Below are 115,343 nucleotides of genomic sequence, written 5' to 3' on the forward strand. Positions count from 1 at the left end.
GAAGATCCTGCGCCAGCATGAGTTCCAGGTGTCCCTCTCATGCATGTAAACATGCACTGCCGGGCAGTGGATGAGCGGGCAGGGCAATTGCTACGGTAACTCCGCTGTCGAAGCGTTCTTCAAAACAATCAAAGCCGAGCTGATCTGGCCCAGGTCATGGAAAACACGGCGGCAAGCGGAGATGGCGATCTTCGAATACATCAATGGCTTCTGCAATTCACGCCGCCGCCACTCAGCACTGCGCTGGAAAAGCCCGGTCGCGTTCGACCAGAAAGTGGCCTAAACGAGCACTTGAGGCGGCACAAAACGGGACACGTCCAGTTAGCCGCTTGCCTGAACCTGTCGCCCGTTTTCCCGCCAAGCTATGCACCCGTAAGGCACCCCCTGCAGAACTGAGGTCTGTCACAACTGGCGCTTACGCAATGTTCACTGCTCAAAAGGGCTTTTTGTTCGAGAACAGGTTGACGAAATCTGAAACCCAATCTCGGGTCGAGGTCATGTACGATATCGCCTGGGGGTGGAGTGGCACTGGTCCCCCTCCGTACCCCAAAGGCACACGCTGGTTCAGACCCAGCCGGTTTTTCATCTGAACCTTCATCTCAGTTCGGCGCGGGAGCAGGTAGGATCGAGACCGTAGAACAATTTGTGCATGTTGACCCCATCTCTACGAGGCTGATAACGCTGGTGCTTACCCTGCTGACGATGCCTGTAACGGGTCTCGAACCGGATTAAACACGGTCGAAGCCCAGCCCCTGGGCACCACTTAACCTCTCTAAAACATTGTTTTGCATCAGCTTTTGCACTTGACAAGGCGAGGTGTAGAACAAGTTGGACAGCCCGCCCATTAAATCTAGCTACCGTCGGGCCGACTAACCAGCTTGTAGGTCGGGATTCTTGATGCATTCCAGCGGTCAAGTGTTTCCCCGCAGACACTGCACTCATAACTATCCTTGTCTCTAACCGGGAGTTTAATTTCCCCCCGTTCGTACACTGCACCACACTTACATTTGACTTCACTTCTAGAAACCATAGCTCGCCTCTTTCTGAACCCAACTGTATTGCTCGCCTAGAGGCAGAAGGCAGAGCTACTCTTTGCAACCACCCCAGCAGAATTTGGAGGGGATAGCCTTGTTCGTACTTTTGCCCCACTCCATCAGATTGCCAACCCCCGATTTGATCCGCGATATCAGAGGGGCACTCCACAGCCCGTAGCCTATCTCGCATCGAGTGCCGAAAACTATGCATGGTAGCCCCCTCCGGAACGTAGGCCTTCAACCACTTGTTCAGGGCAGCACTGGCCGAATTGGCGTTGGTTTTCCCTGTGGTGTTGTACCTAGGAAATGCGAACTTGCTGCCAGCCGATTGCGCATGGGCCCTCTCCGCTGCCCACTGAGCGGAACCAACAAGCGGAACCAACCGCTTGCTACTCTCCGTCTTTAGGCTCCTCCACGGGTGGGGAACAATTCTGGCTACCCATTGCCCGTCTTCATCCTGAAAGATGTCCTCCCTCAGCAGACCTGCAGCCTCAGCCAGACGCATCCCGGTATCAGCCACAATGGCCACCAGCCAACGCATCTCGTCGTCGATCTTACGTCATTTCTGCTGAACGGTGCGGATGTTTTCTACGGGGGTGGAACTACGACCAGAAACCCCTTTGTTACGGTCATAGTACACGTTGGCGAAGGGAGAGGTGATCGATAGCCCTTCCTCCGCCACGGCGAAGTTGAATACTGCACAGACAGTGCCGAAGATCCGGGTGATACTGCTATCGGCGAGGCCACGCTCTATCAGCGCATCCCGGAACTTGTTGGCATCTGCCTTGCTATAGTCCAGAGGGGGCTCGTCCCCGCAGACGTCGATTACATAGCCGCAGGTCCGATGTGCCGCACGGTGAAAGGTTTCAGGTCTTCCCTGACCCTTGAGTCGGAGGTATGTCAAACACAGCCTCCGATAAGGTCAAAGCGTCAGATGTGACAGTAGGATTCTTTTCCTGTCCGGGAGACGGTCTGTTCAATCCATGTCGAAGAAGATGCTTGCCCGGTAGTTCGGCTTCCTGGGTCCGAAGATGATACCAGTAGTCGTCCAGCTTACAGGCCGCCCTGTTCGCCCTCGAGATAGCGACGGCACGGGATCTGGTCCTCAGCGAATAGGAAATCTTGCCTGAAGAATAGTATTGCCGAAGATCCGCCGGCATCCGGCGTACTCTGCATGAATGCCCGGATCGAGTCCAAAGCGCCGAATGCTGCGGCGCAGCCCGCCGTTCCAGCCGTTCGCTGCGGCTGCGAGGTTTTGGAACCGGTGAACTCACACAGTGCGGACGAAGCTGCCGTTCATCGCAGATAGATCAAGGTCGGCTTTCGACGCGAAGCAGATAGTCTTCTACGGTTTCTTCCCAAAGCAATGGCCACCACAGAACCCAGTGGCCTCTGTTGAACTCGGGCACCGTTACGACGTGAAACTCGCTTGTCGCCCCCACCTCTTCAATTTGTCCGAGGTTCTCTCTGGAATGCTCGATGCTGTAAAACGTGTCGTCTTCGCCGTAGATTGATACGACAGTGCCCTCATATCCCTCGATACGGCGAAAGAGCGTTGGGTTAATCTCTGCGTTTCCCTGACCTTCATCCATCCAACCGCCGACGAAATTGATCACACCTGCCGTATCCTCGGGCTGGTCCCCGGCTTGCATAAGCGCAACCACCCCACCGCGCGACACCCCGGTGAAGAGCACTGGATCATCACTGACATCAGGGCGCTCGCGAAGAACTGCAAGGGCAGCATTGGCATCGATCAGAGCCCGCTCGGCCCCGGGCAACGAAAGGCGCGCCTCAGACGAATACCCTTGCGATCGATCTTCGGAAAACCCTTCATCGTAAAGCCCATCAGAGCCGCCTCGACCCCGACGCTGAGGAAAAGCGACAATCCAACCGTGGGCATTGAGGACGTCGGCGAACCAGTCGTTTGTGAAAAACCACTCAAAGTCGCGTTCATTTGTCCCGGAACCCGTTGAGCCGTGGTGGAAAAGCGCCAGAGGAAATGGGCCATCTCCATCTGGAACGTAGATGGCAACAGCAAGTTCGATGGCTTCGCCATTTTCCGTGATGTCGGTCAGCAGAAACTCGCGTTGGCCAATTTGAAACCAGTCGTCGGTCGGAGATGCGAGGACCGCGGAGAGGTCTTGGCGTTCCAAAACTGCGAAGCGATCCTCTGTCGGGAATATGCCACGCAACCGCCTAGTGTCCGAAAGCATGTAGCGTGCGGCAAAGCTTGCATCGGTAAAAACCAAAGTGCCGTTCTCTTCACGCGCGGTGTCGCGAAGCCAATTGCCACCGCCGAATTGGCTACGGCCCACAGAATAGATGACGTCAAACAGCCCGTCTTCATCGACGCCTTCCACAACCAAGATATGGCTGCGCCAAGAATCCCATGTGCCCGTCCAGACGCCGATGAAAGGCGAGTTCTCCGCTTCTCTAATCTCGATACCAACGGGTAGAGGTGCGTCGCCGATCAGTATTGTTTCGTCCGCGCGAGCCTGACCTGTGAGGCAAACAGCAAGGGCAAAAGCGAAGAGAAGGCGCATGAACAATTTCCATCTCTGGGAGGTTGGTCTAAATTGACTGCAATACAGCACAAATTGCGTCAGTTAGCGACAGAGGCCTTTCAAGGCTCTGCCAAACCGGTCATTCGCTGCCTCGCAGAAAACCTGAGGTTTGGGTTCACTACCGACTTGCGGCGATGCGGCGGCAGGGTTGCAGTAGATCTCGTATCTGGCGCCTATCATGGGATCACCGCAGCCAGCCCGAAGCGGACATTCATGCAGGTCGCGGACAAGGCACTGTTTCGAGCGCGAAAGTCTCCCGAAAGCGGACCTTCAAGCCTGTCCAATTGATCCAGGCGATGCTGCGATCAGTGTAGACGTCAGCGACGCGCAGGAAGCGCCCTTTGCAAACTCAGCCGTTTGACGCAACTGGCCGAGGGTTTCTGCTGCGGCGCAGCCCGCCGTTCCGGCCGTTCGCTGCGACAGCGAGCTTCTGAACCCGGAGAATTCACACAGTGCGGGACGAAGCCGCCGTTGAGCCGTTAGGCGTGAGTGTCCGGTTTCGTCACTACGCTATGCCAACCGCGCCACCAGAAAATCCATCAAGGTGCGCACTCTGCGTGGCTGAACGGCTCCAGCCGGATATACCACCTGAAGCGCGTTCGGTTCTGGTGAAAACGACTCCAAAACCTCCACAAGATCACCCTTTGCCAGATCGGCACGAATATCCCATTCAGACTTACGTGCAATTCCGTGACCACCCAGACACCATTTCCGAATGAGGCCTCCATCATTGGCAATGCGGTTCCCAAAAACCCGCTGCGTTTTCATCTGTCCGTCAATCACAAAGGCCCAGCCCTGATCGGTGTTGGCTCCGAAGCGCATGATCAGGCAGTTGTGGTGGCCCAGATCATCGGGATGCATTGGTGTTCCGTTGCGCTTCAGATAGTCGGGTGCTGCGCAGAAAATCCGACGGTTTGTTCCGAGCTTGCGCGACTTCATCGTGCTGTCGGACAATTCGCCAAAGCGCAACGCAAGATCGATGCCTTGCCCGACCAAATCAATAATTCCGTCGCTGAGCGTAAGGTCGATTGCGATTTCCGGATGCTCCGCCATGAACTGATCCAGCAGCGGAGCAAGCTGCGTGCGGCCCAGGTCACTGGGCGCACTCATGTGGATCGTGCCGGAAATTTTCTCTACTCCCAGCTTGATCCTTGCTTCTGTTTCCTCTGTCTCTGCCAATATGCGCCGCGCGCCCGTGACCAGCTCGCGGCCCTCGTCTGTCAGGCTGATTGAGCGGGTCGTTCGTGTCAGCAGGCGCGCTCCGTAATGGGCTTCAAGTGCAGCCAGCCGCTCTGTCACGGTTGCGGGAGACAATCCAACCTCGCGCCCCGCAGCCGCAAGTCCGCGCTTTTCCACGATCAGCAGGAAGAGCTTGAGATTTTCGATCAGCATTGATGTCTCATTATTCGCCCTTTCCGAATTATATTTTGGAAATTTAGCCAATTATTTGGCCCAAGGATAGGCGGTAGATGGTGATTAACGAAAGGAGATCACCATGCATCTCGACCACATCACCATCCGAACACGCGATCTTCCCGGGACACGGGCATTCTTGCTCAAGGTCTTTGATGAGTTGGAAGAGCGTGCCCGGCCCAGGGCGATCCACCGCATTCCGGGCCACTGGCTCTACGCCGGTGACAAACCGATCATCCATCTGATCGGAGCGCGTGGCTACGGCACGGATACTACCGCTGAAGCCTATGACCATGTGGGCATCCACCTTGATGGCTACAAAGACTTCCGCGCCAAGCTCGACGCTCTCGATATCCGCTACTCGACGATGGACCTCGAAGAACTGGACGAGCGGCGGCTGTTTTTTCGCACACCGTCCGGTGCCCTCATCGAAGCCGTTTTCCATGAACCCATGCCTCAGAGAGAGGAGATACTCCAATGACTTTTGCCAATGAAACCAAATCCATCGTCATCGGTGGCACATCCGGGATCGGGAAAGCCGTCGCAACAGCGCTCGCAAACCGCGACGGGACCGTTGACGTGGCAAGCCGATCCACAGGCCTCGATGTCAAAGACGAGGCCGCGATTGCAGCTTACTTCGATGCGCAAGGTCCGGTCGATCATGTCGTTTTCACCGCAGGGTCATCAGCGCCCGGTGGAGCGGTGGCAGACGTGCCGTTTGATGCCGCAAAGCAAGCCTTTGACACAAAGTTCTGGGGCGCCGTCGCGGTTGCCAAAGCCGCCGCACGCTATATCAAACCCGGCGGCACGATCACGCTGACTTCCGGGTTCCTTGCCCGGCGCACGGTGCCCGGCACCTACGTCAAAACCGCAATGAATGCGGCACTGGTGGCCGTGGCCAAAATTCTGGCCAAGGAGCTGGCCCCGGTCCGCGTCAATATCGTCAGCCCCGGTCTAACCGATACCGAAGCCTATGCCGGTATGGCGGTCGATGCGCGGGCAACGATGCTCAACAAAACCGCGAAATCACTGCCTGCGGGCAAGGTCGGCTGTGCCGATGATCTGGCCGCTGGCTACCTCTTCGCAATCGACAATCCCTTCGTCACCGGTGCCGTCATCGACATCGACATCGACGGTGGCGCATTGATCAACTGAAGGAGGACCAAATCATGTCCCTCAAATCGAAAATGCCGCTGCAAGTCTGGATATTGGCGCTCGCAGCATTCGCCATCGGCACGGCAGAGTTTGTCATTGCCGGTATTCTGACGCAGGTGGCCGAGAGCCTGAATATCTCTGAAGGTCAGGCGGGCCACCTCATCACCGCTTACGCAATGGCCATCGTCATTGGTGGGCCGATCCTGACACTCTGGCTCGCACGCTACCGCAAGCGTGTTGTGCTGATCGGCCTGATGGCCCTCTTCGTCGTCTCGAACCTGATCACGGCTTTTGCGATCGATTACACGACACTGATGATCAGCCGGGTCATGGCTGGTCTGACACAAGGGCCATTCTACGGCATCGGGGCCGTTGTTGCGACGCGGCTGGTCGCAAAGGACATGGAAGGTCAGGCGGTCGGCCAGATGTTTGCGGGCCTGACGCTGGCCAACGTACTGGGTGTTCCCGGCGGCGCGTGGATCGGCAATATGTTTGGCTGGAACACAACCTTCATCGTCGTCGCCGTGCTTGGTGCAATGGCTGCCGCCGCTATTGCGATTGCCATCCCACCACAAGGTGCTGAAGAGCCGAAATCCATCCGCTCGCAAATCGGCGCGTTCCGCAATCCGCAGCTGCTGGCCAGTTTGCTCATCACAACGCTTGGCTGGGTCGGCTTCATGACCTTCTACGGCTACATCGCGCCAATCGCAGAACAGGTCGCAGGCTTTGAACGGGCGTCCCTGACATGGATTCTGGTCATCATCGGGCTGGGTCTGGTGCTGGGGAACACGCTGGGTGGCAAGACTGCCGACAAGAACCTCAGCGCGTCCCTGATCGGCTGGCCTGCCGCAATGATCGCCTCGCTGATCGTCGTCGGTCTGGTGGCCTCGCAACCTTACCTGTTCGTTGCTGCGGCCTTCGTCTTTGGCGTCGTTTCTTTCGCCAACGTCCCACCGATGCAGATGCGCGTCATGAAGCATGGCGGTGAAGCGCCTGAGCTTGCCGCGACGGCCAATATCTCGGCCTTCAATATCGCCAACGCCCTGGGCGGCATCATCGGTGGCGCGGTTGTCGATAGCGCACTGGGGGCAGCCTACATCCCTTTCGCCGCGATCATCGTGCCTGCAATCGGTCTTGCCTTCATCATCTGGCAGGAACGGAAACCCGCTCCCACCACCACCCACGCCTGAGAGTGAAAGGACCCTAACATGACACTCTTCACCCCCGTATCCATCGGCGCGATCAATCTGCCCAACAGGGTGGTTATGGCCCCGATGACCCGCTCACGGTCGACCCAACCGGGTGATGTGCCAAACGCCATGATAGCAGAGTACTACGCGCAACGCGCCAGCGCTGGCATGATTATCACCGAAGCCACGCAAATCACACCCGAAGGTAAAGGGTATTCCTTCACGCCGGGCATCCATTCCGAGGCACAGATCGCCAGATGGAAACAGGTGACCGACGCCGTTCACGCCAAAGGCGGTCGCATCGTCTTACAGCTCTGGCATGTGGGCAGAATGAGCCACCCGATGTTCCACGCAGATGGCAAGCCTGTTGCACCATCTGCCATCGCCCCGGATGCGACCGTCTGGATCGTGGATCCCGAGACCGGCGAAGGTGGCATGGTGGAATGCCCCGTTCCGCGTACGCTTGAGTCGGATGAAATCGCCCGCGTTCTCGAGGACTACCGCCTTGCGGCCCGCAACGCCAAAGCCGCCGGATTCGATGGCGTCGAGATTCACGCAGCCAATAGATACCTCATCGACGAGTTCCTGCGCAGCACATCCAACCATCGTGCCGACGCCTATGGCGGTTCTGTGGAAAACCGTATCCGTTTTGCGATAGAAGTTGCCGAAGCGGTTGCATCCGAGATGGGTGCAGACCGGACGGGCATTCGTTTCTCGCCTTTTATCACGCAGCGCGGGATGAATGATCCAGATGCGCCACAGACCATCCTGAAACTGGCAAAGGAACTGGACCGGATCGGATTGACCTACATCCATCTGGCCGAAGCCGATTGGGACGATGCGCCGGAAACGCCGGAATGGTTCCGCAAGGAATTGCGCAAGGCCTATTCGGGGTCGGTCATCGTCGCAGGTGGCTACACGCCGGACAAGGCCGACGCCATTATCGACAAAGGCTACGTCGATGCCGTGGCTTTTGGACGCCCGTTTATCGCCAATCCTGATTTGCCACGTCGCTTTGCGGAAGACTTGCCACTGTCCGACTTCGATGGTGACGCGCTCTTTGGTGGCGATGCAGCCGGCTACACGACCTATGGGGTTGCAGCATGACCGCACCGCTGACAGATCGCGAGATCGCCAAAGGTCGGGCAAATGACCGGATTGGCGCCGCGCTTGTCGCTGAGACAGACGGAATGCGTATCTGGCATCTCCGCGTGCCACCCGGCGAAACCCATCCACCCCATCGTCATGACCGCCCGTACTTCTGGACAGTTCTGACTGATGGCACGGCCCGATCCCGATTCGATGACGGTCGTGTGGGCGATGTGACCTACACGAACGGCCAGACGCAGCATTTCCCCGATCTGTCGCAGGATGATGCCTTTGTCCACGACCTGACCAACACCGGCGAGACGGAGCTTGTCTTCGTCACCGTCGAATTTACCAAACAAGGAGAAGACACATGAAAGCTGTCGGATTCACACACTACTTGCCCATTGAAATCGAGAGTGCTTTTCTCGATCTCGACATTGAAAAACCACAACCGGAAGGCCGAGATGTTCTGGTGAGCATCAAGGCAGTTGCCGTGAACCCGGTCGATGTGAAAGTGCGCGCACCTAAAGACAAGGTGGAAGAGACGCCGCGTATCATCGGTTATGACGCATCCGGTGTGGTCGAAGCTGTCGGTCCGGACGTGACCCTCTTCATGCCCGGCGATGAGGTGTACTATGCGGGCGACATCACCCGCTCGGGCACCAATGCCGAGTTTCATCTTGTCGATGAGCGGATCGTCGGTCGTAAGCCTGCGTCCCTCTCGCACGCCGAAGCCGCCGCCCTCCCTCTGACGACAATCACAGCTTACGAGGCGTTCTTTGATCGTCTGGGCATAGACCGCGACGGAGCAGATGCCGGACAATCAATCCTTATTATCGGTGCTGGCGGTGGTGTCGGCTCAATTGGTATCCAGCTTGCCAAGCAGGCCGGGTTGATGGTGATCGCCACCGCATCCCGTTCCGAGACTTCGGATTGGGTGAAGTCGCTTGGCGCGGATCATGTCATTAACCACCGCGAAGATATCGTTGCGCAGGTGCACGCCAGTGGCATCAAGCACGTCGATCATATCGCGATCTTCAACGACATGCGCCACTGGAATACGGCGGTTGAACTGATCCGCCCGCAAGGCGGCATTGTCAGTATCGACGACACCGATCTACCTATGCCAATGAGCGGTATGAAGACCAAGGCCGCGAGCTTTCATTGGGAGTTCATATTTGCCCGCTCAATGCACCAGACGCCGGACATGATCGAGCAGCATCACCTTCTGTGCTACGTGACCGATCAAATTGATGCGGGAAACATCCAGACGACCGTCTCCAAGGTCTTATCTCCGATCAATGCCGCCAACATGCGTGAAGCACATAGGCTGGTCGAGACTGGTCAAGCCAAGGGTAAGATCCTCGTTGAAGAATTCTAACCAATGTCACGGAGCGGCGTCAGACCGCTCCGTGCAACCAATTTTTGGTAAGCAGCCCTTCATAAATCTTGCAGCATCGGTAGGTTCGGGCTCATTGCTGCCTTGCGGCGATGCACCAGCAGAGTTGCAGCGTGCGCGCACATGTTCCCGGTCCTCAGAGGACGCCAGCAGCCCAAACACGACATTCATGCAGGTCGCGGCGAAGGCACTGCTGCGAGCGCAAAGGGCTTCCCGTTAGCGGACTTTTAAGATTGCCCAGCTGGACCTGGGGATGCCGCTCTTTGCTTAGAAGTCAGCGAAGCGCAGATAGAGACCTTTGCAAAGTCGACGGATCTGGTGCCATGACGAGCGATCAATGCCGCAGCCGCACGAGGAAAAGCTGACCTTCGCCGCGAGTGCAGCCGCCAACCATCATCGAATGGAAGGGGGGCGGACTTAGCTGCTGTCTGAAGTCAATTTGAAACTGAAATCCCGCTTTGCTTCCGACAGCGCCGTTCCATCTTCGAACGCTTGAAGTTCTTTTTTTGCGATCTCCAAAATCTCTTGCACACATGCGGCATCCAAAAACTCCGTGAACATTTGGAAACGCAGCTTTCTATCTGAATCTAGCCGCTCAACTATCACCAGGCATTCACCGTCTTCGCTGAGGACTTCGAGGATCAGAGAGTCGTTTTCTACATCTGAAGCAACCTGAGTCGTAAGTGTGTTCATGGATCCAGACTACCAAGTCGACGACCAGTAGCAACGGGCTTCGAGCTGACCTGCGGCGGTGCGGCAGGCGGTCTGCAGCAAGATCACCAAGCCCTCTAGGTATCCGAAGACAACAGGCAGCCCGAAGCTGCCGGTCGTGCCAGGCCCGGCGCTGGTATCGCCGCAGTTGCAAAGGTTTGGGGCCAAATTCCCGGAAGCGGACGCTCGGCAGGGCCGAGCTGCTTCACGGGATGCTGCGGGTTGCACCGGGGCAGCGGAGCGCAGGGAAGCGACCTTTGCAAAGTCTCGGGGGCTGGCAGTCGGGCGGCGATCCCATGCTGCATGAGCGATGGCAAGAACAGACCTTCGCCGCACGTGCAGCCGCTAACCATCATCGAACGAACGGGATGCGGACAAACCAGACTTTGGATTTTCGGCTTTCGCTAACGCAGCATGGTCTCGCATCTGCTGCGGGCTTTCTGTTGCGATGCAGCGCGTGTCGCCGAAGCAGTCGTTCACCGTCGCCGACCAATCCAGAACCCAAACCGCACTTTTGCTGTTGGCGGCGTGGACCTTCAAGACGCAGACAAAACGGACTTGTTCAAATGTGGATATTGCTCACGCGGCATTCATTCGTTCTCGCAGCACAGGTCACGCAATACTGTCTTTTGGAGCGTTGTCCGACACCCTTCAAATTTTCCGAGCAGACTATCTATTTGATGTGGAAGAAAGATAGAGGAACTGGCCCTGGCCATGCTTGTTTGAGGGTGCAGATCGTTGGTGCCTATCGCGAAAATGAAGGCGTTGGGGGCTGACGTGGACAATCTCACGCATCGCACGCCAACAATGAAAAACCGCCCAGATCTCCACGACCTAAATGGTAGTCAAAGAGAACCTCAAGCCGTTCTGGCCATGGTCCGCAAACAAGGTCTCGCTGGCCAGTCCAATCACCGTTTGACCAATACCCACGCCGATGAGGTTAAAACCAAACAGGAATATCGCCGCCCCAAAGGGCGCAGCTCTTCCTGTAAACGATCGTGTAGATAGGCGAATGTAAGCCCCCAGGATAAAACGCCAAAGGTTACAATACCGGTCAATGCAATAGTGCAGAAGGCGTTAAACAGACCGCGGTCATTCCATATCAGAAACCAGGTTCCGCGAAAAAAGCAGGATCTTCGGCTGTTTTCGGCTTCGATTGAGATCTGCTGATGTCCGCCGTTGTGTACCTCAGGAGCAAAGCCAAGACAAAACCGGGAATGGCAGCCAGAACAAAGGCCCACCGCCAACCAAATATTTGCCCGACGATACCTCCGACAAGGAAGGCCAGCAAAATTCTAACATTTGCCCCGGTCGCAAAAAAGCCAGAGCCGATGTGCGGGTCTCACGCGAGAACCGGTTTGAAATCATCGCATTGGCTGGTGCCACCGCGTCTGCTTCACCTGGTTCAACACCCAACCGTGCAAGAACGAGATGCATAAAGTTCTGCGAGACCGACATCATCAGAGTTAGGAAACTCAAGACAGCAGCGGAAGTAGCAACTGTGTTTCGTTTGTTTCCGTGGGCAGCCAATCGCGCGATCGGGAAGCCAGCCAAAAGAAACATGGCCGCGAAAACCAATCCTGAAAGGAGGCCAAGCTGCGTATCAGACAGCACAAAATCCTGACCAATGGCATCCAGCGATATGCTCAGAATATACCGGTCCATGTTGGCCACGGCAAAAATGGCTGTCAACAATAACAACAGACGTCCATGTGGTTCCGGCGTCAAGACGTTCCCCTAATATTCATGAGGTCTTTTGGTGCTGGTACAAGCTCAAGATAGGAGCGATCGATCAAGGATTTCGCACCGCTTTCTGACGTCCCTAAACCAAATAGCGGCATTGCCCTGCATCTTGCTTTTTGGCTGACAACATCTCGTTGCGTTGCGCATCTACGAGATGGGAGATTGCCTGCAGTCCAAAGACATTTTGGCGCTTAGTCTCTATGTGCGCATCCGGCGCCTCTGAGTATGGACTGCCAGATGCTGCGCAAGAAAAGAATGGCAATAATTCGTACAAGCTGTTGGCTTCTGCCAATTCAGTTTTGCGTGCCGCCGCTGTCGAACCACTGTTCGCTTGATTTAGATGAGCCCGTTTCGCGCGGCGCTGCGATCAGGTGTTCACGTGATGTCTTTTCGCAAAACCTTGACGTGCCATCGCAATAAATCCGAGCCGCGGACTGCCAGATTGGTTCCACACACTGCGTAACAAAAACGCTCAACCGAAAGGAACCAAGACATGAAAAAGACACTGATCACATCCGCCACCGCGCTCGCCATTGTTCTGAATGCTGGAATGTCCATGGCCGGCCCCCTGGGTGACCACAGCTTCGGAGGGAAAGCACATGATGTTCGCTCTTCCGTTTCGCAAGCATTCGACCACGAAACGACCTTGCGTAGCTTCGATCCGAGCCAAAAGAACCTGTCCTGGACTCAGTCGCAAAGCCAATATGGCACGAGCTGGAGCTCGGAGTTGCCCGATGAAGTTGTCGTCGAAATTCAAGATGGTCCCAACATGTCAATCATTATTGGCAAGGCGCCTGATGACCTTTCAAACTGCGTGTATGTGCGGGGAGGGATGACATTCTGTTGATCCAGATGCGTTGGCTCAGACAAAACATGACGCGCCGCCATCTTACGCCAGGCCCCGGATACAAACGCCGGGGTCCGGCAGCACCTTTTTCTGGACGCAAACAAGACAACATATTCGCCCCGCGCTCTGAGTGCGTCGAGGTCAACGCTGGTCCGGGCCAGATGATCAGCGCAGTTGTCGCGAAACCAATATTGACATGGCATGGACCGCGCCGCTGCAAATGCATGAGTGGCGGGCACTCAATTGATGTCTTTTCGCAAAACCATGAGGTGCCATCGCAATCAATTTGAACGGCCGATTGCCAGACTGAGTGCACACACCGCCTAACAAAGGCGCTCAACGGGAAGGCACTCAAAGATGAAAAAGGCACTCACTCCATCCGCTACAATACTCGCTCTTGTCGTAAGTGTCGGAATGTCCATGGCCGGACCGTTGCAGGCTCACGGTGACTATGGATTTGCACATGATGTTCACTCATCTGTTGCGGTAGACCGCAACAATGACAATTTCGGTGATCGCCGTGTAACGACGAGCAGCGATGAGCAGAGATATGACACCAATTTCTACTTGGGTGAAATCTCAGACGGTGAGATGTTTGGCCGGGTTGAATTCGGCACCACCCATTCAACATCGGATGTCAGCACCCGCCTGGCCAGCGCTGGTATCTCAGCGGACAGCTACGATGCAACCATAGGCGCGCTTTGGGTTGCGGACAGTCAACTGTATATCGACGGGCAGTTTCGCTACGGACATTTCGATGGCGACCTTAGCCTGAATGGCCAGAAAATGGTGGGCTTTGACGGCAATGGGTATGAGGTATCTGTTGAAGTTGGTAAGTCTTTCGCGCTGCTCAACGATGTGACGCTCACCCCACAAGCGCAACTCATGTACAGCGATATCGAAGGTCAGATCGAGACCGGCCGCATTGGGGCCAAGGTGGATCGTGATACGCTGATGGCCCGGTTCGGACTGCGTGCTGAACACACTCTTGCAGATAACGCGATGCTGTACGGCCAAATCGACGTCTACCATGCCTTCGAAAACGAAAGCTCGGTGATGTACGGGCAGGACACAGCGGCGTTGAGCATAGGTGGCATCGTCGCCAAATCGGATCGCGCGCAGCTCTATGCTGAGATCACCAGCGAAACCGGATTGGGAAGCAGCTCGGGCGACCACAGCTTCAGCTGGAACATCGGTTTCGCGGTCCAGTTTTAATGCCCTTCGCTGCGGCGAAACGAAGGACAGGCACGCACTTGGTGACTTTTCGCAAAACCTTGACCTGTCAGCACAATAAAACCGCGCCACCAACTGCCAAATTGAATGCACAGACAGCGTAATTAACACGTTCAAGCCCAAAAGGAGAAGACAAATGCAAAAGACACTGATCACAGCCGCCACCGTATTCGCACTGGTCATGAGCGCCGGAGCATCCATGGCCGGACCTTTGAATGGCCATGGCTTCGGTGGGAACGCACATGATGTTCGAACATCTGTTTCACAAGCGCTCAATAACGCCGCCCGGGGAGCCCATACCCACCAAACCGACCCTGGTATCGAACCTGGTCAAGAAGACCAGTCCTCGACGGAACCGCTGGGCACCGATAAATTTACCATTAACTTCGAAAACCACTCTGGCGGCCAGAATGGTACTCCTGTGATCTTCTGGTCTCCAAAATGATCATCCTGTGAGGCTTCGCCACACTTGGTTGTCCCGCTACTCGCGTTGTGTTGTTCCAGACAGTTCGCCTCTGACAAACGCGACTTATCTCCATGTAAAGCCGGGCCCCGGATGCCAACTCCGGGGGCCGGTTTATGCTGTCGGCTGCCCCCCTTGCTGATAGCCGGGGCAAGCCATGTCCTCCTGACACAAGGCGCCGCATTTAAATCCACGCGGTGCATGGCCACCAACTTGATGTCTTTTCGCAAAACCTTGACCTGTCAGCACAATAAAACCGCGCCACCAACTGCCAAATTGAATGCACAGACAGCGTAATTAACACGCTCAAGCCCAAAAGGAGAAGACAAATGCAAAAGACACTGATCACCGCCGCCACCGTATTCGCACTGGTCGTGAGCGCCGGAGCATCCATGGCCGGACCTTTGAATGGCCATGGCTTCGGTGGGAAAGCCCATGACGTGCGCGCCTCCGCATCGCAAGCGTTCAACAACGCGGACCAGATGGCCCATACCAGTTCGCGTAATGCTGGCATGGTTGGGCTGGCGGCGAACAGTCAGGGCATCCTGCAGATTTATTCGGTTGATACGATTGCCGATGCGGTTGCCCTTGCCCAGATCATCGCCCCGAATGCAAAGGCTACCTACCACGCTGACCATGGCTTCGGTCAGGATCAAGACAACCTGTCCTCGACTCAGCCCCTGGGCGAAGAAGAAAGCAAAATTATTCCTGTAGAATAGTAGGCAGCAAAATGATCATCCTGTGGTGTTTCGCGACACTTGGTTGTCCCGCCATTCGCCTTGTGTTGATCCAGACAGCACGATGCTGAGAAATCGCAACGTACCGCCACTTAGTACCGGACCCCGGATCTCAACTCCGGGGGTCCGGCAGCATCGTGTTAAAAGATCTGCAAACTCCGAGATTAGCTACGCAGGTCGAACACTTCCCGGAGAGTGACCCGTCCAGCTCTTGTAGGCATTGGTAAACGCGGCCTGATCAGAATATCCAAGCCCAAAAGCAATCTCCGCAAGGCTTAGCTTGGGGTCGTCAAGATATTGCTCTGCCAACCTTTGCCGAGTGTCTTTCAGGAGTTGTTTGTAGGTTGTACCTTCTTTGGCAAGCTTTCGTCCAAGAGTGCTGATGCTCATCCCGAATGTCTTTGCAATATCATCCTGTGTCGGGGCGCTAAATGACAGTCTTGACGTGATTTCGCTCTGCACCAGAGAGCTCGTCTCGCCAATCAAAGGCGTCAATTCCTTCATCAGATTTTGCACATGTGTTTCAAGGTGCAAAAGCAAGGCAGGATCCGTGTCTTTGATCGGAATATCCATCACTGCCTTGTCAAACAGGATACCTGGAACGCGTTGCCTTTGTTTGGCTTGGATCGCCAATGCATCAGAGATTTGTGACTGCATGTCTTCGGACAAATCGTGTGCAAAACGCACCTCAAGAACCGGCAATGGTGCCTCAGCTGCAATTTGAAGACTGGTCAAAAAAGCAGAAATTCGAAATTCACTATGAGCCCCATCAGCGCGCACCAGCTGAGAGTTGGAATCGATCTCTAGAAACATGCCATCCGCGTCCTCATAGAATGACAGTTTGGCAAACCCGCGCGCCAGTCGGGCGTAGTTCACGGCCTTGTCAATTGCTTCACCAACGGTCGGAGAATTCAAAACGACATAGCTAAGAAGTGTCGTCTTTCTGGGATTGAATGTTATCCCGGCCGAGATCGCAAACAAAGGATCACCGGTTTCCTGGATGGCAAGCTCCAACAGCCTCAGCTCATTGCGGACATCAACAAAATTTGGTGGAGTTTCGTGAAGGTCGACAGGTAGGTTTGCCGATCTAAGAAGCGCAACGATATCTACACCACGGTTGTCCAGAAGCTTGGCAATGTGGTGAACTCCAAAACCCGGGACGTTCCAAATGTCGTCATCCGAATTTTCTGGGTTCTTGTTCATGTAGATCTGTCGCCTTGGGTAGAAGCGTTCTGCGTGGTTGGGTCTCTTTCTGACGAGGACAGCTTATAGCCGGGCCCAGAACCATGCCAAGCGGTATCAGGGCGACCTGATAAAAAATCACAAAATACTGAGCTTTAAAAACAATACTCAAAGCGATCACGCCCCTAGGTTGGAGAGGTAACAGCAAGTTAAGGGGACCAGAAAATGCAATGCTTCAACACATCAAAAAACTCATTGTCGCACCGGCACTGGTAATCGCACTGACCACAGGATCGGTCATGGCGGGACCAGGCCAGCACTTTGACGTCAAGGCTCACCACAGCGCTAAAATCGGCCAATCCTCGATGTCTAAGAACAGGGCGCGCCAAGCAGCGCACTGGAACCAGATATTTGAGCAAAAGGAGTGCTGGTTTAATGGAATAATTCAGCACTCCTTGAAGCTTTACTGGTTGTTTCCCCCCCGAACGCTGTTATCCGACAAAGCTAGCTGACTTTGGATGTCGCGATGGTCGACAGCGACAATATGGAATGCCGTCGGCATCTCCACACTCATCGGACTGTTCTCGATGTAGATGTATGAAAGTCGACATTGAAAAAATTTCTGTAAATGGCGAGCCTAGCCTCGCTCCGTGAACTTTTAAGCGATTGTTCCGCGCTGCACCGTGCATGAATGGTCGCGATCTTTGCCGCCGCGCAGCGTTCTCGATCACGCACATGCGGCGAGCCTCGTGCTGCGAGCGCGCGCAGCGAGAAAATTTAAGTTACAGGTTGGGCTCTCTGCCGCCGAATGCTTGAGCAGCAAGACCCTTGTTGTGCGTGGACATGAACAGCCATCGACAGCTCTGGCCAAGAGATTGATCCTGCGGCGTTTCCGATGATGTGCTGCCATCCGTGTCCCAAAAGCCGAGGTTCGGCCTGGTGGCGGCGAAATCTTGGTGAGAGCCCATCGCGACTGATGCTGCAGAAAAGACGAACGGCAGCATCAAAGGTTTGCAGAGCTTTGGATACCTGCAAGGCCTGAGACAGAGATCGGCGACCTGCAGACCTCTAGAAACCGGTCAATCAGCGCTGTCTGCACTGCTTGGCGCGAGCGGGCTATCACCACCCTGTAATGACCAATGCTTTCCTTGAGCGGCCGCGCCACGATGGGGTCGCCTTCAGTTGTGCAGTCCTGTTTGGGCGGGAAGCCTGCAAGCGTAAAACCGAACCCCTTGCCCACGTAAGCCTGCACCAGCTCGCGCGATTGGGACTGGAACGGCACTTCGGGGTGAACGCCCGCGGCCTGCAGCAGTTGCAGGTAGCTGGGGCCGGGGCCAGCGGGCGAGACGGAGATATAGGGCAGACCGGTCAGGTCGGACAGGCTGATCCGGGCTTTCGCTGCCAGAGGGTGTGAGCCTGACAACAGAACCAAGGGCGGCAGCTCCAAAAGTACTTCAACCTCATGTCGACCGGGATCGAACCCCTGGTCAAAGACCACCAGCGCATCCACCTCGCCAGCGTCCAGCGCGGCCACCAATGCCGGATAGTCCGCTTCCTTCACCTCGATACGAACGCCCGGATGGTTTTCGCGGAAAGCAAGCACCGCAGGCAGCACGATCTGCTGCGCCAGTGCGTGATGGGTGCCGATGTGGATCCTGCCAGCGCGGCCTGACGCAAGATCCGCGGCCCGTCGGTCCAGCGCCGAGGCCTGTACCAGCAGCGCCTCGGCCTGGGTGGCGAACGTCTCGCCAGCGCGGGTCAGCCGCATGCCTTGTGCCGGAAACCGGTCAAACAGGGTCAGGCCGGTGGCGGCCTCCAGCTTATCCAGAGCCGAGGCGACGGCTGCGGCAGAGACATTCAGCTGCCGCGCCGCCTGGGCAATACCGCCCTGCCGTGCGGTTTCCGTCAGGTAGGTGAGTTGGCGAAGGGTGAAGCGAACCATTGGGAAAATCTCTCTTTGAAACAGATTAAATCAGTTTTTCCAGCTTTTGGGCAGGCCCTATGCTGCCTGCAGGTAACAGCGGAGGATATCATGGACATTTTGCCAATGACCGGCGGGCTAGGTGCGGAAATCCTGGGGGCGGATATCCGCCGCAGCGAGGATTTCAGCGCCATCCGGGACGCATTTGCGGAGTATTCGGTGATCGTGCTGAGGGGGCAGACCGCCGGACCGGGGGATCACCTGGCCTTTGCCCGCCGTTTTGGACCTGTGAATGTCAACCGGTTCTTCAAGCCGGTTGAGGGCCACCCGGAAATCGCCACGGTCCTGAAAGAGAAGGACCAGACAGAGGCCGTTGGTGAGGGGTGGCATACCGATCATTCCTATGATCAGGAACCGGCGATGGGCTCTATTCTTCACGCCATCGAGATGCCGCCCTATGGCGGCGACACACTATTTGTCTCCATGGGCGCCGCCTATGAGGCGCTTTCAGAACCGATGCGCCGGTTTCTTGATGGTCTGACGGCCGTACACTCCTCGCGGCATGTGTTCGGCGCCGCCGCGATGGACAGCGAGGCGGTGAAATCGGGCCGTCTGGGCAATGCAGAGGCCGCCACCCAGGATGTCCGTCATCCGGTGGTCATCCCCCATCCGCTGAGCGGACGGCGCGGCCTCTTTGTGAACCCGGTCTTCACCACCCGCATTGAAGGACTGAACCCGGAAGAATCCTCGGCGCTTCTGGCCATGCTTTATGCCCATTGCCAGCAGCCAGAGTTTCAATGCCGCGTGCGCTGGCGGGCCGGTGACATTACCATGTGGGATAACCGCGCCACCTGGCACAAGGCGATCAATGACTATCACGGCTTCCGCCGCCTGATGCATCGGGTCACCGTTGAGGGCGGCCCGCTTGCGACCGCTCCCGCAGCCTGAGTCTTAGTGAATGTACCGGTATGACTAGCAACAACCCTCAGGCAGAAATCAGTCGCCCCAATGTCATCCTAATCCTCGCGGATGACATGGGCTTTGCCGATCTCGGCTGCACCGGGTCTGAAATCCAGACCCCCAACATCGACGCACTTGCGCGGGACGGCGTGATGCTGTCTGCGATGTACAACTGTGCCCGCTGCTGCCCGACGCGGGCGTCGCTTCTGACCGGGCTCTACCCGCATAACGCCGGCGTCGGGCATATGGGCGCGAATTTGGGCACGCCTGCCTATCAGGGGTTTCTGCGCAACGACGGCGCCACCATAGCCGAGCATCTGCGCGCCAGCGGCTATGCCACGCTGATGTCCGGCAAATGGCATGTGGCTGGCGACTTCGAACCCCGCAGCGTAGACCACTGGCGGATCGGCGATGTTGAGCATCCGACACCGCGCCAGCGCGGATTTGACCGCTTTTACGGAATCATGGACGGGGCCACGCATTTCTTTTCGCCGCATTACATGCTGGAGGATGACAGCCGGGTCGAAACCTTCCCGGATGATTTCTACTTCACCGACGCCATCACCCATAAGGCCATCGGCATGATCGAAGGCGCGGTGGCGGACGAAAAGCCATTCTTCCTCTACCTCGCCCATACCGCGCCGCACTGGCCGCTGCATGCCCACCCTGAGGACATCGCAAAATACGATGGTGTCTATGACAAAGGCTGGGACCATATCCGCACCGCGCGCCATGAAACGATGAACGGTCAAGGCGTGTTCCAGCGCAGCTGGGACATCTCCCCGCGTGACAGCACCGTGCATGGCTGGGAACAGGAAAAGAACCGGGATTGGGAAGCCAGCAAGATGGCCACCTATGCGGCGATGGTGGACCGCATGGATCAGTCGATTGGCACGTTGATCGCGGCCCTGAAACGGCTCGGGCAGTTCGACAACACGCTGATCCTCTTCCTCAGCGACAACGGCGGCTGCGCCGAGTTCATGGCCGAGGACGGCTGGGCGAAATTCTACCCGGACAAAACGCACGACGGCAGGCAGATAACCATGGGCAATGTGACCGGCCTGCGTCCGGGCGATGCCCAGACCTTCCAGAGCTATGACAAGCCCTGGGCCAATGTCTCCAATGCGCCCTTCCGCCTGTACAAGCATTATGTGCATGAGGGCGGCATCTCGACCCCTCTGGTGGCCCATTGGCCATTGGGGTTCAAACCGCGCGGCAATGCCTATGCGGCCTGTCACGTGGTCGATATCCTGCCGACCATCCTGGAAGCCGCCGGCGCCGCCTATCAGACCGAGGTCGGTGGCCATGAAATCCAGCCGCTGCAGGGAGAGTCACTGCTGGGCCTCTTTCAGGGCAAGGACTGGCAGCGCGAACAGCCGATCTTCTTTGAGCACGAGGGCAACGCCGCGATCCGGCTGGCGCAGTTCAAGCTTGTGCGGCTGCATGATTGCCCTTGGGAGCTCTATGACATCGAGGCCGACCGCACCGAACTAACCGACCTTGCGGGCTGCAATCCTGCCCTTGAGAAAGACCTGATCCGCCAGTATCAGGCCTGGGCGCAAGCCGCCGGGGTACTGGATTGGAACGAAGCGCTGCCGAAACTTCTGGTGGCGTGGAAGATGGAAACTGCAAATGGCTGAAACTGATGGTTAAGCGGCTACTGAGGGTCTCCTGGTAAAGGACGGGTTTGTCCCGCATCCCGTTCGTTCGATGATGGTTAGCGGCTGCACGTGCGGCGAAGGTCTATTCCTGCCATCGCTCATCCAGCATGGGATCGCCGCCCGACTGCCAGCCCCCGAGACTTTGCAAAGGTAACTAACTGCGCATCGCGTCACCTAGTGTGGAGCGCAGCATCAGCCGGGGCCGCCACCACCTGCTGGATGGCCGCTTTCGGGAAAATGGCCCAAATGCTTCGCACCCGCAGCGGAGCTAGCACTGCTTCTGTTACGAAGGTCGCGTTTGCGCAGGAAATGGGCTTTGCATTCCCGGTGTTTAGACCAGACACAGTGGTGATTTTGGCCGCGCCGCGACGTCAGTAGCGGACCCTCATTGTTTTCGCGGCATCCGAACCCGTCGTAAGCAAAGTGGTTCGATTTTCGAACTTTGCACAATTTCTGCACGAAAGCCCCCCGAAAGTTGCGGGCACGGCGCGCCAAAGCTGCAAACGCTGCAGGCATCCTGCCAGGCAAAGAAACTTGCAAGCTGGAGACAGAACATGAGGCAGGAACTGACAATTCGCGGTGTGCCCGACAGCATCGTGCAGGACGCATGGTGGCTGGAAACAACGGGTGAGCCGCCCCAAGCGCAATCCAGCCGCCGATGGGGAGATAGATCGCTGTTGGCCTCCTTGAGGATGCGCCACGCAATTCCGCTTCTTGCATCGCTGGTTGCGCTTGCTGATTGGCTGTTCTGGGAACAACCGGCCGGCATATCGGTCGCGGTCTTCGTACTGGTGATCTCAGCAGCCATCACAGCGATGAAGCCCCGGCGGCCAACTGCCAGGGAATGGGCCGGAGCCATAGGATTTGCAGTGCTCAGCAATCTGCCAGCCGTCATTGAACTGCAATTTCTGTCTGTACTGTTCAGCTTCGGCGGCTTGGTCTGCCTTATGGTCTGGGCTTTCTATGGGCGAGCTGCTGGCGAATGGCTGCTGCTGCGCACCTTGCTGCGTCTACCAACTGTTGGCGCGACGCTGCTTCTGCGTAATGCCCTTTCCGCTGCACCCGCCGCTGATCTCGGATCAGGTGCCCGCCGCCAGGCTGCATCGCTGGTGTTACCCGTCCTTATGGGCACAGTTTTCCTTGCATTGCTGGCATCGGCCAACCCGGTGCTGGAAGGTTTTCTGGAAGAGCTGGACCCAAGTCGCCTATTTGATCTGAAATTCTGGCAGCGGGTCTTGTTCTGGAGCGTGATCGCCTCGCTGCTGTGGCCTTGCCTCAACCTCAGCGAAATATGGTTGGGCAAAGCCGCGCGCCCCGCTGCCATGCCAAAGGCAGGCCCCAGCCGGGCCACCTTTCTGATCAACCCGGTATCGGTGCGCAATTCGCTCTTGCTGTTCAACCTGTTGTTTCTTGTTCAAACGGTGATGGACCTTGGCGTCCTGACTGGCGGCGTTTCCCTGCCTGAAGGGATGAGCTACGCCTCCTACGCCCATCGCGGGGCCTATCCGCTGGTGGTAACGGCCTTGCTGGCGGGGGTGTTCACACTGGTCACCCGCCACATGACCGGAGCGGACCGAACGTTGCGGGCCATGGTCTACCTGTGGCTTGCGCAGAACATCTTCCTGGTGGTCACAGCCGCAGTGAGGCTGCAGTATTATGTCGAAGCCTATGCACTGACCTACCTTAGGATTGCCGCCTTTATCTGGATGGCGCTGGTGCTGGCGGGACTGCTGCTGACCGTGGTGCAGATCCGGCGCAGCCACGATACCGCTTGGCTGCTGCGCCGCAGTCTTGCCGCGCTTATTGGCACACTCTACCTCTGCGGCTTCGTGAACTTTGCCCAGATCATCGCCGGTTACAACCTGAACCACGGCAGCGCCCTGGCGGCCCGGGACACTGCCTATATCTGCAACCTTGGCGCTGACGCATATCCCGCCATACTTACCCATGAGGCCGAAACCGGCCAGCAAGTCTGCGGCAGGGAGATGCGATATCACCTAAAAAGGAGCGCGATCACCAACTGGCGCGAATGGGGCTTTCGGAGGTGGCGGATCCAAGCCTATTATCCGCAGCAGAATTGAAGGACGCCATTTCATGCCTGCGCGCATTCTTATTGTGGATGATGACCCCGATATCCTGGACGTGACAGGGTTCGCCGTCGAAAAGGCAGGCTATGAGACACTGTTTGCCAGTGATGGCCTCAATGCGCTCAAGGCCAGCCGGCAGCAACTCCCCGACCTCATCGTGCTAGACATCGGACTGCCCGAAATGGACGGTTTGGAAGTCTGCCGTGAGATCCGCAAATCCTCCGACGTGCCGATTCTCTTTCTCACGGCCCGGGATGATGAAATCGACCGGATCGTCGGCCTGGAAATCGGCGCGGACGACTATCTGACCAAACCCTTCTCCCCGCGCGAGCTGGTGGCCCGGATCAAGGCCATTCTCAAGCGCAGCACTCCGACCCCGGCACCGCCCGAAGCGGTGCTGGAGCAAGGCAGTCTCCAGCTAAATGCAGAACGGCATCTGTGCCAATTCGGCGGCACGCCTGTCTCTTTGACCGGGTCCGAGTTCCGGCTGCTGGCAACCCTGTTGGCCCGCCCCGATCACGTAATTTCCAGAACCCAGCTTGTTGACACGCTCTATGGCTACAACATCCACGTCTCCGACCGCACAATAGACAGTCATATCCGCAATATCCGAGCCAAACTGGCGCAGGCAGGCTGCGCCGAGGGGATCGTTACAGTCCACGGCGTCGGCCTAAGGATGGGCCCATGCAAGCCAGCCTGAAACGCAAATGGCGGCCCAGGCTTTGGACCGTCGTTCTGCTGGTTCTGGGGATCGTGCTGTGCCTGCCGTTCGCCGGGCTGATCCTGTTCCGCTTTTACGACAGCCAGCTGGTGCAACAGACCGAAGAGAGCCTGCTGACACAGGCCGCTGTGATGTCGGCCGCCTACGCAGAGCTTTACGCGGCCGCCTCGGGCACCGAACCGCCAAGTTGGGGGCCCGTCTCCGCCAAGCACGCAGTTTTCCCGTCGCTGTCAGTCAACAGCGAAACGGTCCTGCCTCCGCGCCCCGACGCGAAACCGATGACTGCCCGTCCCGCGGCAGCTTATCAGGCAATTGCTCCTCAGCTAGGTCGCATCGCAAAGGCCGCACAGGCGCAGACCCTTGCGGGCTACCGTTTGACCGACGCCATAGGCAATGTCTTTGCCGGCACCGCCGAGACCGGCAAATCCCTGGGACATGTCGCTGAGGTGCAGAAAGCTCTTGCTGGTAAATCCGTCTCGGTCGCGCGCACCCGATTGCGCGAGGACAGTCCGCCAGCGCTTTACACCCTTAGCCGCGGCGCGCGGGTGCGCGTGTTTGTGGCGATGCCTGTTTTTGTGGACCAGACTCTGATCGGAACGGTTTACCTCAGCCGCACCCCAAACCATATCTTCCGCTTTCTTTACGGCGAGCGCTTCAACCTTGCCAAGACCGCAGCCTTTGTCGGGCTCTCCACGGCCCTTATCGGCTATGTGTTCTGGCGTTTCATCACCCGGCCGATCCGCCTGCTAATCCAGCGCAGCCAATCTGCCGGCCACGGCGACAAGGCCTGGAAACCGCCGGACCAGCTTGGCACGCGAGAGATCGAGGACTTGAGCCTGAGCTTCCAATCGCTGACCGAACGCCTTCAAAGCAAGCAGGATGCGTTGAAAACCTACACTGCCCATGTAACCCACGAACTGAAATCGCCCCTGACCGCCCTGAAAGGCGCGACAGAGCTGCTGCGGGACGACGCTTTGGCCCCTTCGCAAAGGCACCGTCTGCTGGACACGGTGGACAAGGGCGGCAAGCGCATGGAAGACCTGCTAGCAAACATGCGTGCTTTCAGCCTCGCGGATCAGAGCGCCATGACAGGAACTTGTTTCCTGAACGAAATACGCGCGCAAATTTCCCAGGCTTTCCCCGCCCTCGCGATCCAGTTGGAAAACGTCAGCCTGCCGTTGCCGGTGGAGGCCCGAACTTTGCAAATCATGTTGACCCATATGCTGGAGAACTCTCAGCAGCACGGCGCACAAGAGGCCGTGCTGACTGTCTATCAGGACGGCGCCGCCACCTGCCTGCGGATCGCAGACGACGGTCCCGGGATCAGCACAGGAAACACGGGCAAAATTCTACAGCCGTTTTTTACGACAAAACGGGACGTCGGCGGCACTGGAATGGGCCTCAATATAGTTAAGGCAACCATGGAAGCCATTGGCGGCGGTCTCAGCGTCGTGCCAGCCAATGCGGGAGCTTGTTTTCTGCTAACCTTCCGTTAGCTCGGCATGCTTGCCGCCAAAATTGGGCGCAGCATCAGCCGAGGCCGAGAACTTTTGCTGAATAGCAGCTTTCGGGAAATTGACCCAGAAGTTTCGCACCAGCAGCATCGTCGGTGCGGCACCACTTGTCTGTGACCGCTTTGGGCTGGCTGCGGTGATCCCATGATAGGGGTAGGTACGGGATCTACTGCAACTTTGGTGCTGCAACGCCGCAAGTCGGTAGTGAGCCCAAACTCTCTTCTGCTTGAAAGCCTTGCACGCCTGATTTCTTCGTGTGACATGGAAAGGTATGGGCCCAAAACCGCTTCATCCGGACGTACTTGAATTTATTTCCAGCCTGCGAAAGCTGGAAGCCATTCTTGCAAAGCACGATCAGGAGTTTTGGGCAGAGAAACTGTCACGAGTGCGCCAAGTCGCAGAAAAATCTGATGGTTACAACGTACAATTATTTGAAGGATTATTTGGTGGCATGGGAAGCTTAAGCGACTTGATCCTTGATGCTCCGGCTTCCGCCAACATCGAGCTTGCGGAAGAACGAACACGTGCATACGAGCTGGCGCAAGCATTGAAATAAACATCCCGGAGCGACTGCTTCGTCCGCCCCCTTCCATTCGATGATGGTTGGCGGCTGCACTCGCGGCGAAGGTCCGCTCTTCCTCGTGTGGCTGCGGCATTGATCGCTCGTCATGGCACCAGATCCGCCGACTTTGCAAAGGTCGCTATCTGCGCTCCGCCGCCTCCGGTGCAACCCGCAGCATCCCGTGATGCAGCTCGGCCCTGCCGAGCGTCCGCTTCCGGGAATTTGGCCCCAGACCTTTGCACCTGCGGCGATACCAGCGCCGGGCCTGGCACGACCGTCTGCTCTGGGCTGCCAGCCGTCATCCCGTGGCCCGTGCGAGAGGCTGCCAGGCCAAGATCTGCGTGCCGCGCTGCCGCAAGCCGACTCTGAGCCCACTTTACTTGACGCTGTACTTCGCGCGAACGTCAGGGTTCCGAGAAGTGGCCAATATTCCAACCAGGATGGGAGTAAATTGATCGCGAGCGATGCGGCGTTGGCAATTGTGAAATTGTGTATACTCACTACACAACTTCAGATGAATTTGCCGCTCGCTGTCGGGACGAGGTGTAGAGAAAGGTGATGAGGAGATCGAGTGACATGAAGTGTTTGTGCGGGCCTCGACAACGAACGACATTTCCGCCAGCATTCAGGGGCCTCGCGACGCGTTGCTGATCCGGCGGCGGAGATATAGCTCGATCAGTAAGGCGAGGCCCAGTACAGGGATCCCCAGGACAAGGACGGATGCAGACAAGGCAAACAGAATGTCGAGAGGTCCAAGCCCCTCTGAGGTCGAAAAATACCCACTTCTCGCACAACACATCAGATACAATATTGCCGCGATGAACAGTGTATTGAAGACCGGACCGGTGAGGCGGTCAATGTCTTGCTTGGCTCTCTCAAGCACGGCCATTTCATGTCGATGCATGTGTGAAATGTTCGAAAAAGCACAACTTACTCCTTCAGCAGCTCGATCCACGTGTAGACATCTTCCATTTGGATTTCTTTTCCATCGGTTAGAGAGCGGTACCAGCGTGCGACTATTGCGCCGCGCTTTTCACTTTTGATCGTGATGCCCTGGTCCGCAAGATACCGATCCAAAGAGGTCTCAAACTCTTGCAAAGCTTCTATGTCATGCTCAACCCTTGCAGACTTAACGCCTAAAAGGATCCAATTGACGTCTGACTTGAACTTCTCGTGGAGAGCAACCAGAGCTTCGATTGGCAAGCCTCGATCACCTTTTTCATAGCTGTGATAGGCGCGAAGCGAGACCCCAATCACCTTCGCCATATCCGCTTGCGACAGGCCGATCTCGTTACGAGTAATTGCTAGCCTTACCCCGATCCCCACGAGAAGGTCTTCAGATTTGCGTCCCATGCAACATTTCCAATTGCTCTATGTGCAAAAATGTACACACATGCTCGAAGTGACACTTTTTTCTTGTTTTCGCACCTGATCATGCAAAGCGGTCGAAAACAAGTGTTTCGTCAGCATTTAGGCTTAGGAGGATACTTTGATGCAAGAGCGTCTTCTTTCGCCCAAGCAACTTGGCAACATGGTCGGGTTGAGCGCTGCGCAAGTTCGCGCACTTATGAACGATGGCAGGTTGGAGTTTGTAGAAATTTCTTCAAAGACAAAACTGCTTACGATGTCTGGCTGGGAGCGGTTCCAGAGAAATGCCACCAAGATCAATACGCCCGAGGATGCGGGGCAGGAACTGCGTGCAAACGAAAACTAGTGGGGAGAGGTAACCGATGGCTACGACCAATCTCAACATCAGCGTGATCGACAAGTGCATGATGAGACCATCAGAGGCGGCGAGTTACTCAGGCTTGCCCGTAGAGCACTTCAAAGCGACTTGCCCAGTTCGTCCGGTGGAGCTCAAGCAGGACACGCTCCTTTGGGATCGAAAGGATATCGACGATTGGATCGAGAATGTGAAGTCAGGAGCGGTTTCGGATACCCGGGAAGACATCCTGGATCGACTTTGATGACAATTGTTCGTGTCAAAGGTTTCAAAATATTCCGAGATCGGCACGGCAAGATGCGCTGATATCACCGCCTGACCGGCCTCAAAATAGACTTAGAAAGAAGCCACTTGGTTCTGCTGACTTCCTGGCTGAATGCGCAAAAATATCAACGGCGTCTGATGCTATGAGGCAGAGAATGCCGAAGCCGGGGACGCTGGGTGGATTGATTTCTACATACTTCGCAGAGGAACACTTCTTGGAAAGATCGAAGGCGACAAAGCGTGAATACCGAATGTGTGCCAGAACTTTGCATCCGATACGAGACACGCCCGTTTCAACTATCGACACGCCCCTGCTTGCTGCCATTCATGACAAACTAGCAAAAAATATAGCTGGGATAAGGCAAACCGAGTGCGTAACTTTCTCATCCAGGTGTTCAAATTTTGTATCCCAAAAGGGCTAATTTCCAAGAATTTCGCAGAAGCTGTGATCAAAAAAACCGCGCCCGAAAGACACGCCCGAGACGTATAGGACTTGGACGTTTGAGGAGGTTCAGACGGTTCTAGAGGCTGCTTCTCCGCAGTTGCGAGCTGCGCTTGCCACGATTTTTTTTGTACTGGCCAAGATCCTACTGACGCATTGGAATTCCGGAAAGATCAAGTGGATCAGGGGGTGATCTGGAAAGGTCGGAACAAAACAAGTGTCGGAGCGGCTATTCCGATCAGCATTGCCCTAGGCCTAACACCAAAGGGGCTTCGCCATACGATGGCGACTTGGCTTAGAGAGGCGGGGCAGGACGAACGCGAAATCTCCGATCTACTGGCTCAAGATTCGAAAGTCATGGGCCTGCATTACTCCAAGAACGCAGCACTTGCTCGCAAGAACCGAAAAACTATGCTGGTTTGGGAGGGCGAGTATGAGCGACGTGCTCAGCAGGCAAAAGTGTCAAACCCGCAAAATAAGCTGTCAAACCCTGGCGAGGAGAACCAGTCAGATGACTAAAAACCACTTATTCTTCAGAACTTTAAGTGGTGCCCGGGGGCGGAATCGAACCACCGACACGAGGATTTTCAATCCACTGCTCTACCCCTGAGCTACCCGGGCACGGGAAGGCTGTTCGCCTTGGGTGTGGGCCTTCTATGACGTGTGCATGACCGTGTCCAGAGGCTTTTTCAAAGAAATTCGCTAATGTTTCGTTTCGCTGGAATTTGCGACTTCTTCCAGAGCGTTTTCAATGTCTTCCGGGTCCGTGCTTGGGGTCGCGTAAGCGCCGTTCAGCCATTTTGCGAGATCAATGTCCGCGCAGCGGCGCGAACAGAACGGGCGGTAATCTTTTTGAGTTTCCTCAGCGCAAATCGGGCAGCTCACGCCAGGACCTCCTTCAACGGGATGCGACCGCGTTTGCGCTGCAATTCAAAGTGGCCAAGCGTGGTCCACCCCACCAGCACCGTGTCTTCGCTATCACTGCGGAAGCTGGCCCGCAGGGCCGTTTCAAAGGCGCGGCGATCCTTCTTGGGCATGGGAGCAGGGTCGATCACAATCTGCCCCCCCAGCCCGCGCAGGCGCAAGGCCCGGGCGAGGGATTTGGCGCAGGCCATGTTCGCCTTCACCCCAGCTGCCAGCGAGGTGTCCGCGCCGGTGTTCACATCCACCGCAACCAGGGCGCGGGTCTCCTCGATGAACAAAAACACGCCACCGCTGAGAGGTTCCCGAATGCCCTGCACTGTTTCCAAGGCGTCTAGCACGCCCAGACGCTCAAACCCGCCAGCGTCACGCTCTATATCTGCCGGATCTGTCCAGTCACGCCAGGCCAGAAGATGCGGAGTATCGCCCTCCGCCAGGACTTCTGGCCCGCTACCAGCATCCTCAAGCACCTGAGACGCCAGCGACACCATCGCGAGAATGTCTTCTTCGATATCGGCGCTGTCAGCACCATCGCAGGCGGATCGAAGAATCAGGCCATAGGCAATGCCACCCATCGCGTCATGAGCAATTTCCAACAGCCGATCACGCTCATCCTCGTCGCGGATGGAGCGAGAGATATTGAGCCCGGGAGCCTCGGGTGTGATGATGGCGTAGCGGCTTTTAAACAGCAACTTCTGCGAGACCGGCAGTGCTTTGCCCGCTTCAGCATAGCCGGTTAGCTGGACCAGCAGCTCCTGTCCCGGTGCCAGACCTTTTACTTGGCGTAGAAAGGCAGGGCCATCCGGCGTTGTCAGGAACATCCCCCCCTGTCCCTTAACGAGCCGATCAGCCCGGGCACGGTAAACCGTACCAGGGGTCGGCGCATCGCTGTCGATCAGCAAATCCTCAAGCTGGCCATCCACCATGAGTGCCGCGGCTTCGCGTCCGTCGATGTGGTCAAGAATGATTGTACGGCCCTTCATGCGACGGCCTCCTTGTTTGGTGTCCAGCCCGCCCCGCGCAACAGGGCAGCAGTTTCGGCCAGTGGCAGGCCGACAATTCCCGTGAAAGATCCATTGATCCAAGGGATAAGCGCTCCCGCAGGTCCCTGAATGGCATAGGCACCTGCCTTGCCCTGCCAGTCCCCGGTCGCGAGGTAGCCGTTCAGCTCTTCATCGGAGAGCCGCTTCATCTTCACGGCGCTCACTACATCGCGGGACCAAATCCGATCCCCCCGACGCACGGCAACAGATGTGATCACCTGGTGCCGGCGCCCGGAGAGAGCCAACAGAAATTGAGCGGCCTCTGCGACGTCGTCAGGTTTTCCCAGAATCCGACGACCAAGGGCGACGGTGGTGTCAGCGCAGAGGATGAGATCCTCCGCGGCGGCGGAAATTGCCTCGGCTTTCTGACGGGCAATGCGGGCGCAATAGAACCGCGGCAATTCCCTCGGCTTTGGCGTTTCGTCGATATCCGGCGGACAAACCGCATCAGGGGTGATTCCCAATTGGGCCAGTAACTCCAGCCTGCGCGGGCTGCCCGATCCAAGAATGAATGCCATGTCTGGCCCTTTTGTCCTATGGCGCAGCAGGGCTGCACTTAATGTTGGCTTCGGCCCAGTCATAGCCGGTTCATCAAGGCTGAAAAACCCCAACTGGTTATCGCGGTGAGGGCGTTCATACTACGCTTGGCCGATCGCAGGTGAACCAAAACAAAAGCCCGGCGAAGAGGCCGGGCTTTTGTTACTTGGTGGACACCAGCGCTTATTTGAAGCGATAGTTGATCCGTCCTTTGGTCAGATCATATGGGGTCATCTCGACCTGTACCTTGTCGCCAGCCAGAACGCGGATGCGGTTTTTGCGCATCTTGCCTGCCGTATGTGCGATGATCTCATGGCCGTTTTCCAGCTCGACCCGAAACGTCGCATTGGGCAGGAGTTCCTTCACGACACCGGGAAATTCGAGCGTATCTTCCTTGGCCATGTTATCTCCATAATTATGGTTTCCCGCGAGTCTGCGGGACGTGCGCTTAAATGAGCGCTTTTTCCCTGATTTTCAAGGGCGCAATCACCGCAGCGGACATATTGTGACTGTTTTCCCCGGTTCTGGCCTTTCATCCCAATGGGTTCGGTTGCGTACGACACCGTCACGGCGCACATGGGCGATTGCCTCAAGGTCGACATCAGCATAGGTCCAGCCCGGTTTGTTCAATACCCCTTCGGCCAACACGCCGGTTGCCGGTAAGCCTGTGTCAGGGGGGCCGAATATTCCGCCCATGCCAGTGTTCTGGTCCACGGCTTCGGACCATTCTGCGGGACCGACAATAGATGACATTACTGAAACACACTGGTTCTCAAGCGCGCGAGCCATGGCCCCGATACGCACCCGCCAGTAACCTGCCAGTGCTTCCGTGCAGGACGGCACCAGTAACACATCCACCTCTGCAAGCGCGCGGCCCAGCAGAGGGAACTCACTGTCGTAGCAGATCAGGACGCCGATCTTTCCCAGTGTGGTGTCGAATACTGTGAGCGCCTCTCCATTGGTCACGTTCCATGGATCCCGCTCAAACATGGTCATGATCTGCTTGTCTTGAACGCCTTTCTGTCCGTTCGGCGCATAAAGGGTCGCGCGGTTCACAGGACGTGCGCCACCATCAAAGACTGGCGCGGATGCACCAAGGATGTGCACGCCGAATTCCGCCGCGAGACGCAGGTGCAGCGCATCAACATCCGGCATGCGCCGGGAGACCCCATGCAAGGACCGCTCCAGATCGCCTGCCACCGCTGCGCCATCCAGCGTTGACAGCTCCATCGCAGCATACTCGGGAAACACCAGCAGATCTGCTCCCTCCCCTGCGGCCTCCTGCACCCAGCGGGTGATCTTTGCCACGTAGGCGCTCCAATCATCAAACCAATCAAGGGGGTAGGCAGCAGCAGCTACTTTCATAAGAGGGTCCTGTTTGTTGGGTCCTGTCAGTTGATGACAAAATGGGCCGCAAGTCTCAGCTCAGGTCAAGAGCCGGGACCAGAATTGCAATGGCTTGCGGGTTTCCTCAGCGTCTCCGACATCGCGCCAGGAGAAGCGCGCAACAGCGCCCGGTATCGGAGCATACCCACGCTTGCGCCAGAAGTCATTCAGATCGCGATAGTACGGCGGTCTGGACGGGTGATTATCCGGTCGCTGGACGCTGCAAAATGCCGACACGACATAGCCAAGTTTCCTGGCATGGGCCTCCCGCAGATCAAAGAACCGGTGCCCCAAGCCCATTCCGCGATATTCCGGCAATAGAACAGATTCGGCGCAATAATAGACATCCTTCAGCGCCAGACCGGTCCCCTCGAAAGCCGCCGCAAAATCTTCGGCGTGATCAATGAGAGGTGCGCCAGTCGACGCACCAACCAACCTCTCTCCGTCCCATGCGCCGACCACCACAGACCTGTCACTGTCCAGATAGCTTTGCAGATAACTGCGCTCATAAGCCAGGTCACCATCGTAAAGATAAGGCCAATCCCGGAACACAGTGATCCGCAGGCGAGCGACGTCGTCCAGCACCTGCGCCAGCGCTGCGCCGCGCAGGCTCTCCAGACGCATCCCCATCAGGCTGAGACCTGTGCCATCCAATCCGCAAGGTTATAGTAGGTCGTCACGCGGGTAATCTTGCCATCTTCCAAATCAAAGAACGACCCCGCGGGCAGGCGATAGGTTTGCTGATGTGCCTCCGGCAGCCCTGCATCTGTTTCGAGATAGGTGCCGTTCACGATGTATTCAGCGGCGGCGCGTTTGCCATCTGCATTGACGAACACCACCATATCAGTGAGTGCTTCATCATAGCAGCGGCTCATGTGGGTGCAAAACTCCGCAAACAGCGCCTTGCCGATGCGAATCTTGCCCTCATTCACATGGTGGGCCACGTCGTCCGACAGGCACTCAAGCATGGCGTCAGTGTCTTTTGCGTTGAATGCCTCGAAATAGCAGGTGACGGTGCTGTTCATTTTATCTCCAACGGGTTGCCCCAGCGCTCTGTCAGGCGCTGGATGATCTGGGATCGGGTTTGCCTGTAACTGTCTAGCTTGGCATCCCGGGTTTCCCCCAGTCCAGTTGGGTCCATAATTGGCCAATATTCGACATCAAGGTGGAAAAACCGCGTCAGTTCCAGCGCCCGGCGCTGACTGGCCGGAGAGAGGGCCACCACCAGATCGAAGGAGGATAGGTCATCCCCCCACTGTTCCATCTCGTCGAATGAACGTGAACGATGGCGCGACAGTTCCACGCCAATCTCCTGACAGACCGCGATGCAGAAGCCATCGATTTCCATGTCGTTCTTGACGCCGACAGATTGCACATAGGTACCGGAGCCATAGAATTGTTTCATGATCCCCTCTGCCATCGGGGATCTGACCGCGTTGTGGTCACAGCAGAACAGGATCGACTGCGGCAACTCGCTCACGCTTCAGCCTCCAAAATGCAATACGCAAATCAGGGTGAAGAGACGGCGCGCCGTGTCGGTATCAATTTCCGCCTTGCCCTCCAGCCGCTCCTTCAACACGCGGCTGCCTTCGTTGTGAATACCCCGGCGGGCCATGTCGATGGTTTCGATCTGACTGGGCGGCAGTGTTTTGACGGCGGTAAAATAGCTTTCACAGATTTGGTAATAGTCTTTGACCACCTGACGGAACGGCGAAAGCGACAGGTGAAATTCCGCCGCCTTTTCGCCAGCCTCGGATGCAACATCAAAGACCAGCCGCTTGTCGCGGATGGCAAGCCCCAGATGGTAGGGCCCCTCAGGCGCCGCTCGCTCACCACGCGCAGGCAGCGCAAAACTATTGTCCTCAATCAGGTCAAAAATCGCGACCCGACGCTCCTGCTCAATTTCGGGCGTCGGCGGCGGCAGATTGCGGTCATCAAGGTCGATTTGGCTGATGCGGCTCATGGGTCAGGTCTCTGTGCGCAGGTTAGGTAGATAACTGACTAGCCGATGGTCGGTGCCACGGCAATCCGCAGGGCACAGTTGTGCCGTAACGATGTGCCAGCGCCACCATCCATACACGCGGGCAAGCAACAGCCTGCTTCCCCGCACTCCCGTCCTCTGCGTTCAGCGGTTCAGCCGATCCAGGCGCGCCCGGATTGACAGGCCATGCGCTTCCAGGCTTTCGCTCTTGGCCAGCGTTTCGGCCGCTGGACCGATTGCACGTAACGCCTCCGGGGTCATTTCGCTCAACGTGGTGCGCTTCAGGAAATCCATCACCGACAGCCCAGACGAGAACCGTGCAGATCGGGCGGTTGGCAGCACGTGGTTCGGGCCGCCGATATAATCCCCGATCGCTTCGGGTGTATATTGGCCAAGGAAAATCGCGCCCGCGTGAATGGTTTTCTCACTGAGCGCACGAGCGTCCGCAACGCAGAGCTCAAGGTGCTCCGGGGCGATACGATTGGACAGCTGAGCTGCCACATCCAGATCAGGCACCACGATCACCGCACCGTAGTCCCACCAGCTGGGCCCTGCGATGGCGGAGCGTTCCAGTGTCTGCAAGCGCGCCTCCACCGCATCCGCTACAGAGCGGCCAAATGCCTCGTCATCTGTAATCAGGATCGATTGCGCGCTTTCATCATGCTCGGCCTGGCTGAGAAGGTCGAGCGCGATCCAGTCGGGATCGTTGTCCTTATCGGCGATGACCAGAATTTCCGACGGGCCAGCTATCATATCGATGCCGACCTTGCCAAACACCCGCCGTTTTGCCGCCGCGACAAACGCATTTCCGGGGCCGGTAATCTTGTCAACCGGGGCAATACTCTCTGTTCCATAGGCGAGGGCCGCAACCGCCTGCGCGCCGCCGACACGGTAGATTTCATCGACACCGGACAAGCGTGCTGCAAGCAACACCAGCGGGTTTATCTGACCATCAGGAGTGGGGACCACTACTGCCAGCCGTTCGACACCCGCCACTTTCGCCGGAACCGCGTTCATCAAAACAGAGGACGGATAACTCGCCAGACCGCCTGGCACATAGAGACCGGCCGCCGATACTGCCGACCAGCGCCACCCTAGTGAAGCCCCGGCATCATCCTGCCATTCGGCGCCCTGAGGCATCTGCCGCAGGTGATAGGCGCGGATACGCTCCACCGCCAACTCCAGCGCGACGCGCTCCTCAGTCGATACATCCTGAATGGCGGCGTCGATCTCAGCGTCCGAAATGCGCAGTTGATCTGCGGTCAACTGCAAACGGTCAAATTTCGCGGTCAGCTCGATTAGTGCCGCATCACCACGGGTGCGCACATCCGCGATTATGTCGGCGACCACTGCATCTACATCGGGGCTATCTTCGCGTTTTGCCCCCAGAAGGGTTGCAAACGCCTGATCAAAACCAGCATCGGACGCGTTCAGAAAAACGGGCATCATGGCTCTCCTTTGAGCCTGCAATATAGGCCCCTGCCCGCAGTCTCAAGATGGTTGCGTGTATTGGAGGTCAGTCAAGCACCTGCCGCGCAAGCGACGGGATTTCATCCGCAGCCAGAGCATTATCCAGCGGGCACAGCATCAGCACATCGTTTCGCGGCTGGCTCTCCACGACAACAGAGCGCGGGCGCAGGCCAAACGGACGAAACCCTGCGTTTTCATAAAGCCTCCGCGCGGCGTGGTTTTCCTGATCCACGCACAACTCCACCTGCTTTAGCCCTCGCTCACGAGCCTGATCCAAGACCCGTGCCAAAAGGGCTTTGGCCAGCCCCTGACGCTGATAGTCCGCCGAGATGTAGAAGGGACCAAGATCAGCTGTATGCGAGAGACGCGACAGCCCGCCCTGACGCAAAACCGCAAAGCCGACCAATTGATCACTAATAAACACGCCCCAATAGGAGCCGCTCTCGAACCCGCTGAGCAGGTTCGCATCCGGGATGCCATCCGCCTCTTCTGCGGTCATCAAGAAAGAGGCCGGAAAGGCGGTCAGCCCTTCGCGCCACAGGACACGAAGATCGGCAAGATCAGCGCCCACCAACTCACGTAGCATCATGTCTCGTGCAGAGGGGCCTGCCCGGACGGCGCCTGATAGGGACGCGTCACATCGCGCAGGGTGACCTCAACCGCCTCAACGGCAAGCCGGATTGCACCGTCACCGGCAAGGGTCAGAACGATATGCCCGTCACCATCCGATCCCGGCTCAAAACTCAGCGACAGCAACGACAGAATCAGATCGCGCTCCTTCCGATCAACGCCTTGAGAGGCCACCGACAAAACTTGATCGACGACCAACACACTTTGCACCCGTTCATAAGGGCGACCACGCTGTTCGGCAGCATCTTTGTCTTCCCAGCGAAACCGGTTCAACAGCAGCGCAAATCGCCGCTCCGCAGGTCGCCAGCTGACCTCCGTCACCGGAAACACCGCATCCTGCGCAAGCGAGGCAATAATTTCCAGATCCTCAGCGCCAAGGGCGCCAAGATTCAGCGGCGCTTCGCGCCCGTCGTCGAATGTTGCATCTGCCATTACTGCTCCTGGATCCGTTCAATCTTGGCACCAACTGAGGACAACTTGCGCACCACATGTTCGTACCCGCGATCCAGATGATAGACACGGCTAACGGTGGTCTCGCCTTCAGCCGCGAGACCTGCAAGAATCAAGGAGACCGACGCCCGCAGATCAGTTGCCATCACCGGTGCGCCCTTCAGCCCCTCAACGCCGGTTACCGTGGCATGACCACCCTGAATGTCAATCTGCGCCCCCATACGTATGAGTTCCGGCGCATGCATGAACCGGTTTTCAAAGATCTTTTCTTCCAGAACACTGATCCCTTCAGCGGTACACATCAGTGCCATCATCTGTGCCTGCAAGTCGGTCGGGAACCCGGGGAAGGGTTCGGTCACGACATCTACCGCTTTTACCCGGTTATCACCGCGGCGTACCGTCAGGCTGTTCTCGTTCTCAGTAATCTCAACCCCGGCAGCCTCCAACTTGTTACAGAAGGCTTCGATCAGGGATCGCTTCCCACCCAGCAGCTCGACCTCGCCACCGCAAATGGCAGGCGCCAGCATATAGGTCCCCAACTCGATCCGGTCGGTGACAACCGGATGAGTAGCGCCGTGCAGACGATCCACGCCTTGAATCGTGATGGTAGATGTCCCCTCACCTTCAATCTGCGCACCCATTTTACGCAGGCACTGCGCCAGATCAACGATCTCCGGCTCGCGCGCCGCGTTATTGATGAGGGTCGTACCCTTGGCCAATGTCGCGGCCATCAGCGCATTCTCTGTTGCGCCGACGGAGACAAGCGGGAAGTCAATGACCCCGCCTTTCAGCCCGCCCAGAGGCGCCTTCGCATGAACATAACCGTCTTTCAGATCCAGCTGCGCCCCCAGCGCTTCAAGCGCCTTCAAATGCAGATCCACCGGGCGCGCGCCGATGGCGCAGCCGCCGGGCAACGAGACAACGGCATGACCATCACGCGCCAGCATCGGCCCCAGTACAAGGATCGACGCCCGCATCTTCCGCACGATATCGTAGTCAGCGGTGTGATTGTTGATGTCATGGCTCGACATGGCCAACACCTGACCATCCTGCAGCGTTGAAACCTCAGCACCCAGCGACTGCAACAGCGTTGTCATGGTGCGAATGTCAGACAGTCGCGGTGCGTTTGTCAGCGTCAACGGCTCCTCGCTCAGCATCGTTGCCGGCATAAGCGTCAGACAGGCGTTTTTTGCACCCGCGATAGGGATCTGCCCTTTCAGTGGGCCATTCCCCGTCACCAAAATCGAATCCATCTGCCCTTACTCCTTAGAACTGCCTGTTGTGGGGTCGTCTGCCGGACCGCCGGTCTCGTCATCTTTGACCGCACGCGCCTTCGCCTGGGCCTTCCGACGGCCCATATTCGCCTTCAATGCGGCCTTCAACCGATCTTCGCGCGTGGGCGCCGACCCGCCATTTTTTGCTGTTTTCTTCTCTGCCATAGATCTTCTGTACCGGAGTGTGAAAAAACCGTCCAGAATGCTCTTGCGCCCCAGTTCGTTTATGCCTAAAAGCCCCCTCACCGGCGCTGCTGTAGCTCAGAGGTAGAGCACTCCCTTGGTAAGGGAGAGGTCGAGAGTTCAATTCTCTCCAGCAGCACCAGTCTCCAAAACATTGATATTTCACATCTTTATAAGATAACGCATCTGTTCTGAGCGTTTCTCGCTGTGCTTGATTGCGTTCCATCTCACTCCCTCGCCAACCATTGATAGTTCGGCGCGGGCAAATCCCCCCAGACCATTCGGCGCCCCCCTCATGCCCGGATCCGAATCGATCTGGAACCGAGGCAATCCTCGATTCGCACAGATTGTCGCACACACAGCGACAACACCTCAGCTCACTCAAGACTGTCAGCGATTAACCGCCGTTGAATCAATTTGTTTGCAATTTCCTGCGCTCGAATCGCATCGGTTAAGGCTGATTTTAATTTTCACCCGCCAGTCTGAACCTCGAAGGCTCACCCCTCTGCAAGCTTGGAGCGGGTGCGGGACCGCAACAGCATCGGGTGCAGGAGGGTTGAATGATAGATGCAAAACCAAAGCAACCGCCTGTTCCAAAACTGCGGATATCGACCACTCCGCTTGGTACTAAGCGACAGGTGAACGACCCAGGCCATTTGAGTCACGCAAAAAAATGGGCGCCGGTGCTACAGTTTTCCAGGCATTGCGTCACACGGCAGATCATACAGGCACATACTCAGTGGCTCTGGCCCCTCCCCAGCTTTGACACGAACAAAGGCGTCTGGCTGTCGTTAACATGTGGCCCTGACAACGGCTCGGATCTGGTCAGATCGCCAACATTCTCCCACCTCAGATCCTATTGGAAACGACGACGGTATTTCGGCGCGCTTGCCAATCGGCAAAAAAATCAAGTGGCCTCCTGAAACTGCTCTGCCAGAAATCCGCCTATCCGTTGGAGGGATCCCGCCCATTCCAGCGGACTCTCTTTGAGCGCGATGCCGCATCTGGTGTATCCGCTTTGCTTCAGTCGTAAGGCGCTGAAGATCCGCCCCACCACAAGGGGCGCATCAACGCCTCACCTCCGAGCTTCTGCAGGATCGGTGCGCAAGCCACCAAAAGACGCAAATTACCGCCGACAGGGCACTACAGAAAACGACCGCCACCATGGCGAGCCGACAGCCGGTCGGCCCGTCTGGCGATCAGAAGAGACACCAGCGCGCAGCCTTATCCAGGCAGCCGCGAGAACCCGAGGCCGCCCTCGATAAGGAACATGTCATGTCGACGATATGGAACTCCATTTTCAGAAAAACCGCCGTGGCCGCTGCCGCACTGACCGTGATGAGCGTCTGTGCCGGTATGCTTCCTGCGCAGAGCATCAACAATGATATCAAGAGCCAGCTGGATCAATTTGTCCGACGTGGCACCGAAGTCAGATTTGAAGGTTATCTGACGGGGTATAGTTATTGGGATAACACACCCCCTGGCAGCGCCGCCATCGCACGTCCCGTCCTGCGACGCCAGGCTGGGGGAACCGGGACATATAATGACCCGGTCACCATCGCTGTGGGACACGCCATCCGGCGGGGGCGCCAGACGCTGGATTTCCCGGCGGGCACGCGGTTCTACATTGAACGCCTGCGCAAATATGCCATCGTGGAAGACGTCTGCGGTGACGGTCATCAACCACAAAATGGCCCCTGCCATACGGGCAAGAATGGCCGCCCGTGGCTTGATATCTACATCGGGGGCAAGCGGAATTCCGTTCGCGATACAGAAAGATGTATGAACCGACTGACCGGGATGCAGCCGATCCGCCTCAACCCCCGGCGCGGTTACCCAGTGGCACGCGGTGAGATTTCAGCCAGCGGATGTCAGGTTTTTGGCCCTGTGAGCTGACGCTACTCTAGCGAGTGCGACGCTTCAGATGCGCCAGCGCCTGCAAGACGATCCCGTTTGTGTTGAGGTCGGCATGGTTTTTCATTTGGGCATACCCATCAAGGAACAATCCACTGCTCATTCCAAAACCGTCAATCCGGGCGTGCTCTTGTGCCATGTCCAGCATTTTACGAGTGTGCCTGCAGGGTCTGACCGCGTACCAAAGATACGCTGCCTTGGTTGAGAAAATGCCATAAGGGCTGCTGGCAACCGGTTCGAACACTACCTCGCGCCCTTTCCTGTAGCTGACGTTCCAACGTGTTTCGTGGCCCAGATCGAAGCCTTGGTAGACAAACCAAGGCGCCGTATCGATTGGCGTCTCAGATGGCGCGAGCAATTGACCGGTTTGATCAAAGTGGTGCTTCATCGCGCCCAGAAAGACATCCGTTAGTACGGCGCATTCCGCAGATGGTCCCAGTTCCACATATTCGAGCAACAGCGGCTCAGTCGGCAGGATGCCAATTTTATCAACCGTATAGAGCAAGTTGACCGTTCTATCTGCAACCGTTTCTCCGGCAAACGCCTCCCGGTAGGGTGAGCGGGTTTCCGACTGGCCCAGAGCTGGTAGAACCCGGGTCTGGTAGTGCGCACAATGCGACAGATAAGATGATTGGATACGTGTCTTGAGGATATTGTTAAGGACACCACCCTGCATCAAACCCGCAATCTGCCATTTACCCATCAGCTGCGAACTGGCGTCCGCAAGCGCGGTATGTTGCGCAGCCCGGGTAACTGCGCTGGTAAGCCGTGCGAAATCACAGGCATCGAACCCTCGCCTTTCAATTGATGCATCCCGAACATTGATCAGCGTCGGCGGATATGCCGCGTCACCATCCTGAATAACCGGAAGCGATGCCATGATCTTCTTGATGCGGCGATAGATTCTGTCAGCCGGTGCCAGCTCCAGCTCAACCGCTGCCAACAAGCCAAGGATCAGACTCCCGACATCCCACATCGTGATCTCGGAGTTGTTGAATGACTTGCCGTTGATCTGCTTTCTAACCGTCAATGCCAATCCGGTAGCGTTCATTTCTGCCTGTTCGAGGTAGCTATAGGCCAACTCGGCATCAGCCATCATAGCGGCATCGAAAACAGGTGCCTCTGGCGACAGACTGCTGTCACGTAGCGTATCTCGTGCTTCAAGCAGAAGCTCATGAGCTGGATCAACTATTCCTGTAGGATAGTTGAGGCAGATACCGTTTGCGGCCGGTACTTTCGCAGAAAGCCGACTGACCGTTTGAGCCTTGTGGACAAACACTGCATCTGGATGACGCACATCGCCACGTTGTGGGGCCACATCGTCTGCAAGAAAAATCGGACCTTCGATTGGCTCCCCGTCAGGCCCCAGCCCTGGTGCCCCAAGCCGATGCTGCTCGCCATCACGAGTTTCGACCAAGAATGCGCCGTCGGCTCGACGTTCTCCACCGCGCACCAAGGTCACACAGTCTGTGCCCAATCGGGTCCGCGCCTGATCCAGCAGCCCATTGTACCCCTCAGCACTGCCCGGAAACTCCGGCAAAATGACATAGTGTCTGGAGTGATTCGGCAAGAACGCGCAGCACCGTTTGTAGATTTCACGCGGCAAAACAGACAAAAGATACCCTGATAGCCGCGCGCGATTGACGCTCGCGGCAATACGCTGACCAACCTCATAAGCGCGGGCCGGGTCAATCGGCAGCTCTGCAACATCCACCGCAAGAACAGTCCCATCCCCCAATTTGGAAAACAGCCCTGATGTCATCTTCTCTTGCGCGGACCTCAGATCTAAGCGCGCCTTCAGTGGCAACATCAATACTGCGGCAGGACCAAGCAACGCCTCGCGCTCAGCCGCCTCAACCGCATCATAGATCACGGTCGTGCACCCCCCGGTCCGCAAACCGTCCTGCCGCAACTCGCCCTCAAGCTCATTGGTCGACACCGTCGAAAAATGCGCTGGCTGAGCAGCAGCAGCCATAGCGCCGGGCAGCTGTTGATCAATTTGCGAGCGCAGCCCCCAAAGGCTACGCGCCTTAAAATATCCTGTCTGCCGCATCAGATTGCGCGACGCAGGAACTATCTCGACAAATGTGCGGTTTTGGGAGGCGGTATCGCTTAGCATCGCCAGCAGCGGATGGGTCCTATCCGGTGTGTGTTTGGCGAAGTCTTCGAATGCGACTTCAACGGAGAGTGCAACCCCCTGCGATAGAAATGCAAAAATCAAAGAGCCAAGCGCATTTACTGGCAGCGACGGATGTACGCCGGTCAGCAATATGGAAAACGCACGTATCCCCTCGGCCTGCTGAGGCTGCGCCAGGGCCGGCCAGGTCGTGCTTAGCAGGCCACCTGAGGCCAAACCCAGAAACTCACGGCGTTTCCACGACATTAGCTTGTCCAACTTTCTGGTTCCGGCGGTGTTTACCATAACTTGAACGATCCGCGATGCCCATCTTGAATTATCATTAGGACTTTGTTAAAAACTTAATTAGCGGACGCGGAAACGAAATGGTTCGCGCGAAAGTCAATCTGGCGAAAATCGCCTGCCCCCCAAACGAGTGAATGAAAAAGTAACACGTTATTTGAACGGGTTGGCAAGTGATGCATACGACGACTAAAAATCGGACGGCGCCAGAGGCAAGGAAACGCAGATCAAAACCATCTGCGCCCCAGGCCCGTGTGCACAAGACATTTCCGACCGAAATCTTACCGGCAGAGATGACCAGTTCCACCGACGCCCAAAGGCAGATTTTCAAGGCAGGTACGGCAACTCGCCCGTTTCTTGCCGCCTTGTTTTTTGTGTTGGGATTGGCTCTGGCTGCGGCCATGATCATCGCAGTCACACAGAGTGTCATCACTGAGTTTAAACTGGCCCGCTCATTGTTTCAGAACAATGCGCCGACAGATACAGTCAATTCGGACTGGCGCCGGTTCCTGCCGCAAAGCGACAGTCTTGAGGGTGATGGTGGCTATGACAAGCTGGACAGCGATGGCCCGAGCGTCGCAACGGCGGCGAAAAATGCCTGCCAAACACATACATCCGCAGCCCGCAGCGCCAGCAACAATCCTTCAACGCTATATGCCTTCGTGACAGCCGATCTGGAAGACGTGTCCAACTCCGTTCAACGGACCTGCGACACGATTAATGTGTTTGTTCCAGAGTGGTTGATCATCAGTGACGAGGGGATCGACTGGCTGCAATCCGGCAATCAGGATTTTGGCACGCCTTACATTGTGCGAACCAATCCATTTGGCGATCACCCCATTCAACCGCTGATGCATGTTCAGGCCACCGCGCTTGAGGAAGACGGCAGCCGCCACTGGTCCAAGGCCGCAGATCTCGCAACACGGCACGGGTGGTCCGGCCTGTGTTTTGATATGCGCCGGTTGGAGGCACAGAACCTGCAGAAGGCGCTGACCCATCTGGATGGCGTGCGAGATGATTTCGCAGCCAAGAGCCTCGAGTCCTGCGCTGTCATTGCCCCCGATCAGATTGAGACCCTTTCCTACGGGGCCGCTTTACCTGACCGGGTCATTCTACCTGCGGTTCAAAACAGCTATCGTCTTGGAATATATGAAGAGTCACCGGCCCCTCTGGATTGGTTCCAGACCGTTCTGGAACGCGCGCGCAGCACCATTCCCAAGGAAAAACTGGTGATTGGAATGGCGGCTGGCGGAGTGCACTGGACAACTGGTGCGCCTGCGCCCGAATTCATCAGCTACGCAGATGCGATGTCTCAGGCGGATCAATACGGGGCCTTTGCAGGCTATGCGCCTGAGAAAGGCCACGGGCTGATTTCCTACATGGATGCGCGCGGCGAGCGAAACATGATCTGGTATTTGGATGCCGTGAGCCATTACAGCCAGCTTCTGAGCATTGCGGAGGCCGGCATCGACGGCGTTGCAATTTGGGGTTTGGGGCAGGAAGATCCCTCCATCTGGCCATTGCTCGCCAAAGAAGACATTCTTTCGGACAGTGCTTTTGACACGCTACGCGACATTGATCTGAACAGCTTCGTCTCATATCGCGGCACTGGGCCCTTCCTGCGGTTCGCCCAAAAAGAGGTCCTTGGCCGCCGTCATGTCACGCGGGATGCCGAGACTCTGATGGTGACCGATGCGGTCACCGATCCTTTGCCGCTGCCAGTCATTGCGGACCGCTACGGTACCCTTCCGGAAAAATCTATCCTTCTTACATTCGATGATGGACCCGCCCAGGATCACACGCAGGATATCCTTGATATCCTGAACGACGCCAAGGTGCCCGCAACCTTCTTCATGGTCGGCAATCAGATGTTCGAGCAAAAGAATGTCGTTGACGCGCTGGCCCGGTCCGAGTTCGATTTTGGCCTCCACACCTTTTCTCACCCTCGGCTTGATCGAGCTTCTCCGGCACGGGTTCAGGTTGAACTGGCGTTGCAGTCCCGGATCTTCTCCTGGCTGACAGGCCAAACACCTGTGGTGTTTCGCGCGCCCTACATGCGCGGACCCGGCCCGCTTGAGGGGGATCTGGCGCGTCGGTTGAAGACCATCATTGACCAGCGCTACCACCTTCTGGGTGCCGATATCGTGCCACCTGACTGGCGCAGCCTCACTCCCAAGCAACTGGTCGACTACACGCTGGACGCACTGGATGGCAGCGGTCAGGTCCTGCTGCTGCATGACGGCGGTGGCGCCCGCAGTAACACGATCAGCGCCCTACGTCTGCTGATCCCTGAGCTGAAGGCGCGCGGCTATCAGTTTCTGACACTGAAAGAGGCCATGGCGGGGGTCGGCAGCCCCTATGAAACCCGACAGGCGGCCAGTCTCGAACCGTTTGAGGCGCTTGCCTTCACCGGTTTCGGGAATAGCGCAACATGGGTGGCCTTCCTGGTGCCCTTCGCAGTGCTGCTCGGTGTCATTCGCGCTCTTGTTTTGTTTGTTATGGCGATCCGGTCCCGCCGGGCCGACCGTGCAGACCTGCGCCATCGCACGGGTGATTTCTCCGCCCCGGTCACGGTTGTGATCCCCGCCTACAACGAAGAGAAGAGCATTCTGAAGACAATCTATAGCGTGCTGGAATCAGACTACCCAAATCTTTCGGTGCTGGTGGTTGATGACGGATCAACTGACGACACGCATGGGCTGGTGACCAAGACCTACAAAGACAATCCAAACGTCCAGATCCTGCGCCAACCCAATGGAGGCAAGTGGAAGGCCGCTAATCTTGCCTTCTCGCATGTGACAACTGACTATGTCGTCGCGATCGACGCCGATACCATCGTCGCACCGGATGCGATCCGCCGTCTGATGCAGCCCCTGCGCAACCCCAAGGTCGGCGCCGTCGCCGGCAAGATCATGGTCGGCAATTCAAACAACCTGCTAACCAAGCTGGAAAAACTGGAATACACCGTTGCTCAGAACATTGATCGTCGCGCCTATGAGACGATCAATGCGATCATGGTGGTCCCTGGCGCCTTTGGTGCCTGGCGGACTGAGGCGGTGCGCAAATGCGGCTATTACTCCAGCCAGACTTTAGCCGAGGACACAGATCTGACGATCTCCCTTCTGGAACAGGGCTATGAGGTTCGCGCGGCCGAGCGTGCCTATGCCTACACCGAAGCGCCAGCCTCTGTTGGCACCCTGATGAAGCAGAGGATGCGCTGGTCCATCGGTATTCTGCAATCCGCATGGAAGCACCGCAGCACTATCCGGAAGGGGCACGCAGTCGGGTTGGTCGGGCTCACCGATCTCGTTATCTTTGGGGTGATCATGCCTCTGCTTGGCCCGATCATCGACCTATTGCTGGTGCTCATGCTGGTGCGGTTTGTCTCCGGTTTTGATGGCACCACCTTTGATGCCTTCACGGTTCGCGATTATGCCGTGCTGTCTATCTTCTTGGCGTTGCCGCTGCTGGAAATGATCATGGCAGACTATGCTGTGCGGTCAGAGCCAACCATGCCTCGGTCCATGGTGTTGTTGCTGCTGCTGAACAGGCTCATCTACCGCCAGCTTCTGATCATAAATGTCTACCGTTCGCTGTGGCGGATCCTGACCGGGCGGCTGACAGGTTGGCACAAGCTCCGCCGATTTGGGTCTGTTCAGGCTCCTGTCCGACCCACGGTGGCCGCTCGGGCGCGCCTCAGCTGATCTCTGGTTAACCGATCGGCGAGCCGCCAAAATTCGCCAACGCCAAACCTGAGTGACTGACCACTAGCCGACCAAGGTATCGCACATAAAAAACCTGCCCAAGCACGAGGCCTGGGCAGGTTTTTTGTTTGCACCGGCGGCGTATCAGTTGCCGTCTGACGTACTACCACCGGAGAGCGCATTCGGGTCGAAGGCCCCTCCGAAAGCGGAATTGCCGCCTGTCGCGGGCGCTGGAGCGCTGCTTTCGTCTTCGCCCTCGCTTGTAGCGGCATCACCACCCAATGCGTTGGGATCAAAGACCCCGCCAAAGCCGGAGTTGTTCCCGCCGCTGGTTGTGGGCTCGGATGTTGCACCACCGGCCTCAGACCCACCGCTTTCGGCCTCTTCCGCTGCCCTACGGGCCGCTTCATCGGCGCGACGCTGACGCAGTTCCTGAATACGCACCTCGGTTTCCAGGCGCTTCTGCTCTTTGACATCCGCGATACATTGGGCCGGGCTATAAACAGTCGCAGTGCCAACAATCACGATAGTGAAACAGGCCACCCCAACCAACCCTAGGGCCGCCCAGTTCGAGCTGAGGAAGCCGGGCAAACGCAGGCGCCCGCTTTCCAACTCCTCAACCGTGGCATCCTTGCGGGCAGCTGCGAAAATTTCGCGCCGACGGATGGTCGCCTCGTTGAACAGCGCGGCAAAAACCGTCAGCACAACAATAATAAATGCCAATGCAGAGATTGCCGGCGTAATGCCGTAGCGCACCTTCTGCGCCAGTTCGATGGTGAGGGTTGGATACTCTCCGAAGGTGAAGGTGGTGGTGTTATAGTTCTCGAAGCTGGCAAGGAAAGCCAGAACTGCCGCTGATGCAATTGCAGGCTTCATGAACGGCAGCAGCACCTTGCGGAACGCCTGCGCATGAGTGGCCCCCAAATCAAGCGCCGCCTCGTTCAACGCCATGTCATAGCGCTGCAGACGGGCCACCAGCACCAGCATGCAGTAGCTGGCAATGAAGGTGGACTGACCAATGATGGTCAGGAACAAACCGTTCGACAGAAAACTATCCGCCCCCAGCCCAACCATGCGATTGATGCGATCCCAGAACACCAGTGTTGAGATACCAATCACCACACCCGGTATCAGGATCGGCGCGATGATCACCGTGTAATAGGTGGCACGCAACTTTGGCCAGATCTGGGTCAGCATCAGCGCGCCCGCTAGCCCCATCGCAACCGACAGTACAACCGTACCCGCCCCGACGAGGATCGAATTCTTGATCCCGTTCAGAATACGTTCGTCTTGGAACAGAGCCGAAAACCACTCGAACGTCAGACATTCCCATGGCGTCGCCTGGGGAAACCCAGGTGAGTTGAAAGCCGTGACCGACATGATCACCAGCGGCCCCAGCAGATAGGCGAAGAAGATCGCCAGATAGAACCAGACGCTCAGGCGCAGAAAGGAGAGGTTTTTCATTTGCCGATATCTCCCATGTTCACCTTGAACAGGCGCATGACGGCCAGAACCAACAGGATACAGGTCACAAGCAATACCACCGCATAGGCAGCACCCTGCGGCCAGTCGGAGTTGTCATTGAACTGCTGGTAGATCAGCTGTGTGAACCACAGGGAAGACGGTCCGCCCAGGATCTGCGGCGCCGCCAGAGCACCCGCCGACAACATGAAGACCATAGTGCAACCCGAGCTGATACCAGGCTTGGCATAGGGGATGACAACGCGCTGATGGATCTTGGCCCAACTGGCCCCCATGTCACGGGCCGCCTCAATCTGATTGCGGTCCAGACTCTCGATCACGTTGTAGATCGGGAAAATCATCAGCAGGATGTAGGCATACCCAAGCCCTGCATAAAGCGCGATATCGTTCCGGATGAAATCAAACGGTGTGTCAAACACTCCCATCCCGACCAGTGCGGTGTTCAAAACCCCGCTTTCGCCGAAGATGATGCGCAGCGCAAAGGCGCGCAGAATTTCGTTGATCCAATAGGGAATGATCAGCATCAACGCGAAGATGCGAATATGGTTGCCCTTCGTCTGCGCCAGATAATAGGCAATCGGATAGCACAGGATCAGGTTGAACAGTGTCACACAGACTGCCGCGACCAGCGTGCGGAAGAACACACGCAGATCAACCGCATTGTAGTCCTGACCGCCGCCCTCGGGACCGAAAACCAGATATTTGTAGTTCTCCAGCGTATAGATGTCTTTCGGTCCGCCGATTTCTGGCGGCGGCAGGTTCGGCCGGAATGAAAAATCGAGCATCGACAGCTGTGGCAGGATGATAAGACCAATCGTCCAGAACAGGACGAGCCCCAACATCAGAGAGCCCAGCCCATAGCCGTTGCGATTGAAGAATTCCCTCAGGAATCTTGGCATGGTCCAGGCCTCCCTATTCTGCGGCCAGTTCACCGGCGGGTACGATGACAGCGTTCTGCGTCTCGTATTCCAGGGTGATTGTCTGGCCTGTGTGATCTTCAAAGGACTGGCCAAGGTTGGGGATTGAAACCTTCAACTCTTTGCCACCGTCGCCCTCCATGAAAATATTGAAGGCATTGCCCTCAAATTCCTCATGATTGACCTTGGCGCTGACCACATGGTCGCCAGTAGCGCCCTGTGGTGCCAGGGCAAATGCCTCCGGGCGAATGAACATCATCGCGTCATCCCCCTCTTTCATCTTGCCCTGATTGGCGGAGGAAATCCGTGCAACCAGATCACCGGACCGGTTGGTCGCGATGAGTGCTTCATTGCCCATTACCCGCTTTACCTTACCCCGGAATACGTTGTTTTCGCCGACAAAAGACGCAGCAAAGGCTGTTGCAGGGTCGTTGTACACCGCCTTACCGTTACCGATCTGGTCGATCACCCCGGCGCGCATCACGGCGATATTGTCTGACATGGTCAGCGCCTCGCCTTGGTCGTGGGTAATGTAAATGAATGTGATGCCGACACGCTGCTGGATCTCGCGCAGCTCCGTCCGCATGTGCTGACGCAATTTCAGATCCAGCGCAGAAAGCGGCTCGTCCAGCAACAGAACATCCGGTTCGGCACATAGCGCACGCGCGATAGCCACCCGTTGACGCTGACCGCCGGAAAGCTCTGAGGGCAGTTTGTCGCCCTGCCCCGGCAGGGCAATCATATCCAGCAACTCATCTGCACGCTTGCGTCTGTCCTTGGCCGATGCCCCCTTGATCTCCATCGAAAACGTAATGTTTTCCCAGACCTTCATCAGCGGAAACAATGCGAGATTCTGGAAAATCAGGGCCGTTGGCCGCTTGTTCGGGCCAATCCCGCGCATATTGTTGCCGCCGATCAGAACATTGCCTTCGCTTGGCTCCAGAAAACCGGACACCGCACGTAAGATGGTCGTCTTGCCACAGCCAGACGGGCCTAGGAACGAAAAGAAATCGCCTCCGTTGATTTTGACATTCGCGTCGCGCACAGCAACGAAATCTCCAAAGCGGATCCAGAGATTCTCAAGATCTACGCCTACCCCAGCACTCATGTGGCCTCTCCCTCGGTGCAACCGTCCGTTCGGAGGCGAGCCCCCGGCCGATGCAGATAGCATCCGGTTGATAATATGTTGAATTTACGCTCTCAGGCGTGTGGCTGGCCCCCGCATGAAACGGGAGCCAGATATGATCGCGCGATCAGGTAATCAGGCGCTTTTGAACTTGTTGACGAATTCGGTGCGCACATCCGCATACCAAGGAGCTTCGGCAGGCCATGGGTTCAGATTGGCCAGACTGTTGCCCGGATAGGCTTCCGCGAAGTTTTTCTTATAGATATCACCGGAATAATCGTCGGCCTTCAGCACCGGTGAGTTGTAGCCGTGGCTGTCGATGGCTTTGCCCGCAGGTTCCTGTTCGTAAGCATAATCGATGAAGGCATAGACCTGCTCTTCGTTCTTGGCACCGACCGGCATCGACATCCCGTCGACCCAAGCCATAGCCCCCTCAACCGGTGCCTGATAATGGACCGGTTCACCTGCAGATTTCAGCGCCAGCGGCGGTCCATCCCAGGTCTGGCCAACAACAACACCTTCGTTCAGCAGGCCGTTTTTCTGAGAATCCGCATCATTCCAGATCAGCTTGATGCGGTTTTTACGCGCCACGCACCAATCAGTGACCTGCCCCCAAACCTTACGCATGGTCTCTTCGTCATCATAGGCCGCCCAGATTGAGCCCGGCTCCATTTCACCGGAAGCTTCCATATAGAGACCTGCGCCCAGCATCATCGAATGTGCGCGGCCCATGGTTTTGCCTGCGTTTTCTTCACTCCAAACATCCCCGTAGGATGGCGCGTCCCCGGAAGGCAACCATTTGTCCGTGCGATAGGCGATGCCCTCGGTGCCCCAGATATGCGGCAACCAATGCGCACCACCATCGTCGAAGTTCCAGGCATCCGTACCGATCTTGGCCATTGCCGGGTTCACCGCATCCATATTGACTTTGTTGAGGTCGAACGGCTTCAGCAGCTCCAGCGGCCCCCACTGCAGGGATCGGTTATTGGTCGGTGAAACGATATCGAAACCCTGACCCTTCGTTGCCTTCATCTTGTTGATGATTTCTTCGTTCGACCCGATACCCGTATAATTCACCTTGATCCCGGTTTTGGCCTCAAACCCGGCGATGAACTCGGGCGGCAGATAATCCGACCACATTAGAATGTTGATCTCACCGGAGGATGCCAGTGCGCTCTTGGAGTAGAGCGGTGCTGCCAGCGCTGCCGCGCCTGCTCCCTTCAGAATGGAACGGCGGGTTACTTTGGACTTTGCAGTCATCTTGTCTTTCTCCCTATGGAACTGTTGGTTCTTTGTTTTTGCTTTTGGTGGTGAAACTCTGCGGAACACACTCCTGTTGCTACAGTGACAGATTCAGAATTCGATAAGGCCAGACGATGTCGGGCAGGCACATTTATGGGGCCAGTTTCAGCTCTCCACCGTCAACGATCAGAACAAGGCGCTTATGCGCTTTTCGACAGGGATGCCGACTCTCACATTGTCTCACACGGATCAGTCTGCGCCCCGGAGGCCCCTCACGTCAACGCTGCAACACTGTGGCAGCGTTCACAAAATCGCCGAGGCGCTCAAACCGCCATACCGATAAGCGCAACCCCGACTGCCATCAGGACAGCCGCCCCGAGGCGGCGCTGCCAATTGCCCTCCTTCAGGATCAGGAAGCCAATCAGCGCTGCGAAGATGACCGATGTTTCACGCAGGGCAGAAACCGCGCCAAGCGGTGCGAAGTTTTTCGCAAACAACACCAGCCCATACGCGCACATCGACACCAGACCACCCGCGATTCCCAACGCCCAAACTCTGAGCGGCAATCCGGGCAATGTCTCTCGCTTTCGCAAGATGACAAACACCGCGACAAAGATGTGCAGAAAGGCACCCCAGGCCCAGTAGCTGACGGTATTCCCCGACAGCCGTACACCGATACCATCAACCAGCGAGTATACCGAAATGCAAAACCCGGTACCCAGCGCGTACCATAACGCCCCCCGCCCGACACCGGATCGCAGCGCTTTCCAACTGCTCAGCTGGATCCCCAAAGCAATAAGCGCAATCCCGAACCAAGCCTGTAGGGGCAGCATTTCCCCAACGAAAATCATCGCCCAGAGTGAAACAAGAGCAGGCACGATTCCGCGCGCAATCGGGTAGACCACGCTCAGATCACCATGCTGATAGGCACGCCCCAGCATGTAAAAATATCCGAAATGCACGACGGTCGAGAGGCCAATATAGGGCAGGCTCGCCACCGCAGGCAAAGGCAGCGACGCCACCATGACCGCGCCGGGAAGAACATGCCCCAGCGCCACCAACCCCAACGTCGTGGTTCGATCTGTTGCGGTCTTGACGATGGCGTTCCAGATCGCATGCAGCAATGCAGCCGACAGGATGATGGCAATCACAAATGGAGTCATGTCAGGCTTTCAGATCTGGCAGGGCGCCACTGGAAGGCATCAGTCCATTTCCTCGGCAGGCATATCCTGGATCAGGCGCGTCTCCAGCAACTGCCCGTTCCGATAGAGGATCGGATAGGCGATGGCTGCAATATGACTGTTAAATTCCCGCAGCGCGCGCAGGGTCTCAAGATGGATATCGGAACTCTCGAAGCTCTCCGCAGCCCCTCTCTGGAGCCTACGCAGATGGCGCTTGCGGCTGTCACGTTCCATGCGCTTCACCTCCGTCTTCTCAAGGCTCAGCAGACGTGCGCTTTCCAGATCGTCCGAGATCAGCACATTAGAGGCCAGCTGCATATTGGCGACAATGACCTCGTGCATACGGGTGATCTCGGCCCAACCTTCCTTCGAAAACCGCACGCCCTTCTTGTGCATTGAGGTCGCAAGGGTGGCGAGACGTTCGTCCACCACATCTCCCGCCGTCTCCAGCCGGATGGCATATTCCACCAAGTCGCGGGCCACTTTTGCGTTTTCCTTGCCAAACGCCTCGCTCGGCATGCCCGCCACATAACTCCGGATACCTGACAGGCAATTGTTCACCTCCCGGTCCAGCGCCTGCACCGCCCTGATCTGCGTACGGTCACCATGTTGGTACAGATCCGGAACAGGTCGAAACATGGCGCTAACCAGATCCGACATTCGCAACAGTTCCCGTTTGAGACTGCTGATCGCCTGATTGGGCTGCCGATAATCGTCCGTATTCAGCACACTGACGGGCATCCCGTGCGCTGCATCCTGCGGCGTCGCCGGATTCGGTACCAGACCTGTCAGCACGCCGTGCAGCATACCGCAAAACGGCAGCGCCAATATCAGCAGCGATGTGTTGAACAACAAATGCGCATAGACCAGCGTCTGCCCGCCCTCAGGCGCGCCCAGAACACCGGCTCGCAACGCCATATTGACACCAAACAGGCACAGCACGGCCCAGGTGCCGCGCAGCCCCAGATTGGCCAGCGGTATTCGCCGCCCTGGCGCTGGCATCCCTCTGCTCAGCCAGACCGGAATAAACGCAGAGCCGAAATTCGCGCCCAGCACCAAAGACAAGCCAGCCGCAAAAGGGATCGCATCGATCTGCACCAACGTGACACACATCAAAATAGCCGCCACTGATGAGTGCATAACAAAGGCCAGTGCGGCACCGACAAGGAACGCGGTGATGTAATCACGCGCCAGGTATTCTGCGATCGCGGGCAGGAATGCACTTTCGCGGATCGGATCCATCGCCTCACGCAGAAAACGCAACGAAATCAGGATGAACGCGATCCCCATCAGGATGCGCCCCATCTGGCGGGCTTTTTTCGCCTCGACCTTGACGAAGAGATAGCCACCAACCGCCAGCAGTACCGGCACCAACCAGTCCAGACGGAACGACAGGAGCTGAATGATCAGCGCGGACCCCAGATCCCCGCCCAGCACAATCGCCAATCCGGAGGCAAAGGACAGCATTCCCCCAGCCGCGAATCCTGACGTCAGCAAGGCAACCGCCGCAGAACTTTGCAGCACGATGGCCATGCCAACGCCGACGAAACTAGCCTGCACGAGGCTGCGCTGTTCGGTCAAGAGACGCTGAAACGTAGCCCCATAGCTGCGTTCAATGCCGGTGCGCACCATACGCACCGCAAAAAGAAGCAGCATGACAGCACCGGCGAGGCTGGTAAGAAAGCTCAATATGGCCATAGGCTCGTGTCTTTTCCTTCTGTCGGGCAGTTTCTAACGGCTGCCGATCTTTATTTTGGCGCCTAACGGAGATCCGTCTACGCAACTGCACCCACGGCTCACTCCAGCAAAGAGGCCCGTTTCTTTGCCTTCACCTCGCTCGCCGCTTCAGCACCCTGTGTCGGCGCCAACTCAAGGCCAATCCCCCAGCTCTCCAACGCACGGCGATACTTCCGGCCGGGCAAAACATCGGTCATCAGCAGGTCCAGCATCTCCGGTTGTGGCCCCCGGTGCGGCGCCATGTCATCGAACTTCGGGTGGGCCAATATCAACAGCGTCCGTTCGGCGGCCTGCGCAACCACCGCCGCGAGTTGGGCCTCCGTCGCACTGTGGTAGAGGGCGCCGTGTTTGGCAGAAAATGCATCAGCCGACAACACCGCCAGATCCAATGCAAATGCGCGTACCTGCTGTTCGGCAACATGACCAAACGTGCCACGTTCGTTGCTCTGGATTTCTCCGCCAAGGAAATGCACCCTGTTGCCGTTGTGATTGGCCAGCGTCTGCGCAACGCCAATGGAATTGGTCACCACTGTCAGATTGGCTCGGCAACGCAGTTCCTTTGCGACGAACGCAGTGGTGGATCCCACATCAAGAAAAATCGCCATCCCGTCTGTGATCTGCGGTAGAACTCCGGCGGCGATGCTCTGCTTTTCTTCGGTATATTTGGAGATCCGCCGATAGAAACTATCCGCGGTATCCGGTCCACTCAGATAGGCGCCACCATGGACCCGTTGTACCAACCCCTGCTTGGCCAACGCCTTGATCGTGCGCCGCACAGTTTCTTCCGAAACACCCAGTACCTTGGCCAGTTCTCCACTGCGCGCTGAACCGCCCAGACGGCGCAGAGCCTCTAGCAGTTCGAGTTCGCGATGGGACATTTTCTGGTCTGCTGGCACCCGGTGACCTCAGTGCAGGAGTGTTGAATAGGCGGCCAGTGAACCACAACTCAATCAAAAAAATCAAACGAGAAAACACAAAAACCCACATTATCGGTCAATTCTGACCGTATTGAGCCGGGAAACTCTTTGCCATGAAGGCGATTTCGGGCTTATCTGGCGTCAATTACCGTGAGGAAGATCTCTATGAGCCCATGTTCAGATCAGCGCAGGAATGTCCTGTTCATCCTGATTGACCAGATGCGGGCCGACTGCCTGTTTGGTGCCTTAGCGGAGCATGTGGCGTTGCCCAATCTTCGCGCCCTGATGGGGGATGCCGTCACCTTTCAGAAGAACTACACCGTCGTGAACCCCTGCGGGCCGTCGCGCGCATCTATCCTGACCGGCCAGTATGCGATGAACCACCGCTCCGTTCGCAATGGCACCCCCTTGCGGCATGATACACCGAACCTCGCCACGGAGATGCGCAAGGCAGGCTATCTGCCAATGCTGTTTGGGTACACTGACACGTCGCATGATCCCCGCGTATATCACCCCAATGACCCGGCGATGCAAACATACGAATACCCGATGAGCGGGTTTCATGAGATGCTGGAGATGCGGATGGAAATGTCGCACCCATGGCGCGCACATCTTCTGAACAAAGGTTACACATTCGACCGCTACTGGGACATCTACAAACCGGTATCTCCAACCGGGGATGCCCCGCGTCTCAACGATCCGGCCCTGTATCGAGCTGAGGACAGTGACACCGCATTCCTGACCGACCGATTTCTGGCAACCCTGCCCGGATACAGTAACCAGAATTGGTTCGCGCATCTGACCTATATACGCCCGCATCCGCCTCTCGTGGCGCCAGCACCCTACAACCGGATGTATGATCCTACGTCCCTGCCCCTGCCGCAACGTCTTGCCACTGTTGAGGACGAGCGTGCAGTCCATCCGTTTTTTGATCCAGCCACCCGTGCCTCCTCGCCTGCATCCTTTGTCGAGGGGTTCCCCGATCTAGAACCTAGTGACGAGGTGATCCAAACGCTTCGGTCGATCTATCTGGGCCTTGCCAGCGAGGTCGACGCCCATATCGGTCGGGTTATGGCGTATCTCCGCGATAGCGGTCAGCTGGAGGATACGCTTGTGGTGCTCAGCGCAGATCATGGGGAAATGCTTGGCGACCGGCACAGCTGGGGGAAATTCTCGGTCTATGAGGCGGCCTATCACACGCCGCTGATCATTCGCCAACCTGACAACGCAGCACGCGCCGGGGCTGTGGTGCACGACATCACCGAATCCGTCGACCTTGCACCGACCATCTTGGACTGGGTGGGCCAGCCTATTCCGAACGCAATGGACGGGCGCTCCCTGCTACCGCTGCTTGCCGGAAACACTCCAGACAACTGGCGCAGCTACAGCTATTCGGAACTGGATTTCGCCGAACCGGAGCGCCCCAACATCTGGCAGCAGCACCTGGGCACGGATGCGAGCTGTTCCTGTCTTGCGATTCTGCGCGATGCGCGATTCACACTGGTGGAGTTCGCCGCCGATTTGCCGCCACTTCTGTTTGATCACGACGATTTGGGCGAGGCCGTCAATGTCGCGGAGCACCCGGACTATCAAGGTGATTTGGCCCGGCTGACGCGACAGATGTTGCGCCATCGCATGCGCAACATGGATCATACGCTGTCGCTGGACACCATCACCCCACAGGGGCCGCGCAGGCAGCTGCGCCATAGGCCGACGCTCATTCCAGGCCGCCAGGATGACTGATCTGCGCAGTACTGCCCGCAGGTTCTTCGCAGCGGCGGTTGCCCGCGCCAATCCTGCCGCGGCACTGGCCGAAAGCCTGCGACAACACCCGCCCCCCCTGCCGCAACCGGGTGGGCGCCTGATCCTTGTCGCGCTTGGGAAAGCCGCCGTTCCTATGATCCGGCAAGCTATGGCGATTCTGCCGCCCCCGGACCGCGCAATTGCTGTGACCAATCCAGAGAATGTTGCTGATCTGTCAGATGTTGAAGTTCTGGCAGGCAACCACCCCGTCCCGCACCACATGAGTCTGGCCGCGGGGGACGCCCTGCGCTCAGCACTCAGCAATCTGAACGCTAAGGACAGGGTAGTCGCGCTGATATCAGGCGGTGGCTCCGCTCTGGCGGTAGCGCCTGCGGGAGGTCTCACGCTTGCTGACAAAACCGCTGTGACGGATCTGCTGCTCGGAGCCGGTGTCGACATCACCCAGATGAACCTGATCCGCCAGCAGCTGTCGGAGCTGAAGGGCGGCGGCCTGTTGCGTGCGGCGCAGCCCGCGCAGGTGTTCAGCTATATCCTCTCGGATGTCATCGGCGATGATCTAAGAGCCATCGCCTCAGGCCCCACAGTGGCACCATTGGGCTCGCGGGCAATGGCGCGCGACTGTCTTCTGTCTCATAATCTGTGGGAGGGGTTGCCTCACGCGGTTCAAACCCATCTGACAACACCGGAGGACCCGCAGCAATCGCCCGCGGCTTCCAACGTGATGTCAGCCCATCTGATCGGGTCGAACCGCCATAGCCTGGGTGCTGTGCGCGATCAGGCAACACGCGACGGCTGGTCGGCACATATCGTCAACGATGCACTTATCGGTGATGTCGAGGTGGCAGCAACAGAAATTCTCGCCGCAACCAAAGAACAGGAGACCGGTCGCCCTACTGCTCTGATTTTTGGCGGAGAAACCACTGTACAGCTGACCGGCAGTGGCCGTGGCGGACGGAACCAAGAGCTTGCATTACATATCGCCCGCCTGGGGCGTCGCGCCCTCAAAGAGCATTGGACCTTCCTATCCGCAGGCACCGATGGGCGTGACGGTCCGACAGATGCAGCAGGCGGTGTTGTCGATAGCGGAACCTGGCAGCGTATCAGTGACAACGGTGGCAACCCCGATGCCCTCCTCAGAAACAACGACAGCAACGCTGCGCTGAAGCTGGCGGGAGATCTCCTTATAACGGGTGGAACCGGCACCAATGTAGCCGATGTCCAAATCATGCTGCTGTCCCCGCAGTAGACCTGCGCCCCTATTCGTCCAGTTGATGCAGCTCGTTCAACAAATCCAGCAACGCCTCGTAGCGATCCTCCCCCATTTGGGTACGAGTGCGCGCAATCACGGCAAGGCTGGCCTCAAGATTATCGTCAATGACCTGCGCCCCCGCCGAGGTAATGCTCACGATCTGGCGGCGGCGGTCTATCTGATCCTTCGTACGCTGGATCAGCCCCTTGTCCTCAAGCTTCTGCAAGATGCGTGTCAAACTTGGCAGCAGAAGGCAGGCCCGTTCAGAAATCTGCGTAGGGTCGATACCTCCGGTTTCCTGAACAACACGCAGCACACGCCACTGCTGCTCCGTCAAACCGGCGTCGCTCAGCAGCGCGCGGATAGGTCCCATCACACGCTCCCGAGCGCGCAGCAGCGCGATGGGCAAGGATCGGTCTGTGCTTGGTAACTTCTTGGTCATGACCAATTATCGCCGCCCCGGCGCACAAAGGCAAATCTTCAGTGCAGGCGTCACCAAGAGGGTGTTTCTAAAAACGGCACGTACAGGGCAGCCGCCTGCCCAGATGGGCAAAATGGCGCTCAACCAATCGTATCTATTGATATAATTCCGCTGTGTAGACAGATTTTAATACACATGTTAATCACATGGAGTCTCGTGGGTTTCTCCCTCTCAGCGCAAAGGACAGCAAATGAACTGGACTGACTTTTCCTATTGGGGGCGCAAGATTGCCGACTGGACGCAAGACTATCATCAGACGGTTGGTGACAGGCCGGTACGCGCCAGAACCGAACCCGGTGATGTTCTGAATGCGCTCCCCGCCACGCCACCCGAAACCGGTGAAGACATGGAAGCTATCTTCGCCGATTTTGAAGCAGTCGTGATGCCCGGTATCACCCATTGGCAGCATCCACGGTTCTTTGCCTACTTCACCTCCAATGCCGCTGCACCATCGGTTTTGGCTGAATTCCTCACCTCTGCCATCGCACCGCAATGCATGCTCTGGCAAACCTCACCTGCGGCGACCGAGATGGAAACCCGCATGATGGACTGGCTGCGCCAGGCGCTTGACCTGCCGGAAGAGTTTCAGGGTGTCATTCAGGATAGTGCCTCCTCCGCCACCCTCGCAGCCGTCCTCACAATGCGGGAAAAGGCGCTGAACTGGCAGGGCAATGAGCAAGGGCTGTTTGCCCAAAAGACCTTGCGGATCTACTGCTCTTCGGAGGTACACACCTCCGTCGACCGCGCCATCTGGGTTGCAGGTATCGGCCAGCAAAATCTAGTCCGTGTTCCGATCAAGGGAGACTGGCGTGGCATGGACCCGGAAGCGCTGGACGCAGCAATTGAGGCCGACATCGCGGTCGGCCACCAGCCCGCCGGCGTCATTCTCTGTGTCGGGGGGACGGGAGTTGGGGCCACCGACCCGGTCGATCAGGTGCTTGATGTGGCCGAAAAATACGGTCTCTATACCCATGTGGATGCCGCTTGGGCCGGCTCCGCCATGATCTGCCCCGAATACCGCGATTACTGGCCTGGCATTGAGCGCGCCGACAGTATCGTTTTCAATCCGCACAAATGGCTAGGGGTGCAGTTTGATTGCTCTGCCCATTTCCTGAAAGATCCGGACGATCTGGTCCGGACGCTGGCCATAAGCCCCGAATATCTCAAAACCCATGGCAAAGACGGCATCATCAACTACTCTGAATGGTCAGTGCCCTTGGGGCGCCGTTTCCGCGCGCTCAAAATCTGGTTTCTGATCCGGACCTACGGTCTGGAAGGGCTGCGACAACGGTTACGCAACCATGTGACATGGTCACAGCAACTGCACGATCGGCTCAAGTCAGAGCCTGATTTCGAGATCGTAACACCGCCAATGTGGTCTCTTTGGTCCTTTCGCTATCAACCCGATGGAGCCGCAGATCTGGACGATCTGAACCTGCGATTGCTGAACGCAATCAACGACGATGGTCGCATTTACCTGACCCAAACCCGCGTTGATGGGGCTTTGGTGATCCGCTTTCAGGCAGGGCAATTCGAAACAACCGAAGCCGATGTCATGATGGCCCATGATGTCATCACCGAAATCGCCCGAACGCTCGAGTGATGACCAACCCACTCTGCCGAGGCTGATGCCTGACCGCTGGACAAGCCACTGCGCGGGGCGATACCTTTTTCCTCAGTCGCGCCCGACCCGAACAGACACAACCGATTGCGCCCGATCCAAACCGGAGAGTTTCCATGCCCGCACCCAAAAATATCTTCAAACAGGCGCTGGCCAACGGAGATCGTCAAATCGGCTGCTGGATGAGTTTTGGCGAAGCGGCCGTCGCCGAAGTCATGGGGACCTGTGGCTTTGACTGGCTGGTGATCGACGGGGAGCATGCCCCCAATGACATCCGATCCATTCGTGATCAACTGATGGCACTGGCGGCATCGGACAGCCATCCGGTGGTGCGCGTGCCAGTGGGTGAGACATGGATCATCAAACAGGTGCTGGACGCCGGTGCGCAAACCGTTCTGGTCCCTATCGTGGAGGATGCCGATCAGGCCCGCGAACTTGTGCGCGCCTGCCAGTACCCGCCGCATGGCACCCGTGGTGTCGGCGCGACAGCAGCGCGGGCGACCCTGTTTGGTACCACCAGCGACTACATTCAAACCGCCGATCAGCAGATCTGCCTACTGCTACAAGTAGAAAATCGTAAAGGCATCGAAAATCTCGACAAAATTCTGGCGGTGCCGGGTGTTGATGGCATTTTCATCGGGCCCGCCGATCTATCCACGGATATGGGTTTTGAGGGCAATTCGGCCCACCCGGAGGTGCGGGCCGTGATTGCCGACGCGCTGGCGCGAATCAAGGCCGCAGGCAAGGCGCCGGGCATCCTGGGCACCTCGCCTGAGGCCACACAGGCTTATTTCGATATGGGGGCGCAATTCCTCGCCGTCGGGATTGATGTCATGCTACTGGCCAAGAGCGCGCGCGCCCTCGCCACGGACTGGACATCGAAGTAGCTCCAGACACTCCACGAGACAAAACCGCATAAGAAAATACGTATTTTCGCGCAATTGACCCGTTTGACACCTCGCCGCTAGCCTGCCACGACAGGAGCGAGACCGCGCCAGACGGCTTGGCGCGCCACGAGGGAGTTACAGGATGAAACGCACATTTGCTGCGGGGATGGTCTCCGCACTGACGCTGACGTCAGCTATGGCCACCGCCGCCTTTGCTGATATCAAAATCGCCCATGTCTATGGCAAAACCGGCCCGTTCGAGGCTTACGCCAAACAGTCACACGACGGGCTGATGCTGGGGCTGGAATACGCCACCGGTGGCACCATGGAGGTGAACGGCGAGAAGATTGTGGTGATCGAAAAAGACACCCAGCTCAAGCCCGAGAATGGCAAGGCGCTGCTTGAGGAGGCCTATGGAGATGATGAGGTCGATCTGGCCATCGGGCCGGTCAGCTCCGGAGTTGCGCTGGCGATGCTACCGGTTGCCGAAGAATACGAAAAACTGCTGATCGTTGAGCCGGCCGTCGCTGACTCCATTACCGGATCGAACTGGAACCGCTATATCTTCCGGACCTCGCGCAACTCCTCCCAGGATGCCGTGGCCAGCGCCATCGCCCTGGCCGGGGACAATGTGCATATCGCAACGCTGGCGCAGGACTACGCCTTTGGTCGCGACGGCATCGCCGCCTTCCGCGAAGCCCTTGCCGCGCAGGGTCACGAGATCGTCCACGAAGAATTCGCACCTACCGATACCACTGACTTCACGGCGGCCGGAGAACGGATCTTCAACGCAATGAAAGATCTCGAAGGCGAAAAGAAGCTTTTCATCATCTGGGCCGGTGGCGGCAACCCTTGGGCCAAAATCAACGCCATGGATCCCGGCCGTTTCGGGATCGAATTTGCCGGTGTTGGCAATATCCTGGCCGCTCTGAAGGGGTTCAAGGACTTCGCAGGCATGGAAGGTGGCACCTATTATTACTATGAGCTGCCCGACAATCCTGTGAACGATTGGCTTGTCAAAACCCATTTCGAACGGTTCGACGGCCCCCCTGATTTCTTCACCGCAGGCGGCATGGCCGCTGGTATCGCTGCCGTCGAAGCAATCAGAAAAGCAGGTTCTACCGATACCGAAGCGCTGATCACCGCGATGGAAGGCATGGAGTGGGAAACCCCGAAAGGCACCATGCAATTCCGGGCTGAAGATCATCAGGCGCTGCAGCCGATGTATCACTTCAAATTGCGTGTCGAAGACGATGTGGAATGGGCGATCCCTGAGTTGGTTCGCGAGCTGAGCATCGACGATCTGCCGATCCCAGTGCGTAACTGATCTTACTCTTCTCACGGGTCCGGCGCATGCGGTGCCGGGCCCTGTCACGCACCAAAAGATCGCACCTGCCGGTGCCAGGCGGACAACCCCGATTTAATCCCTGTTCAAACGGATCCGTTCATGACTGCCCCCCTTCTGACCACCGATGATCTGACTGTACGCTTCGGTGGGCATGTGGCTGTCGATGCGGTTACATGTGCCTTTCACGCCGGAGAACTGACCGCCATCGTCGGTCCCAACGGCGCCGGGAAGACCACATATTTCAACCTGATTTCCGGGCAGATCCCAGCCAGCGCCGGACGCGTCACACTTAACGGTCAGGATATCAGCGCCGCCTCCGTTTCAGCCCGCACAAAGGCCGGTATCGGACGCGCCTTTCAGATGACCAACTTGTTCCCCGATCTGACCGTATTGGAGAATGTCCGTCTGGTGGTTCAGGCCAAAGCCGGGCGCGGATTCAATCTCTGGTCAGTGGTGACAGGCCACACCGATCTTATGGATCAGGCCGAAGAAATCCTGGCCCGTGTGCGCCTTCTGGATGAGCGCAACCAGATCGTCTCAGAGCTGTCCCACGGCAATCAGCGCAAGCTGGAAGTCGCTCTTTTGATAGCCCTCGATCCGCTGATCTACATGTTTGACGAACCAACCGCCGGTATGAGTGTCGACGAGGCCCCAGTCGTGCTGGACCTCATCGCGGACCTGAAGGCGCAGACCGACCGCACCGTCCTATTGGTTGAGCATAAGATGGATGTGATCCGAACGCTGGCCGACCGTATTATCGTGCTGCACAATGGCGCACTGGCTGCGGATGGTGCCCCGGCCGAGGTGATGGCCTCGGATATCGTACAAGAGGCCTATATGGGGCGCGGACTTGAGGGAGTACTGGATCATGTCTGATCTCCCTCACACTGAGACCATCGGCGATCCCATCCTTCGGATTGAAGGGATCTACACGAATATTGCGCAGTATCATATTCTTCAGGGCGTCGATCTCAACGTCCCGCGCGGCGGCGTTACCATGCTGCTGGGGCGCAACGGCGTCGGTAAAACCACCACCCTGCGCAGCGTGATCGGGCATTGGCGGGCTCATCGTGGGCGTATCCTCTTTGACGGCGATGACATCACTCGGATCCCCACCGCCAACATAGCGCGCTCAGGCCTGGGATTCGTCCCCGAAGACATGGGCATCTTTGCCGATCTGACCGTGGAGGAGAACATGGTGCTGGCCGCTGTGTCCGGCCCAATTGATCCCGCACGTCTGGACTGGATCTTTCAGGCGTTTCCGCCGCTGAAGACATTCTGGACATCCGAAGCCGGCAACCTCTCCGGCGGGCAGAAACAGATGCTGTCGATTGCCCGCGCTATGATCGAAGAACGCAAACTCTACCTGATTGACGAACCAACCAAGGGGTTGGCCCCTGCAATCATCTCCACGATGGCCCGCGCGCTAAAGGATCTAAAAGATCAGGGAGCCTCCATCCTGATGGTCGAACAGAATTTCGCCGTCGCCAAAGCGCTTGGCGATACCGCCAACGTGATGGACGATGGCCGCGTGATCTGGTCCGGAGAGATGGCCGAGCTCGCCGGTGATCCCACTCTACAGGAACAGCTGATGGGTCTCAGCATGGAAGCGAAGTGAACGATGTCTGACGAGAGCAACATACTCCGCAATTGCTGCATCGGACAGGAGATGAGCCGATGACCACAGCCCCTGAACATAGCCCAACAATGGCTCGGTCGTCTGTTGCCGACCGGCTGGCGCCTTATGCGCCGCTTATTCTGGTTCCGGTCTTGGCGATTGCCGGTCTGATCGCGGTGCAGAACCCGGCCAGCTGGCTAACCCTGACGGTATCCGGCCTGGCCATGGGGATGATGATCTTCCTGATGGCGTCGGGGCTCACTTTGGTGTTCGGGCTGATGGACGTCATAAACTTCGGTCACGGAGCCTTTGTCTCGGTCGGGGCCTTCATCGGGATTTCCGTCCTGCTGACACTGGGTCACCTGACCAATGCCCCGTCACTGGGGCTGAACCTGCTGGCAATCCTGGCCGCGGTTCTTGCCGCTATGGCTGCAACCGCCGTCATGGGCTGGGCCTTCGAACGGGTGATTGTCAAACCCGTCTATGGCAACCACCTCAGCCAGATCCTTGTCACCATGGGTGGCCTGATCATCGCAGAACAGCTGATCATTGTGCTATGGGGGCCAGAGGAAATCTATTTCACCCGCCCCGAAGCGCTAAAAGGCGCGCTCACCTTCGGCGATGCCGCGATTGAGAAATACCGGCTGGTCACAGTCGGCGTTGGGTTGGCAGTCTTTACCGCCATGCGGTTCGTCCTGCGCCGCACCAAGATCGGCCTGATCGTCCGGGCAGGTGTTCAGAACGGGGAAATGGTTGCGGCACTGGGATACCGGCTGAGGTTGGTTTTCATCGGTGTTTTCATCGCCGGATCGGCATTGGCCGGCCTTGGGGGCGTTATGTGGGGCCTCTACCAAGAGGTGATCACCGCCCATATGGGCAATCAGGCGATGATCCTGATCTTCATTGTGGTGATCATCGGCGGCCTGGGGTCGGTTGAGGGCTGCTTCATCGGCGCGCTGCTGGTCGGGCTGCTGCAGAACTATGTCGCCTTCGTTGAGCCGAAACTGGCCCTTGTTTCCAATATCGCCCTGATGGTGGCCATCCTGATGTGGCGTCCGATGGGCATGATTCCGGTGGTAAAGGCAAAATGATCCGTCCCCTTCTCTCTGGCGATCTGCCGCGCTCCCGCGTGCTGGCACTGCTGCTTGTGGTTATCCTGATCTGTCTGGCCTTCGCGCCATTTCTGTTCCCCGGCGTTCGCACTGTCGATACGGCCGCGCGCATCTGCATATTTATCGTGTTGGTTGCCAGTTACGATCTCTTGCTGGGGTACGGTGGTATCGTCAGCTTTGCGCATACGATGTTCTTCGGCATGGGCGCCTATGGGGTTGCCCTAACCTCAACCCATATGGGGCGTGGCTTTGACGCGCTGGCAATCGGGTCTATTTCGGGGGCGGCGCTCGCAGCGGTTCTGGCGCTGCTGATCGGGTTGTTTTCCCTTCGTGTCCGAGCAATTTTCTTCGCCATGATCACGCTCGCTGTTGCCTCAGCCGTGGCGGTTCTGGTCAGCCAGCTTTCAGGACTCACAGGAGGCGAAGATGGGCTGACCTTCAAGACCCCACGCGAACTGGGGCCTGCGTTCAAATTTGGCAAAGAGACGTTTGACGGCACATTGTTCGGGATCAAATTGAACGGAAAATTGCTGACCTACTACCTGATTTTCGGCGGCAGCGCGTTGCTGTTTCTGGCTTTACTGCGGGTCGTAAACTCGCCGTTTGGCCGCGTGCTGCAAGCGATCCGGGAAAATGACTTCAGGGCGGAGGCGATTGGCTACCGTGTCGTCTACTATCGCGTCACCGCCACCTGCCTCTCGGCTGCGATAGCAGCGTTGTCAGGATCTCTCTATGCGATCTGGCTGCGCTATGTGGGGCCGGACACCACCCTGTCGATGACAATTATGATCGACATTCTTCTGATGGTCGTCATTGGCGGCATGGGCACCATCTACGGTGCAGTCATCGGCGCAACCCTGTTCGTGCTGGCACAGAACTATCTGCAAAACCTGATGGGTGTTCTCTCTGGCATGACCGAAGGACTACCTCTGCTGCCCGAACTGCTCAGCCCGGACAGGTGGCTGTTGTGGCTGGGGGTCCTGTTCATTCTCAGCGTCTATTTCTTCCCCAGCGGTGTGGTCGGCCGCCTGCGCGGCCAACGCTAGCGCGCAGATCAGCGCAGGATCTGGCCTTCGGGCCAGCTCAGCTCCGTCTCGATTTCGATCACCTCGGTCGCGCCGGCGGCAATCTCCATGTCCCATGCCAGGATACCACGCTGCTTCTCGACGTTTTCTTCCGTCGGTGCAGGTCGGGCGTCCCAGGCAATCTCCAGCGCATCCTGCTGAGAATAGGGCACCCGATCCAGCACGCGCAGCGGCCAGGCCCGGTCTGTCAGATTCTCCACCTCAATCTCGACCCGGCGGACCTGCTCTGAGCTGCGCGAAATCAGCCCTTGCTCCCCCTCACTCTGGTCCAGAATATCGCGGCTCAGGGTCAGACCTTTGATCGCTCCAAACCCCAAATCCGCCTCTGCTCCCGGTGCCAGCCCCGCAAAATCCGCAACTGCAATCAGTTTGCCATCGACGAAATGGGCAGCCTGCGTCGCAGCCAGCAGCTGTTCACCAAATTCATTGGTGAAGCGCACCATACGGTAGGCGGTCTCATTGCGCAGCGGCACCGCCTGGGCCGTGAGCGTCGCGGTGGTCTTCAGACTGTCCATTTCCAACCGCAGCGCCTCCGCCCCTGATGCAACGGAGACCGGCGTATCAAACCCATAGACCGCGGCGACGCCACTGCGGTCGACAGACCATTGCCGCAGAATCTCATCAACCACCACAGCCGCTTCGATTATCGGTTCGTTCGCAAGATCCAATTCCATATCAGATGACAACCGCTGCTTCGATGTTGGAACGGGCATCGGTTTCTCAATCCGCCGCAGCTGTGGGAAAAGGCGCGATGGCCCTGATTGCCCCAAAGGTTCCGCCGTCGACAGCGTCAGCGCAACATCCTGCCAGTTTTCGCCGGTGTCCTGTGACAGGATCACACTACGGTTCAACGTCAGTTCCGGATCACCGCCAGTTGTGAGATGCAGTTCATAGCTCGGAGACCAGCCGATATTGCCTGCCCCCTCAGTCAGATAGTCCAAACGAATTGAGGTCGCACCCGCAGCGGTCGCCTCAACTGCGACCTCAATATAAAGACGGTCATCATCCTCTGTCGTAAGAGCCGCAAGCGCGGCGCGCGCCTCGGTCAGGTTCTCCTGCAAGGTGGCGAGTACTTGCTCTTTGCGGCGGGCATCAGCCTCGGCATCAACAACCTGGCGGTGATTTTCGGCGGCACGACGGCTGATCATCAGGGATATATCAGCAAGCGCGGAGGCATCCGTGCCCACGAGCCCGTCATTGTTGCCAAGCTGCTCCAAAAAATGAATAGAACTGCGCGCCGCATGGGCCGCGGCCCGGGCGCGCGCGGCCTCATCTTCCACCGCAGCGATCTGTGTTTCGATCTCATCTATCCGCGCTTCGGCGGCCTCAATCTCCGGTGTCGAAGCATCACGCGGCGGAACAAACTCATCTCGCACCCGGGTACTGATGCGGCGGGCACCGTCTATTTGAACCTGCAGGCTCGCCGTCTCCGCACTTCGCGGCACCCCTTGCAGGATCAGCTCATGCCGTCCCTCGGGCAGCATCACATCGGCGGTTCGGGTAATCTGTGCCAATCCTGGATACAGCGTGACCGCTGCGACCTGGCTGTCCACATGTATCACGTCCGAAACCGCAGCTGAGGCAATATGTGTGGTCACGGCAAGCGTCGCGCTAAAGGTGAAAATTGAAAAAGCAGATCGCATAATCTCTCTCGACTGATGAACATTGCGGGACAATACCCCACCTGTCATCGAACCTAGAGACGCACGCGTGATGTTACCAGTTTCATTGGCGAAAGCCTGCGCATTACCCTCTCGACTCTGAGACTTCTCAGATATGTTCTGGCAAAGGTTCGCCGAAACGCGTTTCCAGTTCCACCCCCGGATAGCCCAGAAACCGACAGGTGCAGATTTCAACATGGCTATGGGCATCCCGCAGGCGAATGCGCCCGTCCTTCCGCTCCAGGTAGAATCCCTTGCTGCGCAGTGCGCGGATCAGATCCAGCCAATTCTTTGCGGTGCGGAAACTCTCGCTCAGGACCATTCTCAGCTGTGCTGCCATCTCTGCGTCCAACCGCGAGCTATTACGCGCGGTGGCCCAAGCACTTTCGCCCGCGCTTATGTACTCACCCGCTGTGATATCTTGCGTTGATCGTTTTTCCATCATGATCTTGTCCCCCATTTACCGTTGTCTAACCCCCATCAGACTAGTGGTATCAAGGCTGGCAAGAACAGCTGTACAAACGGTAAAGGGGCCGCCTCTTTCGAAGCAGCCCCCTACCTGAATGGATAGGTTTTTAGCCTTTTTTTAGAACTTCACGCCCCAGAAGCTCCGCGATCTGAACCGCATTCAGAGCGGCCCCTTTGCGCAGGTTATCGCTGACACACCACAGGTTCAGACCATTATCCAAGGTCGAATCCTGACGGATGCGGCTGATGAAGGTTGCGAAATCACCGACACATTCGACAGGCGTCACGTAGCCGCCATCTTCGCGCTTGTCGATCACCATGATGCCAGGTGCCTCATGCAGGATATCGCGCGCCTCGTCTTCATCAAGGAAGTCTTCGAATTCGATGTTGATCGCTTCGGAGTGACCAACAAAGACCGGCACGCGTACACAGGTCGCTGTCACCTTGATCGAGGGGTCAATAATCTTCTTGGTCTCGGCGACCATCTTCCACTCTTCTTTGGTCGAGCCGTCGTCCAGGAAAACGTCGATGTGCGGGATCACGTTGAAGGCGATCTGCTTGGTGTAGACGCTCGGCGGCACGTCCTGTGTCGGGTTATAAACCGCTTTGGTCTGATCCCACAGTTCGTCGATCGCATCTTTGCCGGAGCCGGACACCGACTGATAGGTGGAGACCACAACGCGCTTGATCTTGGCACGATCATGCAGCGGCTTCAGTGCAACGACCATCTGCGCGGTGGAGCAGTTGGGGTTGGCGATGATGTTCTTCTTGGCATAGCCATGCACCGCCTGCGGGTTTACCTCGGGCACGATCAGCGGCACGTCGTGATCATAGCGATAAAGCGACGAGTTATCGATGACGACACAGCCGACCGCAGCCGCTTTCGGCGCGTATTTCTTGGTGGCGTCGGAGCCAACAGCAAACAGCGCCATATCCCAACCCGCAAAGTCGAACGTGTCCAGATCCTGGGTCGTCAATGTCTTGTCGCCGAATGTGACTTCGGTGCCGAGGGATTTGCGGCTCGCCAGAACTGCAATCTCATCCACAGGAAACTGGCGCTCCGCCAGAATGTTCAGCATTTCGCGACCCACGTTGCCCGTGGCGCCCGCGATAACGACGCGATAACCCATTTTGTTTCTCCAATTGTATCCGGCCTCGTGACCGGCTGCGGTGTCTTATCGGGAAAGCCCGCGCGAGGGAAGGCTAGATCAATCCAAGCTATCGCGGCTGAGCAGATATATTGCGCACCCGGCCGCCAGAAACGCGAGGAGGAAACCAAAAATGACAAAATACGGTAAGGAAAGCTCCGCTCCGGTTGTTTCCGCATGCAGACGCCCACTGGCGAACTGCATGATTCCCACACCGCCAATGCCAAAGAAGTTGAGCATGGTCACTCCCCGCCCCACCAGATGCGGCGGCACAAAGGCACGTCCCTGCGCCAGAATGACCGGGAACGCCGCACCGAAGAAACCGACGGCCGCCATCAGAGCCACCACCAGCGGCACCGGTCCGTCGATGTACAACATCAAGCCACCCAGCGCTGCGCAGGCCAGAAGATTGCCGCCAAGCACCACACCTTTGCGTGTCCCCAAAAGCCGATCCATCGGCCCATAGGCAAAGGTGCCGAGAACCATTGCCCCCCCCATCACCAGACTGGCCACCCCAATCGCCTCGGAACCAAGACCAAAGACATCGCTCATATAAGGGCCGATCCACAGGCCTCGCAGCGCTGCCGATGGCGCATAGGCCACAAACATCATGATGAATATCGGCCAGAGCACCGGCATGCGCAGAATATCCAGCACTGAACCCTTGGGGCCGTCGCTCGCCTCAACCCGCGCCGGATCTTTCACTGTTACTGCGATACCAAGTGCAACCGCAGTCGAGATCCCCGCAAGCCCAAACAATGTACCGCGCCATCCCAGTACCTCAACCGCAAGCGCCGTTGGATAAGACGCCACCAGATTCCCAAGGGAGCCAACACCAAGCATCAGGGCCGCCAATGTCGCAAAGCGGCGCGGCGGATACTCGCGCGCGAATATGTAATAGGACGCCATGAGGACGGGCGAACATCCCACACCGATCAGGACCATCGCAAAGCTGATGTGAACCGGCTGGCTGGCCAGCGCAAACACCAATGCCCCGCCGCCCCCGCCGAACAGCAACAACGCCGCAGCGGTACGGCTTGGCCCGATACGGTCCAACGCCCACCCCACCGGCAACTGCATGACGGCGAAGGTCAGGAACCAAAGTCCGGAGGCAAAGGCAAGATCCTCAGGCGAGGCGCCCAGGTCGGTTTGCAGAGCAGAACTGAGCACCGCCAGAAATGCGCGAAAGAACTGGCTGAGCACATAGCCCAGACATAAGATGATCAGCCCCGCCTGCATGAAATCCCCCGAATGAGATGCGCGGCCCCGGCAGATGACCTGGGCCAGAAATTCTGATCGGTCCACAGTGGCGATTTCGCACCAATTCACAAGAGCGCGAAACCACTTAGCCGTGATTGGTCGTGCGTCACAGCCGCACTAGGCTATGGTACCTACAGGATGAACGGATCGCATATGACACAGGATGGTTTCTACAAGAGCCTCTCGCCCAGCCGCGATTTTGCCGGTTTGACACGGGCTGGCGCGTTTACCCCACTGCCCAGAGACTGGATGGTGGGCTGTTGTGATATCGTCAATTCCACGGATCTGATTGCATCCGGGCGCTACAAGACGGTGAATACCATCGGAGCCTCGGTTATCGCAGCCATGATAAACGCATTGCAGGGTGTGCCTTTTCCCTATGTGTTTGGCGGTGACGGGGCCTCCTTTGCGGTTGGTCCTGAACATGCCGATATTGCCCGTGACACCTTGGCTCGGTTGCGCAGTTGGGCCAGTGCTGAGTTTGACATTGACCTGCGCGCGGCACTGCTACCGGTGTCCTGGATCAGGGCCGAAGGGCTGGATGTTGCTGTGGCCCGCTATGCCGTATCCGAAGCCGCTGACTACGCGATGTTCGCAGGCGGTGGTTTGAACTGGGCCGAACGACAGATGAAGCTCGGCGGCTTTGAAGTGCCGCCCGCCCCGCTGCCCGATCCACCGGATCTGACCGGCCTGTCCTGCCGCTGGAATACAATCCCAGCCCGCAATGGCCTGATCCTTTCGGTGGTAGTGCAACCAGAACCAACGACCTCCGCCAAGGATTTTGCAAAGATTGCCGGCGATATTCTCGCCGTGGCGGATAAGCTGCAACGCAATGGTCATCCGGTACCAGAAGGGGGGCCAAGCTTCAGTTTCCCGCCGCCAGGTCTGACACTTGAGGCCAAAATCTCACGCGGGAAAACCGCTCTGATCCTGCGCAAGGCCCAGTTGTTTATTCAGACAACATTGGCGGCGTATGCCCTTAGCCGAAAGCGCCCGCTTGGCAGTTTTGATGCGCAGCATTATCGCAGGATGCTGGTGGCCAATGCCGATTTCCGAAAATTCGACGATGGCCTCAAGCTGACGCTCGACTGCCCGCCACAAGTGCGCGACGACATTACGCGGATCCTGGAAAAAGCTGCGACCGCCGGTCATGCACGGTACGGGCTCCACGAACAGGATGAGGCGCTGGTAACCTGCATTGTTCCATCGGTAATGCGCGACGATCATGTCCACTTCATCGATGGTGCATCTGGCGGCTATACTCAGGCCGCGCTGCGGATGGCGGCCTCAGACCGAGCGACGGCCTGAGACCCACCCTGGGCCGCCGCTCAACTGCAGATCTCAGACCGGTTGGAAGTTGCCGCTTCGCGGTTCATAGCATTCCAACCCACCTTCGCCGATATCAGTCCAGAGGCCGTGCAGGCTCAATGTGCCATCACGTACGGCATTGTCGATGAACGGGAATGTCATCAGATTTTCAAGCGATGCCACAACTGCCTGACGCTCGAACTGACGCGCCTGTGTATCGGTATCCTCGATGTCCTCAACCAGCGAAAATTTCGGCTTCAGGATATCCATCCAGCGCCCGACAAAGCTCTCTTTGGCATCCAGTGCAGGTGCGTGACCTTTGCACATATCAATACAGCCCTGTACGCCGCCACATTGTGAATGACCCAATACGATCAGATGCGCCACTTTCAGAACAGTGACAGCGTATTCGACGGTCGCACTGGTCCCGTGGTGGTCACCATCCGGCTGATAGGGCGGCACCAGATTCGCGATGTTGCGGTGGATGAAGAACTCACCCTGGTCGGCGCCGAAAATCGAGGTGACATGCACACGACTGTCACAGCAGGAGATAACCATTGCACGCGGACGCTGGCCCTCACTGGCAAGCCGCCGGTACCAACCCTGATTTTCGCTATAGGTCGTGGCTTTCCACCCGTGATAGCGCGTCACCAGATAGCTGGGCAGGGGTTTTGCAAATTGCATCTGTTGTTCCTCGATTGACCTCTGGCAGGTCTGTTACCAAGGATTGTTAGCAAATTCGAGAGATTTGACCACCCGCTTGGAAACCTTTTGACAACTTCTGAGGCGCAAGTTTGGCCCGTGCCGTGGGGGCATGAATATATGGGGTTTAATGTGGTGGCTCAAATACTCACTGTAATACACAAAGAAAACGTGCGTCTGGATTCCGACAAATTGTCGGACCTCTATGCGCAACTTGGCGAGGCAGGGGCCGAAGATGTGGTCTGTCGCGCGATTGAAGAACTGGCCGTGCGCCTGTCTCACTGCGAGCGGTTGTGGCGGCAAAACGATATGGCCAACCTGCGTAAAAGCGCGCGATCGCTGATCGCCATCGCTGATCAGATCGGAATGACGGCTATGGCGCGGGTCGCCCGTGACGTGACCGGGGCAATTGATATCAACGATTTTGCGGCGGTGTCGGCGACCCTGTTCCGACTGATGCGGATTGGAGAACGGTCCCTGACTGCCGTCTGGGAGCAGCAAGACCTTTCTGTCTGACACGTGATCCTGGGGGGACACTTGCTCAGATCAGTCTGACAGCGGATCTGCCGCCGACGGAGCCAGTCTCCACCTGTCAGAACCAAGGTAGACTGCGTACCGCCTACTGGTTTTGTTGTGACGTGTGTGATGCGTCCGGGCTCTTTTCGGGGCCCTCATTGGCGTTGCAGCCACAACAATACGCGAATGGCACCCGCTGGAAACGGCGGGTCGCCCGGCAATTGCAGGGCTTGCAGACAGCGCTGTGACGGATACTGTGACGATCAAATCGCCCCCGAGCCGGAGTATCCTGTTATGCCCTCTGCCAAGCATCCTGCCTTTGCCAAACCGGACACTGCAAGCATCGCTTTGCACGTGCTGGATCAGGACAGCTGCGAGGGCTGGCTGGCCAAGGCACCGGCTGAGACTGCGACCTGGGCGCGCGCCAACGGGTTTAACGGAGCCGTCGGGCAGATCCTCACCCTCCCCGACAAGGATGGTCAGCCAAGGCAAGCATTGGTTGGATATGGTACGGAGAAAGACCGCGCGCGGCGCAGATTTATCCTTGCCGGTGCAGTGTCCAAGCTGCCCAAGGGCACATATCATCTCGTCGAAGGCATCGCACAACAGAACCGCTCAGCAGAGTGTCTGGGTTGGCTGCTCGCCCAGTACCAATTTGATCGCTACAAAAAAGGGCGAGACACCGAGACACATCTGATCGCGCCCGAGGAAATTGATGGTGCCCGGATCGAAGCCCTCGCTGCCGGGGAATTCCTGACACGGGATCTAATTAACACACCCGCAGCAGACATGGGTCCGGCTGAACTGCAGGACGCGGCACAGGCCCTTGCCGACCAGCATGGCGCAAGCCTTGATGTGATCGCAGATCAGGATCTTCTGACGCAGAATTTTCCGATGATCCATACCGTCGGCCGCGCCTCTGATCGCCGCCCGCGCTTGCTGGAGATGCGCTGGGGTAGCACTGGTCCCAAGCTGACACTTGTCGGCAAAGGGGTCTGTTTTGACACCGGCGGACTGAACCTCAAACCCGGCAGCAGCATGGGGTTGATGAAAAAGGATATGGGCGGCGCGGCCAATGTGTTGGGACTGGCTCATATGATCATGGCGCTGAAGCTGCCCGTCGAGTTGCGTGTGCTGATTCCGGCGGTCGAGAACAGTGTCTCTGCCAATGCGTTTCGCCCCGGCGACGTGCTGACCGCCCGCAACGGGTTGACCGTTGAAATCAACAATACCGATGCCGAAGGCCGGCTGGTTCTGGCCGATGCGCTGGCCTTTGCTGCGGAGGACACGCCGGATCTATTGATTTCCATGGCAACACTGACAGGTGCGGCCCGCGTCGCCGTTGGTCCGGATCTCGCGCCGTTTTATACCGATGTTGACGCCGATGCGGATGCCATCGGCGCGGCAGCAGCTGCGGTCGCCGATCCGGTCTGGCGCATGCCCTTCCACGCGCCCTATGAGGCAATGATCGAACCCCAGATCGCCGATCTGGACAATGCGCCCAGCGGCGGCTTCGCCGGCTCAATCACCGCAGCCCTGTTCCTGCGCCGTTTTGCCGGAGAACACCGCTATATGCACTTCGATATCTATGGTTGGACCCCCAGCGCAGCCCCAGCGCGTCCCAAAGGCGGCGCATTGCAGGGTGCGCGCGCAGTTTTCGAAGCGCTCCCTCAGATGCTGAAACTCTGAGGCATACGATGATGGATCCTCGCCGCACGCCCGCAAACGACCGCGTGATCGCCGCACATCTGGCGTTGGATGCCGACGGCAGGCACATCGCCGAGGGGCAATCTGCACAGGTTTGTCGGCCCGTGGTAAATCTCCTGCGACGCCCAGATGGACCAAGAGACCGGCAGCTGCTGCTGGGGGCTGAAGTCACCATCTATGATGACCATGACGGTTGGGCCTTCATACAGGCTGCTGCAGATCGCTATGTCGGCTATGTCCCGACCTCCTCGCTTGAGCAGTCCCCCGAGCCGGTCACGCATCAGGTCTGCACCCCGGCGACCCATGCCTACAGCGCGGCAGATATGAAATCCGCAGATCTCTGCAGCCTCAGCCATGGCAGCAGGCTGCGTGTGTTCAGCTTCGACGGAAAATTTGCCGAAACAACTCAAGGCTACGTTCCCCGGCATCATCTGCGGCCGATTTCACAAACCGACAGAAATCCGGTCGCCGTTGCACAGCTTTTCATGGGGACTCCTTATCTATGGGGCGGCAACAGCCGCTGGGGCATCGACTGTTCCGGTCTGGTTCAGGCGGCGATGCTGGCCTGCGGGGTGGACTGCCCCGGTGACAGTGACCAGCAGGAACTTGAGTTGGGCGACAATATCCCGCTTGGCAACACAGCGGTGCCCACCGATCTGCAATCGGGTGACCTGCTGTTCTGGAAGGGGCATGTGGCGCTGATACAGGACCCCGAAACCATGATCCATGCAAACGCCTATCATATGGCCGTCGCATTGGAGCCTGTTGCTGATGCCATAGAGCGGATCATGTCACAGGGAGATGGACCGGTCACCGGCCATCGGCGCGTCACCCTCTGAGACACAGCTCGCCGCCATGCAGCCGAGTGTCAGTTCTTCAGGTCACTGATCTGATCAGCTTACGCTCAAGCACACGCAGCACCATTCGCAGATCATGTCCACGTTTCAGGATCTGACCATCCATGCCAACAACCGCGTATTGTCCTTGCCGGTTGCGCAGCTTGGGCCGCTTTTCGATCCGGTACAACGGGTGCTCAGCGGTACGGCGAAACACCGAAAATACAGCCAGATCCCGCAGGGTGGAAATGCCGTAGTCTCGCCATTCCCCGGCGGCAACCATACGACCATAGAGCGACAGGATCACCGAAAGTTCGGTACGGTGAAAGGCAACCTGCTGCGGGTCAGAAAACGATGAGAAGGGCTGCACTTGGTCAAAGCTCATATCAACAGGGTCGCGCCAAACAGGCCGTAAATCAAGCATTATTGCTGATCGACCATGCTGCGCCGCACTCAGGACGGCGAAAGTTCGGGCACGACAGACCGCGTATCCAGCCCAATGATCTGCTCAAATGCCGCCCGACCCGGCGTCGTCAGCAACAGGCCCCGTTTGACGGACTGGCGCTTCACCCAGCCCGCGTCCAGCGCGTGGGACAGGAGCTGACGCCCCAAGGGGCCGGAAATATGCAGGCGCCGTTCCGTCCAGTCCATACAAGGGCGGGCAAATGGCTGCCTTCCCGGTCGGCCAGGCAGCACCACACCAAGCCTGTCCCATTCTGCCGCGGGGATCACCTCAAACCCGCCGTTGCGCTCAACCAGAAGGCCCAGCTCAATGAAACGCGCAGTCATCGCCACAGCCAGCGGACCCGCAAAATGGTCATAGCAGCTACGGAGCGGTGCCAACTGACCCGCCTTTCGCTGCTGTGCACGATGCAGATGATCCGACGGCGCAATCGCCGCCAGCTGTTCGAGGGTATGTGCCACCTCCGCACTGGCCAACCGGTGAAACACACAGCGCCCGCGCTTTTCGGAGACCACCAGACCTGCGGACTGCAACATCTGCAAATGTGCGGTGGCGGTGGGCGGGGTCACACCTGCGGCTGAGGCCAATTCCTTGTTGGTGTACGACCGCCCATCCAGCAATTCGCACAACATACGGGTGCGGCTGGCATCGGCCAATGCCTGGCCCAGGATATCAAATCGTGGCGTACTCATGAACATAGACTAACCCGGCGTCTGCGATCAGGCCCAGTACAAACGTTTCGCTCACTGTCGAACCATCCGCGTTGGCAGTCTGTTTGCACGTTAACCGCGATCTAACCCGATCCGCCTAACCTGTCCGCATTGCAGCACATCTGACCAGGGAAGCAGCAGGCGATGACACCCCACCTGACAAGGGAAAACACCCAACCGGCACGGGCCGTTGCAGGGAGTCGTAACAACTGCCAGCTTCTGATACCTATGTTCGCGATCATGAGCGGCCTGTTGCTGATGGCTGTATTCCTATTGCTCGCGGGCAGGGTTGAGGCAGAAAGCCCACCACCGAACAAAGATGTCGCCCAGCGCATCGCCCTGATGAGCAGCCAGAAAAAGGCGCTTCAGGATCTCACTGCAATGACGCGGGACTATATCGCGTTTGATCGATCCAGCGCCCGTGCAGCGCGACGTGCCCTGATCCGGTCAACACGCCGTATTCCGCGCCATTTTCGCCGCGACGTGACCGATCTCTCGTCCCACGCGCGTGGTGGCATCTGGACGAATTGGGCTGATTTCAAACGCCATGCCGATGCTGCTGAAAAAGCAGCGCACGCCCTGAACATCCGCTCTGCCTCAGGACTAAGACGCAGTTTGCCAAGGCTGATCTCCGCCTGTCACAATTGTCACCAAATCTATCGAGATACACCGAGGGAATTCACCACCCACTAGGGGTAATCAGCGGGCCGTTTCGTCACTCGCTGCAAGCGCGCCATAACGGGCGAGGAATGTGGTGATCGCCGCATCGACAACCCGCTCCCGCTCCTGCGGTTCGATCTCAGCTTCGATATTGAACAGCAAGCGCAAGAACATATCCGCGCGGCACAGCTCGGCGAACTGATCCGCGGCCAGATCCAGATCGTCGATCCGCAATTCCCCGCGCGACGTCGCCTCCGCCAGATACTCTCGCAGCTGAGCCCGAATGGTCGCAGGGCCGCTTTCGTAAAATCGACGCCCCAGATCGGGAAACCTGTCCGCCTCGGCAACGCAGATGCGAAACATTTTCACACCGAACTCCGACAGGATCACCGAGAGGATATGATGACCCGCCTCGCGCAGCGCCGTCTCGGGATCGCAGCAACCAGACGCAATGGTCACCGCGGTATCCGCCTGACGGGCACAGCCGTGGCGGGCAACCTCCATAAACAGTAGCCGCTTGTCTGGAAAGTAGCTGTACAGCGTCGCCTTGGAGACACCGGCTTTGCGGGCGATATCGTCAACGCTGGCGCCTTCGAACCCGTGAGCCATGAATACATCCCGTGCGCCCTGAAGCACCTGATCGTATTTGCGGCCCTTACGGGGAATGGCGGCTGGCTGGTTCATCCATACTCTCTGCTGTGGCGTCGGGCGCGACCGAATATATCGCAGATCTGGGATCCAATCTACACATTCGCAAATGAGGTCAAGCAGTGCCTCACACCCATCTGTAACACCTTGGTAGCCTGTGAGTTAGCGTTCTGCGCGCTCAAGGGAAATAAACTCGTCCTTAGAACGTTGCGACACAGACATCACCTCAGCGACCAACGCCCCTCTGCACCAGACGCATCAGCGCCGCAGTGCCCGACGGGCATGGCATTGCGTGGGAAGACAAATGCAGGGCCCGATCCCGGGCCAAACACTCACGCCAAGCCGAGACAGAACCCTCTTCCCGCGTTGGTCAATTCAGGTTACCAATTGGCGCAATGCTCGACATATTTCTGAGAACACTTCCGTTTTTCGCAATTATTGGCCTTGGGTATTGGGCCGGGCGCAGCCGTTTCTTCTCCGAGCAGGCGACTGCGAGCCTGACCAAATTTGTCTTCTACTTTCCACTGTCGGCAATGATTTTTCGGTTTGCCGCCAATTTGTCCTTCTCCGAAATCTTCGACCCCCGACTGATCTTAGGTTACCTGCTGGGCACGATGGCGGTCTATATCCTGACCACGGCGGTCGCACTCCTGCGGCGTCTCGATATGCAGACTGCCGCAGTTGAGGCGCAATGCGCGGCGATCGGCAATGTCGGCTTTCTTGGTTTGCCGATGATGGTTCTGCTGTTTGGTCCTGCCTCAGTAGGACCAATGATGCTGATCCTGAGCGTTGATCTGGTGGTGTTCTCCTCCCTAATTGTGGTTCTGATCAACGTCGGGCGCGGCAGCGGGTTCGGCGGCGATACGCTTCGGCTGGTTGGGCGAGGGCTGCTGCAGAACCCGATGATCCTGTCAATTTGCGCGGGGTTGATATGGTCAGCGCTGGCCCTGCCGATTCCGACTCCTGCCAATGCGTTTCTGTCATTGCTCGGCGATGCCGCAACACCGGGGGCGCTCTTTGCCATTGGGGCTTCTCTGGCCTCCAAATCTGCTGAGCGGGTACAGATCGCCAGCTGGCTCAGTTTTGCCAAACTGGTGTTGCACCCGGCTGCTGTCGCGCTCTGTCTCCTGCTGCTGATCCCGGTCGACCCCTATGCCGCCGCGGTCGCAATTGCCGCCGCAGCTCTGCCGGTTGCCGGCAATGTCTACATGCTGGCCCAGCACTATGGCGTTGCGCCGCATCGTGCCTCCGCCGCAATACTGCTCTCCACGACCCTCTCCATCCTGACGCTGCCAATGGTGATCGCCTGGGTTTCGGAGATGACCCTGCCCTAACACAGGCCAAGCGCCCTGATAGGCGGATCGGGGCAGCACTTGGGACCATCAGAGACCGCAGTCTTCAGGTTTTTGCAATCATATGTCGCAAAAACAGGGGCCGGGGACGCGCAGTCACTGGACGCTATGCCCCACCAAAGGTAGCGATAGACCAACACAGAAACAAAGGAGTCGCCCCATGGAAACCGTCTCGGAAAATGCCGCCTTCGGAGGCGTGCAAGGCGTCTATCGTCATGCCAGCAGCAGCACCAACTGCGACATGACCTTTGGGCTGTTCCTGCCGGAGGAGGTCGCCGACGGCCCAGTACCGCTGCTGTGGTATCTCTCCGGGCTGACCTGCACCCATGAAAACGCGATGACCAAGGCCGGAGCCCAAGCCTGGTGCGCCGAACAAGGCATCGCCATGGTTTTCCCCGACACTTCCCCCCGTGGTGAAGGGGTCGCCGATGATGAGGCCTACGATCTGGGCCAAGGCGCCGGTTTCTATGTGAATGCCACGCAGGCCCCCTGGGCGCCGCATTTCCAGATGTGGGACTATATCACCGAAGACCTGCCCACCCTGCTTGGCGAGCGGTTTGCGCTGGACATGGACCGTCAGTCGATCACCGGTCACTCAATGGGCGGTCATGGGGCGCTGACGATGGCGATGAACCTGCCGGGTCGGTTCCGGTCGGTGTCAGCCTTCGCACCGATCTGTAACCCCTCCGCCAGCGACTGGGGTCGCAAACAGCTGACCGCATACCTCGGCGCGGACGAGGCGGCGTGGGCCCGTCACGATGCCACCCTGATGATGCAGGATAGCGGCTTTGACGGACCGATCCTGATCGACACCGGCACATCCGATCAATTCCTCGACCTGTTGAAACCGGAGGCTCTGGCCCAGGCTGCGGCGGCCCGCCGTCAGCAGGCCGTCCTGCGGATGCAGCCGGGATATGACCACAGCTATTTCTTTGTCTCCACCTTCATGGAGGACCATGTGTCCTTCCATGCCGAAGCGCTCTACCGGGGTTGATACATGACAGATTTCAACTACGATCTCATCATTATCGGCTCCGGCCCATCAGGCCGGACCGCAGCCATTCAGGCTGGGAAACTGCACCGACGTGTACTGGTCATCGATCGCAAGGATCGGCTGGGTGGTGTCTCGGTCCACACTGGCACCGTGCCGTCGAAAACCCTACGCGAAACGGTACTGAACCTCTCCGGCTGGCGCGAGCGCAGTTTCTACGGGCGCGCCTACCGAGTGAAGGACCAGATTCAGGCAGAGGATCTGAAGGCTCGCCTGCATATGACGCTCGACCATGAGGTCGACGTGCTGGAACACCAGTTCAATCGCAACCATGTTGAGGTTCTGCCCGGCCTTGCCCGTTTTGTCGGCCCGAACGAGGTCGAAGTCGCAACCGAAGCAGGTGATACCACTCGCGTGACAGGCGAGAAATTCCTGATCGCGACCGGCACACGCACCTATCGTCCGGAATACGTGCCCTTCAACGGAAAAACCGTGGTCGATGGCGATGAATTCCTTGAGATGGAGGAAATCCCCCGCTCACTGGTTGTCGTTGGTGCGGGCGTGATTGGCGTCGAATATGCCACCATGTTCTCCGCCCTTGATGTGCGTGTGACCTTGATCGAGCCACGCGACACCTTCCTTGACTTCATCGACAGCACACTGATTCAGGACTTTACCCATCAGATCCGCGAGAATGGTGTCGATCTACGGCTTGGCTCGGCCATCACCAAGATCGAGGACGAAGGCAGCCATATTGAGGTAAGTCTCGAAAACGGACGTCATGTGCGTGGCGACATGCTGCTGTTTGCCGCTGGTCGCATGGGCAATACCGAGGCGCTTAATCTTGAGGCCGTCGGGCTGGAGACGGATCACCGCGGCCGCCTCAGCGTGGATCGCAAATCCTATCAGACCCCGGTGCCGCATATCTATGCCACCGGCGATGTGATCGGTCACCCCTCGCTGGCCTCGACCTCGCTGCAACAGGGGCGGGTTGCGGCCTGTCACGCGCTGGAAACCCCCACCCTGCCGGAAAGCCCGTGGTTCCCATACGGAATCTACTCGGTGCCCGAAATGTCAACCTGCGGCATGTCCGAAGAGGAACTGCAGGAACGCGGCATCCCCTATGAGATCGGTATCGCCCGGTTCCGCGAAACCTCGCGCGGGCATATCATGGGGTTGGAACATGGTATGCTGAAAATGTTGTTCTCCCTCAAAACCCGCCGGGTTCTGGGCGTCCAGATTGTCGGCGAAGGCGCAACGGAGCTGATCCACATTGCGCAGGCGGTGCTGAACCTGAAAGGCACCGTGGATTACTTCGTTCAGAACACCTTCAACTACCCGACCCTGGCAGAGGCTTATAAGATCGCCGGCCTTGATGCCTTCAACCGGATGCCCATCCCTGATGAGTTCAAGGTGAAGAAATCAGACGCGGAGAACTCCAAGCCCGCCGCCAAGGGCAAATCGGCAGCCAAGGCGAAGCCGACTAAGGCTGCGGAGTAATGGCGCTCTACATCGACGCGGATGCCTGCCCGGTCAAAGCCGAGGCAGAGCGCGTGGCAACCCGCCACAAGGTAACCATGTACGTGGTCTCCAATGGCGGGTTGCGCCCCTCGCAAAACCCGCTGGTAGAGACCGTGATCGTATCTGAAGGCGCCGATGTGGCGGACATGTGGATCGCGGATCGTTGCGGTACAGGCGATGTGGTGGTTACCGGAGACATCCCGCTGGCCGCCAAATGTATAGAGGCTGGCGCCCGAGTGCTGCGGCACAATGGGGAGCGGTTCACGCAAGCCAACATCGGCCAGCAACTGGCGATGCGCGATCTGATGGCAGACCTGCGCGCCGCCAATCCATTGGGTGCGGGCGGCAGCGGCAAGGGCTTTACCAAGGCGGACCGGTCTCGCTTTTTGGACGCGTTAGAGCGGGAAATCCGCGCTGCAGCTGCCAACTGACCGACGCCGGTTGCGCGGCCCTTGCCCTTGACCGCTCTTTGCGCCACTGATCGCAGTAGAGACGACCACAGGGGGCAGACGTGACGCAGCAACAGGCCAGCCTCCCCATTCTTGGCGTCATTGCGGCAGTCGGGGCCGCCGTCTGCTTCTCCATCATTGATGTGATTTTCAAATTCCTGTCCGGAGACTACCCGCTCTATCAGGTGGTGATGCTGCGTTCCGTGGTGGCCATGGTTGTATTGCTGGCGCTGATTATCCCGCTCGAAGGCGGTTACGGTATTCTGCGAACGCGCCAACCTCGCCTACATCTGCTGCGCAGCCTTGCGGTGCTGTTTGCCAATCTCTGTTTCTTCACCGGTCTTGCGATCATGCCCATGGCCGAGGCGGTAGCCATCGCCTTTGCCACGCCACTGGTGGTGACCAGCCTGTCGGTCCTCTTCCTGAAGGAACGGGTCGGCCCCTGGCGCTGGATGGCGGTTGCGATTGGCTTTACCGGTATCCTGATCATCATGCGCCCCGGCCCGGGCACCTTTCAACCGGCTGCGATCCTACCTTTTCTGGGGGCCTGCGGCTACGCCACGCTGCATGTTCTGAGCCGACGTGCGGGCGGTGCGGACAAGGCGGCAACGCTTTCCTTCTATCCCACGCTGGGCTTTTTACTGGTGAGCACCCTTGTGGGGCTGACAACCGGCGACGGACGTTTTGCCAGCTCTGACAACGCCGGACTACAGTTCATTCTGCGCGCCTGGATCTGGCCAGAGCCACAGGACTGGATCCTGTTCCTCACCGTCGGGCTGGCCGGTTCCATCGGCGGCTACCTCGTCAGCCAGGCCTATCGCCAATGCGAAGCCGGTCTGGTCGCCCCATTTGAATATATCGCCATGCCGATGGCCGTAATCTGGGGGATTCTGGTGTTCGACGAATGGCCTGACGCGCCAGTCTGGATCGGATCCACCTTGATCATTGGCGCCGGGCTTGTTTCAGTCTGGCGCGAAACCCGCCGCAGTCGCCCCGCACCACGCCCGCGACCGCGCTCGACTGGATAGGAGAGCCTGAAGATGACCATCCAAGCCGTCGTTTTTGATATCGGCCGTGTGCTGATCGAATGGGAGCCCGAGCGCTTTTACGATGCCAAGATCGGCAAGGCCCGACGCGAGGCACTGTTTCGCGAAGTCGATCTGCATGGTATGAATCTTGGCATTGACCGAGGTGACGACTTTAAAGGCGCTGTTTACGCGCTAGCCGATCAACACCCCGAATGGGCCGAAGAAATTCGCCACTGGCACGACAGCTGGCTCCAGATGGCCAGCCCTGAAATCCCGCACTCCGTCCGCCTGATGCGCGCGCTGAGAGATAGCGGCGTGCCAGTGTTTGCACTGACCAATTTTGGTGTCGGCACGTTTGATCTTGCCAAAACCACCTATCCGTTCTTCAACGAATTCGATCAGGCCTTTGTGTCTGGTCATCTGCAAACCCTCAAACCGGAAGGGGAGATTTACGCCCATCTGGAGCAAGACACAGGCGTGGCAGCAGAGCGGCTGCTCTTCACCGACGACCGACCTGAAAATATTGAAGCCGCCGCCGAACGTGGCTGGCAGACGCACCTCTTTACCCACCCTCAGGGCTGGGCCGATCGTCTGGTCTCCGAGGGCTTGCTGACAGCGGAGGGGGCCCAATGAACGCCATCCTGCAGATCCCCTTTGATCAGGGGGAAGCCAATCTTGACTGGCTCTCATTCTGCGACGCGCTTGCCGCGGGTCACCAGTTGCCGAGGGCCGAGGTCGCCGACAGTTTCCTCTACCGGGACAACGATACGCTGTTAAACCGTGCTGCCTGGATCGATGGTCTGGGCCTTGCCGTAAAAAGTGCCACAATTTTTCCCGGCAACCCGGATCAGGGTCACCCAATGGTCAACGGCGCTGTCTGTCTATATGCTGATCAGTCCGGCATGCTGGAGGCTTTGGTTGATTTCCATCTGGTGACCAAATGGAAAACCGCAGGGGACAGTCTTCTTGGCGCTCTGCGGCTGGCCAACCCTGACAGCCGAGAGGTTCTGATTGTCGGGGCCGGAACCGTTGGCGCATCGCTGATCGAAGCCTTTGGCACCGCCTACCCCAAGGCACAGATCCGCATCTGGAACCGGACCGCTGAGAAGGCCGAAGCACTGGCCGAACAGTATCCAAACGCCAAAGTTGCAGCCGATCTGGAAGCTGCCGTGCAGGCGGCTGATATTATCCTGACCTGCACAATGTCCTCCACCCCTGTCATCAAGGGCGCTTGGTTGCGACCTGGCCAGCACCTCAACCTGATCGGCGCCTACCGCCCTGATATGCGCGAAACAGATAATGAGGCGTTGCAACGCGCGGACATCTACTGCGACAGCTTTGAGACCACTGTAGATCACATCGGTGAATTCAAGATCCCTCTTTCAGAGGGGGTGATCAGCCGCGATGATGTGCGGGCAGATTTCTACAATCTGACGGCCTTCCCCCGCTTCGATCCTACGCGGATCACATTGTTCAAAAACGGCGGCGGCGCTCATATGGACCTGATGACCAGCCGTCACATTCTGGATTGCTGGCAGGGGGGGACATAGTCCCCCCGTCGCGCCATCATCGGGCGGCGGCCAGCACGGTGCGTGGATGCTCGCGGATCGGCAGATGGACAATGGCGCTGAAGGCTCCGATCCCGACGCCGATCCACCAGACCAATGTGTAGTCACCATAGATGTCATACATCCGTCCGCCCAGCCACACACCAAGGAAGCTGCCCAGCTGGTGGCTGAAGAACACAATACCATAGAGCGTGCCCATGTAGCGCAGCCCATAGAGATGTGCGACCAGACCGGAGGTCAGCGGCACCGTGGCCAGCCACAGAGACCCCATGACGATGGAAAACACGATGACAGTGACCGGCGTGATCGGCACGAGGATGAAGGCTGCCGCCGCAATCGTGCGACCGGTATAAATCGCCGCCAGCAGGTATTTTTTGGAGTAGCGGTTGCCAAGCCAGCCAGCCAACAACGTGCCGCCCACATTGGCAGCCCCAATCAACGAGATCGCCACGGCCCCAAGCGCTGAGGTAGAGGTGATCCCGATGGAATACAGCGCGCCACCCGGCAGGATCGGCCCGCACATCTCGGTCACAAAGGCCGGGAAATGCGCCGTAACAAAAGCCAGCTGATACCCGCAGCTGAAGAAGCCGAGAAAAATCAGCGTGTAAGAGGGGTCCTTAAACGCCTTTTTCAGGATTGCCCCCATGCTTTCTTCCAGCTCAGCCTTCGAGGCGGCTTCGGGCGCCCGCATCAACGGCAATGTTGCAATCAGCGCCAGAACCACGCCCGCGAACACCAGAAAAACGCTCTGCCAGCTCAGGAATGTCAGCAGCCACTCCGCGGTTGGCGCGCCAAAGATCTGACCGGCAGACCCCGCCGCCGTCACAATTGCTAGCGACATCGACCGGTTCTCATCCGAGCTCGCACGGCCAACCACGGCCAGCACAACGCCAAACCCTGTGCCCGCAATGCCGAACCCCACCAGCCATTCATAGGCCTGCATCTCAAATGGCGTGGTGGCCCAGGCGCTGAACACCAGGCCAGCCGCATAGATCAGCGCACCTATAATGATCGCCTTTCGGTCACCGATTTTCTCGGCAATCGCGCCAAAAATAGGCTGTCCGATGCCCCAGGCCAGATTCTGAATGGCAATAGCCAACGAGAATTCCGACCGCAGCCAGCCGAACTCCTCAGCAATGGGGATCTGAAACACACCAAAGGACGCCCGCACAGCAAAGCTGACCATGATGACGACACAGCCAACAATCAGAACGGGAGTGAACAGCGGGGCAGGTCGGGTCATGGTCGGGCTCCTTGCCGGGATATGTCCGGTCAGACGACGGTACGGAAAAACCAAATTCGGTCAAATCAGGATTTTTGCGAGAATAGGTAAGAATAATTGATGTATGAAACGCTCCGCATCCCGCATCGGTCACCGCATCCATCGCATCACCTGCCAGGCAGGCGCGTAGAGACCTGTCGGGACATCTCTTCCCATCCGCAGCCCTCCGCGCTATCCCTTGCGGCATGACCCATCTGACCGCGCTCTATCAGCAGAAAATCGACGCAGGCCTGTTGAAGCCTGATCCTGCACAGGAAGCCGTGCTCCCCCATTTTGATCGCATAGCCGAAGGTCTGAAAGCCCCCCCTGTTAAGCGGGGCCTGTTTCGCAAAGCCACCTATGAGACGGTGAAAGGACTGTATCTTTGGGGCGGTGTCGGGCGTGGCAAATCGATGCTGATGGATCTGTTTGTTGACAGTCTCGACGGTATCCCGTCGCGCCGCGTGCATTTCCATGCCTTCATGCAGGAAATGCACGGCAAGATGCACGAGGCACGCCAGCAAGGTATCGAGGATGCCCTCGCACCGGTGGCGGCTGAGGTGGCCGGATCGGTCCGGCTCTTGGCGTTTGACGAAATGCAGATCACCGATATCACCGATGCGATGATTGTTGGGCGGTTGTTTGAGGCCTTGTTTACCGCAGGTGTCACGGTGATCACGACATCAAACCGGATACCGGACGACCTCTACAAGAACGGGCTGAACCGGCAGCTGTTCCTGCCGTTCATTGATCTCATAAAGCAGCAGATGCAGGTCCATGAGATGGTCAGCCCGGTCGATTATCGCCAGGATCGTCTGACTGGGGCGCAGGTCTATTTCTCACCGGTAAATGCCGAGGCAAACGCCAAGATTCGGGAGATCTGGGAGGATCTCTCCGGCGGCCCCGCCCTTCCCCTGACGCTGGAGGTCAAGGGGCGCGAGGTTACTCTACCTGCCTTTCGCAACGGTGTCGCCCGGGCCGGGTTTTATGATCTGTGCGGTAAGATGTTGGGGCCGGGCGACTATCTGGCCATTGCGGAGGTTGTCAAAGTTCTGGTTCTTGAGGACATACCCCGCCTGTCGCGCAACAACTTCAACGAGGCCAAGCGGTTCGTGACGCTGATTGATGCGCTGTATGAGGCAGGGGTGCGCCTGATTTGTTCCGCTGCGGCAGAGCCGGAAATGCTCTATGTCGAAGGGGAAGGCACGTTTGAATTCGAACGCACCGCCTCACGTCTGCGGGAGATGCAGGACAAGGACTGGGGTCAGCAGACCTGAACCAACCTATGGGAACTGGATGCGTTTCCGGGGGCGCTGCCCCCTCGAAAGCAAGGCTTTCTCACCCCCGGAGTATTTTGGGAAAGGTGACAGGCGGGGTACGCAGCAGGCATCCTGGATTTCAGTGTCACCCATTGTCGCGCAGAATATGACCGGCCAGATAGAGCGAGCCGCAGATCAGCACCCGTGCGTGCGGATCCTTGGCGATGATTGCCTGCAGCCCCGCGATTGTGCTCTCTGCCGTTCCTGCTGCAATGCCCACGGACTTGGCGGCGGCTTCGGTCTCTTCAGCGCTGAGCGTATTCACCTCGTCCGGGATTGAAATCGCCGTGAGGCTTTCAACATGTGGCGCCAGCGGGGCCATGTAGCCGCTCACGTCCTTGGTGTTCAACATCCCGCAAATGAGATGCGTGGGCCTTGCGGGCAACCCCGCGAGCACCTTCGCCAGCGCAAGGCCTGCCGCCGCGTTATGACCACCATCCAGCCATAGCTCAGCCTCAGGGGCCACATCCACCAATGGGCCGGTTTTCAGCTTTTGCATCCGGGCCGGCCATTCGGCGTTGGTCATTGCTGCCGCGCAAGCCGCCTCATCAGCGCCCATATGGCGCAGAACAGCCAGAGCGGCACCCGCGTTCTGGATCTGATGCGCGCCCAGCAAGGCAGGCAGCGGGAGATCCAAGAGGCCGGCCTCATCCTGAAACACCAGCCGTCCGCGTTCCTCCCAGACGTGCCAGTGCTGACCATAAGCGATCAACGGCGCACCGAGGCGAGCCGCGGTGGCCTCAATCACCTCCATCGCCTCATCAGGCTGCGGGCCAACCACAACCGGTATGCCGCGTTTGATGATGCCCGCCTTCTCCGCAGCGATCTTGGCCAGCGTATTGCCCAAGAACTGTTCGTGATCGATGGAAATAGGGGTAATCACCGACACCTCCGGCGTGATGACGTTGGTCGCATCCAGACGCCCACCAAGGCCGACCTCCAGCAGAGTGTAATCCGCAGGCATGCGCGAAAACGCCAGGAGACCCGCCACCGTTGTGATTTCGAAATAGGTGATATTTTCGCCGCCATTCTTGGCATAGCACTCATCCAGCACCTCACTCAGATGCTGCTCCGAAATCAGTTCCCCCGCCAGCCGGATGCGTTCGTGGAACCGCGCCAGATGCGGCGAGGTATAGGCGTGAACGCTCTTGCCGCCGCCCTCAAGCCCTGCCCGGATCATCGCCTGGGTCGAGCCCTTGCCGTTGGTGCCGGCCAGGTGAATCACCGGCGGCAGCTTGTCCTGTGGATTGTCCAGGGCCGCCAGCAACCGCCAAACGCGGTCCAGCGTCAGATCAATGATCTTGGGGTGCAGCGCCATCATGCGGGCAAGGATCGCGTCGGAGGTCTGGGTCATTGTGCGGCTCACTGATGTAGGCGACTTTTCGAGGGCAATATGCAAACGGCCCGCGCGCAGGACGAGCGGGCCGTGATATCAAAATTCTAGCAGGATCAGCTCCCTGACGTCGGTGCGTCTGCGGCACCGTTGGCATCATTCGCGGCCTGCTCACTCTTATCTGGTGCAGGCAAGTCGCCAACAATCTGCGGTGGCAGACCCAGGAGCATCCGGGTGATCTTGATCAACTCTTCCCGCATTTCGGTGCGCGGTGTCACGCGATCCAACATGCCGTGATCCAGCAGGTATTCGGCGCGCTGGAACCCTTCGGGCAGTTTTTCGCGAATGGTCTGTTCGATCACGCGTGGACCGGCAAAACAGATCAATGCATTGGGCTCAGAGATATGCACATCCCCAAGCATCGCATAAGAGGCGGTCACACCACCGGTGGTCGGATGGGTCAGCACCACAATGTAAGGCAGACCTGCTTCTTTCAGCATCTGCACAGCAACCGTGGTCCGGGGCATCTGCATCAGCGACAGGATGCCCTCCTGCATACGCGCGCCACCAGCGGCGGAAAACAGCACCAGAGGTCGCTTCAGTTTCACGGCCTCTTCGGCAGCGGCAATGATCGCGTTGCCAACATACATGCCCATGGATCCCGCCATAAAGGAGAAGTCCTGCGCAGCGGCTACGATCGGGGTCCGACCAATTTCACCGGCGGCCACCAGCATCGCCTCTTTCTCGGAGGTCGTCTTCTGCGCTGCTTTCATCCGGTCGGGATAGCGTTTCTGATCCCGGAACTTCAGCGGATCCGCCAGTGGCTCAGGCACGGCAACCTCGGTGAAGATGCCACCATCAAACAGCGCCAGAAAACGGTCGCGGGGGGTGATGTGCATGTGATGGCCGCAATTGTTGCAGACATTCAGATTGTCGCTCAGCTCGCGGTGAAACAGCATGGTGCCGCATTCATCGCATTTGCGCCAAAGGTTCTCGGGAACTTCGCGGCGCGAGAAGATCGAATTGATCCGCGGCCGGACGTAGTTGGTGATCCAGTTCATAAGTCGTGCCTTTGTAGGGGCGGTTTGGACCTTCAAATAAGGCCCCGCGCGTCTAAATGCAATCAGCGCCGGATGGCAAGCCGCGCAACCAGCCAGCAAAGCCCCACAACTGCGAAGTCGAGCCACAGCATCTGCCGCAATACGACAGGATCAGACAGTTCAAAGGGCACCAGAAAGAGGGCCAGCCCAGACAAGCTGGTCGGGGAGCCAAACAGCAGGATCGCAATGATGTTATTGACGAAATGCACGGCCATTGCCGGACCCAGCGTGCCCGCACGCGCGGTGAGGTCCGCCATCATCAGACCAAATCCACCAGCCCAAAGCGCAATGAGAGGTGCATTTGAACCGGCATCCCCCGGCGCATAGTGACCAACCGCAAAAATCGCAGATGGCACCAAAAGCCAGATCAGCGGGTGTAACCCCCGCGCGGCAAGTGTCTGCTGAAGGTAGCCGCGAAACAGGATCTCCTCCGCACTGATCTGTATGAAGATCGCAATCAACGCCAGCGGCAGCAGGCGAAGCCACTGGTGCAGCGCGAGATTCGGCACCAGATCCGATATCACGCCACCGTCCAGACCACCCGGCAGGATTAGCCAGAGCAGCGCCAGCCCGACCATCAGGACGGCAAGACGCAGACCGGTGCGACCAAACTGTTGCAGCGCCAACGGCATGGGGCCAATCACGCTGCTCAAACTGCGCCGGTGCAGCAGCGGCAGTACACAGGCGACAGCAGCTGTCACACAGAGAAAGCTGCCCAGAAGAACCAACATCGCGACCGGCGATCCACCAGCGGGCAGATCGCGGACCCAAGCGCCCGGAAAGGCTGCGATCAGCATCTGAACGGTGACATTCGTCAAAGCATAGCTGAGCACGCCAATGAGAAGCAAACCCAGCAACAGACGCCAGAGTTGCGGCGCAGACCGCGCCGGATCGACCAGCAACGCATGGGCCGCATAAGCTGTTGTCGCGGGCTTAGTGGACATTGCCGGGACGCTCCTCCGCAACGATAGCGGCGGCTGAGACCGCTGGTGTGTCACCGTCGGCGACATTCTGATCCGCTGCCCGTGCGACCCCTGCCACCTGTACCAAGTGCCGCGACACTGTCTCAAGCAACTGCACAGCAACACCGGCATCAGCCTCGATCACGGCGCGGTACTCTTCGGCACCAATCCTGAGGAAACGGCAATCCTCAACCGCGATCAGATCCAGCTGTCGCGTCTCGTGCAGGATCACGGCCAGATCCCCGATCAGCCGCCCCGGTTCAATCTGTGATATCGGCGCGGTCTCCGGAGCGCGGTCCGGCCAGAACAAATCCGCCTTGCCGGACAGGCAGAGGAATACCGCGTCACCGGCTTCTCCATATTGGAAGACATAATCGCCCTTGGCCACGTCATGCCAGCGTGCAGAGAAGGCCAGCAGACGCTGATTTCGTGCATCCAGTTTCGAGAACAGCTCTGTGCTCTGGATCAGTTCCAGCCGTTTGCCCAGGTCGTTTCGCGCGGCACTCTCCATTGGGTCGGTCAGATTGCCCTCAACGCCATCAATTCGGCCATTCTGGATTTTCACAAAAATATCATAACGTTCCGGGTGGTTGAACTGGTCTTCCAGAAACAGCATCGTGGCATTTGGCATCAGCTTGGACAGCCGCTCGCGGGATTTTAGCCTGCTGGCGCTGTCATGGCTGGCCAAGGCGCGGTCCAGAATCAGGATATCGGGCCGCTTGATCGCCGCCCGGGTAAAGGCCGCGCGCTCCTGAAACACAGGTTCCAATGCAGTCCCGCCCAGACCGGCGGGCAAATCATAAAGGATCAGCGCCAGACGCTTGCGCAGCCCGTGTTCTTCCAACACTTCCGCGACCAGATCCTCGACCTGTTTGGCCTTGGCACCCGCACTGAGCGACAGACGTCCGTAGAGCACGTTTTCCAACACGGTTAGCCGTGGCAGGTATGCGTCAGGTGTAATCGAGACGAAGAGATCGCCCAATTGCGCCTGCAGAGCCGGTGCCACATCACGCCGCATATCCAGGATGCGCTGCTTGAACCGCTCCGGAAATGCCGTACCGATTTGCTCCTCAGAGATCAGAAACGGCACTGAGGCCAGCAGCACCCGTTCATCCTCGCGCAGCCCGGTCACCCCCAGCGTGGCCTGTCGGTCAGCAACCTCAGCGATACGCTGATACAGCGCCTCGTCCAGCCCAAGCCGTTTGAACAACGGATGGTTTGTGTCCTCCCGACCAAAGGTCTGCCGCAAGGTTTCCATCACCCCAAGCCCGAAGGTTATCACGTCTTGCTGCAGGCCATGATCCCGCAAAGCACTGATGATCGGTCCGTCTTCCGCGATCAACTCGTCGGGCGCGAGAGGGCGGGTGGGCGCCGCAAAAAGGATATTGCCGCCCAGCGGAACCGCCGGATTGAACACCTCTGGATCAAAACGATGCACCACATCGGCCAGACCCGCATGCGCCAGCCGCTCCGCAACAAGAGGGCGCAAGGCAATGATCTGCTGCACAAGGCCGAGATGCGGACCAATCTGAAACCGGGTGTGCAGGGTGCGCCGAAACAGCTGCTCGTCGATACCCATCGCCTCGACCAGCTGAAACCACCAGTCACGCAGCTCGTTTTCGGATCCAAGCCCCGCCAGCGCCGGGTTGATCCAGTCCGCAGCCAGTGGATCCGGGCTGTTGCCGGCGCGGCAGGCTTCGGTCATCACACGGCTCTTGCCACGGGTCTCGCTGCCTGCAGGCATATGGGGATGATCGCGCAGTGACATCAGCACATTGTCGCCAAGTGAGCCATTGAACAGATAGGGCCGCGAATAGGCATAGCCGACGCGCGCCGCAATCAGCCCCTGATGCAGTTGGTCCAACCGATACCCTGCAATCGTCACCGACCCGCGAAATGGCACGACCTCCCGCGTCAGCAGTGCTGCAAAAGCCGCGCGTTCCGCCTCGCTGCTGCTCTGGATTGCAACACGCCCCCCCGCCGGGATGGTCAGAGACAGATCCTCCAGCACCATATTTCCGTCGGCATCTTTCACCGACACATTGCGCAGTTCGATGGCGCCGCGCAGATGCGGGATATCAGTTGGTGTGCCCTCGATCAGTTCCTCTGGGATCATGCCCTTGGGCGCGAAACGATCGGTCATGATCGACCAGCGCAAGCTCATGTCCTGCACCTGATTGTAGTAGGTCAGCAGCTCCCGCCACGGGGCTGACAAATCCTTGTAAGCGGCCAGAGCGGCCACCAATGCGCCCACCGTGATATCGCCACGGATCGCCAACACTCCCCCGGCTGAGTAAAACACAAAGGGCGTCAGATGCCCGATCATGTTGTTGAGGAACTTCATGAAATACTTTTTGGTGTAGATCCGCCGCCGAATATCGAACAACCGTCCCAAACGTGCCGAAATCTGTGCCAACCGATACCGGCGGCCACCATTGATCCGCAGATCACCGATCCCCGCTGCGGTCTCCCCAATCTCCGCGGAGAAAGCCCGCACCTCTTGGATACGATCCTTGTTCAGCAGGTTGATCTGACGTTGCAGCATCGGGATCAGCCAGGCCTGCAGCGGGATCAGCGCCACCGAGGCCAGCCCGAACCACACGCTTTGCATGAAGAGAAACGCGACAATCGTCAGCATCTGCCCGGCCTGAAACACCGGCTGCGCCACGGCGTCGCCCATCAGGCCGCCCATCGGTTCAGATTCCGAGGTGATCATAGAGACCAGCTCACCCTGACTGGTGGTCCGGAAGTATGGCGCCGGAAAGCGCATCATCCGGTTGATCAGCGTGTACCGCAGGCGCCGCAGAAGACGTTCGGCGACAATGCCCTTCATGGTATTGAGGCGCATCTTCAGAAGGCCACTAATCAGAACAGCCGCTAAAAACCCTACACAAAGCAGCAGCAGATAGTCGACCTGCCCGATCTGCTGCCCCAGAACCTCAACCTGATCCATCGGCGCGCCGATGGCGTCGTTGATAATCCGCTTGGGCAATTCCAACGCCGCATAGAGGAAGGGGAACGTGACCATGGTCAACGCCAACAGACCTATCTGCTGGCGCCGCGAATAGGTCCAGATGAATGAAAACAGGGTGGATTGCATCCCCTGCTCCTTTTGCGTGTCGGAAGATCTCAGCAAGAAATCGCCTGCTGGCTGTGCAGCGGTCAGACCGTAATCATTGCCCCCTGACATTACAAGGCAACACCCGGTCGACTTTTGTGTGATGTGCTTGCTCCAACACGCTCCTCGGACTATGCCAAGGTTGAGCAAGACAACGACCGGCAGAGACCACTGTGACCATCGTAAGCAACGGAAACAACGTACCTATTCAGGATGGAGAGCAGGCTGCGCAACAAGCGCAATACGGGTGCAGCACTATCCTGGCGGGCAGATACTGGTGTGGCTTTTCTACCGCCTTTGCACAGTGGTTTTGCGGTGGCGCACAGCGGATATCGTCAACGATCAGGCAATGTGGTCTGCCCCGGCTGGCCCTAATGATGGTGGCCCCTCTCGCGCTGGCGGGATGCACTGCGGGAACCAGCCCGTCGCGGATCACAGATACATCTGGCCCGCAACCCGGCGATATCACCCGCATGAGCTTTGCCAGCGACACCATTCATCTGGTTCCGCCAACCGGATTTTGCATTGATCCCCGCATGACCGGCCACAGGGCCGAAGGTGGCTTTGCCATCGTGGTCCCCTGCTCCAGCCTGCGCCCCGGCCCCTCGAACCGCAACCGCGCCTTGATTACGGTCGCTGTTGGCCCCGCCGGACCGGCGGATGAGGCACTGACGAGCGCGGATCTGCTGAAAAACGCGCCCGGCGCGCGACTGCTGACGGAACGGAGCGATATGATGCTGCCATTGGTCAAACTGAACATGCCGGATCACCGCGCCCGAGGCGCCAGTCCGATCCATTGGCGCGGCGCCTTCGTGCTGAACGATCAACTGGTGGCGGTTGCGCTCTATGCCCCCGGCGGCAGCCGCAACCTCGGCGGGCGCGGCGCGCGACTGCTAAATGAGCTGACCGCGAAAACGCTTGAAGCCTCCGTGACCGCAGATCTGCCCCCCAGCACCGATGCCGCCGCGCAATAGCGACCGATGCCCCGGCTGCAAACAGGTCGACGCACCCACCAATACCATCGACCGGCAAGATTACCGGCCCGGAGGTTTGTCAGCGCCGATCGCTTTGGCTAGGGTCAGAAAAACAATGCGCACGTCGCCACATTCCGCATCGCGCCGACAATGACAGTGCGCAGGACAGGATATTGAGCCTATGGGCAGGACGATTGAAAAACTGCTATTCAAACGCGTGCTGAAACGATGGCGACGGCTTGCACAACAGGCTCCCAAGGCGCCGCTCAGCCGCCTGAGGGAACAGCGCAATCGCGCCAGAACACTGCGTTTGCATCTGGATCGACTGGTTCATGTCGCCGAAAGCCGACTGGCGCTGCCGCAAATCGGGTCCAACGCCTTTCCGCGCCCCCATGGGACCGACTGGGGTTGGCGCCCGGAACTCTGGCGCGGCCCATTGCCCGTTCCCGGTGCCTCCGCGATTCCCAGCAAGACCCGGCTCGGCGATGAGGTTCAGCTCTTTCACGACTGTGCCGTCTCAGAAATCACCCTACGCCAGCTGCGCAACAATCGTGAGGAAGACCTCGCCCCCTATGGCGTCCGTCTGGACGTGTTTCGCTTTGACGGTTCCTTCCTGTCGCTGGTTATCGAGCTGCCGCAAGAGGTGACCAACGGGCTAAGCCGTGATCATCTGCTGCGGGTGGATTGCACGGTGGAAACCGAAAACCCGATAGAAATCTTTGCCCGGCTCAACATCAAGCATGGTCCGAACACCGAACAATTGGTGCGTGAAATGCCCATGGGCGACAAGCGGACCCACGTCGAATATGACCTCGCCTATGCTGAGCTGAACGAAAAACGCGTCGAGCGGCTGTGGCTGGAACTGATTTTTGAAGCCCCGGAAATGAACCAGGTGACCCTGCGCGATCTCACCCTGTCCCGCAGCCGTCGCGCCAGTCTCTAACCCGCATTCGAAAGGCCCGATATGAGCCAGCTGACATTGACCAAAATTCGTTTTCGCGACGGCCTGTGGGAGGGACGGATCGCAGGCCCCGGAGCGTCAGGCTCCATGCCCGTGATCGAGGTGCGCCACTTGGACCGCCCGGTGCCAGATGTCACCCTCGAAGAAAGTGAAACCGCTGACGAGTGGTCCCTTACCATTCCAATCCCAACCGAAGCGATTGCCGATGGTGTCCAGAGTTTTGTGATCTATGATCTGACGGCCGATACAAAAATCGGTGATTTCACTCTCATCTGCGGTGAGCTGACCGGCGATGATCTGCGAGTCGAGGTAGAACTGTTGCGCGCCGAACTCGATATGCTGAAACGTGCCTTCCGCCGTCATTGCGTCGAAACACAATAACGGCCTCCGAGAGGATATTCAGGCTCTAATAAGGGCGAAGTTCTGACACGCCACCGCGCCATCAGCTCCGCGATTTTGTCAGCGCCAAAAACACATCTTCCAGATCGGCTTCCTCGGTCTTGACGTCCCGGATCGAAATCCCGGCCTCACGTACCGCCGACAAAACCTCTTCTGCGCGGGTCCGATTGCCGTGGTAGCGCAGGATCACCGCGCCATCACCGCGCAACTCCGATGCGATCCCATCGCCCACTGGCAATGCCGTCACAGGATGCGCCGGATGAACAACCATGGCCTTTGCATCCAGCCGTCCCAGCAGATTTGCAGTAGTGTCACGCGCCACCAGCTCACCCTGATTGATGATGGCAATTTCATCACACATTTCCTCGGCCTCTTCGAGGTAATGTGTGGTCAGAATAATGGTCATGCCTTGCGCGTTCAGCTTGCGGATATTCTCCCACAACATCTGGCGCAATTCGATATCCACACCTGCCGTTGGTTCATCCAGTACGAGGATATTGGGGTGATGGACCAGCGCCTTGCCCAACAGCAACCGCCGCTGCATCCCGCCCGACAGGGTCCGGGCGTAGGCATGCGCCTTATCCTCCAACCCAACCATGCGCAGAATATCATCGCTGCGGCGTTCGGTTTTCGGCACCCCGTACAATCCGGCCTGCACCTCCAGCGCGCCACGCGGGCTGAAAAACGGATCCAGGTTCAACTCCTGCGGCATCACCCCGATGGAGGCACGGGACTGGCGCGGGTTTTCATCCTGATCGAAGCCCCAGATCGTGACCTTTCCCGCTGTTTTCAGTACCAGCCCGGCCAGAATATTGATCATGGTGGATTTACCGGCACCGTTGGGGCCGAGAAGACCAAAGACCGATCCACGCGGAATGCTCAGATCCACACCTTTCAGCGCATCTTTGGCAGGTTGCCCCCTGCGGCCCTTGTAGGTTTTCTGCAAACCTTCGATACGGATTGCGTCCTCAGTCATTGCGGCCCTTGCCCCCGGTTTTCCCTTGGCTCATAAAAGCCACTAACTGATAACCAAGAGGACCGCCAGAGATGACCATCGAAGCGCCGGAAACCAAGATCGTGGACAGCTACCGCGTCGCCTGCGACGGCAGCGAAGGTGCGCTAGGACATCCACGGGTCTACCTGCAAATTCCCGAGGCCGAAGGCTTCGTCGAATGCCCCTATTGCGACTGCAAATTCGTCCATAAGGATGCTGTGGGCAAGCAAGCGTAACGGCCTGCCATATCTCCAGTCTAACAAAACGCCGCCAGCTTGGGCGGCGTTTTTCGTATGTGCGTATACTCCCGCCCGCTGTCAGAAACAGAAGTCGATTGTAACGAATTTGAAGCATCAAGACTGCAACGATCAGGGCATGGTAGCTGTTTCTTTACGATGATGGTGCACAGAATAAAGAGTGTATCTGCCAGTACCGGAGATTGAGATGTACAGCGTCGTTCAGTGCATTACGCAAGAACACAGCCTGGGCCTTGTGGCCGTGGCTGCGCTTGTCTGCGTCATCGGTTCCTGTCTGTCGGTACTGATGACCCAGCGCCTCGGCCGGACGGCTGGCACGCGCAAACTTGTCCAGCTTGCCCTCACCAGCCTGATCAGCGGCGGCACCGTCTGGACGACACATTTCATCGCCATGCTCGCCTTCGACCCCGGCTATGCTCATGGGTATGATCCTCTGCTGACTGGCGTGTCACTTGCTGCAGCGGTCGTGGGGATGCTCATGACAAACGGCGTCTACGCATTTGCCCACTCGACCAACTATCGGGTTGCGGCCAGCGGCGCGATGTTCGGTCTGAGCGTTTCTACCATGCACTATCTCGGAATGAGTGGGTATTTGCTGCCTGGAGAAATCGTCTGGCAAACCACCCCGTTGATTTCATCGATTTTGCTCGGCGCTGTGCTGGGGGTGGCGACCTACGAATATCTGACACGCTATGTGACCGGGCGGCACTGGATTGTCGCAGTTGTTCTGATGACACTGACAATCTGCACCATGCACTTCACCGGAATGTCAGCCATCACAGTGCAACTCAGCCCACTCTACTCTGTCCCACCAGAAGTAATTTCTGACGCGACACTCGGCCTGTTCGTACTTGGAACGATGGCAATCATCCTGATGATCGGTTTTGCGGCGCTGAGCATTGAAACCAACATGGAGAGCGAGGCGCGCAATCAGCTGCAACATGCCGCGTTGCATGATCCGCTGACCGGCCTGCCCAACCGGATGGCCCTGACGCGCAAAATGGCAAGCCTAACCGAATTGCTGGAACGCGACGAGACAGAGCGCGTGGCCGTGCTGACCCTGGACCTCAACCTTTTCAAAGAGATCAATGACCTATACGGTCATTCTGCCGGCGACTCCGTTCTGACGACGGTGGCAAACCGACTCAATTCCGTGCTGGAGAAAGATGAATTTATCGCTCGCGTTGGAGGTGATGAATTTGTTGCTCTGAAACAGGGTTTCCGCCGGGTCGATCAGGTACTGGCCTTTGCCGAACGCCTGCATGCGCTCACCGTGGAACCCGTGGATTTCGACAATACATCCGCCATCATCGGCGTCGCGATCGGCGTTGCCACCAGCCTTGAGGACGGTCGGGATATCCGCGACCTGCTACACAAATCGGACGTGGCCATGTATCGCGCCAAGGCGGATGCCGACCGGCATATCTACCTGTTCAACGCACAGATGGAGAAACACAACCGCGCGCGTCTGGAACTGGTCAGCGATCTTCGGCAGGCCTGTATCGCTGGCGATCAGTTTGAACTGGCGTATCAGCTACAGAACGACCTCAGTTCCCTTGCACCCGTTGGCTTTGAGGTCCTGCTGCGCTGGAATCACCCCACAAAAGGCCGCGTTTCTCCGGACACCTTCATCCCGATTGCTGAAGAGACAGGGTTGATCCGTGAGATCGGCCTCTGGGTTCTGCGCACGGCCTGTCAGGAAGCCAGCAGTTGGCCGGGGGATTTCAACATCGCCGTCAATGTCGCCCCGCAACAGTTGATGCAACCGTCCTTTGCCGAACATGTCTCGGACATCCTGCTGGAAACCGGCCTGCCGGCCGAACGGCTCGAACTGGAAATCACAGAGGCCAGTATCATCGATGATCAGGTCCATACGCTGAAGGTCATGCAGCAGCTCAAGACCATGGGTCTGCGCATTGCCATGGATGACTTTGGCACCGGCTATTCCTCGCTCGCGATGCTGCAAACATTCCCCTTCGACAAGATCAAGATTGATCAGAGCTTCGTTCAGAATGTGCACATCGACGCACAGCGGGCTGCAATCGTACGCTCGACCCTGCTGCTCGGCGCGGCATTGAACATTCCCGTCCTGGCCGAAGGTGTCGAAGTCGAGGACGAACTACAGTTCCTGCGCATGGAAAATTGTTCTTCGGTGCAGGGGTTCTATTTCGGCAAGCCAATGACCCGCGACGAAATGCGCGAAGTCGTGCAAGCAAATCAGCCGAAAAAGAAAACCGCTTAATCCCCTGACCTGAGGTTGATTGCTACTGCACCCGATCCAGCACCGCTTTGCGTGCTGGTCTGGTACTGAGCATCGCGGCATCGGACATGGCCGCGGGGTCGTCATCAACATCACTAGTATATACAGCAAAATGTGCCGCAGGCCCTTGGCGCCGCCACGCCGGAATGCGAAACGGCAATTGCTCTCGCTCGCGCGATCACCGATAACGGGGACAACGCGAAACACCGGAGCATCAGCCATGAAAACCACCCCCTTTGGCACCGGCTGCCACCTGCATCTGATCGACGGGTCGGCCTTCATCTTTCGCGCCTATCACGCGTTGCCGCCCCTCACCCGGAAATCTGATGGGCTGCCCATCGGTGCTGTGGCGGGTTTCTGCAACATGCTGCACCGCTATGTTGAAGGCAACACAGGCCCGGACGCGCCAACCCATGTTGCAGTGATCTTCGACAAGGGATCGCACACATTCCGCAATGATCTTTATGATCAATACAAGGCCAACCGCGAAGCCATGCCCGAGGATCTGCGCCCGCAGATCCCCCTGACCCGCACCGCCACTGAAGCGTTCAATATTGCCTGCAAGGAACAGGAAGGATTCGAGGCCGACGATATTATCGCCACGCTTGCGTGTCAGGCCCGCGATGCAGGCGGCCGGGTGACGATTATTTCCTCTGACAAGGATCTGATGCAGCTGGTCGGCGGTGGTGTTGAAATGCTGGACGCGATGAAGAATAAACGCATCGACACCGATGGTGTCTTTGAGAAATTCGGTGTCGGCCCGGACCGTGTGGTGGATGTCCAGGCGCTTGCTGGCGACTCGGTCGACAATGTGCCCGGCGCACCGGGGATCGGGATCAAGACAGCAGCACTGTTGATCAACGAATACGGTTCGCTGGAGGACCTGTTGAACCGCGCCGAAGAGATCAAACAGCCCAAGCGCCGCCAGACTCTGATCGAGAACCGCGCGCAGATCGAACTGTCAAAGCAGCTCGTCCAGCTGGACAACAATATGGAGCTGGACTTCACACTGGATGATCTGGGCGTACGCGACCCAGATGCAGACCAGTTGCTCAGCTTTCTGGCTGAGATGGAGTTTCGCACTCTGTCCAAGCGTGTCGCCGATCAATTGGGCAAAGAGGCGCCAGCCATTGTCGACGCCCCCGCGCAGAGCACCGACACCGCCGAGGCTGCGACTGTGGCGGATATGCCCTTCGACAGCAGCAGCTATGAATGCGTCCGTGACGCCGAGGCGCTGAAAAAATGGGTGATCCAGATTCGCGAACGCGGCTGGGTGGCGGTGGACACGGAAACCACTGGTTTTGACGAGATGGTGGTGGATCTTGTGGGCATCTCGCTCTGCGTGGAACCGGGCAGCGCCTGCTACATCCCGCTCACCCATAAATCCGGCAGCAGTGATGATCTTTTTGGTTCTGACGATCTGGCGGACGGGCAGATGCCCCTGCAGGACGCACTCGATCTGCTAAAGCCCGTGCTTGAGGACAACAGCATCCTCAAGATTGGCCAAAATATGAAATATGACGCCAAGATTTTTGCCCGCCGGGGCATTGATGTGGCGCCAATTGATGACACGATGCTGATGTCCTATGCCATGCACGCAGGTCAGCACGGGCACGGCATGGACACACTGTCAGAGCGATATCTGAACCACACGCCAATCCCGATCAAACCCCTGCTGGGGACGGGCAAATCGGCGATCACCTTTGACCGTGTACCTATTGACGATGCCGTGGCCTATGCCGCTGAGGACGCCGATATCACCCTGCGTTTGTGGCAGCTGTTCAAGCCGCAGCTGCACCAGTCAGGCGTCACCACGGTCTACGAGACGCTGGAGCGTCCGCTGGTGCCAGTGCTTGCCCGGATGGAGCGCGAGGGTATCAAGGTTGATCGCGATACGCTGTCGCGTATGTCCAACGCTTTTGCCCAGAAAATGGCTGGGCTGGAGGCCGAGATTCATGAACTGGCCGGCCAAAACTTCAACGTGGGGTCCCCCAAACAGCTGGGCGAGATTCTGTTTGATAGGCTCGGCATGGAGGGTGGCAAGAAGGGCAAGACCGGCGCCTATGCCACCGGGGCGGATATTCTTGAGGACCTCGCGACCGAACACGCCTTGCCGGGTCTGGTGTTGGACTGGCGCCAGTTGAGCAAGCTTAAATCGACCTATACCGATGCGCTTCAGGATCATATCAACGCTGAAACCGGGCGCGTTCACACCTCCTATGTGCAGACCGGGGCTAACACTGGGCGCCTCGCCTCAACCGATCCCAACCTGCAAAATATCCCCATCCGCTCCGAGGAAGGGCGCCGCATCCGCGAGGCCTTTGTTCCGGAGGAGGGCAATGTGCTTCTGGCGCTGGACTACAGCCAGATCGAACTGCGTATTCTTGCCCATGTTGCGGGAATTGACACTCTCAAACAGGCCTTTGCCGAGGGGCAGGATATTCACGCCCTCACCGCGTCAGAGATGTTCAACGTCCCGCTGGAGGAGATGACATCGGACATCCGCCGACAGGCCAAAGCGATCAATTTTGGCGTGATTTATGGTATTTCCGGCTTTGGTCTGGCCCGTAACCTGCGCATCCCGCGGGCCGAGGCGCAGGGCTTCATCGACCGCTATTTTGAACGCTTCCCCGGCATTCGCCGTTACATGGATGAGACCGTCGCCTTCGCCAAAGAGCACGGCCATGTGCAAACCCTGTTCGGGCGCAAGATCCACACGCCGGAGATTTCCGCCAAGGGACCGCGCGCCGGGTTTGCCAAACGCGCCGCGATCAATGCGCCGATCCAGGGTACCGCAGCCGATGTGATCCGCCGCGCGATGATTCGGATGCCTGCTGCCATTGCTCATCTGCCTGCACGGATGCTGCTGCAGGTTCACGACGAACTGCTATTCGAGGTACCGGAAGCCGCGGTTGAGGACACCATCGAAACCGCCCGTCAGGTGATGGAAACCGCGGCAGACCCGGCCGTTCATCTGGACGTGAAACTGGTGGTGGATGCAGGCAGGGGCCAGAACTGGGCGGAGGCTCACTAAAGATCTGCTCCAAAACCGACAAGGCTTGCTGCCCCCCCTTTGGCCGGGGCGGCACCACGGTGATACGCGCCTGATCGGGCAATGCCAGCCATCGACCTGAGGCGCAGCGCGCCATGCCACCGGCATGGCGCCCGGCCCAACGGGAAGACCGGCATCTTTGATGCTGGGGTGACGGGCGGGAGAACCGCGCCCCTTGGCCTGCGCTCTTAGTTTTTTGCGCTGTGTGGCCCTGTTTCCGCAGGCGGTTTTACCATCCAGGCCACCAATCGGCGGACCGCAGGCGCCACCACAAGCACAACTGCAAAGGCCACAGGCCAGCCGAAACTCCAGGCTGACATCCATAGCCCCGGCGCCGCAGCGCTCAGGCCAACCGCCTTCAGCGTGGCAACTCCCGTCACAATGCAGGACATGACACCCGACAAAATCAGACCAAACAGGACAGGGGCGAATCGCGCAGGGAACATGATGGTCTCCGGTCGTGGATCAATTGCCGCGTTATGCCCTGCGATCAATCACATTTCAATTCTCGAATATGTCATGACGCAGCAGTCGGACCTTTGGCCGCAGTCACCTCATGCCTGACAGTGGTTGGCATGACCCGATGCGACCTCTGTCAGCCCATCCAGGCCAGACTGTCTTCTGTCCGTTTGGTACTCGGGGTGTATTCGGCACTGACCCAGCCTTCATAACCGCTCTCGTCAATCGCCGCGAAGAGCTGCTCGAAATCCACCGGTCCGGTTCCCGGCTCGCAGCGCCCAGGAGCAGCCCCGATCTGAACGTGGGCTGCGCGGTCGCCAAAGGCCTCCCAGACCTTGATCGCATCCCCATGGATAAGCTGCGCGTGATAGGCATCATATTGCAGACCAACATTTTTGCGGTCCACGGCCTCCAGCACCTCAACCGCGAGATTATAGTCGTCTAGAAAATACCCCGGCTGATCACCGCTGTTCAGCGGTTCGATGGTGAATTGCTGTCCGGGCGCATAGTCGGCGGCCCATTGCAGATTGCGGATCAACGTGTCTTTGGCCACATCTCCTTTGGCGTAACCAGCCATAATGTGGATCATGCCCGGCCGCAGCACCTCCGCGTAGCGCAGCACCCGCCGGATATCACGTTGAAACCGGTCCGACCCCATCGGCAGCGCTGCATAGCCCGGCATCCCGCCGGTGTAGTTGGGAGGCGGTGCGTTGATCAGCAGCAGCTCAAGCCCATTGGCCAGCAAGGCCCTCTGAGTTTCTTTCGCAGCCAACTCATAGGGAAACAGGATTTCCACCGCCTCAAACCCGGCCCGCGCGGCCGCAGAAAAACGATCCAGATAGGGCAGTTCCGCAAACAGCAATGAAATATTGGCCGCAAATTTCGGCATTGGAAAACCTCCTTTGGAGCCACCCCCGATTGGCGGCCAAACAGACATGTGCCGGACGATGCCACCTCAATGGTCCAGCCCAGCCCCCGCCAGGTTCACCATTGATCCGTCCAGGATCACACCGCCTCAATCTGCCTCAGATCTCCACCGATTTTGAGCGGGTTTTCACAAGAATTTTCGCTAATTTTACAATATACTCAATTGGGTCAGCGACTTCCCGCCCCATCGCAACGCGACCGGCAGCCCTCTGCCGACGCATTAAGATTTCGGTCCGGTTCAGTCGTCCGGCAGTTCATCCGATGGGATGATTCCAAAGAACTCGCCGCCCGACCACAGGCCAAACCATCCGTCCCGGTGACACCCCAGATCCACCAGCCGGTAAAAGCTCTTGCGATCAATCAACGCCTCCAGACCGGCGCGTACCATCACATAGGGGGCTGGCTCACCGGTCTCTTCGTCCCGCACGACGCGGATTTTATGCGCGGGCCCGGCCTCAACCCTATCGCCGACATGGGTTTCAAACCGCAGCACCTGCGCCTCATCAGTGCCGCCCACTTCGAAATCAACCGCGACGAAGGGGGCATCCTCCACCGTGATGCCAACCTTTTCGACGGGTGTGACAAGAAAATACTTGCCGTCTTCCAGCTTCAGAATGGAGGAAAACAGCTTCACCAATTCAAACCGCCCGATTGGGGTGCCGAGGTAGAACCATGTGCCATCGCGGGCAATCCGCATGTCCAGATCGCCGCAAAACGGCGGATTCCACAGATGCACAGGTGGCAGCCCACCTTTGCTCGCCGTTTTGGCCGCAGCCGCCAGACCCTCCGCGCTGGGGGGTTCTGATCCGGTTTCGGGGGTGTTGCTGCCGGAAGTCACGGGATTTTGTCCGCTCATTGCTTTTGCCATTTTCTGTCAACGCGATACAGTATCACTATATATTCGCCATGAAGGGAAAGTCATGTCCGAACCCGACGATCTGCTGGCCGAGATTGAAGCGCTTGAAGACAAGCTGACACAGGCCAGGTCCTCTATCACCCGGCGCTTTATCGGTCAGGAGCGTGTGGTCGATCTGACCCTGAGCACGCTGCTGTGCGGTGGCCACGGACTGCTGATCGGCCTGCCTGGGCTGGGGAAGACCCGGCTGGTGGAAACCTTGTCTACGGTCATGGGACTTGCAGGCAACCGGGTGCAGTTCACCCCGGATCTGATGCCTGCCGATATTCTGGGATCCGAGGTGCTGGATACCGCCAATGACGGCAGCCGCGCCTTTCGCTTTGTGCCGGGGCCGGTCTTTTGCCAATTGCTGATGGCGGATGAGATCAACCGCGCCAGTCCCCGCACACAATCTGCGCTGCTGCAGGCAATGCAGGAGCGGATGGTGACCGTGGCAGGTGCCGACCGCCCCCTTGGCACACCCTTTCACGTGCTGGCCACTCAGAACCCGATTGAGCAGGAAGGCACCTATCCTCTGCCGGAGGCACAGCTGGACCGTTTTCTGTTCCAGATTGATGTGCCCTATCCGACCCGCCAGACCGAACGCGATATTCTTCTGGCCACCACAGGGGTTGATGAAGGCCGCGCGCATCAGGTCTTCACTGCGGATGATCTGATGGCTGCACAGACTCTGCTGCGCCGGATGCCTGTCGGGGACAGCGTGGTAGAGATGATCCTGGATCTGGTTCGCGCCTTCCGCCCGGAGGACCCTGCCGCCTCTGAACGGGTGCAGCAGACGGTGGCTTGGGGGCCAGGGCCGCGGGCAGCACAGGCCCTGATGCTGGCGGTACGTGCCCGTGCGCTGCTGCAGGGACGCCTCGCCCCCAACGCTGACGATGTGCTGGATATGGCGCAGCCCGTGCTCAGCCACCGGATGGCCCTGAACTTCGCAGCCCGCGCCCGCGGCGAAAGCCTGACTGATCTGATCACCACCACAGCCGAGACCATGGCACGACCCGGCGTCGCCGCGTGACACAGGCGCGCGCCCATCAGCCAAGCGGAACCGCTGGCAGCCCCCCAGGCTCTGCAGCGGACCTGCGCCACCGCGCAGAAAGTGCGGCCAGTCGCTTCCCGCCGCTTCTGGTTCGCGCACAGCAGCTGGCCGGGTCCGTGCTTCTGGGCGAACACGGCCGCCGTCGTGCCGGGATGGGCGATGATTTCTGGCAATACCGTCCGGTGCAGGCTGGGGACAGTCGCCGCATGATTGATCACCGCCGATCCGCCAAGGGAGATCAGCAATTCGTGCGCGAGCGGGAATGGCAGATCGCCCAGACGGTGCATCTTTGGGTCGATCAGGGCGCGTCCATGCGCTTTGCCTCCACCCCGGCGCTGCCGGAGAAAATTGACCGCGCCCGGCTGCTTGGACTGGCCGCCTCGGTGATGATGCTAAGGGCGGGGGAACGTGTCGGCCTCACCGGCGGACGCCTGCCGCCCCGGCGCGGCAATGCCCAGATCCTGCGATTGGCCGACGCATTCAGCCTGAATGACGAAGACGACTATGCTCCGCCCGAAGATCGCGCCATGCAACCACAGGCGCGAGTGCTGTTTCTCTCCGATTTCCTGGGCCCCTTTGCGCCACTGGAACAGGCGCTGGCCAAGGCCGCAGATCGTGGTGTCCACGGCGTGCTGATGCAGGTGCTTGACCCTGCGGAGGAAGAGTTTCCCTTCGACGGGCGCACCATCTTCGAAAGCGTGGGTGGCGGGGTGCGACATGAAACACTGAAGGCTGGCGCCCTCAAACAGCGCTATCTTGACCGGCTTGCTGAACGCCGCAACGCGCTTGACCACTTGTGCCGCGCGGCAGGCTGGCGTCTGGGCACTCATCACACAGGTGATAGCGCGCAGGCCGCCTTGATGTGGCTGTTTCAGGCCATGGAAAGAAGCGGCTCATGACGACCATTGCAGGCATCGGCTTTACAGCCCCCTGGCTGCTGCTGGCGCTTCTGGCGCTACCCCTGTTGTGGCTGCTGTTGCGGGCGGTGCCGCCCGCCCCGCGCAAACGCCTGTTTCCAGCGGTCACCCTGCTTCTGGGGTTGCGCGACGACGACAGCCTGTCGGACCGCACCCCATGGTGGCTGCTCTTACTGCGACTGATGGCCGTGGCGGCAGCCATTGTCGGGCTGGCGGGACCAGTTCTCAACCCCACCGCGACCCCGACCGGGCGCGGCCCGTTGCTGGTGGTGCTGGATGGCAGCTGGGCCGGCGCCCCGGACTGGGACCGCACCCGAGAGGAAATCGACCATCTTCTGTCTGAGGCCGGACGCGCTGATCGCCCGGTCGCCGTACTACGCCTGACCGCCCCCCAACCGCCTGAGTTCCAAAGCGCGGCAAGCTGGCGTCGTCAAATCATCGGTGAGGCACCGCAAGCCTGGCAGCCAACGCCGGAGCAACTGGCGCGTGCCCGGACCCAGATAGACACCCTTGAGGGTGGGTTTGACAGCCTCTGGTTCAGCGACGGGCTGACATATGAAGGCCGGGACGATCTGCTGGCGACGCTGCGCCAACGCGGTCGGCTGACCGTCTATGAACATGCCACCCCCCGGCTGGCACTGCGCCCGGTTGTTTATGTGGATGGCGCAATGGAAATCACCGTCGTTCGTAGCAGCCCGCAGGCCGCCTCTGGCGACGGGAGGGGCGCAACAGGCCCCGGCGCAGGCGACGATCAAACCGTGACTGTCCTTGCCAAGGGGCCAGACCCGGGCGGCACCATGCGAACCCTCGGCTCAGTGACAGTGGATTTTGCCGACCCGGACAGCACTTCCGCCGACGGCAGTGAAGCCACCGCCCGCCTGTCTCTGCCCGCAGAGCTGCGCGCGCGCATCCGCCTGTTCGAGCTGCAGGGCCAAACCAGTGCCGGGGCCGTATCGCTCGCCGATGACGGGCTGCGCCGCCGCGAAGTGGCACTGATCTCAGCCCAAAGCGGTAACGAAGGTCTCGCCCTCCTCTCGCCCCTGCACTATCTGCGCAAGGCGCTGGCACCGACCGCTGATTTGCTTGAGGGCGGGCTAAGCGATCTTCTGCCCGCCAATCCTGACGTGATTGTCCTTGCAGATACCGCCCGTCTGCCCCCCGATCAGGAGGCTGCGGTGGTGGATTGGGCCACCGAGGGCGGGCTGCTGCTGCGTTTCGCCGGTCCCCGGCTGGCCGCCAGCGACACCGCCCGCACCGACGAAGAACCGCTACTGCCTGTACGCCTGCGGATTGGTGGCCGCAGCATCGGCGGCGCCATGAGCTGGGGAGAGCCGAAAACCCTGGCCCCCTTTGCCGAAGACTCTCCCTTTTTCGGGCTGAACATTCCCCCTGATGTCACCGTCAGTTCGCAAGTGGTCGCGCAGCCCGATCCCTCTCTGGCGGAGCGGGTGATCGCAGAACTCTCCGATGGCACACCGCTGGTCACCCGCAAGCCGCTTGGCAATGGTCAGATCGTATTGTTTCACGTGACCGCAAATGCGGAATGGAGCAGCCTGCCGCTCTCCGGTCTGTTTGTGCAGATGATGGAACGGCTGGCGATTTCCTCCGGCTCCAAACCGGCGGAGGCCGTGGATCTGGAAGGCACCACATGGGCACCCCTTCAGGTGCTGGACGGCTTTGGCGATCTCTTCGATGCAGATGCGCTGCCCGGTGTGGCCGGGCCAGATCTGATCGCTGCTACAGCAGGACCCGAGCTACAACCCGGGCTCTATCAAAACGGCGACCGGCGGATCGCACGCAATGTGATACGTACAGCGGATCAGCTAACTCCGGCGCAGTGGCCCCTCGGCCTCCCTGTCAACGGCTATGGGGCCACGCCCGAACGCCCGCTGGGTGGCCTGCTGATCAGCCTCGCCCTCCTTCTCCTGGCCCTTGATGTGATTGCGGCCCTGTTGCTCTCCGGGCTTCTGCCACGCCAGCCGCAGACCTCAGCGAGCAAGATGCGCAACATGATCTCGCTTCTGCTGTTGGCCACCTCCGTCTGGGTCATCAGCCCCGGTCACGACACGCGCAGCCACGCCCAAGGCAACGCCATCGCGATTGAGGAGGTTACCCCCTCCCCCCCGTCTGATCCCGCAGCTGATGCCTTGGCCGCAGAGCGAGCAGCCGAGCTGACACTGGCCCATGTGCTGACCGGCGACCCCCAGGTCGATCAACTGGCGCGTGACGGTTTGCAGGGGCTGTCCAACACGCTGCGGTTCCGCACCTCGGTCGAGCCCGCCCCCCCCGCCGCTGTCAACCTGGAGCGCGACGAGCTGGCCTTCTACCCACTGCTCTACTGGCCGGTGACCGCCAATCAGGCGATGCCCTCGGGCGCGGCCTATGACCGGCTCAACACCTATCTGCGTACCGGCGGGATGATCCTCTTTGACACCCGCGATGCCGATCTGACCCGCGCCGGGGCCAGCAGCCCCGCCGGACGCCGCCTGCAACAGTTGGCACTGCGGCTGGATGTACCACCGTTGGAGCCACTGCCCGCCGACCATGTGCTGACCCGCGCTTTCTACCTGCTGCAGGATTTCCCCGGACGCCACAACCGCGGCGCCGTCTGGGTCGAAGCCGCGCCCGCTGACGCCCAACAGGTCGAAGGCATCCCATTTCGCAACCTCAACGATGGTGTTACGCCGGTTGTTATCGGCGGCAATGATTGGGCCGCCGCCTGGGCCGTGGACGACAACGGTCGCCCCCTGCTGCCGGTTGGGCGCGGCTACGCGGGAGAGCGTCAACGCGAACTGGCCTACCGCTTTGGTGTCAATCTGGTGATGCATGTGCTGACCGGGAACTACAAATCCGATCAGGTGCATGTCCCGGCGCTGCTCGATCGGTTGGGGCAATGACATGAGGCTGGACGTATGACGCAAACCATCCTCTTTGACCCGCTGGTCCCCTGGTCTGTGATCTGGCTGCTGGCGGCCCTTACCACGGCAGTACTCACTCTCGCGGTCTGGAAACGTCTGGCCGGATGGCCCATGCGCGCCCTTGCTGCCCTCGTCCTGATCGGCGCCCTCAGCGGTCCGGTCTACCAGATCGAGGATCGCGCCCCGCTCAATGATATCGTGCTGGTGCTGGAGGACAAAACTGCCAGCCAAGCCCTTTCCGACCGTCCCGAGCAGACCAGCGCCGCCGTGACAGCGCTGGAAACCGCGCTCGCCCAGCGGGCCAATACCGAGGTCCGCCGGATCCCGATCGACAGCATACCAGCGCGCGAGGGCCGCAGCGACAACAGCGGCACCCTCCTGATGGGCGCGCTGGCAGAGGCGCTGGCCAATGTGCCACGCGGACGGGTCGCCGGGATCATTGCGATCAGCGATGGTCAGATCCATGACAGCGCACAAACCCCGGCCCTGCCTGCCCCGCTGCATCTGCTACTGACCGGCCGCCCCGGTGATTGGGACCGGCGGCTGATCGTGAAGAACGCCCCCAGTTTTGCCATCATCGGTGAACCGGTGACGCTGACCCTCAGGATTGAGGATCAGGGCGATGCTCCGACAGCGGGCGACCTGGCGGAACTGGCGATTTCCATCGGCGGCGCCGAGCCTCAGCGCTTCAATCTGCCGGTTGGTGTCGATTTCGACCTGCCGCTGACGCTGCCTCATGGCGGACGCAATGTGATCCAATTTACCGTCCCCACCGCCGAAGGCGAGCTCACGGATCGTAACAATGCCGCGCTGGTCCAGATCAACGGTGTCCGCGACCGCCTGCGTGTGTTGCTGGTCTCCGGCGAGCCGCATCCCGGCGGGCGCACCTGGCGCAATCTGCTGAAATCCGACAGCGCCGTGGATCTTGTACATTTCACCATCCTGCGCCCCCCGGAAAAACAGGATGGTGTACCGGTGGATGAGCTGTCGCTGATTGCCTTCCCCACGCGGGAGCTGTTTCTGGAGAAGATCAACGATTTCGATCTGATCATCTTTGACCGTTATAAGCGCCGTGGCATCCTGCCCGCGATCTACCTCGATAATGTGGCCGATTACGTGCAGCGCGGTGGCGCCGTTCTTGTCGCTGCGGGGCCGGATTTTGCCAGCGCCGACAGTATCTATCGCTCACCGCTCTCCAGTATTCTGCCCGCCAGCCCTTCGGCGCGGGTCCTGGAACGGGCCTACAGGCCCGAGATCACCGACCTCGGCCAGCGCCATCCCGTCACCGCAGATCTGACCGGCGCCGCTGATTGGGGTCGCTGGCTGCGCCAGATCGAAGTCGACGTGCCCGAAGGCCATGTTTTGATGAGCGGCGTCGACTCCCGTCCCCTGCTTGTGTTGAACCGCGTCGAGGAAGGGCGGGTGGCGCTTCTGGCCTCGGATCATGCCTGGCTCTGGAGCCGGGGATACGAGGGCGGCGGCCCACAGCTGGAACTGCTGCGCCGCCTGGCCCACTGGATGATGAAAGAGCCGGAGCTGGAGGAGGATGTCCTCTCCGCCGAGGCCACCGGCCAGCGTATGCGTATTCAGCGCCGCAGTCTCGACGCGGATGTCGGCGAGGTCACCGTCACCGCCCCGGATGGCAACACCGCGATGGTCACCCTGACCCAGACCGCACCCGGCCGGTGGGAAGGCCGCTATGAAGGGCCGGAACCCGGTCTTTACCGGCTGAAAGAGGGTGAACAATCCACCGTGATCGGCCTCGGCCCTGCGGCCCCGCGCGAATTCGAACAGACCATCGCCACCGGGGAGATCATGGCCGCCGCTGTGGCCCAGACACGCGGCGGCGTGCGGTCGCTTCATGATGGCATACCCAGCCTGCGCAGCGTACGCGCCGGACGTGTTGCAGCAGGGCGCGGCTGGATCGGCCTGACACCGCGTGACGCCTATCGTACCACCTCGGTCAGGCAGACGCCGCTGCTGCCCGCCTGGCTGGTTCTGCTGATGGCCAGCGCTGCGATCATCGCTGGCTGGCTGCGCGAGGGGCGGAGCTGATTCCACATTCCAGCAACCTCACAGCTACTCATCCGGGCGGGTGATGCGTACCCGTGCCTGATCCGATCTGCCGTTACGGTCAACAACCACCAGCGTTGAAAACCCGCGTTCCAGCCCCAGCAGATCGATGCTGCGACGGCGGGCACCGGTCACCACGGGTGTCTGATTGGCCAGCACCAGAAACGGCGCTTCGCCGCCCTTGATCCGCAGGGTCATTTGCCCGCCCTCAGCCAACAACAGAGCCGCCCCATCCGGGGGAAAGGCCAGCTGCAGGCGCTCACCGGGCGGGCCACCAATGCCCCCCCTGTCAAAGCGCTGCAATGGCAATGGCAGCTCCGCCGTAGCGACGCGCAGGGTAGAGGCAGGTGCGGCTGGAAAGGGGGTAAACCCGCGTCCAATCCGCCCAAAGGCCTCAAACAACAGTGGCGCCGCCAACTCCGCTCCAAAAGCTCCCGGCACCGGCGTGCCATCCGCCCGTCCCAGCCAGACCCCCACCACATAGCGGCCATCCCATCCGATCGCCCAGGTATCGCGGTGCCCGTAGGATGTTCCGGTCTTATAGGCCACCATACCCGCAGGCGCCCCGGCTGGAGGCGGAACGCCGCGCAGAATATCGCCGATCTGCCAGGCAGAGACCTTGCTCATCAGACGCGGCATCCGCTCATAAGGGGCCTGCAAACGCGCCCGCAACCGGGGGCCTTGCCCGCCAGCCGCCAGCCCCGCATAGACCTGCACCAGATCACGCAGCGACACGCCGACCCCGCCCAGCGCCACCGCAAGCCCCGGCTTGCCGCCCGGTAACCGGGGGCGTGCGCCGCCCCGCCGCAACGCTGACATCAGCCGCGCCGGGCCCAATGCCTGCGTCAGCTGTATCACCGGTGTGTTCAGCGACAGCTGCAGCGCCCGCCGGATCCGCAGATCCCCCCGGAAGCGGCCGTCGAAATTCTGTGGCGCATAACCATCGATATCAATCGGCCCATCGTGGATCAGCGTCTCAGGATGGGCCAGCCCCTGATCAAAAGCGAGACCGTAAACCAACGGTTTCAGCGTCGATCCGGGGGAACGTGGAGCCCGTGTCATATCCACAAACCCCTGCCGCAGATCATCGCGGTACCCGGACGATCCGACAGAGGCGAGGATCTCGCCACTCTGGTGATCCGCCACCAGCACCGCGGCCGAGAGCCTAGCATCCTGCCGCGCCACGCTTTCCGTCAGCAGCTGCGCCAGACGCTGCTGCAGTCCCGCTTCCAGGGTCAGATCAATTCGCGCCTGCTCCGGTGTCTCTGCCACCAGATAATCCGCCAGATGTGGCGCCAACTGAGGAAAGACCCGCATGCCCCGTGGCATCGGCGCCTGTGCTGCGGTCTCTGCTGCGTCAGAAGCCAGCACCCCGGCATCGCGCATCCGCTGCAACACCCGGTTGCGGGCCCGGCGCGCGTCTTCCGGCATACGATCCGGGCGGCGCGCCTCCGGTGCCTGCGGCAGCGCCACCAGCAACGCCGCTTCGGCGGGAGTGAGCCGCGACGGCTCCTTGCCGAACCAGGCATAGCTCGCCGCACGCACCCCTTCGATGTTGCTGCCAAACGGCGCGTGGATCAGATACAGTTCTAAAATCTGGGCCTTGCTGAGGCGACGTTCTAGGGCCAGCGCCAACCGAATCTGCCGCAGCTTGCCCGCCCAGCGCCCGGTACTTCCATCCTCCAGCAGTCGCGCCACCTGCATGCTCAGCGTTGACCCGCCCGAAACCACCCGCCCCTGCCACAGGGCCTGTGCCGCCGCCCGCAATAGCGCCAGCGCATCGACACCATTGTGGTCATAGAACCGCTTGTCTTCATATCGCAGCAACATTGCGCGATAGCCTGCATCGACCTGATCCACGGTTACAGCCATACGCCAGATCCCATCCGCCACCGGATAGGCCCGCAACAATTGGCCATTGCGGTCGCGCAGCTCTGTCGCGGTCTCCGCCAGCGTGGCGGGCATTGGTGTGTTCTCGACCCAGGCGTTGAAGGCAACAACGCCGATCACCACCGCCGCACATAGGCCAGACAAGCCTCCAGCCCACCAACGCCATCGACGGGATCGACGCGAGGCCGGTTCCGACAGGGGGATCACCGGACCTGGACGCGGCCCGTCGCGGTGCGGGCGCGATAGGCAGGCCGGTACATATCCTCAACCGAAGCCGCCGGATGATGGAACAGACCCGGCGTTACCGCGCGCGCCACATAGGCCAGCGTCACCGGAGCGCCCGCCTCCCCATCGCGTCCACGCCGCAGGTCGACCGCCGCCAGAAACCGGTCTGCACGGAACTCGGCATGGCGGGCCTCGCTTAGCGTGAGCCAGTCGAGACCGCGCACATCACCGGACCGCAGCAAACTCGGATTGTCGATCTCAAGCCCCGCAGGCAGCGGATCATTGATCATCAATCGTGCGCCAGCCGCCTCAAACGGTACCACCCGCAGCACCGTGACAAAACGGTCACCGACGGTGAACTGGTCCGGGACCAACGCCTCACCTTCCATCGAATAGTAGCTGCGTTCGATACTGTATCCGGTCCCTCCCGCAGGGGCCGCGACCAGCGGTACACCCAGAGTGGTCAGCGTGATGTCCACATCCTTGCCGGAGGCAGCAGTCAGCGCCAGCGGGTCCCGATCCTGATCCCCCTCCAGCACCTCAACCATGGGTCCATTCACCGTTTGACCATTGACCAGCAGCCCGGATCCGCCATCCCCACCGATCAGCGCATGGGCCGCCATCAGCGTCCAGGCGCTTTCCTGTGTGGAGAGCAGCTGACCATCCCCGACCAGTCCCGCACTCAGGGCGCGACGATCCACCGCC

The 115,343-nt window shown here is 58.7% G+C and carries 105 protein-coding genes, 2 tRNA genes and 2 pseudogenes (1 of these 109 running past the window's edge); 55 read left to right on the plus strand and 54 right to left on the minus strand.

Translation table 11 applies throughout. From position 1 onward, the window contains the following. Positions 1–70: 70 nt before the first annotated feature. Positions 71–283: pseudogene (locus J4721_RS15470) on the plus strand (IS3 family transposase); the annotation flags it as partial. Between the two features lie 311 nt (positions 284–594). Here J4721_RS15470 and J4721_RS19795 read toward each other — a convergent pair. The 5 genes from J4721_RS19795 to J4721_RS15485 form a co-directional block, all read right to left on the minus strand. Beyond that, on the minus strand, positions 595–1,575 hold the full coding sequence (locus J4721_RS19795) for a tyrosine-type recombinase/integrase (protein ID WP_371816083.1): 981 nt from the start codon (positions 1,573–1,575) through the stop codon (positions 595–597). Between the two features lie 18 nt (positions 1,576–1,593). Next, positions 1,594–1,938, minus strand: a complete 345-nt coding sequence (locus tag J4721_RS19800) for a hypothetical protein (protein WP_247656158.1) — start codon at positions 1,936–1,938, stop codon at positions 1,594–1,596. Continuing rightward, the gene (locus J4721_RS19935) at positions 1,901–2,194 is read right to left on the minus strand and encodes a DUF6538 domain-containing protein (RefSeq protein ID WP_311199239.1); all 294 of its coding nucleotides are present in this window, start codon (positions 2,192–2,194) and stop codon (positions 1,901–1,903) included. Before J4721_RS19935 ends, J4721_RS19800 begins: the two co-directional genes overlap by 38 nt. 150 nt (positions 2,195–2,344) lie before the next feature. Beyond that, a complete protein-coding gene (locus tag J4721_RS15480; protein WP_102882895.1) occupies positions 2,345–3,577 on the minus strand; it encodes a S9 family peptidase in 1,233 nt (410 codons plus the stop codon). 531 nt (positions 3,578–4,108) lie between these two features. Beyond that, positions 4,109–4,990 (minus strand): LysR family transcriptional regulator, encoded by an 882-nt coding sequence (locus J4721_RS15485; protein WP_014873331.1) that lies wholly within the window; start codon positions 4,988–4,990, stop codon positions 4,109–4,111. A gap of 103 nt (positions 4,991–5,093) precedes the next feature. Here J4721_RS15485 and J4721_RS15490 point away from each other — a divergent pair, with 103 nt between their 5' ends. Genes J4721_RS15490 through J4721_RS15515 form a run of 6 tightly spaced genes read left to right on the plus strand, consistent with a single transcriptional unit; the run spans position 5,094 to position 9,826 of the window. Continuing rightward, positions 5,094–5,492, plus strand: a complete 399-nt coding sequence (locus tag J4721_RS15490) for a VOC family protein (protein ID WP_014873330.1) — start codon at positions 5,094–5,096, stop codon at positions 5,490–5,492. Beyond that, entirely contained in the window at positions 5,489–6,166 is a 678-nt protein-coding gene (locus tag J4721_RS15495) for an SDR family oxidoreductase (protein WP_211003056.1), read from the plus strand. Before J4721_RS15490 ends, J4721_RS15495 begins: the two co-directional genes overlap by 4 nt. A 14-nt stretch (positions 6,167–6,180) precedes the next feature. After that, positions 6,181–7,356 (plus strand): MFS transporter, encoded by a 1,176-nt coding sequence (locus J4721_RS15500; protein ID WP_211003057.1) that lies wholly within the window; start codon positions 6,181–6,183, stop codon positions 7,354–7,356. 18 nt (positions 7,357–7,374) lie between these two features. Further along, the gene (locus tag J4721_RS15505) at positions 7,375–8,463 is read left to right on the plus strand and encodes an alkene reductase (RefSeq protein ID WP_102874945.1); all 1,089 of its coding nucleotides are present in this window, start codon (positions 7,375–7,377) and stop codon (positions 8,461–8,463) included. Next, positions 8,460–8,819 (plus strand): cupin domain-containing protein, encoded by a 360-nt coding sequence (locus J4721_RS15510; RefSeq protein ID WP_014873325.1) that lies wholly within the window; start codon positions 8,460–8,462, stop codon positions 8,817–8,819. Before J4721_RS15505 ends, J4721_RS15510 begins: the two co-directional genes overlap by 4 nt. Further along, the gene (locus tag J4721_RS15515; protein WP_211003058.1) at positions 8,816–9,826 is read left to right on the plus strand and encodes a zinc-binding alcohol dehydrogenase family protein; all 1,011 of its coding nucleotides are present in this window, start codon (positions 8,816–8,818) and stop codon (positions 9,824–9,826) included. Before J4721_RS15510 ends, J4721_RS15515 begins: the two co-directional genes overlap by 4 nt. A 435-nt stretch (positions 9,827–10,261) precedes the next feature. Here J4721_RS15515 and J4721_RS15520 read toward each other — a convergent pair whose 3' ends face one another. Beyond that, positions 10,262–10,537, minus strand: a complete 276-nt coding sequence (locus J4721_RS15520; RefSeq protein WP_014873323.1) for a hypothetical protein — start codon at positions 10,535–10,537, stop codon at positions 10,262–10,264. Between the two features lie 1,120 nt (positions 10,538–11,657). Then, a pseudogene (locus J4721_RS15525) lies at positions 11,658–12,220 on the minus strand (MFS transporter). 571 nt (positions 12,221–12,791) lie between these two features. Between J4721_RS15525 and J4721_RS15530 the strand changes: the two are divergent. The 4 genes from J4721_RS15530 (at position 12,792) to J4721_RS15545 (ending at position 15,560) form a co-directional block, all read left to right on the plus strand. Beyond that, entirely contained in the window at positions 12,792–13,145 is a 354-nt protein-coding gene (locus J4721_RS15530) for a hypothetical protein (protein WP_102873867.1), read from the plus strand. Positions 13,146–13,502: 357 nt separating this feature from the next. After that, the gene (locus J4721_RS15535; protein WP_211003061.1) at positions 13,503–14,360 is read left to right on the plus strand and encodes an autotransporter outer membrane beta-barrel domain-containing protein; all 858 of its coding nucleotides are present in this window, start codon (positions 13,503–13,505) and stop codon (positions 14,358–14,360) included. 154 nt (positions 14,361–14,514) lie between these two features. Further along, positions 14,515–14,823, plus strand: coding sequence for a hypothetical protein (locus tag J4721_RS15540; RefSeq protein ID WP_044040393.1), 309 nt, complete (start codon positions 14,515–14,517; stop codon positions 14,821–14,823). Between the two features lie 347 nt (positions 14,824–15,170). Next, positions 15,171–15,560 carry a hypothetical protein gene (locus J4721_RS15545; protein ID WP_211003063.1) on the plus strand — a complete coding sequence of 130 codons (390 nt, stop codon included), beginning with the start codon at positions 15,171–15,173 and terminating at the stop codon, positions 15,558–15,560. A gap of 186 nt (positions 15,561–15,746) precedes the next feature. Here the strand turns inward: J4721_RS15545 and J4721_RS15550 are convergent, their stop codons facing one another. The 3 genes from J4721_RS15550 to J4721_RS15560 all read right to left on the minus strand — a co-directional run bounded on the left by J4721_RS15550 (position 15,747) and on the right by J4721_RS15560 (position 18,702). Beyond that, positions 15,747–16,781: an AraC family transcriptional regulator gene (locus J4721_RS15550; RefSeq protein WP_211003065.1), complete on the minus strand. Its 1,035-nt coding sequence runs from the start codon at positions 16,779–16,781 to the stop codon at positions 15,747–15,749. A 761-nt stretch (positions 16,782–17,542) separates the two neighbouring features. Next, positions 17,543–17,764, minus strand: coding sequence for a hypothetical protein (locus tag J4721_RS15555; protein ID WP_102873863.1), 222 nt, complete (start codon positions 17,762–17,764; stop codon positions 17,543–17,545). Continuing rightward, on the minus strand, positions 17,764–18,702 hold the full coding sequence (locus J4721_RS15560; RefSeq protein WP_211003066.1) for a LysR family transcriptional regulator: 939 nt from the start codon (positions 18,700–18,702) through the stop codon (positions 17,764–17,766). Before J4721_RS15560 ends, J4721_RS15555 begins: the two co-directional genes overlap by 1 nt. A gap of 90 nt (positions 18,703–18,792) precedes the next feature. Between J4721_RS15560 and J4721_RS15565 the strand changes: the two genes are divergently transcribed. From J4721_RS15565 to J4721_RS15590, 6 genes are all read left to right on the plus strand, one after another. Further along, positions 18,793–19,629 carry a TauD/TfdA family dioxygenase gene (locus J4721_RS15565; RefSeq protein WP_211003068.1) on the plus strand — a complete coding sequence of 279 codons (837 nt, stop codon included), beginning with the start codon at positions 18,793–18,795 and terminating at the stop codon, positions 19,627–19,629. Between the two features lie 20 nt (positions 19,630–19,649). Continuing rightward, positions 19,650–21,281 carry an arylsulfatase gene (locus J4721_RS15570; protein ID WP_102873860.1) on the plus strand — a complete coding sequence of 544 codons (1,632 nt, stop codon included), beginning with the start codon at positions 19,650–19,652 and terminating at the stop codon, positions 21,279–21,281. Positions 21,282–21,856: 575 nt separating this feature from the next. Further along, on the plus strand, positions 21,857–23,383 hold the full coding sequence (locus tag J4721_RS15575) for a DUF4153 domain-containing protein (RefSeq protein ID WP_102853891.1): 1,527 nt from the start codon (positions 21,857–21,859) through the stop codon (positions 23,381–23,383). 13 nt (positions 23,384–23,396) lie between these two features. Continuing rightward, positions 23,397–24,089: a response regulator transcription factor gene (locus J4721_RS15580; RefSeq protein WP_014873312.1), complete on the plus strand. Its 693-nt coding sequence runs from the start codon at positions 23,397–23,399 to the stop codon at positions 24,087–24,089. Beyond that, positions 24,074–25,606: a HAMP domain-containing sensor histidine kinase gene (locus J4721_RS15585; protein ID WP_211003069.1), complete on the plus strand. Its 1,533-nt coding sequence runs from the start codon at positions 24,074–24,076 to the stop codon at positions 25,604–25,606. The genes J4721_RS15580 and J4721_RS15585 overlap by 16 nt, the downstream gene beginning before the upstream one ends. A gap of 289 nt (positions 25,607–25,895) precedes the next feature. Next, a complete protein-coding gene (locus J4721_RS15590) occupies positions 25,896–26,180 on the plus strand; it encodes a hypothetical protein (RefSeq protein ID WP_014873310.1) in 285 nt (94 codons plus the stop codon). 936 nt (positions 26,181–27,116) lie between these two features. On the opposite strand, the gene J4721_RS15595 is transcribed toward J4721_RS15590, so the two are convergent. Further along, positions 27,117–27,539 (minus strand): helix-turn-helix domain-containing protein, encoded by a 423-nt coding sequence (locus J4721_RS15595; protein ID WP_211003070.1) that lies wholly within the window; start codon positions 27,537–27,539, stop codon positions 27,117–27,119. Between the two features lie 139 nt (positions 27,540–27,678). On the opposite strand from J4721_RS15595, the gene J4721_RS15600 reads away from it, so the two are divergent. From J4721_RS15600 to J4721_RS15610, 3 genes are all read left to right on the plus strand, one after another. Then, a complete protein-coding gene (locus J4721_RS15600) occupies positions 27,679–27,900 on the plus strand; it encodes a hypothetical protein (RefSeq protein ID WP_211003071.1) in 222 nt (73 codons plus the stop codon). Positions 27,901–27,916: 16 nt separating this feature from the next. After that, complete coding sequence (locus J4721_RS15605) at positions 27,917–28,153, plus strand: hypothetical protein (RefSeq protein WP_211003072.1); 237 nt, start codon at positions 27,917–27,919, stop codon at positions 28,151–28,153. Between the two features lie 744 nt (positions 28,154–28,897). Beyond that, complete coding sequence (locus J4721_RS15610; RefSeq protein ID WP_123618791.1) at positions 28,898–29,134, plus strand: hypothetical protein; 237 nt, start codon at positions 28,898–28,900, stop codon at positions 29,132–29,134. Between the two features lie 27 nt (positions 29,135–29,161). On the opposite strand, the gene J4721_RS15615 is transcribed toward J4721_RS15610, so the two are convergent. The 15 genes from J4721_RS15615 to J4721_RS15685 all read right to left on the minus strand — a co-directional run bounded on the left by J4721_RS15615 (position 29,162) and on the right by J4721_RS15685 (position 38,472). After that, positions 29,162–29,236: transfer RNA gene (locus tag J4721_RS15615), tRNA-Phe, on the minus strand. Positions 29,237–29,317: 81 nt separating this feature from the next. Further along, positions 29,318–29,500 (minus strand): DNA gyrase inhibitor YacG, encoded by a 183-nt coding sequence (locus J4721_RS15620; RefSeq protein ID WP_014873308.1) that lies wholly within the window; start codon positions 29,498–29,500, stop codon positions 29,318–29,320. Then, complete coding sequence (locus J4721_RS15625; RefSeq protein ID WP_014873307.1) at positions 29,497–30,519, minus strand: ribonuclease E/G; 1,023 nt, start codon at positions 30,517–30,519, stop codon at positions 29,497–29,499. Before J4721_RS15625 ends, J4721_RS15620 begins: the two co-directional genes overlap by 4 nt. Next, positions 30,516–31,097, minus strand: a complete 582-nt coding sequence (locus J4721_RS15630; protein WP_014873306.1) for a nucleoside triphosphate pyrophosphatase — start codon at positions 31,095–31,097, stop codon at positions 30,516–30,518. Before J4721_RS15630 ends, J4721_RS15625 begins: the two co-directional genes overlap by 4 nt. A gap of 202 nt (positions 31,098–31,299) precedes the next feature. After that, a complete protein-coding gene (infA, locus tag J4721_RS15635; RefSeq protein WP_005978431.1) occupies positions 31,300–31,518 on the minus strand; it encodes a translation initiation factor IF-1 in 219 nt (72 codons plus the stop codon). 84 nt (positions 31,519–31,602) lie between these two features. Continuing rightward, complete coding sequence (locus tag J4721_RS15640) at positions 31,603–32,481, minus strand: carbon-nitrogen hydrolase family protein (RefSeq protein ID WP_102857773.1); 879 nt, start codon at positions 32,479–32,481, stop codon at positions 31,603–31,605. 60 nt (positions 32,482–32,541) lie between these two features. Then, positions 32,542–33,132 (minus strand): GNAT family N-acetyltransferase, encoded by a 591-nt coding sequence (locus tag J4721_RS15645; RefSeq protein WP_102857772.1) that lies wholly within the window; start codon positions 33,130–33,132, stop codon positions 32,542–32,544. Beyond that, positions 33,132–33,527: a ketosteroid isomerase-related protein gene (locus J4721_RS15650; RefSeq protein WP_211003075.1), complete on the minus strand. Its 396-nt coding sequence runs from the start codon at positions 33,525–33,527 to the stop codon at positions 33,132–33,134. Before J4721_RS15650 ends, J4721_RS15645 begins: the two co-directional genes overlap by 1 nt. Next, positions 33,524–33,982 carry a low molecular weight phosphatase family protein gene (locus J4721_RS15655; protein WP_014873302.1) on the minus strand — a complete coding sequence of 153 codons (459 nt, stop codon included), beginning with the start codon at positions 33,980–33,982 and terminating at the stop codon, positions 33,524–33,526. Before J4721_RS15655 ends, J4721_RS15650 begins: the two co-directional genes overlap by 4 nt. 3 nt (positions 33,983–33,985) lie before the next feature. Continuing rightward, entirely contained in the window at positions 33,986–34,465 is a 480-nt protein-coding gene (locus tag J4721_RS15660; RefSeq protein WP_014873301.1) for a UPF0262 family protein, read from the minus strand. A gap of 162 nt (positions 34,466–34,627) precedes the next feature. Beyond that, entirely contained in the window at positions 34,628–35,929 is a 1,302-nt protein-coding gene (hisD, locus tag J4721_RS15665; RefSeq protein ID WP_102874955.1) for a histidinol dehydrogenase, read from the minus strand. A gap of 70 nt (positions 35,930–35,999) precedes the next feature. Next, complete coding sequence (locus tag J4721_RS15670) at positions 36,000–36,539, minus strand: GNAT family N-acetyltransferase (protein WP_247656159.1); 540 nt, start codon at positions 36,537–36,539, stop codon at positions 36,000–36,002. After that, positions 36,539–37,015 (minus strand): DUF2948 family protein, encoded by a 477-nt coding sequence (locus J4721_RS15675; RefSeq protein WP_211003076.1) that lies wholly within the window; start codon positions 37,013–37,015, stop codon positions 36,539–36,541. The genes J4721_RS15670 and J4721_RS15675 overlap by 1 nt, the downstream gene beginning before the upstream one ends. Then, positions 37,015–38,286, minus strand: a complete 1,272-nt coding sequence (gene murA / locus J4721_RS15680) for a UDP-N-acetylglucosamine 1-carboxyvinyltransferase (protein ID WP_211003078.1) — start codon at positions 38,284–38,286, stop codon at positions 37,015–37,017. Before murA ends, J4721_RS15675 begins: the two co-directional genes overlap by 1 nt. Before the next feature lie 6 nt (positions 38,287–38,292). Continuing rightward, positions 38,293–38,472, minus strand: a complete 180-nt coding sequence (locus tag J4721_RS15685; RefSeq protein WP_014873296.1) for a hypothetical protein — start codon at positions 38,470–38,472, stop codon at positions 38,293–38,295. A gap of 85 nt (positions 38,473–38,557) precedes the next feature. On the opposite strand from J4721_RS15685, the gene J4721_RS15690 reads away from it, so the two are divergent. Further along, positions 38,558–38,632: transfer RNA gene (locus J4721_RS15690), tRNA-Thr, on the plus strand. A 1,133-nt stretch (positions 38,633–39,765) separates the two neighbouring features. Further along, on the plus strand, positions 39,766–40,386 hold the full coding sequence (locus J4721_RS15695) for a hypothetical protein (protein WP_014873295.1): 621 nt from the start codon (positions 39,766–39,768) through the stop codon (positions 40,384–40,386). Positions 40,387–40,393: 7 nt separating this feature from the next. Here the strand turns inward: J4721_RS15695 and J4721_RS15700 are convergent, their stop codons facing one another. Then, the gene (locus J4721_RS15700) at positions 40,394–42,826 is read right to left on the minus strand and encodes a DUF3131 domain-containing protein (protein WP_102886414.1); all 2,433 of its coding nucleotides are present in this window, start codon (positions 42,824–42,826) and stop codon (positions 40,394–40,396) included. A 290-nt stretch (positions 42,827–43,116) separates the two neighbouring features. Here J4721_RS15700 and J4721_RS15705 point away from each other — a divergent pair, with 290 nt between their 5' ends. After that, positions 43,117–46,527 (plus strand): glycosyltransferase, encoded by a 3,411-nt coding sequence (locus tag J4721_RS15705; RefSeq protein WP_247656160.1) that lies wholly within the window; start codon positions 43,117–43,119, stop codon positions 46,525–46,527. Between the two features lie 144 nt (positions 46,528–46,671). Here the strand turns inward: J4721_RS15705 and J4721_RS15710 are convergent, their stop codons facing one another. The 7 genes from J4721_RS15710 to J4721_RS15740 all read right to left on the minus strand — a co-directional run bounded on the left by J4721_RS15710 (position 46,672) and on the right by J4721_RS15740 (position 55,090). After that, positions 46,672–47,991, minus strand: coding sequence for an ABC transporter permease (locus J4721_RS15710; RefSeq protein ID WP_211003081.1), 1,320 nt, complete (start codon positions 47,989–47,991; stop codon positions 46,672–46,674). After that, the gene (locus tag J4721_RS15715) at positions 47,988–48,908 is read right to left on the minus strand and encodes an ABC transporter permease (protein WP_211003082.1); all 921 of its coding nucleotides are present in this window, start codon (positions 48,906–48,908) and stop codon (positions 47,988–47,990) included. Before J4721_RS15715 ends, J4721_RS15710 begins: the two co-directional genes overlap by 4 nt. A 13-nt stretch (positions 48,909–48,921) precedes the next feature. After that, a complete protein-coding gene (locus J4721_RS15720; RefSeq protein WP_014873290.1) occupies positions 48,922–50,034 on the minus strand; it encodes an ABC transporter ATP-binding protein in 1,113 nt (370 codons plus the stop codon). Positions 50,035–50,187: 153 nt separating this feature from the next. Beyond that, on the minus strand, positions 50,188–51,312 hold the full coding sequence (locus tag J4721_RS15725; RefSeq protein ID WP_014873289.1) for a PotD/PotF family extracellular solute-binding protein: 1,125 nt from the start codon (positions 51,310–51,312) through the stop codon (positions 50,188–50,190). Positions 51,313–51,617: 305 nt separating this feature from the next. Then, positions 51,618–52,457 carry a DMT family transporter gene (locus tag J4721_RS15730; protein WP_014873288.1) on the minus strand — a complete coding sequence of 280 codons (840 nt, stop codon included), beginning with the start codon at positions 52,455–52,457 and terminating at the stop codon, positions 51,618–51,620. A 39-nt stretch (positions 52,458–52,496) separates the two neighbouring features. Beyond that, positions 52,497–54,173 (minus strand): Na/Pi cotransporter family protein, encoded by a 1,677-nt coding sequence (locus J4721_RS15735; protein WP_076618541.1) that lies wholly within the window; start codon positions 54,171–54,173, stop codon positions 52,497–52,499. A 98-nt stretch (positions 54,174–54,271) separates the two neighbouring features. Beyond that, positions 54,272–55,090 (minus strand): DeoR/GlpR family DNA-binding transcription regulator, encoded by an 819-nt coding sequence (locus J4721_RS15740; RefSeq protein WP_247656161.1) that lies wholly within the window; start codon positions 55,088–55,090, stop codon positions 54,272–54,274. Between the two features lie 204 nt (positions 55,091–55,294). Between J4721_RS15740 and J4721_RS15745 the strand changes: the two genes are divergently transcribed. Both J4721_RS15745 and J4721_RS15750 read left to right on the plus strand, forming a co-directional pair. Further along, entirely contained in the window at positions 55,295–56,872 is a 1,578-nt protein-coding gene (locus tag J4721_RS15745) for a sulfatase-like hydrolase/transferase (RefSeq protein WP_211003086.1), read from the plus strand. After that, a complete protein-coding gene (locus J4721_RS15750) occupies positions 56,865–58,139 on the plus strand; it encodes a glycerate kinase (protein WP_211003087.1) in 1,275 nt (424 codons plus the stop codon). The genes J4721_RS15745 and J4721_RS15750 overlap by 8 nt, the downstream gene beginning before the upstream one ends. 10 nt (positions 58,140–58,149) lie before the next feature. Here J4721_RS15750 and hpaR read toward each other — a convergent pair whose 3' ends face one another. Continuing rightward, on the minus strand, positions 58,150–58,584 hold the full coding sequence (gene hpaR, locus J4721_RS15755) for a homoprotocatechuate degradation operon regulator HpaR (RefSeq protein WP_014873283.1): 435 nt from the start codon (positions 58,582–58,584) through the stop codon (positions 58,150–58,152). A gap of 229 nt (positions 58,585–58,813) precedes the next feature. Here hpaR and J4721_RS15760 point away from each other — a divergent pair, with 229 nt between their 5' ends. The 7 genes from J4721_RS15760 to J4721_RS15790 all read left to right on the plus strand — a co-directional run bounded on the left by J4721_RS15760 (position 58,814) and on the right by J4721_RS15790 (position 66,255). Next, the gene (locus tag J4721_RS15760; RefSeq protein ID WP_211003089.1) at positions 58,814–60,226 is read left to right on the plus strand and encodes a pyridoxal-dependent decarboxylase; all 1,413 of its coding nucleotides are present in this window, start codon (positions 58,814–58,816) and stop codon (positions 60,224–60,226) included. Between the two features lie 134 nt (positions 60,227–60,360). Continuing rightward, entirely contained in the window at positions 60,361–61,131 is a 771-nt protein-coding gene (locus tag J4721_RS15765; protein WP_211003094.1) for an HpcH/HpaI aldolase/citrate lyase family protein, read from the plus strand. A 142-nt stretch (positions 61,132–61,273) separates the two neighbouring features. Continuing rightward, positions 61,274–62,458, plus strand: a complete 1,185-nt coding sequence (locus J4721_RS15770; RefSeq protein WP_014873280.1) for a substrate-binding domain-containing protein — start codon at positions 61,274–61,276, stop codon at positions 62,456–62,458. A 120-nt stretch (positions 62,459–62,578) separates the two neighbouring features. Next, complete coding sequence (locus tag J4721_RS15775; RefSeq protein ID WP_211003095.1) at positions 62,579–63,355, plus strand: ABC transporter ATP-binding protein; 777 nt, start codon at positions 62,579–62,581, stop codon at positions 63,353–63,355. Further along, positions 63,348–64,097: an ABC transporter ATP-binding protein gene (locus J4721_RS15780; protein ID WP_036767126.1), complete on the plus strand. Its 750-nt coding sequence runs from the start codon at positions 63,348–63,350 to the stop codon at positions 64,095–64,097. The genes J4721_RS15775 and J4721_RS15780 overlap by 8 nt, the downstream gene beginning before the upstream one ends. A 59-nt stretch (positions 64,098–64,156) precedes the next feature. After that, positions 64,157–65,188 (plus strand): branched-chain amino acid ABC transporter permease, encoded by a 1,032-nt coding sequence (locus J4721_RS15785; protein ID WP_102882878.1) that lies wholly within the window; start codon positions 64,157–64,159, stop codon positions 65,186–65,188. After that, positions 65,185–66,255, plus strand: coding sequence for a branched-chain amino acid ABC transporter permease (locus J4721_RS15790; protein WP_102875025.1), 1,071 nt, complete (start codon positions 65,185–65,187; stop codon positions 66,253–66,255). Before J4721_RS15785 ends, J4721_RS15790 begins: the two co-directional genes overlap by 4 nt. Positions 66,256–66,263: 8 nt before the next feature. Here J4721_RS15790 and J4721_RS15795 read toward each other — a convergent pair whose 3' ends face one another. The 4 genes from J4721_RS15795 to J4721_RS15810 form a co-directional block, all read right to left on the minus strand. Then, positions 66,264–67,892, minus strand: a complete 1,629-nt coding sequence (locus J4721_RS15795; protein WP_371816084.1) for a DUF4139 domain-containing protein — start codon at positions 67,890–67,892, stop codon at positions 66,264–66,266. Positions 67,893–68,064: 172 nt separating this feature from the next. Beyond that, a complete protein-coding gene (locus J4721_RS15800) occupies positions 68,065–68,295 on the minus strand; it encodes a relaxase/mobilization nuclease domain-containing protein (protein WP_247656163.1) in 231 nt (76 codons plus the stop codon). Between the two features lie 235 nt (positions 68,296–68,530). Beyond that, positions 68,531–69,553 (minus strand): aspartate-semialdehyde dehydrogenase, encoded by a 1,023-nt coding sequence (locus tag J4721_RS15805; protein WP_211003099.1) that lies wholly within the window; start codon positions 69,551–69,553, stop codon positions 68,531–68,533. Positions 69,554–69,631: 78 nt separating this feature from the next. Continuing rightward, positions 69,632–70,810: an MFS transporter gene (locus J4721_RS15810; protein WP_211003186.1), complete on the minus strand. Its 1,179-nt coding sequence runs from the start codon at positions 70,808–70,810 to the stop codon at positions 69,632–69,634. A 174-nt stretch (positions 70,811–70,984) separates the two neighbouring features. Between J4721_RS15810 and J4721_RS15815 the strand changes: the two genes are divergently transcribed. After that, positions 70,985–72,139: a DUF3095 domain-containing protein gene (locus tag J4721_RS15815; RefSeq protein ID WP_211003100.1), complete on the plus strand. Its 1,155-nt coding sequence runs from the start codon at positions 70,985–70,987 to the stop codon at positions 72,137–72,139. Between the two features lie 33 nt (positions 72,140–72,172). Here J4721_RS15815 and J4721_RS15820 read toward each other — a convergent pair whose 3' ends face one another. Next, entirely contained in the window at positions 72,173–72,823 is a 651-nt protein-coding gene (locus J4721_RS15820) for a carbonic anhydrase (protein WP_014873270.1), read from the minus strand. Between the two features lie 138 nt (positions 72,824–72,961). Between J4721_RS15820 and J4721_RS15825 the strand changes: the two genes are divergently transcribed. The 3 genes from J4721_RS15825 (at position 72,962) to J4721_RS15835 (ending at position 75,903) form a co-directional block, all read left to right on the plus strand. Then, the gene (locus J4721_RS15825; RefSeq protein WP_173677667.1) at positions 72,962–73,357 is read left to right on the plus strand and encodes a hypothetical protein; all 396 of its coding nucleotides are present in this window, start codon (positions 72,962–72,964) and stop codon (positions 73,355–73,357) included. 294 nt (positions 73,358–73,651) lie between these two features. After that, positions 73,652–75,046, plus strand: coding sequence for a M17 family metallopeptidase (locus tag J4721_RS15830; RefSeq protein WP_211003102.1), 1,395 nt, complete (start codon positions 73,652–73,654; stop codon positions 75,044–75,046). Between the two features lie 8 nt (positions 75,047–75,054). Next, positions 75,055–75,903 (plus strand): C40 family peptidase, encoded by an 849-nt coding sequence (locus tag J4721_RS15835; protein WP_076618524.1) that lies wholly within the window; start codon positions 75,055–75,057, stop codon positions 75,901–75,903. A gap of 37 nt (positions 75,904–75,940) precedes the next feature. Here J4721_RS15835 and J4721_RS15840 read toward each other — a convergent pair whose 3' ends face one another. Beyond that, positions 75,941–76,285, minus strand: coding sequence for a DUF2794 domain-containing protein (locus J4721_RS15840; RefSeq protein ID WP_173677666.1), 345 nt, complete (start codon positions 76,283–76,285; stop codon positions 75,941–75,943). A gap of 68 nt (positions 76,286–76,353) precedes the next feature. After that, positions 76,354–77,061, minus strand: coding sequence for a helix-turn-helix transcriptional regulator (locus J4721_RS15845; RefSeq protein WP_211003104.1), 708 nt, complete (start codon positions 77,059–77,061; stop codon positions 76,354–76,356). Positions 77,062–77,217: 156 nt separating this feature from the next. Between J4721_RS15845 and J4721_RS15850 the strand changes: the two genes are divergently transcribed. Next, positions 77,218–77,766 carry a cytochrome c gene (locus J4721_RS15850; protein ID WP_211003106.1) on the plus strand — a complete coding sequence of 183 codons (549 nt, stop codon included), beginning with the start codon at positions 77,218–77,220 and terminating at the stop codon, positions 77,764–77,766. Positions 77,767–77,772: 6 nt separating this feature from the next. Here J4721_RS15850 and J4721_RS15855 read toward each other — a convergent pair whose 3' ends face one another. After that, on the minus strand, positions 77,773–78,417 hold the full coding sequence (locus J4721_RS15855; RefSeq protein ID WP_014873263.1) for a TetR/AcrR family transcriptional regulator: 645 nt from the start codon (positions 78,415–78,417) through the stop codon (positions 77,773–77,775). 359 nt (positions 78,418–78,776) lie between these two features. Between J4721_RS15855 and J4721_RS15860 the strand changes: the two genes are divergently transcribed. The 7 genes from J4721_RS15860 to J4721_RS15890 all read left to right on the plus strand — a co-directional run bounded on the left by J4721_RS15860 (position 78,777) and on the right by J4721_RS15890 (position 85,272). Then, positions 78,777–79,715 (plus strand): AEC family transporter, encoded by a 939-nt coding sequence (locus tag J4721_RS15860; protein ID WP_076618521.1) that lies wholly within the window; start codon positions 78,777–78,779, stop codon positions 79,713–79,715. A gap of 178 nt (positions 79,716–79,893) precedes the next feature. After that, positions 79,894–80,727 (plus strand): S-formylglutathione hydrolase, encoded by an 834-nt coding sequence (gene fghA / locus J4721_RS15865; RefSeq protein WP_076618518.1) that lies wholly within the window; start codon positions 79,894–79,896, stop codon positions 80,725–80,727. A gap of 3 nt (positions 80,728–80,730) precedes the next feature. Further along, the gene (gene sthA / locus J4721_RS15870) at positions 80,731–82,224 is read left to right on the plus strand and encodes a Si-specific NAD(P)(+) transhydrogenase (RefSeq protein WP_014873260.1); all 1,494 of its coding nucleotides are present in this window, start codon (positions 80,731–80,733) and stop codon (positions 82,222–82,224) included. Then, entirely contained in the window at positions 82,224–82,676 is a 453-nt protein-coding gene (locus tag J4721_RS15875; RefSeq protein ID WP_027248206.1) for a YaiI/YqxD family protein, read from the plus strand. Before sthA ends, J4721_RS15875 begins: the two co-directional genes overlap by 1 nt. Before the next feature lie 80 nt (positions 82,677–82,756). Beyond that, on the plus strand, positions 82,757–83,722 hold the full coding sequence (locus tag J4721_RS15880; protein WP_211003108.1) for a DMT family transporter: 966 nt from the start codon (positions 82,757–82,759) through the stop codon (positions 83,720–83,722). Positions 83,723–83,734: 12 nt separating this feature from the next. Further along, complete coding sequence (locus tag J4721_RS15885) at positions 83,735–84,355, plus strand: HAD family phosphatase (protein WP_102869315.1); 621 nt, start codon at positions 83,735–83,737, stop codon at positions 84,353–84,355. After that, complete coding sequence (locus J4721_RS15890; protein ID WP_014881269.1) at positions 84,352–85,272, plus strand: ornithine cyclodeaminase family protein; 921 nt, start codon at positions 84,352–84,354, stop codon at positions 85,270–85,272. Before J4721_RS15885 ends, J4721_RS15890 begins: the two co-directional genes overlap by 4 nt. A 16-nt stretch (positions 85,273–85,288) precedes the next feature. Here J4721_RS15890 and J4721_RS15895 read toward each other — a convergent pair whose 3' ends face one another. Then, on the minus strand, positions 85,289–86,533 hold the full coding sequence (locus J4721_RS15895; RefSeq protein ID WP_061048345.1) for an MFS transporter: 1,245 nt from the start codon (positions 86,531–86,533) through the stop codon (positions 85,289–85,291). A 224-nt stretch (positions 86,534–86,757) separates the two neighbouring features. Here J4721_RS15895 and zapE point away from each other — a divergent pair, with 224 nt between their 5' ends. Then, positions 86,758–87,828 carry a cell division protein ZapE gene (gene zapE / locus J4721_RS15900; RefSeq protein ID WP_102875038.1) on the plus strand — a complete coding sequence of 357 codons (1,071 nt, stop codon included), beginning with the start codon at positions 86,758–86,760 and terminating at the stop codon, positions 87,826–87,828. 127 nt (positions 87,829–87,955) lie between these two features. Here zapE and J4721_RS15905 read toward each other — a convergent pair whose 3' ends face one another. The 4 genes from J4721_RS15905 to J4721_RS15920 form a co-directional block, all read right to left on the minus strand. Continuing rightward, positions 87,956–89,224, minus strand: a complete 1,269-nt coding sequence (locus tag J4721_RS15905) for a folylpolyglutamate synthase/dihydrofolate synthase family protein (protein ID WP_014873253.1) — start codon at positions 89,222–89,224, stop codon at positions 87,956–87,958. 95 nt (positions 89,225–89,319) lie between these two features. Next, complete coding sequence (gene accD / locus J4721_RS15910; RefSeq protein WP_061048342.1) at positions 89,320–90,264, minus strand: acetyl-CoA carboxylase, carboxyltransferase subunit beta; 945 nt, start codon at positions 90,262–90,264, stop codon at positions 89,320–89,322. 62 nt (positions 90,265–90,326) lie between these two features. After that, positions 90,327–91,247 (minus strand): CPBP family intramembrane glutamic endopeptidase, encoded by a 921-nt coding sequence (locus tag J4721_RS15915; RefSeq protein ID WP_102875040.1) that lies wholly within the window; start codon positions 91,245–91,247, stop codon positions 90,327–90,329. Further along, complete coding sequence (locus J4721_RS15920; RefSeq protein ID WP_247656165.1) at positions 91,237–94,365, minus strand: ABC transporter transmembrane domain-containing protein; 3,129 nt, start codon at positions 94,363–94,365, stop codon at positions 91,237–91,239. The genes J4721_RS15915 and J4721_RS15920 overlap by 11 nt, the downstream gene beginning before the upstream one ends. A 395-nt stretch (positions 94,366–94,760) precedes the next feature. Between J4721_RS15920 and J4721_RS15925 the strand changes: the two genes are divergently transcribed. From J4721_RS15925 to J4721_RS15935, 3 genes are all read left to right on the plus strand, one after another. Continuing rightward, complete coding sequence (locus J4721_RS15925) at positions 94,761–95,357, plus strand: hypothetical protein (RefSeq protein ID WP_247656166.1); 597 nt, start codon at positions 94,761–94,763, stop codon at positions 95,355–95,357. A gap of 181 nt (positions 95,358–95,538) precedes the next feature. Further along, positions 95,539–96,300 (plus strand): DUF6478 family protein, encoded by a 762-nt coding sequence (locus tag J4721_RS15930; RefSeq protein ID WP_014873248.1) that lies wholly within the window; start codon positions 95,539–95,541, stop codon positions 96,298–96,300. Between the two features lie 21 nt (positions 96,301–96,321). Further along, the gene (locus J4721_RS15935; RefSeq protein ID WP_211003113.1) at positions 96,322–96,699 is read left to right on the plus strand and encodes a hypothetical protein; all 378 of its coding nucleotides are present in this window, start codon (positions 96,322–96,324) and stop codon (positions 96,697–96,699) included. Positions 96,700–96,760: 61 nt separating this feature from the next. On the opposite strand, the gene J4721_RS15940 is transcribed toward J4721_RS15935, so the two are convergent. Next, positions 96,761–97,693: an ABC transporter ATP-binding protein gene (locus J4721_RS15940; protein WP_102857743.1), complete on the minus strand. Its 933-nt coding sequence runs from the start codon at positions 97,691–97,693 to the stop codon at positions 96,761–96,763. A 71-nt stretch (positions 97,694–97,764) separates the two neighbouring features. On the opposite strand from J4721_RS15940, the gene J4721_RS15945 reads away from it, so the two are divergent. The 3 genes from J4721_RS15945 (at position 97,765) to polA (ending at position 103,262) form a co-directional block, all read left to right on the plus strand. Further along, entirely contained in the window at positions 97,765–97,947 is a 183-nt protein-coding gene (locus J4721_RS15945) for a zinc-finger domain-containing protein (protein ID WP_014873245.1), read from the plus strand. 208 nt (positions 97,948–98,155) lie between these two features. Beyond that, positions 98,156–100,210, plus strand: coding sequence for an EAL domain-containing protein (locus tag J4721_RS15950; protein WP_014873244.1), 2,055 nt, complete (start codon positions 98,156–98,158; stop codon positions 100,208–100,210). Between the two features lie 238 nt (positions 100,211–100,448). Beyond that, positions 100,449–103,262 carry a DNA polymerase I gene (polA, locus tag J4721_RS15955; RefSeq protein ID WP_211003115.1) on the plus strand — a complete coding sequence of 938 codons (2,814 nt, stop codon included), beginning with the start codon at positions 100,449–100,451 and terminating at the stop codon, positions 103,260–103,262. A 206-nt stretch (positions 103,263–103,468) separates the two neighbouring features. Here the strand turns inward: polA and J4721_RS15960 are convergent, their stop codons facing one another. The 3 genes from J4721_RS15960 to J4721_RS15970 form a co-directional block, all read right to left on the minus strand. Next, positions 103,469–103,726 (minus strand): DUF2798 domain-containing protein, encoded by a 258-nt coding sequence (locus J4721_RS15960; RefSeq protein ID WP_102875391.1) that lies wholly within the window; start codon positions 103,724–103,726, stop codon positions 103,469–103,471. 149 nt (positions 103,727–103,875) lie between these two features. Next, positions 103,876–104,628 carry a hydroxypyruvate isomerase family protein gene (locus J4721_RS15965; protein WP_014873242.1) on the minus strand — a complete coding sequence of 251 codons (753 nt, stop codon included), beginning with the start codon at positions 104,626–104,628 and terminating at the stop codon, positions 103,876–103,878. Between the two features lie 276 nt (positions 104,629–104,904). Then, positions 104,905–105,522 (minus strand): DUF1285 domain-containing protein, encoded by a 618-nt coding sequence (locus tag J4721_RS15970; RefSeq protein ID WP_211003117.1) that lies wholly within the window; start codon positions 105,520–105,522, stop codon positions 104,905–104,907. Positions 105,523–105,586: 64 nt separating this feature from the next. On the opposite strand from J4721_RS15970, the gene J4721_RS15975 reads away from it, so the two are divergent. From J4721_RS15975 to J4721_RS15990, 4 genes are read left to right on the plus strand one after another with little or no spacing between them, the layout of a single operon-like run. Beyond that, the gene (locus tag J4721_RS15975) at positions 105,587–106,594 is read left to right on the plus strand and encodes a MoxR family ATPase (RefSeq protein WP_211003119.1); all 1,008 of its coding nucleotides are present in this window, start codon (positions 105,587–105,589) and stop codon (positions 106,592–106,594) included. Continuing rightward, positions 106,591–107,514, plus strand: a complete 924-nt coding sequence (locus tag J4721_RS15980; protein WP_211003121.1) for a DUF58 domain-containing protein — start codon at positions 106,591–106,593, stop codon at positions 107,512–107,514. Before J4721_RS15975 ends, J4721_RS15980 begins: the two co-directional genes overlap by 4 nt. Further along, a complete protein-coding gene (locus J4721_RS15985; protein WP_102875045.1) occupies positions 107,511–110,429 on the plus strand; it encodes a DUF4159 domain-containing protein in 2,919 nt (972 codons plus the stop codon). Before J4721_RS15980 ends, J4721_RS15985 begins: the two co-directional genes overlap by 4 nt. Positions 110,430–110,444: 15 nt before the next feature. Further along, a complete protein-coding gene (locus J4721_RS15990) occupies positions 110,445–112,505 on the plus strand; it encodes a hypothetical protein (protein WP_211003122.1) in 2,061 nt (686 codons plus the stop codon). Between the two features lie 24 nt (positions 112,506–112,529). Here the strand turns inward: J4721_RS15990 and pbpC are convergent, their stop codons facing one another. Next, positions 112,530–114,557: a penicillin-binding protein 1C gene (gene pbpC, locus J4721_RS15995; RefSeq protein WP_211003124.1), complete on the minus strand. Its 2,028-nt coding sequence runs from the start codon at positions 114,555–114,557 to the stop codon at positions 112,530–112,532. Between the two features lie 59 nt (positions 114,558–114,616). Next, positions 114,617–115,343, minus strand: the final stretch of a protein-coding gene (locus J4721_RS16000) for an alpha-2-macroglobulin family protein (RefSeq protein WP_211003188.1). It continues 4,583 nt past the right edge of the window; 727 of the gene's 5,310 nt are visible here — the last part of the coding sequence; the start codon falls outside the window, past its right edge — the gene reads right to left on this strand; the stop codon is at positions 114,617–114,619.

It is taken from the genome of Phaeobacter sp. HS011 (assembly GCF_018101215.1).
Classification (GTDB): Bacteria; Pseudomonadota; Alphaproteobacteria; order Rhodobacterales; family Rhodobacteraceae; genus Phaeobacter; species Phaeobacter inhibens.

Bases quoted from the DNA above. Each gene is read 5' to 3' on its own strand.
- J4721_RS19795 (WP_371816083.1), bottom strand. From the start codon at position 1,575: ATGCGTTGGCTGGTGGCCATTGTGGCTGATACCGGGATGCGTCTGGCT.
- J4721_RS19935 (WP_311199239.1), bottom strand. From the start codon at position 2,194: ATGCCGGCGGATCTTCGGCAATACTATTCTTCAGGCAAGATTTCCTAT.
- J4721_RS15480 (WP_102882895.1), bottom strand. From the start codon at position 3,577: ATGCGCCTTCTCTTCGCTTTTGCCCTTGCTGTTTGCCTCACAGGTCAG.
- J4721_RS15485 (WP_014873331.1), bottom strand. From the start codon at position 4,990: ATGCTGATCGAAAATCTCAAGCTCTTCCTGCTGATCGTGGAAAAGCGC.
- J4721_RS15490 (WP_014873330.1), top strand. From the start codon at position 5,094: ATGCATCTCGACCACATCACCATCCGAACACGCGATCTTCCCGGGACA.
- J4721_RS15495 (WP_211003056.1), top strand. From the start codon at position 5,489: ATGACTTTTGCCAATGAAACCAAATCCATCGTCATCGGTGGCACATCC.
- J4721_RS15500 (WP_211003057.1), top strand. From the start codon at position 6,181: ATGTCCCTCAAATCGAAAATGCCGCTGCAAGTCTGGATATTGGCGCTC.
- J4721_RS15505 (WP_102874945.1), top strand. From the start codon at position 7,375: ATGACACTCTTCACCCCCGTATCCATCGGCGCGATCAATCTGCCCAAC.
- J4721_RS15510 (WP_014873325.1), top strand. From the start codon at position 8,460: ATGACCGCACCGCTGACAGATCGCGAGATCGCCAAAGGTCGGGCAAAT.
- J4721_RS15515 (WP_211003058.1), top strand. From the start codon at position 8,816: ATGAAAGCTGTCGGATTCACACACTACTTGCCCATTGAAATCGAGAGT.
- J4721_RS15520 (WP_014873323.1), bottom strand. From the start codon at position 10,537: ATGAACACACTTACGACTCAGGTTGCTTCAGATGTAGAAAACGACTCT.
- J4721_RS15530 (WP_102873867.1), top strand. From the start codon at position 12,792: ATGAAAAAGACACTGATCACATCCGCCACCGCGCTCGCCATTGTTCTG.
- J4721_RS15535 (WP_211003061.1), top strand. From the start codon at position 13,503: ATGAAAAAGGCACTCACTCCATCCGCTACAATACTCGCTCTTGTCGTA.
- J4721_RS15540 (WP_044040393.1), top strand. From the start codon at position 14,515: ATGCAAAAGACACTGATCACAGCCGCCACCGTATTCGCACTGGTCATG.
- J4721_RS15545 (WP_211003063.1), top strand. From the start codon at position 15,171: ATGCAAAAGACACTGATCACCGCCGCCACCGTATTCGCACTGGTCGTG.
- J4721_RS15550 (WP_211003065.1), bottom strand. From the start codon at position 16,781: ATGAACAAGAACCCAGAAAATTCGGATGACGACATTTGGAACGTCCCG.
- J4721_RS15555 (WP_102873863.1), bottom strand. From the start codon at position 17,764: ATGCTGCCGTTCGTCTTTTCTGCAGCATCAGTCGCGATGGGCTCTCAC.
- J4721_RS15560 (WP_211003066.1), bottom strand. From the start codon at position 18,702: ATGGTTCGCTTCACCCTTCGCCAACTCACCTACCTGACGGAAACCGCA.
- J4721_RS15565 (WP_211003068.1), top strand. From the start codon at position 18,793: ATGGACATTTTGCCAATGACCGGCGGGCTAGGTGCGGAAATCCTGGGG.
- J4721_RS15570 (WP_102873860.1), top strand. From the start codon at position 19,650: ATGACTAGCAACAACCCTCAGGCAGAAATCAGTCGCCCCAATGTCATC.
- J4721_RS15575 (WP_102853891.1), top strand. From the start codon at position 21,857: ATGAGGCAGGAACTGACAATTCGCGGTGTGCCCGACAGCATCGTGCAG.
- J4721_RS15580 (WP_014873312.1), top strand. From the start codon at position 23,397: ATGCCTGCGCGCATTCTTATTGTGGATGATGACCCCGATATCCTGGAC.
- J4721_RS15585 (WP_211003069.1), top strand. From the start codon at position 24,074: ATGCAAGCCAGCCTGAAACGCAAATGGCGGCCCAGGCTTTGGACCGTC.
- J4721_RS15590 (WP_014873310.1), top strand. From the start codon at position 25,896: ATGGGCCCAAAACCGCTTCATCCGGACGTACTTGAATTTATTTCCAGC.
- J4721_RS15595 (WP_211003070.1), bottom strand. From the start codon at position 27,539: ATGGGACGCAAATCTGAAGACCTTCTCGTGGGGATCGGGGTAAGGCTA.
- J4721_RS15600 (WP_211003071.1), top strand. From the start codon at position 27,679: ATGCAAGAGCGTCTTCTTTCGCCCAAGCAACTTGGCAACATGGTCGGG.
- J4721_RS15605 (WP_211003072.1), top strand. From the start codon at position 27,917: ATGGCTACGACCAATCTCAACATCAGCGTGATCGACAAGTGCATGATG.
- J4721_RS15610 (WP_123618791.1), top strand. From the start codon at position 28,898: ATGGCGACTTGGCTTAGAGAGGCGGGGCAGGACGAACGCGAAATCTCC.
- J4721_RS15625 (WP_014873307.1), bottom strand. From the start codon at position 30,519: ATGAAGGGCCGTACAATCATTCTTGACCACATCGACGGACGCGAAGCC.
- J4721_RS15630 (WP_014873306.1), bottom strand. From the start codon at position 31,097: ATGGCATTCATTCTTGGATCGGGCAGCCCGCGCAGGCTGGAGTTACTG.
- infA (WP_005978431.1), bottom strand. From the start codon at position 31,518: ATGGCCAAGGAAGATACGCTCGAATTTCCCGGTGTCGTGAAGGAACTC.
- J4721_RS15640 (WP_102857773.1), bottom strand. From the start codon at position 32,481: ATGAAAGTAGCTGCTGCTGCCTACCCCCTTGATTGGTTTGATGATTGG.
- J4721_RS15645 (WP_102857772.1), bottom strand. From the start codon at position 33,132: ATGGGGATGCGTCTGGAGAGCCTGCGCGGCGCAGCGCTGGCGCAGGTG.
- J4721_RS15650 (WP_211003075.1), bottom strand. From the start codon at position 33,527: ATGAACAGCACCGTCACCTGCTATTTCGAGGCATTCAACGCAAAAGAC.
- J4721_RS15660 (WP_014873301.1), bottom strand. From the start codon at position 34,465: ATGAGCCGCATCAGCCAAATCGACCTTGATGACCGCAATCTGCCGCCG.
- hisD (WP_102874955.1), bottom strand. From the start codon at position 35,929: ATGCCCGTTTTTCTGAACGCGTCCGATGCTGGTTTTGATCAGGCGTTT.
- J4721_RS15670 (WP_247656159.1), bottom strand. From the start codon at position 36,539: ATGCTACGTGAGTTGGTGGGCGCTGATCTTGCCGATCTTCGTGTCCTG.
- J4721_RS15675 (WP_211003076.1), bottom strand. From the start codon at position 37,015: ATGGCAGATGCAACATTCGACGACGGGCGCGAAGCGCCGCTGAATCTT.
- murA (WP_211003078.1), bottom strand. From the start codon at position 38,286: ATGGATTCGATTTTGGTGACGGGGAATGGCCCACTGAAAGGGCAGATC.
- J4721_RS15685 (WP_014873296.1), bottom strand. From the start codon at position 38,472: ATGGCAGAGAAGAAAACAGCAAAAAATGGCGGGTCGGCGCCCACGCGC.
- J4721_RS15695 (WP_014873295.1), top strand. From the start codon at position 39,766: ATGTCGACGATATGGAACTCCATTTTCAGAAAAACCGCCGTGGCCGCT.
- J4721_RS15700 (WP_102886414.1), bottom strand. From the start codon at position 42,826: ATGGTAAACACCGCCGGAACCAGAAAGTTGGACAAGCTAATGTCGTGG.
- J4721_RS15705 (WP_247656160.1), top strand. From the start codon at position 43,117: ATGACCAGTTCCACCGACGCCCAAAGGCAGATTTTCAAGGCAGGTACG.
- J4721_RS15710 (WP_211003081.1), bottom strand. From the start codon at position 47,991: ATGAAAAACCTCTCCTTTCTGCGCCTGAGCGTCTGGTTCTATCTGGCG.
- J4721_RS15715 (WP_211003082.1), bottom strand. From the start codon at position 48,908: ATGCCAAGATTCCTGAGGGAATTCTTCAATCGCAACGGCTATGGGCTG.
- J4721_RS15720 (WP_014873290.1), bottom strand. From the start codon at position 50,034: ATGAGTGCTGGGGTAGGCGTAGATCTTGAGAATCTCTGGATCCGCTTT.
- J4721_RS15725 (WP_014873289.1), bottom strand. From the start codon at position 51,312: ATGACTGCAAAGTCCAAAGTAACCCGCCGTTCCATTCTGAAGGGAGCA.
- J4721_RS15730 (WP_014873288.1), bottom strand. From the start codon at position 52,457: ATGACTCCATTTGTGATTGCCATCATCCTGTCGGCTGCATTGCTGCAT.
- J4721_RS15735 (WP_076618541.1), bottom strand. From the start codon at position 54,173: ATGGCCATATTGAGCTTTCTTACCAGCCTCGCCGGTGCTGTCATGCTG.
- J4721_RS15740 (WP_247656161.1), bottom strand. From the start codon at position 55,090: ATGTCCCATCGCGAACTCGAACTGCTAGAGGCTCTGCGCCGTCTGGGC.
- J4721_RS15745 (WP_211003086.1), top strand. From the start codon at position 55,295: ATGAGCCCATGTTCAGATCAGCGCAGGAATGTCCTGTTCATCCTGATT.
- J4721_RS15750 (WP_211003087.1), top strand. From the start codon at position 56,865: ATGACTGATCTGCGCAGTACTGCCCGCAGGTTCTTCGCAGCGGCGGTT.
- hpaR (WP_014873283.1), bottom strand. From the start codon at position 58,584: ATGACCAAGAAGTTACCAAGCACAGACCGATCCTTGCCCATCGCGCTG.
- J4721_RS15760 (WP_211003089.1), top strand. From the start codon at position 58,814: ATGAACTGGACTGACTTTTCCTATTGGGGGCGCAAGATTGCCGACTGG.
- J4721_RS15765 (WP_211003094.1), top strand. From the start codon at position 60,361: ATGCCCGCACCCAAAAATATCTTCAAACAGGCGCTGGCCAACGGAGAT.
- J4721_RS15770 (WP_014873280.1), top strand. From the start codon at position 61,274: ATGAAACGCACATTTGCTGCGGGGATGGTCTCCGCACTGACGCTGACG.
- J4721_RS15775 (WP_211003095.1), top strand. From the start codon at position 62,579: ATGACTGCCCCCCTTCTGACCACCGATGATCTGACTGTACGCTTCGGT.
- J4721_RS15780 (WP_036767126.1), top strand. From the start codon at position 63,348: ATGTCTGATCTCCCTCACACTGAGACCATCGGCGATCCCATCCTTCGG.
- J4721_RS15785 (WP_102882878.1), top strand. From the start codon at position 64,157: ATGACCACAGCCCCTGAACATAGCCCAACAATGGCTCGGTCGTCTGTT.
- J4721_RS15790 (WP_102875025.1), top strand. From the start codon at position 65,185: ATGATCCGTCCCCTTCTCTCTGGCGATCTGCCGCGCTCCCGCGTGCTG.
- J4721_RS15800 (WP_247656163.1), bottom strand. From the start codon at position 68,295: ATGGCAGCACAGCTGAGAATGGTCCTGAGCGAGAGTTTCCGCACCGCA.
- J4721_RS15805 (WP_211003099.1), bottom strand. From the start codon at position 69,553: ATGGGTTATCGCGTCGTTATCGCGGGCGCCACGGGCAACGTGGGTCGC.
- J4721_RS15810 (WP_211003186.1), bottom strand. From the start codon at position 70,810: ATGCAGGCGGGGCTGATCATCTTATGTCTGGGCTATGTGCTCAGCCAG.
- J4721_RS15815 (WP_211003100.1), top strand. From the start codon at position 70,985: ATGACACAGGATGGTTTCTACAAGAGCCTCTCGCCCAGCCGCGATTTT.
- J4721_RS15820 (WP_014873270.1), bottom strand. From the start codon at position 72,823: ATGCAATTTGCAAAACCCCTGCCCAGCTATCTGGTGACGCGCTATCAC.
- J4721_RS15825 (WP_173677667.1), top strand. From the start codon at position 72,962: ATGGGGTTTAATGTGGTGGCTCAAATACTCACTGTAATACACAAAGAA.
- J4721_RS15830 (WP_211003102.1), top strand. From the start codon at position 73,652: ATGCCCTCTGCCAAGCATCCTGCCTTTGCCAAACCGGACACTGCAAGC.
- J4721_RS15835 (WP_076618524.1), top strand. From the start codon at position 75,055: ATGATGGATCCTCGCCGCACGCCCGCAAACGACCGCGTGATCGCCGCA.
- J4721_RS15840 (WP_173677666.1), bottom strand. From the start codon at position 76,285: ATGAGCTTTGACCAAGTGCAGCCCTTCTCATCGTTTTCTGACCCGCAG.
- J4721_RS15845 (WP_211003104.1), bottom strand. From the start codon at position 77,061: ATGTTCATGAGTACGCCACGATTTGATATCCTGGGCCAGGCATTGGCC.
- J4721_RS15850 (WP_211003106.1), top strand. From the start codon at position 77,218: ATGACACCCCACCTGACAAGGGAAAACACCCAACCGGCACGGGCCGTT.
- J4721_RS15855 (WP_014873263.1), bottom strand. From the start codon at position 78,417: ATGAACCAGCCAGCCGCCATTCCCCGTAAGGGCCGCAAATACGATCAG.
- J4721_RS15860 (WP_076618521.1), top strand. From the start codon at position 78,777: ATGCTCGACATATTTCTGAGAACACTTCCGTTTTTCGCAATTATTGGC.
- fghA (WP_076618518.1), top strand. From the start codon at position 79,894: ATGGAAACCGTCTCGGAAAATGCCGCCTTCGGAGGCGTGCAAGGCGTC.
- sthA (WP_014873260.1), top strand. From the start codon at position 80,731: ATGACAGATTTCAACTACGATCTCATCATTATCGGCTCCGGCCCATCA.
- J4721_RS15875 (WP_027248206.1), top strand. From the start codon at position 82,224: ATGGCGCTCTACATCGACGCGGATGCCTGCCCGGTCAAAGCCGAGGCA.
- J4721_RS15885 (WP_102869315.1), top strand. From the start codon at position 83,735: ATGACCATCCAAGCCGTCGTTTTTGATATCGGCCGTGTGCTGATCGAA.
- J4721_RS15890 (WP_014881269.1), top strand. From the start codon at position 84,352: ATGAACGCCATCCTGCAGATCCCCTTTGATCAGGGGGAAGCCAATCTT.
- J4721_RS15895 (WP_061048345.1), bottom strand. From the start codon at position 86,533: ATGACCCGACCTGCCCCGCTGTTCACTCCCGTTCTGATTGTTGGCTGT.
- zapE (WP_102875038.1), top strand. From the start codon at position 86,758: ATGACCCATCTGACCGCGCTCTATCAGCAGAAAATCGACGCAGGCCTG.
- J4721_RS15905 (WP_014873253.1), bottom strand. From the start codon at position 89,224: ATGACCCAGACCTCCGACGCGATCCTTGCCCGCATGATGGCGCTGCAC.
- accD (WP_061048342.1), bottom strand. From the start codon at position 90,264: ATGAACTGGATCACCAACTACGTCCGGCCGCGGATCAATTCGATCTTC.
- J4721_RS15915 (WP_102875040.1), bottom strand. From the start codon at position 91,247: ATGTCCACTAAGCCCGCGACAACAGCTTATGCGGCCCATGCGTTGCTG.
- J4721_RS15920 (WP_247656165.1), bottom strand. From the start codon at position 94,365: ATGCAATCCACCCTGTTTTCATTCATCTGGACCTATTCGCGGCGCCAG.
- J4721_RS15925 (WP_247656166.1), top strand. From the start codon at position 94,761: ATGGTGGCCCCTCTCGCGCTGGCGGGATGCACTGCGGGAACCAGCCCG.
- J4721_RS15930 (WP_014873248.1), top strand. From the start codon at position 95,539: ATGGGCAGGACGATTGAAAAACTGCTATTCAAACGCGTGCTGAAACGA.
- J4721_RS15935 (WP_211003113.1), top strand. From the start codon at position 96,322: ATGAGCCAGCTGACATTGACCAAAATTCGTTTTCGCGACGGCCTGTGG.
- J4721_RS15940 (WP_102857743.1), bottom strand. From the start codon at position 97,693: ATGACTGAGGACGCAATCCGTATCGAAGGTTTGCAGAAAACCTACAAG.
- J4721_RS15945 (WP_014873245.1), top strand. From the start codon at position 97,765: ATGACCATCGAAGCGCCGGAAACCAAGATCGTGGACAGCTACCGCGTC.
- J4721_RS15950 (WP_014873244.1), top strand. From the start codon at position 98,156: ATGTACAGCGTCGTTCAGTGCATTACGCAAGAACACAGCCTGGGCCTT.
- polA (WP_211003115.1), top strand. From the start codon at position 100,449: ATGAAAACCACCCCCTTTGGCACCGGCTGCCACCTGCATCTGATCGAC.
- J4721_RS15960 (WP_102875391.1), bottom strand. From the start codon at position 103,726: ATGTTCCCTGCGCGATTCGCCCCTGTCCTGTTTGGTCTGATTTTGTCG.
- J4721_RS15965 (WP_014873242.1), bottom strand. From the start codon at position 104,628: ATGCCGAAATTTGCGGCCAATATTTCATTGCTGTTTGCGGAACTGCCC.
- J4721_RS15970 (WP_211003117.1), bottom strand. From the start codon at position 105,522: ATGAGCGGACAAAATCCCGTGACTTCCGGCAGCAACACCCCCGAAACC.
- J4721_RS15975 (WP_211003119.1), top strand. From the start codon at position 105,587: ATGTCCGAACCCGACGATCTGCTGGCCGAGATTGAAGCGCTTGAAGAC.
- J4721_RS15985 (WP_102875045.1), top strand. From the start codon at position 107,511: ATGACGACCATTGCAGGCATCGGCTTTACAGCCCCCTGGCTGCTGCTG.
- J4721_RS15990 (WP_211003122.1), top strand. From the start codon at position 110,445: ATGACGCAAACCATCCTCTTTGACCCGCTGGTCCCCTGGTCTGTGATC.